At 67.7% G+C, this 86286-nt stretch carries 67 protein-coding genes and 3 tRNA genes; 27 read left to right on the top strand and 43 right to left on the bottom strand.

Annotation, left to right across the window (positions count from 1 at the left end):
• Positions 1 to 31: 31 nt before the first annotated feature.
• Complete coding sequence (locus DBV14_RS11385; RefSeq protein ID WP_124459294.1) at positions 32 to 466, bottom strand: nuclear transport factor 2 family protein; 435 nt, start codon at positions 464 to 466, stop codon at positions 32 to 34.
• Between the two features lie 121 nt (positions 467 to 587).
• Here DBV14_RS11385 and DBV14_RS11380 point away from each other — a divergent pair, with 121 nt between their 5' ends.
• Together DBV14_RS11380 and DBV14_RS11375 are read left to right on the top strand one after the other, a co-directional pair.
• Positions 588 to 1556, top strand: a complete 969-nt coding sequence (locus tag DBV14_RS11380) for a TIGR03571 family LLM class oxidoreductase (RefSeq protein ID WP_124459293.1) — start codon at positions 588 to 590, stop codon at positions 1554 to 1556.
• A 57-nt stretch (positions 1557 to 1613) separates the two neighbouring features.
• Positions 1614 to 2318 (top strand): glutathione S-transferase N-terminal domain-containing protein, encoded by a 705-nt coding sequence (locus DBV14_RS11375; RefSeq protein ID WP_124459292.1) that lies wholly within the window; start codon positions 1614 to 1616, stop codon positions 2316 to 2318.
• A 30-nt stretch (positions 2319 to 2348) separates the two neighbouring features.
• Here the strand turns inward: DBV14_RS11375 and DBV14_RS11370 are convergent, their stop codons facing one another.
• From DBV14_RS11370 to DBV14_RS11350, 5 genes are all read right to left on the bottom strand, one after another.
• Positions 2349 to 3572: a M20/M25/M40 family metallo-hydrolase gene (locus tag DBV14_RS11370; protein WP_124459291.1), complete on the bottom strand. Its 1224-nt coding sequence runs from the start codon at positions 3570 to 3572 to the stop codon at positions 2349 to 2351.
• Positions 3573 to 3748: 176 nt separating this feature from the next.
• A complete protein-coding gene (locus DBV14_RS11365; RefSeq protein ID WP_260396973.1) occupies positions 3749 to 6187 on the bottom strand; it encodes a penicillin acylase family protein in 2439 nt (812 codons plus the stop codon).
• A 47-nt stretch (positions 6188 to 6234) separates the two neighbouring features.
• A complete protein-coding gene (locus DBV14_RS11360; RefSeq protein WP_260396972.1) occupies positions 6235 to 6456 on the bottom strand; it encodes a hypothetical protein in 222 nt (73 codons plus the stop codon).
• A 49-nt stretch (positions 6457 to 6505) separates the two neighbouring features.
• The gene (locus DBV14_RS11355; RefSeq protein WP_124459289.1) at positions 6506 to 7810 is read right to left on the bottom strand and encodes a lysine N(6)-hydroxylase/L-ornithine N(5)-oxygenase family protein; all 1305 of its coding nucleotides are present in this window, start codon (positions 7808 to 7810) and stop codon (positions 6506 to 6508) included.
• A 54-nt stretch (positions 7811 to 7864) separates the two neighbouring features.
• Positions 7865 to 9574, bottom strand: a complete 1710-nt coding sequence (locus DBV14_RS11350; protein WP_124459288.1) for a cyclic peptide export ABC transporter — start codon at positions 9572 to 9574, stop codon at positions 7865 to 7867.
• Between the two features lie 203 nt (positions 9575 to 9777).
• Here DBV14_RS11350 and fhuF point away from each other — a divergent pair, with 203 nt between their 5' ends.
• From fhuF to DBV14_RS11335, 3 genes are all read left to right on the top strand, one after another.
• Positions 9778 to 10596, top strand: coding sequence for a siderophore-iron reductase FhuF (fhuF, locus tag DBV14_RS11345; RefSeq protein WP_124459287.1), 819 nt, complete (start codon positions 9778 to 9780; stop codon positions 10594 to 10596).
• A gap of 70 nt (positions 10597 to 10666) precedes the next feature.
• Positions 10667 to 11494, top strand: a complete 828-nt coding sequence (locus DBV14_RS11340; protein WP_124459286.1) for a N(5)-hydroxyornithine transformylase PvdF — start codon at positions 10667 to 10669, stop codon at positions 11492 to 11494.
• 115 nt (positions 11495 to 11609) lie between these two features.
• Complete coding sequence (locus tag DBV14_RS11335) at positions 11610 to 13748, top strand: TonB-dependent siderophore receptor (protein ID WP_185545997.1); 2139 nt, start codon at positions 11610 to 11612, stop codon at positions 13746 to 13748.
• 94 nt (positions 13749 to 13842) lie between these two features.
• Here the strand turns inward: DBV14_RS11335 and DBV14_RS11330 are convergent, their stop codons facing one another.
• From DBV14_RS11330 to DBV14_RS11290, 9 genes are all read right to left on the bottom strand, one after another.
• The gene (locus DBV14_RS11330; protein ID WP_260396971.1) at positions 13843 to 23403 is read right to left on the bottom strand and encodes a non-ribosomal peptide synthetase; all 9561 of its coding nucleotides are present in this window, start codon (positions 23401 to 23403) and stop codon (positions 13843 to 13845) included.
• A gap of 16 nt (positions 23404 to 23419) precedes the next feature.
• Entirely contained in the window at positions 23420 to 26506 is a 3087-nt protein-coding gene (locus tag DBV14_RS11325) for an amino acid adenylation domain-containing protein (protein ID WP_260396970.1), read from the bottom strand.
• On the bottom strand, positions 26503 to 32283 hold the full coding sequence (locus DBV14_RS11320) for a non-ribosomal peptide synthetase (protein WP_124459283.1): 5781 nt from the start codon (positions 32281 to 32283) through the stop codon (positions 26503 to 26505). Before DBV14_RS11320 ends, DBV14_RS11325 begins: the two co-directional genes overlap by 4 nt.
• A gap of 9 nt (positions 32284 to 32292) precedes the next feature.
• Positions 32293 to 36915: a type I polyketide synthase gene (locus DBV14_RS11315; RefSeq protein WP_124459282.1), complete on the bottom strand. Its 4623-nt coding sequence runs from the start codon at positions 36913 to 36915 to the stop codon at positions 32293 to 32295.
• A complete protein-coding gene (locus DBV14_RS11310) occupies positions 36915 to 42212 on the bottom strand; it encodes a non-ribosomal peptide synthetase (RefSeq protein WP_124459281.1) in 5298 nt (1765 codons plus the stop codon). The genes DBV14_RS11315 and DBV14_RS11310 overlap by 1 nt, the downstream gene beginning before the upstream one ends.
• A 9-nt stretch (positions 42213 to 42221) precedes the next feature.
• Entirely contained in the window at positions 42222 to 42953 is a 732-nt protein-coding gene (locus DBV14_RS11305; RefSeq protein ID WP_124459280.1) for a thioesterase II family protein, read from the bottom strand.
• A gap of 5 nt (positions 42954 to 42958) precedes the next feature.
• Positions 42959 to 43216 carry an MbtH family NRPS accessory protein gene (locus tag DBV14_RS11300; RefSeq protein WP_124459279.1) on the bottom strand — a complete coding sequence of 86 codons (258 nt, stop codon included), beginning with the start codon at positions 43214 to 43216 and terminating at the stop codon, positions 42959 to 42961.
• Between the two features lie 225 nt (positions 43217 to 43441).
• Complete coding sequence (locus DBV14_RS11295; RefSeq protein ID WP_124459278.1) at positions 43442 to 43714, bottom strand: DUF4880 domain-containing protein; 273 nt, start codon at positions 43712 to 43714, stop codon at positions 43442 to 43444.
• 117 nt (positions 43715 to 43831) lie between these two features.
• On the bottom strand, positions 43832 to 44365 hold the full coding sequence (locus tag DBV14_RS11290; RefSeq protein ID WP_124459277.1) for a sigma-70 family RNA polymerase sigma factor: 534 nt from the start codon (positions 44363 to 44365) through the stop codon (positions 43832 to 43834).
• A gap of 322 nt (positions 44366 to 44687) precedes the next feature.
• Between DBV14_RS11290 and DBV14_RS11285 the strand changes: the two genes are divergently transcribed.
• Both DBV14_RS11285 and DBV14_RS11280 read left to right on the top strand, forming a co-directional pair.
• Positions 44688 to 45494 carry a 4'-phosphopantetheinyl transferase superfamily protein gene (locus DBV14_RS11285; RefSeq protein WP_124459276.1) on the top strand — a complete coding sequence of 269 codons (807 nt, stop codon included), beginning with the start codon at positions 44688 to 44690 and terminating at the stop codon, positions 45492 to 45494.
• 30 nt (positions 45495 to 45524) lie between these two features.
• On the top strand, positions 45525 to 46367 hold the full coding sequence (locus tag DBV14_RS11280) for a plasmid replication/partition related protein (protein WP_124459275.1): 843 nt from the start codon (positions 45525 to 45527) through the stop codon (positions 46365 to 46367).
• 48 nt (positions 46368 to 46415) lie between these two features.
• Here the strand turns inward: DBV14_RS11280 and DBV14_RS11275 are convergent, their stop codons facing one another.
• Positions 46416 to 47000 (bottom strand): YSC84-related protein, encoded by a 585-nt coding sequence (locus DBV14_RS11275; RefSeq protein WP_124459274.1) that lies wholly within the window; start codon positions 46998 to 47000, stop codon positions 46416 to 46418.
• A gap of 420 nt (positions 47001 to 47420) precedes the next feature.
• On the opposite strand from DBV14_RS11275, the gene DBV14_RS11270 reads away from it, so the two are divergent.
• From DBV14_RS11270 to DBV14_RS11255, 4 genes are all read left to right on the top strand, one after another.
• Positions 47421 to 48170: a hypothetical protein gene (locus DBV14_RS11270; protein ID WP_124459273.1), complete on the top strand. Its 750-nt coding sequence runs from the start codon at positions 47421 to 47423 to the stop codon at positions 48168 to 48170.
• Positions 48167 to 48691, top strand: a complete 525-nt coding sequence (locus tag DBV14_RS11265; protein ID WP_185545996.1) for an ATP/GTP-binding protein — start codon at positions 48167 to 48169, stop codon at positions 48689 to 48691. Before DBV14_RS11270 ends, DBV14_RS11265 begins: the two co-directional genes overlap by 4 nt.
• A 26-nt stretch (positions 48692 to 48717) precedes the next feature.
• On the top strand, positions 48718 to 49101 hold the full coding sequence (locus DBV14_RS11260; RefSeq protein ID WP_124459272.1) for a roadblock/LC7 domain-containing protein: 384 nt from the start codon (positions 48718 to 48720) through the stop codon (positions 49099 to 49101).
• Between the two features lie 114 nt (positions 49102 to 49215).
• Positions 49216 to 49575 (top strand): hypothetical protein, encoded by a 360-nt coding sequence (locus DBV14_RS11255; RefSeq protein ID WP_124459271.1) that lies wholly within the window; start codon positions 49216 to 49218, stop codon positions 49573 to 49575.
• A 67-nt stretch (positions 49576 to 49642) separates the two neighbouring features.
• Here DBV14_RS11255 and DBV14_RS11250 read toward each other — a convergent pair whose 3' ends face one another.
• Genes DBV14_RS11250 through DBV14_RS11240 form a run of 4 tightly spaced genes read right to left on the bottom strand, consistent with a single transcriptional unit; the run spans position 49643 to position 54118 of the window.
• Positions 49643 to 51925 (bottom strand): penicillin acylase family protein, encoded by a 2283-nt coding sequence (locus tag DBV14_RS11250; RefSeq protein ID WP_185545995.1) that lies wholly within the window; start codon positions 51923 to 51925, stop codon positions 49643 to 49645.
• A gap of 44 nt (positions 51926 to 51969) precedes the next feature.
• Positions 51970 to 52362 carry a Rid family hydrolase gene (locus DBV14_RS33395; RefSeq protein ID WP_185545994.1) on the bottom strand — a complete coding sequence of 131 codons (393 nt, stop codon included), beginning with the start codon at positions 52360 to 52362 and terminating at the stop codon, positions 51970 to 51972.
• Between the two features lie 42 nt (positions 52363 to 52404).
• Complete coding sequence (locus DBV14_RS11245; protein ID WP_124459269.1) at positions 52405 to 53106, bottom strand: aspartate/glutamate racemase family protein; 702 nt, start codon at positions 53104 to 53106, stop codon at positions 52405 to 52407.
• Between the two features lie 13 nt (positions 53107 to 53119).
• A complete protein-coding gene (locus tag DBV14_RS11240) occupies positions 53120 to 54118 on the bottom strand; it encodes a tripartite tricarboxylate transporter substrate binding protein (protein WP_124459268.1) in 999 nt (332 codons plus the stop codon).
• Between the two features lie 59 nt (positions 54119 to 54177).
• On the opposite strand from DBV14_RS11240, the gene DBV14_RS11235 reads away from it, so the two are divergent.
• Positions 54178 to 55266: an AraC family transcriptional regulator gene (locus tag DBV14_RS11235; RefSeq protein ID WP_124459267.1), complete on the top strand. Its 1089-nt coding sequence runs from the start codon at positions 54178 to 54180 to the stop codon at positions 55264 to 55266.
• Between the two features lie 12 nt (positions 55267 to 55278).
• Here the strand turns inward: DBV14_RS11235 and DBV14_RS11230 are convergent, their stop codons facing one another.
• The gene (locus DBV14_RS11230; protein ID WP_260396979.1) at positions 55279 to 55839 is read right to left on the bottom strand and encodes a peroxiredoxin-like family protein; all 561 of its coding nucleotides are present in this window, start codon (positions 55837 to 55839) and stop codon (positions 55279 to 55281) included.
• Positions 55840 to 55954: 115 nt separating this feature from the next.
• Here DBV14_RS11230 and DBV14_RS11225 point away from each other — a divergent pair, with 115 nt between their 5' ends.
• Positions 55955 to 56599, top strand: a complete 645-nt coding sequence (locus tag DBV14_RS11225; RefSeq protein ID WP_124459265.1) for a TetR/AcrR family transcriptional regulator — start codon at positions 55955 to 55957, stop codon at positions 56597 to 56599.
• A gap of 126 nt (positions 56600 to 56725) precedes the next feature.
• The gene (locus tag DBV14_RS11220; RefSeq protein ID WP_124459264.1) at positions 56726 to 58024 is read left to right on the top strand and encodes a DUF418 domain-containing protein; all 1299 of its coding nucleotides are present in this window, start codon (positions 56726 to 56728) and stop codon (positions 58022 to 58024) included.
• A gap of 9 nt (positions 58025 to 58033) precedes the next feature.
• Here the strand turns inward: DBV14_RS11220 and DBV14_RS11215 are convergent, their stop codons facing one another.
• Entirely contained in the window at positions 58034 to 59848 is a 1815-nt protein-coding gene (locus tag DBV14_RS11215) for a bifunctional UDP-sugar hydrolase/5'-nucleotidase (protein WP_124459263.1), read from the bottom strand.
• 92 nt (positions 59849 to 59940) lie between these two features.
• The gene (locus DBV14_RS11210; RefSeq protein ID WP_124459262.1) at positions 59941 to 60417 is read right to left on the bottom strand and encodes a hypothetical protein; all 477 of its coding nucleotides are present in this window, start codon (positions 60415 to 60417) and stop codon (positions 59941 to 59943) included.
• Between the two features lie 189 nt (positions 60418 to 60606).
• Between DBV14_RS11210 and DBV14_RS11205 the strand changes: the two genes are divergently transcribed.
• Positions 60607 to 60822: a hypothetical protein gene (locus DBV14_RS11205; protein WP_124459261.1), complete on the top strand. Its 216-nt coding sequence runs from the start codon at positions 60607 to 60609 to the stop codon at positions 60820 to 60822.
• Between the two features lie 97 nt (positions 60823 to 60919).
• On the opposite strand, the gene DBV14_RS11200 is transcribed toward DBV14_RS11205, so the two are convergent.
• From DBV14_RS11200 to folC, 11 genes are all read right to left on the bottom strand, one after another.
• On the bottom strand, positions 60920 to 61339 hold the full coding sequence (locus DBV14_RS11200) for an HU family DNA-binding protein (protein ID WP_124459260.1): 420 nt from the start codon (positions 61337 to 61339) through the stop codon (positions 60920 to 60922).
• An 812-nt stretch (positions 61340 to 62151) separates the two neighbouring features.
• Positions 62152 to 62307 carry a hypothetical protein gene (locus tag DBV14_RS33390; RefSeq protein WP_185545993.1) on the bottom strand — a complete coding sequence of 52 codons (156 nt, stop codon included), beginning with the start codon at positions 62305 to 62307 and terminating at the stop codon, positions 62152 to 62154.
• 143 nt (positions 62308 to 62450) lie between these two features.
• Positions 62451 to 62527: transfer RNA gene (locus tag DBV14_RS11195), tRNA-Asp, on the bottom strand.
• A gap of 69 nt (positions 62528 to 62596) precedes the next feature.
• A tRNA-Glu gene (locus DBV14_RS11190) sits at positions 62597 to 62672 on the bottom strand.
• 54 nt (positions 62673 to 62726) lie between these two features.
• A tRNA-Ala gene (locus tag DBV14_RS11185) sits at positions 62727 to 62802 on the bottom strand.
• A 36-nt stretch (positions 62803 to 62838) separates the two neighbouring features.
• The gene (gene gltX / locus DBV14_RS11180; protein ID WP_124459259.1) at positions 62839 to 64227 is read right to left on the bottom strand and encodes a glutamate--tRNA ligase; all 1389 of its coding nucleotides are present in this window, start codon (positions 64225 to 64227) and stop codon (positions 62839 to 62841) included.
• Between the two features lie 10 nt (positions 64228 to 64237).
• A complete protein-coding gene (locus DBV14_RS11175) occupies positions 64238 to 65458 on the bottom strand; it encodes an O-succinylhomoserine sulfhydrylase (protein WP_124459258.1) in 1221 nt (406 codons plus the stop codon).
• 10 nt (positions 65459 to 65468) lie between these two features.
• Positions 65469 to 66971, bottom strand: a complete 1503-nt coding sequence (gene purF / locus DBV14_RS11170) for an amidophosphoribosyltransferase (RefSeq protein WP_124459257.1) — start codon at positions 66969 to 66971, stop codon at positions 65469 to 65471.
• Between the two features lie 13 nt (positions 66972 to 66984).
• Complete coding sequence (locus DBV14_RS11165) at positions 66985 to 67470, bottom strand: CvpA family protein (protein WP_124459256.1); 486 nt, start codon at positions 67468 to 67470, stop codon at positions 66985 to 66987.
• Between the two features lie 18 nt (positions 67471 to 67488).
• Entirely contained in the window at positions 67489 to 68391 is a 903-nt protein-coding gene (locus tag DBV14_RS11160; RefSeq protein WP_124459255.1) for an SPOR domain-containing protein, read from the bottom strand.
• A gap of 61 nt (positions 68392 to 68452) precedes the next feature.
• The gene (folC, locus tag DBV14_RS11155) at positions 68453 to 69760 is read right to left on the bottom strand and encodes a bifunctional tetrahydrofolate synthase/dihydrofolate synthase (protein ID WP_124459254.1); all 1308 of its coding nucleotides are present in this window, start codon (positions 69758 to 69760) and stop codon (positions 68453 to 68455) included.
• Positions 69761 to 69796: 36 nt separating this feature from the next.
• Here folC and DBV14_RS11150 point away from each other — a divergent pair, with 36 nt between their 5' ends.
• The 4 genes from DBV14_RS11150 (at position 69797) to argG (ending at position 72803) form a co-directional block, all read left to right on the top strand.
• Positions 69797 to 70150: an ArsC family reductase gene (locus DBV14_RS11150; RefSeq protein WP_124459253.1), complete on the top strand. Its 354-nt coding sequence runs from the start codon at positions 69797 to 69799 to the stop codon at positions 70148 to 70150.
• 58 nt (positions 70151 to 70208) lie between these two features.
• Positions 70209 to 70850 carry a hypothetical protein gene (locus DBV14_RS11145; RefSeq protein ID WP_124459252.1) on the top strand — a complete coding sequence of 214 codons (642 nt, stop codon included), beginning with the start codon at positions 70209 to 70211 and terminating at the stop codon, positions 70848 to 70850.
• 126 nt (positions 70851 to 70976) lie between these two features.
• Positions 70977 to 71303, top strand: coding sequence for a pyrimidine/purine nucleoside phosphorylase (locus DBV14_RS11140; protein ID WP_124459251.1), 327 nt, complete (start codon positions 70977 to 70979; stop codon positions 71301 to 71303).
• 159 nt (positions 71304 to 71462) lie between these two features.
• A complete protein-coding gene (gene argG / locus DBV14_RS11130) occupies positions 71463 to 72803 on the top strand; it encodes an argininosuccinate synthase (RefSeq protein WP_124459250.1) in 1341 nt (446 codons plus the stop codon).
• A gap of 122 nt (positions 72804 to 72925) precedes the next feature.
• Here argG and DBV14_RS11125 read toward each other — a convergent pair whose 3' ends face one another.
• Both DBV14_RS11125 and murB read right to left on the bottom strand, forming a co-directional pair.
• Positions 72926 to 73768, bottom strand: a complete 843-nt coding sequence (locus DBV14_RS11125; RefSeq protein WP_124459249.1) for a hypothetical protein — start codon at positions 73766 to 73768, stop codon at positions 72926 to 72928.
• Positions 73769 to 73787: 19 nt separating this feature from the next.
• Positions 73788 to 74840, bottom strand: coding sequence for a UDP-N-acetylmuramate dehydrogenase (gene murB / locus DBV14_RS11120; RefSeq protein ID WP_124459248.1), 1053 nt, complete (start codon positions 74838 to 74840; stop codon positions 73788 to 73790).
• Positions 74841 to 74882: 42 nt separating this feature from the next.
• On the opposite strand from murB, the gene DBV14_RS11115 reads away from it, so the two are divergent.
• Both DBV14_RS11115 and DBV14_RS11110 read left to right on the top strand, forming a co-directional pair.
• Positions 74883 to 75368 carry a YajQ family cyclic di-GMP-binding protein gene (locus DBV14_RS11115; protein WP_124459247.1) on the top strand — a complete coding sequence of 162 codons (486 nt, stop codon included), beginning with the start codon at positions 74883 to 74885 and terminating at the stop codon, positions 75366 to 75368.
• A 7-nt stretch (positions 75369 to 75375) separates the two neighbouring features.
• Entirely contained in the window at positions 75376 to 76020 is a 645-nt protein-coding gene (locus DBV14_RS11110; protein WP_124459246.1) for a TIGR02281 family clan AA aspartic protease, read from the top strand.
• Between the two features lie 12 nt (positions 76021 to 76032).
• Here DBV14_RS11110 and DBV14_RS11105 read toward each other — a convergent pair whose 3' ends face one another.
• From DBV14_RS11105 to DBV14_RS11090, 4 genes are read right to left on the bottom strand one after another with little or no spacing between them, the layout of a single operon-like run.
• On the bottom strand, positions 76033 to 76386 hold the full coding sequence (locus tag DBV14_RS11105; RefSeq protein ID WP_124459245.1) for a RidA family protein: 354 nt from the start codon (positions 76384 to 76386) through the stop codon (positions 76033 to 76035).
• 9 nt (positions 76387 to 76395) lie between these two features.
• Positions 76396 to 77037 carry a glycerol-3-phosphate 1-O-acyltransferase PlsY gene (gene plsY / locus DBV14_RS11100; protein WP_124459244.1) on the bottom strand — a complete coding sequence of 214 codons (642 nt, stop codon included), beginning with the start codon at positions 77035 to 77037 and terminating at the stop codon, positions 76396 to 76398.
• A gap of 54 nt (positions 77038 to 77091) precedes the next feature.
• Positions 77092 to 77898 (bottom strand): DUF6348 family protein, encoded by an 807-nt coding sequence (locus DBV14_RS11095; protein WP_124459243.1) that lies wholly within the window; start codon positions 77896 to 77898, stop codon positions 77092 to 77094.
• 8 nt (positions 77899 to 77906) lie between these two features.
• On the bottom strand, positions 77907 to 78401 hold the full coding sequence (locus DBV14_RS11090; RefSeq protein ID WP_124459242.1) for an aminoacyl-tRNA deacylase: 495 nt from the start codon (positions 78399 to 78401) through the stop codon (positions 77907 to 77909).
• 83 nt (positions 78402 to 78484) lie between these two features.
• Between DBV14_RS11090 and DBV14_RS11085 the strand changes: the two genes are divergently transcribed.
• From DBV14_RS11085 to DBV14_RS11075, 3 genes are read left to right on the top strand one after another with little or no spacing between them, the layout of a single operon-like run.
• Entirely contained in the window at positions 78485 to 79045 is a 561-nt protein-coding gene (locus DBV14_RS11085) for a DUF2975 domain-containing protein (protein WP_124459241.1), read from the top strand.
• Between the two features lie 7 nt (positions 79046 to 79052).
• Positions 79053 to 79277 (top strand): helix-turn-helix transcriptional regulator, encoded by a 225-nt coding sequence (locus DBV14_RS11080; protein WP_124459240.1) that lies wholly within the window; start codon positions 79053 to 79055, stop codon positions 79275 to 79277.
• Entirely contained in the window at positions 79277 to 79891 is a 615-nt protein-coding gene (locus DBV14_RS11075; protein ID WP_124459239.1) for a hypothetical protein, read from the top strand. The genes DBV14_RS11080 and DBV14_RS11075 overlap by 1 nt, the downstream gene beginning before the upstream one ends.
• Before the next feature lie 4 nt (positions 79892 to 79895).
• On the opposite strand, the gene DBV14_RS11070 is transcribed toward DBV14_RS11075, so the two are convergent.
• Positions 79896 to 80957 carry an aldo/keto reductase gene (locus DBV14_RS11070; protein WP_124459238.1) on the bottom strand — a complete coding sequence of 354 codons (1062 nt, stop codon included), beginning with the start codon at positions 80955 to 80957 and terminating at the stop codon, positions 79896 to 79898.
• A gap of 155 nt (positions 80958 to 81112) precedes the next feature.
• Here DBV14_RS11070 and DBV14_RS11065 point away from each other — a divergent pair, with 155 nt between their 5' ends.
• Positions 81113 to 82060, top strand: a complete 948-nt coding sequence (locus DBV14_RS11065; protein WP_124459237.1) for an alpha/beta fold hydrolase — start codon at positions 81113 to 81115, stop codon at positions 82058 to 82060.
• Between the two features lie 27 nt (positions 82061 to 82087).
• On the opposite strand, the gene DBV14_RS11060 is transcribed toward DBV14_RS11065, so the two are convergent.
• Positions 82088 to 83203 (bottom strand): serine hydrolase, encoded by a 1116-nt coding sequence (locus DBV14_RS11060; protein WP_260396957.1) that lies wholly within the window; start codon positions 83201 to 83203, stop codon positions 82088 to 82090.
• Positions 83190 to 83918: an aspartate/glutamate racemase family protein gene (locus DBV14_RS11055; RefSeq protein WP_124459236.1), complete on the bottom strand. Its 729-nt coding sequence runs from the start codon at positions 83916 to 83918 to the stop codon at positions 83190 to 83192. Before DBV14_RS11055 ends, DBV14_RS11060 begins: the two co-directional genes overlap by 14 nt.
• Before the next feature lie 130 nt (positions 83919 to 84048).
• Between DBV14_RS11055 and DBV14_RS11050 the strand changes: the two genes are divergently transcribed.
• Both DBV14_RS11050 and DBV14_RS11045 read left to right on the top strand, forming a co-directional pair.
• Positions 84049 to 84882, top strand: a complete 834-nt coding sequence (locus DBV14_RS11050) for a MetQ/NlpA family ABC transporter substrate-binding protein (RefSeq protein ID WP_124459235.1) — start codon at positions 84049 to 84051, stop codon at positions 84880 to 84882.
• Positions 84879 to 86237 (top strand): LLM class flavin-dependent oxidoreductase, encoded by a 1359-nt coding sequence (locus DBV14_RS11045; protein WP_124459234.1) that lies wholly within the window; start codon positions 84879 to 84881, stop codon positions 86235 to 86237. Before DBV14_RS11050 ends, DBV14_RS11045 begins: the two co-directional genes overlap by 4 nt.
• Positions 86238 to 86286 lie beyond the last annotated feature (49 nt).

The following is an 86286-nucleotide window of genomic DNA, read 5'->3' as shown; positions in this document are numbered from 1 at the left end:
GCGTCGCCCCGAATGAACGAAACGACAACCCCTAAGACATCGCAAGCGACCGAATACCAAGCAACGACTGAAACCCGGTCCACCCCCAGTAAACACGGTGGTGCGCAATGAGCCCATCGGCAACGTCCATCACCTCGACCAGATCGATCTGGTTGCCCTGCGGCGTATCCCGCGGGTACTCCCAGGTCAGTTGCCGTCCGTTCGAAAAGAACGTGCCCGTGCGATACCAGCGCCCCAGCTCACCCGGCAACTTGCGCAGGCCCGCTGCGAAGAACGCGTGGATCGCTGCCTTGCCTTCCAGCATGCCCACGGTACTTGAAGGCATCGCCGCAAGAATCAGCGGCGTTTCGAGAATCGCGTCTTCGGCATACAGCGCCATCAGGCCGTCGATGTCGCGTGCCACCACTGTCTGGTGCCATTGTTCGTAGATGTGGCGGATGTCCGCTTCGGTGCTGTCGCTGTGCATGGTTGGTTGCTTGCCTGTCTTCAGGAACGTGTGGATGAGCCCCGAGTCTGGAAGGCTTTGGCATGGAACGCTTCGCCCCACGACGAAACGTGGAAAGCGATCGATGCGATCATTTGCGCCCATGACAGAGTTCAACCGCGCCTACCGGCAGACGCTGCTCGCCGGCCGCCTTACCCTGGGCCTGATGACGCCCACCACCCGAGCCACCCGCGCCAATGCCGCCATGGCCGACCTCGAACACGAACGCCGCGCCGCGCAGCTTGCCGATGCGCTCGGCTTTGCGGCGCTGTGGACGCGCGACGTGCCGGTCATGGTGCCGCAGGGCGAAGAAATCTCGGTGCTCGACGAGCCGTTCATCTGGCTCGCCACCCTCGCGGCATCGACGCAGCAGATCGCGCTTGGCACGGCCGCCGCGGTGCTGCCGCTGCGCCATCCGCTGCATGTGGCCAAGGCCGCGCTGTCGTTGAACCGCCTGTCGCAAGACCGCTTCATCCTGGGCCTGGGCTCGGGGGACCGCGAAGCGGAATTCGCGATCTTCAAGGAAGACATCGCGATGCGGGCCGAGACCTTTCGCGAACGGTGGAACATCGTGCGCTCGGCCCTCTCGCCGGAGCCGGCCGAGCGTGCCTTGCTGCATGACGCCACGGGCGGCTACGACCTGATGGCGCCGCCCTCTTCGCGCATCGGCATGCTGGTGGTGGGGTCGGCGCGGCAGTCGCTGCAGTGGACGGCCACGCATTCGGACGGGTGGGCCACCTACCACCGCGACGAAGCACGCCAGCAGGGGCGCATCGGGCTGTGGCAAACGGCTTTGCGCGAGCGCGCGGGCAGCGAGCCGAAGCCGTTCGTGCAGTCGCTGCAGCTCGATCTGCTGGAGCGCGCCGATGCGCCGGCCGAGCCCATCGAACTGGGTTTGCGCACGGGCCGCGATGCGCTCATCGCCTACCTGGACCGCATGGAAGACGCCGGCGTGAGCCACGTGCTGCTGAACCTGCTGCGCGGGCCGCGGCCGGCGATGGACGTGATCAATGAACTCGGGCGCGACGTGCTGCCGCGGCTGCAAGGCCAAGCGCGCACGCCGGCAGCCTGACACGGGCAGAATCCGGCGCTCGTGCCGCCATTAATTTCAGGAAAAGGAACGGACCCAATGACCGATCTCTCGAGCTTCCCCATCACCAAAAAATGGCCCGCGCAGCACCCCGACCGGCTGCAGCTGTATTCGCTGCCCACGCCCAACGGCGTGAAGGTGTCGATCATGCTGGAAGAGACCGGCCTGCCCTACGAGCCGCACCTTGTCAGCTTCGAGACCAACGACCAGATGTCGCCGGAGTTCTTGTCGCTCAACCCGAACAACAAGATCCCGGCGGTGCTCGACCCGAACGGTCCAGGCGGCAAGCCGCTGGCGCTGTTCGAGTCGGGTGCGATTCTTCTCTACCTTGCCGAGAAGACGGGCAAGTTCATTCCGCAAGACGCCGCCGGCCGCTACCAGACCATCCAGTGGGTGATGTTCCAGATGGGCGGCATCGGCCCGATGTTCGGCCAGCTCGGCTTCTTCAACAAGTTCGCCGGCAAGGACTACGAAGACAAGCGCCCACGCAACCGCTACGTCAATGAATCGAAGCGCCTGCTCGGCGTGCTCGACAAGCACCTGGCCGACCGCGCGTGGATCATGGGCGACAGCTACACCATCGCCGACATCGCCACGTTCCCGTGGGTTCGCAACCTGATCGGCTTCTACGAAGCGGGCGAGCTGGTCGGCTTCAAGGATTTCAAGAACGTGGCGCGCGTGCTCGAGGCATTCGTGGCGCGGCCGGCGGTAACGGCCGGCCTCACGATTCCCAAGCGCGGCTGAGGCACAACCGGCCTTTCGCGAACTGGCAGATCAGTTCGCCGAAAGGTCCATCAGCATGCGCGACAACAGGTAGAGACGCGGCACCACGCTCTCTACCTCCGCGTACTCTTCCGGCGTGTGGATGCCGCCGCCCACGATGCCGAAGCCGTCGAGCACCGGTACGCCGACACCCGCCACCAGGCTGGCATCGGCCGCGCCGCCACTGCTCTCGATGGTGAGCTTCTTGCCGATCTCGGCGTAGATGCCCTCGGCCATCTTCACCAGCTTTTCCGACGAAGGCAGGCGCGGCATGGGCGGCAGGCCCCGGCTCAGCCGCACGCGCACTTCGGTCTCGGGAATGAGCTTGTTCTGCGCGATGCGCACCATGTCTTTCTCGACGCGATCGAACTCCTCGGGCGTGGTCACGCGCACGTCGGCCTTGGCGCTGGCAACGGCCGGAATCACGTTGGTGGGGCCGTTGGCCGTGAGCACGGTGAAGTTGACCGTGGTCTTCTTCACCGGGTCGGCGGTCTTCGAAAGCTGCAGCACCTGGTGCGCCACTTCCATGGCTGCATTGCGCCCGGCCTCGGGCGCCACGCCCGCGTGCGCGGCCAGGCCCTTCACCTCGAGCAGCGCGGTGGCCGAGCCCTTGCGCTCGACCACCAGGCCATCGGCGGGACGGCCCGGCTCCAGGTTGAGCGCCACGTCGTGCTGCTTGGCGACGCGCTCGATCAGCGCGCTGGTGCCGACCGAGCCGACTTCCTCGTTGGTGTCGATCAGGAAGGTGATCTGCCCGTAGTCCTTGAAGCCGGTCTGCTGCAATATCTTCAGCGCATACAGGCCGGCCACCACGCCGCCCTTGTTGTCCATCACGCCGGGGCCGTAGGCACGGCCGTCCTTGATGTAGAAGGGCTTGGCCGCGGCCGTGCCTTCCTTGAACACGGTGTCGATGTGCGCCAGGATCAAAATCTTCTTCTTGCCCTGGCCCGTCAGCGTGGCGACCACGTTGGTGCCGGGGTGCGGCTCGGCCGGAAAGGTCTCGATGCGCGCGCCGAGCTTGCGCAGTTCCTCGACCGCCATCTCGCGCACCTTCGTCAGGCCTTCCGTGCTGGCCGACCCCGAGTCGATGTTGACCATGCGCTCCAGCATCTTGAGCGCGTCATCCTTGCTTTGCGTGGCCGCGTCGAGCACGCCCTGGTGCGGCTTCTGGGCCATGGCGTTGCCGCCGGCCAGCAGCGCGCAGGCGAGCAGCACGCCGTGGCATGCGGAACGCATCCGGTGGGGTGCGTGTGCGTGTGCGCGGGCGACGGAGGATGTGGAGCGGTGGTCGTGGTTCTTCATGTTGTCCGTTCTGTGAGGGCGAGGAAGGGCCGGGAAAGGCGCGGCAGGCTATCACCCGCCTTGCGGGCGGGTCAAGCCGCTGCGCCGGCCCGGCGCCGTCTTGCAACCTCTCAGGGACGAACGGTCACGCGCCGCAGTTGCGGATCGCGCGCGATGTCTTCTTCGCGGAACGGAAAGCGCAGCCAGTCCTTTTTGGCATAGCGCGCCACGGGAGCCAGGCCCTCGCCGCCGGTCACCGCGGTTTCGCGCTCGCCATGGGCAAGCAGCGTGCGCGCCTGCACGCCGCGCTTGTCGAAGTACACGACCTGCAGGTAGGTATTGCCGTGCGAGCGGTTGCCCATGGTGTAGTCGCCCTCGTTGGCGCAGGCCACGGTGAAATAGCCTTCGGCATCGCAGCCGCCGAACAGCGGGACCTGGCGCCCCTCGCTGCGGGTGAAGCGGCGTTCGCCGAGCGGCGTGTCCAGCGGCCACTGCTTGCGCGCCATGTCCTCGACGGCACCGGCCAGCGCACGCGCCGCGCGCGGATCGGCGGCGTTGATGCCCGACGGTGTCTGCAAAGGCGACGCTGCCGAGAACGGCTGCGTGTAGAGCTCCTTGGCGGGAATCTTCTGCACGCGTGTCCAGAAGGCGTCCCAGAGCAGTGCGCCCCGGTCGTTGGCATCGCCCCGGTTCGGCCAGCGCCGCAGCACTTCGCAGGCCTGGCGGATGTCGACCGTCCGCGCCTTCGACGCGGCATCTTCGGCTGCCAGTTCGACCTGGCCTGCCACGCAGGCGCCATCGAGCAGCGCCACCTTGAACCGGTCCGCGGTGTAGGAGCGGGACTCCAGCGTCTTGTGCATGACCCGTTGCGCCAGTTCCCTGGCGGAAGTCGCGCCCGATGCTGCGAGTTCGCCCGCGATGCGGTGCCCTTCGCGTCCCCGCATCGACAGCGCCTCTTTCTCGCCGCCGAGGATCGATGCGAAGCCCGTCAACGGCTGCGCCGGATTCGCGAGCCAGTAGCTGTCGTTCATGTTGGCGACGTAGTCCTCGCGCAGCAGGCTGGGCATGCGGTCTACAGCCATGGTGCCGGGCTGCACCGCATTCTTGGCGGACTGCCATTCGCAGGCCGAGCGGCTGCCGTCGAGCACGGGCGTGTCGGCATCGAAGGTGGCAAAGGCCTTCGACAGCGGCGTGGCGCAGGCCGTGCGCAGGTCGTCGGGCACGCCCGGCGCCGCGCCGATGTCCGCGTACCAGGCCCGGCCGTCGCCGCGCCCGATGGCCGCGGTGTTGACCCAGGGCATGGCCGCTTCTTCCCGCTGGATGCCGATGAATTCGTCGAGCGAACGCGCCTGGTCCCAGCGGAAGAAGTTGCGAAAGATGCGCGGGTTGTCGGCATTGATGTCGCGCATCGCCAGCGCCTTGCCTGCGCTCCAGCCGAGCGCGGGGTGGCGCGCGCCAAGATCGACCACCGGTCCGAAGCGCGTGCGGTAGAGCGTGCGGCGCACCAGGTCCGGCGTGCCGTCGGGCCGGCGCACCGCCACGGCCAGCGTTCGAGCCTGCATGGGCTCGGAGCGGCCGTCGACCAGGTAGCGCGTGGGGTCGGCCGGGTCCAGCGTCAGGTCGAACAGACCGAAGCGCCGCGCGGCGGACACCGTGTGGCTCCAGGCCACGTCGTTGTTGAAGCCGATCATGATGACCGGGATGCCGAGGAAGGACACGCCCGCCACGTCGAGCTTGCCCGGCAGCGTAAGGTGCGCCTGGTAGAAGCGGTCGGGCCCGCCCCAGTACCAGTGCGGGTTGCCGAACAGCACGCTGCCGCCGCGCTCGCCGGCCGCCGCCTGGCCGAACGCCAGCACGTTGCTGCCGATGCCGCGCGCGTCGCCCACGGGAATGTCGAGCCGCGACGACAGCGAGAGCTTGTCCGCCGGCGCGGGCGATGCAGCCGCCGCGGGTTTCGCGTTCACGATCTCGGAGACGAAGTGCGTGTAGCCGCCCGCCAGGCCGGCGGCAATCATTCGCCGGTAGATGTCTTCGGGGCCGATGGTTCGCACCCACGGCGCGTCGGCGCAGGCATGCGCCGCTTCCTTGCCGGTTTGCTGCGCATGGAGCGCGCGCACGTGACGGTTGTAGCCCTCCGCGTAGCCGGCGATCAACTCGTTGAGATCGGCCGGCTGCTCGCGCTTCAGGGCCTCGACCGCGTCGTCGCCCGCGAAGGCCTTGAAGAAAAAGTCGAGATCGAGATTGACGGGTTGGCCGAAGGTCGAGCGTGTGCCTGGCTTGGCTTCAGCACCGAAGTACAGCGAGCGCTGCCCGCTGTAGGTCACGAAGGCATCGGCCAGCGTGCACAGCGCGTCTTCGGCCTGCGCCTGCCCCACACCGATGCCCAGCCCGCGCCAGCTGTTGGCGCGCACGTGGGGAATGCCATCGGCGGTGCGGCGAATCTCGATGGCGGTGGCCGGCGCCTCGCGCCGCGCCCATGCCGGAGCAGAACCCAGGACGGCACAGGAAAGCGCGACGGCCGCCATGCATCGGCCCCACGCGGAGACGCGAAATGGAAAGTTGTTGTTCACGGGATTCAGTGGAAGGTTCATAAAAAGCTGGCTCGCCGTCCATGCATCTATTGCAGGTCAGGGCCGCTGCGCCGCACTTCTTCGAGCACGGGCTTGACCATGGCTGCACCGGCCAGCGCCCACAGCGTGAGCGCCTCGTCGAATGCGCGCACGTGGCGGGGGTCTTCGCCCAGCCAGTGAATCAGCTGGTCGGCATGGTCGCGCGAAGGCGCGTCGTGCAGCTGGCAGAAAAGCGCCCACGCGGTGTCGACGGCCGTCTCTGTGCACACGGGGGTCCTGTTGGCCATCGCCATCGTCGGCCGCCTCGCTCGGGGCCGGCTAGACGCGGACCGCCTGGGATTCGTCGCGCACGGCGTTGCGCGCGCGCGGTTGCGCGGCGGCCAGCAGTGCGTTGCCGATTTCCCCGGTGCGCACCGAGGTCACCGAGAGCAGCGTGTCGCTCAGGCCATGGCTGTCTTCGCAGGCGCCCTGCAGGTAGATGCCAGGGTGAAAATCGGGCGCGCACTTCAGGCGGTAGTAGCGGTCGACGTCGTAGTCGCCGAGGTACGGTGCGAGCGGCAGCAGCAGGTCTTTGTGTTGGTCGCGTGCATAGCCGGTGGCCAGCACCACGGCGTCGTAGCGCACCGAGCTTTCGCGCTGCACGTCGCGGTCGAGCAGCGTCAGGTGAACGCCATCGGAAGCGGCGCGCACCGAGCGCACGTCGTGCTGGCGCAGCATGCGCAGGCGGGTGCCGCGCGTCACCTTCTGGTCGTAGAAGACCTTGTAGATCTGCTGGATCAGGTCGAGGTCGGCCACGGCGTAGTTGGTCTGCGAGAACTCGTCGAGCAGCGCTGCGCGCTCGTCGCTGTCGCGGCTGAACATGTAGTCGGTGAAGTCGGCGTTGAAGACTTCGTTGACGAACGGGCTATCGTCCGACGGGCGTATGGAGCGCGCCCGCATGATCAGGTCGACCTGTGGCGCACCCGGGCGCCCTTGCAGGTCCATGAATATTTCCGCCGCGCTCTGGCCCGCGCCGACGATGGCCACCCTGCGTGCCTGCGGATGCCGCGCCATGTCCTTCAGGTAGCTGCTCGAATGGAAAACGCGTGCATCGTCGCGCAGCGACTTGAACCCCTCGGGAATGTTGGGCACGCCGCCGATGCTCACGACCAGGTTGCGCGCCAGCCGCTCCTGCACGCGGCCGCCGGCATCGCGCGAGCGCACGCGCAGCAGCGACACCTCGCCGCCCTGCTTCTCGGGCAGCACCTCGAACACCTCTTCGCCGTAGCGGCAGGCGTCTTCGAACTGGCCCGCGGCCCAGCCCAGGTAGTCGTTGAACTCGTGCCGGCTCGGAAAGAAGCTCTTCAGGTTGATGAAGTCCGTCAGCCGTCCCTTCTCGTGCAGGTAGTTCACGAAAGTGAAGCGGCTGGTGGGGTTGCGCAGCGTCGCCAGGTCTTTCAGGAACGAGATCTGCATGTGCGCCTGGTCGAGCAGCATGTGCGGATGCCAGGCAAAGCTGGGCTGGCGCTCGATGAACAGGGCGTCCAGCGGCTTTGCGCCGTGCCGTTTCTCGTCGAGCGCGATGGCCAGCGCGACGTTCGACGGGCCGAAGCCGATCCCGATCAGGTCATGGATGTGCTGCATGAGTGTCAACTCCTCTGTGCTCTGTGTGTTGGATGCGTGCGGGCTGGCGCCCTCTCAGGCGGCAAGGCCCTGCGGCGCGCGTGCCCGGTCTTCGTCGATGCGTCCGGCCTTCATGGTGATCACGCGGTCGGCCAGGTGGAAGTAGCGGTCGTCGTGCGAGATCACCACCAGCAGGTGGCCCCGCGCACGCAACTCGGGAAGCAGTTCCGTGTAGAAGAGATGGCGGAAGGTCGGGTCCTGGTCGGCGGCCCATTCGTCGAACACCAGCACCGGCCGGCCCTCGAGGTAGGCATGCACCAGCGCCAGGCGCTTGCGCTGTCCGGTCGACAGGTCGACCGTGCTGAACGAGCCGTCCTTGATGCTCACCTTGTGGGCGATCTCCAGGCGCTGCAGGTAAGGCAGCGCGGCTTGCGGCAGCGCGTGCGCACCCTCTTCGCCTTTTTCGTTCGCGACGAGGTTCTCGAACAAGTAGAAATCGGAGAACACCGTGGTGAACAGCTGCCGGTAGTCATCGCGAAATTCGGGCGTGACCACGGCGCCGTCGCGCAGCACCTCGCCCTGCTGCGGCGCGTACAGGCCCAGCAGCAGCTTGATGAGCGTGGTCTTGCCGGAGCCGTTGTCGCCCACCACGAACACCATCTCGCCGCGGCGCAGTTGCAGGTCGATGGGCCCGAGCACGAAGGGCTCGCCACCGTCGGGTGCGTCGAAGGCATAGCGCACGCCATGCATGCCGATGCCATCGGACAGGGTCTGCGGGCCGCCCGCGCGCTCCAGGTGCAGGTGCGGCTCGGGGCTGGCAAAACGCGCCGACAGGTCCGCAATGCGCAGGAAGGCCACCTTGGCGCGGCCCATGTGCGGCAGCGCGCCTGCAATCTGGTCGATGGGCCCGCGCAGGAACAGCAGCACCAGCACGAAGCCGCTCAGCACCACGGGCTCGGTGGTGCGGAATGCGGCCCACCCGAGGATCAACGCGATCAGCAGGAAGAACAGCGCCGAACCGAACGACGTGGCCATCACGAAGGTGTTGATGGCGCGGCTGTTCACGGTACGGATGCTGTCGACGATGCGCTCTATCTGCCCGTCGAACATGCCGACGCGGCGCTCACGGTGCATGCGCAGTTCCTTTGCGCCTTCGCTGATCGCGCGGTAGGCCTTGTGCAGCTGGTCTTCATGCTCGCGCGCCTTCCAGAAGCCGATGTTGGCGCGGTTCTGGGCCACGATCTGGAAAGAGGCACCGATGACGAGCGCCACCAGCAGCAGGCAGAAAAGCGGCAGCGAAAGCCAGGCCAGGTACGCCAGGCAGCCCAGCGCGACAGCCACCGCGATGAGCGTGGTCGACAGCACGAAGGCGGCGTCGCTGATCATGTCCACGTCTTGCGACAGCACCGGCATGAGCCGGTGCGTGCGGTAGCGCTCCAGTGCATCGATGGGGGCCGAAAGAATCTTCTCCGCCAGGCTCTTGCGAACCTGGGCCACCAGCTTCTGCCCGACAAAATTGGTCGACACGTCGGACGCCATGCGGCCGAACAGCGCGATCAGGCACAGCGCAATGAAGGTCAGCAGCAGCCCGCCGGCCATGCTGCCCTGCTGGTTCAGCACCTGGTTGATGGTGCGCAACAGCGCGACGGTCGCCACGCCCGCGCCGACGCCCGTGACCATGGACAGCACGATCCACGGAAGAAAGGGTTTCAGCAGGCGCGCGACTTCCGCGCCATTGCCAGCGCCGCTGCCACCGCTGCCACCGCTGTCACTTGGAGATGTCATGCAAGGAATCTTTCCGCCCGCCGGGGCGATTGCGTTCATGCGGCGCGATGCCGCTCCTTGCATAGACGACCGGGCCCTGCCGATGTTCATGGCGATGCCGGCGCGGGCCCTCCCATGCGTGTCCGGTGAACATGCGGGCCGCTCGCGCGTCTTGGAGGCATGCACCCTGAGCGACGCCTCGCTGCGCTCTTGCGAGCCGGCCCATGATCCCGCTGCTGGCGCCCATCTTCCGGGGCGAACTGGCGCCGCTCGGCGAAGGGCTCCAGTGCGCGCAGGACCCTCCGGCCGACGCCGTGCGCCTGGCCGACCTGCTGCAGCCCGGGTCGCGCCTTCGCGAGATGCTGCGCCGGCACGCGCGGTTTCGGGGCGATGCCGACGCCGACCCGCGGGCTGTCGCTTCCGTGTGGAGCCTTCGATACCTCGACGTGCTGCTGCCGCCCGTGGTGGCGGGAGCGAGCGTGCTGCAGCACGTGTTTCCGGTCTCGGCCGGGCAGGTCTGGGTGCGGTTCGACGGCAACGGCGATGCGGTCAGCTTCCACGTCATCGAGCTCGGTGAACCACGGCATGGCGCAACGACGTCGCAGCGCTATGGGCCCTTGGTGTGGCACCACCTCGCACCGCTTTTCGCCGAACTCACACGGCTCACCCGGCTGGCGCCCAAGATTCTCTGGGGCAACCTGGCGCGCCGCCTCGAGCCCATCCTCGCGCAGGGCCTGCTGCTGACCGGCGGCTCGGCCACCATCGCGCAAGACCAGGCCCACCTGCTGCATGCCGCCGCCTGGCCGGACGCCCCTGGCGGCATCAACCCTTTGCACGGGCGCCAGCGCGAAGTGCCTTGGCAGCACGAAGGCCGCACCGTTGCAATGAAGCTGCACCGGCAGTGCTGCCTGTACCACCTGCTGCCGGGCGAAGACTATTGCAGCGCCTGCCCATTGGCACCGCAGCATCGCCGCGGCCATGACGACGACCGCAACGGTGAAGACGAGGACGCGGCCGAGGTCGGAGAGCCCAGCGGCGGGTGAACAGATTGCCGGGCATTTCGTCTCCCTCGGAGACCCGAACCATTCATCCCACGCCGACACCCTCACTTCCATGCCCAAAGCCAAGCTTGTCTACGTCCTCTCGCTGAGAAATGCCGCCGCCGACAAGGCGGGCCAGAACATCGACTACAAGGGCGAACCGCGCTACATGAAGTCGCCGCTCGAGTACCTCGCCGAGGCCCTCGACACCACGCCGCTGGGCGACGCCTATTCGCTCGAAGGCATCGTCTACGACGACGACCCTCAATCGCCGCGCGACCAGGCCGCGCTGGCCGACTACGGCTTTGCATGGCACCCTGAGCGCAAGTGGATCTTTCCCGGCGAACTGCGCGCGCAAGGCCGGCTGCTGAAAGACATGCTGCATTCGGTGCCCTCGTCGTACCGGCGCCTGCCGATGGATTCGGCCGAGCGCGTGGCGGGCAAGAGCGCCTTCGAACGCGCGCTGCTCGACAAGCTGCTCACATTGCGCGCCGACGCGGTGGTGCTCGACGGGCTGCTGGTCATCCTCGATGAACTGGTGCGGCCCGGCGCCCGCTTCTGCCGCAGGATCGTCAACATCCATCCGGGCATCACGCGCCTCGAGTCGCCGTTCCAGCGACGCGGCGCCTATGCCACGCTCGATGCGCTGCACGGCGCGCGAGGCGAGAAGGTGGTCGACTGGCAGCGCATGGCCACAGTGGCCACGAAGCCGGTCGTCAAGACCGGCGCGTCGCTGCACTACGTCGACAACGGCATCGATTCGGGCGAGGTCATCTTCGATGTGCTCGGCACCGACATCGGGCCTGACGATTCGATTCTCGAGCTGCGCTGGAACAACTTCAACCGCAGCCTCTTCCCCGCCATGCACCAGGGCCTGGCCCTGCTGGCCCCTCACCTCTGAGCGCACCGGCCTCGTTGTCGCCTCGCAACAAAATGCTTCATTTTCTCGGAGAATAAGAACCATTCTCATTAAAATGAAGGTGGATCACCAATCAATCCTTGGGAGACATTCCTTCATGCGTCCTCTTTCCTTGCCGCGGCAACGCCTGCTCAGCACGTCGCTCGCGACAGCCTTCGGCACCGCCGCCGCCTTCTGGAGCCTTGCGGCACCAGCCCAGACTGCCCGCACGCCGGAGGCTCCGGCCGCATCCAGCACCCTGCCGGTGGTCACGGTGAGTGGCGAACAGCCCGAAACCGCCACCGGCCCGGTCCAGGGCTATGTGGCACGGCGCAGCGCCACGGCCACGAAGACAGACACGCCACTGATCGAAACGCCCCAGTCCGTCTCCGTGATCGGGCGTGAGGAGCTCGAGGCGCGCGGCGTTCAGAACATCATGGAAGCCGTGCGCTACACGCCGGGCGTCACCGTCAGCAACTGGGGCTATGACCCGCGCGGCATCGACTGGCTGCTGATCCGCGGTTTCGACGCCACGGCGGGCAACGCCATGTACCGCGACGGCCTCGTGCTGCCCGCCTATTCGTTGACCGAGCCCTACGGCGTCGAGCGCGTCGAAGTGCTGCGCGGCCCCTCGTCCGTGACCTTCGGCCAGGGCGACGCCGGCGGCATCGTCAACCGCGTGAGCAAGATGCCGAGCGATACGCCGGTCCGTGAAATCGAAGTCCAGTACGGCAGCTTCCAGCGCAAGCAGGTGGCCGTCGACCTGGGCGGCGCCATCAACGACACGCTGAGCTACCGCCTGGTGGGCGTCGAACTCGACAGCAACTCGCAGCAGCGCTACGCGAACGGTGCGCCGGTGGAAGCCAAGCGCCACTACCTGGCGCCTTCCCTTCGCTGGCAGCCCTCGGCCTCCACATCGTTCACGCTGCTCGGAGAATTCCTCGACAGCAAGGCCGGCGACGACATCTTCTACGTGACCGACCTGCAGGGCCGCAACACCGGCCTCCTGCAGGGCGAGCCGAAGTACAGCCGCATCAAGCAACGGCAGGCGTCGATCGGCTACCTGTTCGAGCACCACATCAACGACGACTGGACGGTGCGCCAGAACATGCGCTATTTCGGTTTCGACACCGACAAGCACCACATGGTCACGACGCTCGATCCGGACAACTACACGCTGTCGCGCACGGCCCGCTTTGCGCCTGAGCGCGTCAACCAATGGACGTCCGACGCACAGCTGCAGGGCCGCGTGCGCTCGGGCATCGTCGAGCACACGCTGCTCTTCGGTGTCGACTGGACCCGCTCGCGCTACACGGCCAAGCAGTTCTCTGGCCCCGCGCCGGGTCTCGACCTGCGCTTCCCCATCAACGGCCAGCCGGTGCCCGAGCCTTTCAACCCCGACTCCAACTACACGCAGACCAGCGAGCAGATCGGCGTCTATGCGCAAGACCAGATCAAGATCGACAAGCGCTGGGTCATCACGCTGAGTGGCCGCCAGGATCACGTCAAGTCGCGCAGCTTCAACCGCCTGGACAGCAGCCGCACGGCGCAGTCCGACGACAAGTTCAGCGGCCGAGCGGGCCTGAGCTACCTGATCGGCAACGGCTTCGCCCCGTACATCAGCTATGCCGAATCGTTCATGCCGAACAGCGGTGCCGACGCCAACAGCCAGCCCTTCCAGCCGAGCCGCGGCAAGCAGGTCGAAGCCGGCCTCAAGTACCAGCCCGAAGGCTCGCGCACCATGGTCACGGCCGCCGTGTTCGATCTGCGCAAATCGAACGTCGTCACCTACAACCAGGACACGTTCGAGGCCCGCCAGATCGGCCGCATCCGTTCACGCGGCCTCGAGCTCGAAGCCAAGGCCGAGCTAGCGCGCAACCTGAACCTCACGGCCGCCTACACATTCCTCGACATGAAGGTGCTGTCCAGCGCCAACACGAATGAAATCGGCAACATGCCGATCCAGGTGCCCAAGCACTCGGCCTCGGTGTGGCTCGACTACACCATGAACAACGGCTTCGGCTTCGGCGGCGGCGTGCGCTACATCGGCAAGCGCTTCAACGACGTGACCAACACCTCGTCGGAAGGCGGCGTTGCGCTGCTCGACGCCACGGTGCACTACAAGACCGGCCCATGGCGCTTCGCGCTGACCGCGACCAACCTGGCCAACCGCAAGTACACCGCTTCGCGCGCGTACAACAACTACTACGCCGGCAACGAGCGGACGCTGGTCGCCACCGCCAAATACCAGTTCTGATTGCGCCAGTTCTGATCTCGCCAGCATCGGCGTAAAAGAAAAAGCGCCCGTTGCCATCTCGGCAACGGGCGCTTTTTCATGGGCGCCCCGGCGTTCAAGCGTGAAGTGCCGTAGCCAGCGCTCCCATCACGGGATGCTCGAACACATCGGCGAGCCGCATCTTCCGCACAGGAAGCGCCATCCGCGCGGCCTGCTCGTTCCATTGCAGCACGAGGCGCGCGGCGAGCAGCGAATCGCCACCCAGTTCGAAGAAGTTCGCTTCGCGCGGCAACGGCGCGGGGAGACCGGGCAACCCAGGCGCGCCGAGCAAGCCCTGCCAAAGCTCGCGCATCGACACCAGCGGCACGCCCGCTTCCGCGTTCACGGACACGGCCGAGTTAGCAACCGGGTTGGCAATGGCGGACACAGAAGACTTCAAGACCTCGATGCGAGCTGAAGGCATTGCCCGCCGCAGCGAGGCCACCGTGCCGCCCACGCCTTCGAGCAGCGCATCGACGGCGTCGCGCATCCGCCCGGCCAGCGCAACCATGCCGTCGGCGTCGAATACATCGCGCGCGTACTCCAGCGTCAGCAACAGTTCGTCGCCCTTGGTCTCGACAATCAGCAGCAGCGGCACGCCAAGGATCCCGCGGTCCGATGAGGCACGAATGCCCAGCCCGGCGCCCGCGCCGCGCGCCACCGCTTCGTCCACAGGGTAGTTCTCGAAGATCATCAGCGTGTCGTACAGCGGCTGCCCCGGCCGGCCAAGCCCCCCCTGGATCGCCGGCAGCGACGCATGCTCGCGCTGGCGCAGTTCGAGGTTGGCCGACACGATCTGCCTCAGCCACGCGCCCACGCCCAGTGCAGGCTCGGGGCGGAGCATCAGCGGCAAGCTGTTCATGCACAGGCCAACCACATCGTCGATGCCGCGCATCTCCAGCGAACGACCCGACATGGTCACGCCGAAGCAGGCTTGCGCGCGACCCGTGCATTGCATCAGCAGCAGGCTCCAGGCGGCCTGCATCACGGTGTTCATGGTCACCTGCTCGGCCTGGGCCATTGCACGCAACGCCCGCACCGTGCCTGCGCCGAGCCTTGCCTTGGTGCTGCTGCATCCATGGCGCGACCACCGCTGCATCGGAACATCGGACAAGAGCGTCGGTGCGCGGCCGATGTCTTCGTAGCGGTCGCGCCAGTAGGCGGCCTCGGCGGGGCCCGCATGGCGGGCGGCACGCACGGCGCCGACGAAGTCCGCATAGGGCTGCAGGGCCGACGACACGCGCTCGCCCGCATAGAACGCGAACAGCTCGCCCGTCACGCGGGAACCGCTCCAGCCGTCGAACAGGGCGTGATGCCATGTCCACGCCAGGCGGTAGGCCTGCTCGTCCACCCGCACCACGGTCCAACGCGCCAGCGGCGGGCACGCCATGTCGAAGCCGCGTACGCGCTCCTTCTCGCACAGCGCCTCCCACGCAGCCTCCAGGCTGGCTTCGTCGGCGTGACGGCCGCGCCAGTCGAGCGATTCGATGGCCGCTTCCGCCTGCCGGAGCACCACCTGGAGCGGCTCGGCATCGGGCAGCCAATGGAAGCCGGTCCGCAGCACCGCATGCCGCGCCACCGTGGCCTGCCAGGCCGCGCGCAGCTTCGCAAGATCGAGGTCCTGCATCTGCACCAGCGTCTGCACGACGTTCACCTCGGTGGCCGGCGCGATCGTGCATTCGACAAGCATGCCCTGCTGGCCCGGCGTGAGCGGGTAGATGTTCTCGATCTCCGATGCCGCGACGGGCAGGCGCGACACCAGCGCGTCCAGCGCCGGCATCGGCATCGACGCCACCAGTGGAAAGTCGCTGGGCGTCACGCCTTGCGCCTCTGCACGGCCACCGGTGCAGTGCGCGACGAGCGCCTGCAGTTCCCGCTTGAACGCCTCGACCCATTGCCGCACGTTGGCCGCGTCATGGCGTGCCTTGCTGTACATCACGCGCAAGGCCAGCTCGCCGGCATACACCTGGCCGTTGACCAGGAACTCGTGCCCGAGCGGCGCGCCCGCATTCACCGTCACGCCCATGCCCTCGGCGGCCGGGGCCCATGGGGCCTGCGCGTCGAATTCGCCGTCGAACTGTCCCAGGTAGTTGAAGACCACCTGCGCCTTGGGCAACGCCGCCATGCGCGATGCATCGCGCTGGCGCAACAGGCCGAAGCCCAGTCCCTTGCCCGGAATGCCGCGCAGGCTTTCCTTCACCCGCTTGAGCGCTTCTCCCGGCTCGCCCAGCGGTGCCAGGGCCACGGGATACGCGCTGGTGAACCAGCCCACCGTGCGCGTCAGGTCGATGCCTTCGAACAGGTCTTCGCGCCCATGCCCTTCGAGATCGACGAGAACGCGCGACTGCCCGCTCCACGCGCACAGCGCGCGGCCGAGCGCCGTCAGCAGGATGTCGTTGACCTGCGTGCGGTACGCGGCGGGTGCGTCCCTCAGCAGGGCGTCGGTCGTGGCGCGGTCCAGCCGCATCTCGACTTCGGCCTGCTCGGCCACGGTGGCCGCGCCGTGCGGGCGGTCGCAAGGCAGCGCCGACGGAACGTCCGCCAGCGCCTGCCAATGCGCCAGCTCGGCGGCGTCGGATTGCAACTGCGTTGCATGCCCCTGCAATGCGAGCGCCCAGTCCTTGTAGCTGCTTGTCTTCTCGGGCAGCACGATGGCGGGGCCCTGCGCGGCGGCTTCGTACGCGGTGCCGAGGTCTTCGAGCAGGATGCGCCACGACACGCCGTCGATCGCCAGGTGGTTGATGGCCAGCAGCAGCCGCTGGCTGCCGTCCTCGACCTCGATCGCCAGTGCGCGCAACAGCGCGCCGCGCTCGATGTCCAGGCTGCGCTGGGCCTCGTCGCACAGCGCCTCAACCTGCGCGCCGTCCCTTGCCTTGCGCACCCACAGCAGCTCCTGCAACTGGTTCGCCGCGATGTCTTCGTAGCGCTGGGTCCATTCGCCGCTGGTGCCCGGCGTGAAGCGCAGCCTGAAGGCATCGTGTTGCGCCACCACGGCTTCCAATGCGCGGCGCAGGACCGACAGGTCGATCCTGCGGCGAGGCTGCAGCAGGATGGCCTGGTTCCAGTGGCTGGGCACGGGCAGGCCCTTGCCCAGGAAGTCGGCCTGGATCGGCAGCAGCGGCACCTCGCCGTCGAGCTGGCTGGCCAGGCGGCGCGGCGCATCCTGCAGCGTTTCCGCCACCGCCGCCAGCTGCGCCACGGTCTGCCGCTCGAACAGTTGCCGCGGCGTGATGCGCCAGCCCGCCTTGCGCATGCGCACCACGATCTGCAGGCTGAGGATGGAATCGCCGCCGAGTTCGAAGAAGTTGTCGTTGCGGCCCACGCGCGCCACGCCCAGCACGTCGCTCCAGCAGCGCGCCAGCGCCGCCTCGACATCGCCTTCAGCCGCCTCGTACGCATCCGCCGCGCCCGCAAGCTCCGGCTCGGGGAGCGCCTTGCGGTCGATCTTGCCGTTGGCATTCAGCGGCAACTTCTCCATCACCACGATGGCGGCGGGCACCATGTAGTCAGGCAGCACCCGGCCCAGCGCCGCCCTGAGCTGCGCGATGTCGATGGCATCGCCACTGCCGACGTAGCCCACGAGCCGTGTAACGCCCTGCCCGTGCCCCTGCCGCGCCACGACCACGGTCTCGCGAACACCGGGCTGGGCCAGCAATTGCGCCTCGACCTCGCCCAGTTCGATCCGAAGGCCGCGGATCTTCACCTGGTGGTCGATGCGGCCCAGGTATTCGATCTGCCCTTCCGCGCTCCAGCGCACCAGGTCCCCGGTGCGGTAGAGGCGCCCGCCCTGCGCATCGAACGGATCGGCGACGAAGCGCTCGGCCGTCAGGCCCGGCCGGTTCAAGTAGCCCCGCGCCAGGCTGATGCCGCCCAGGTACAGCTCGCCGGCCACGCCCTGCGGAACAAGGTTCAGCCCTGCGTCCAGCACGTAGGTCTGCGTCTGCGAGATCGGCCGGCCGATCGGCACCTGGTTCTGCCCGTCGTTGCGGCAGGCCCAGTGCGTGACGTGGATGGTCGTCTCGGTCGGGCCGTACAGGTTCTGCAGGCCCGCGCCGTGCAAGCGCTCCAACGCTTCTTTCTGGGTGGCCGCGGGCATGGCCTCGCCGCCGCAGATGATGTGGCGCAGCCGCGTGCTGGCCTCGATGCCGTCGTGCGCCAGAAAGGCCTGCAGCATCGAAGGCACGAAGTTCAGCGTCGTGACCTGGTGACGCTGGATCAGCTCCACCAACCGGGCCGGGTCGCGGTGATCGTCCGGCCGGGCGACCACCAGCCGCACCCCGGCGGTGAGCGGCCAGAACATCTCCCACACGGACACGTCGAAGCCGAACGGCGCCTTGTGCAGCACCGTGTCGGCCTCGGTGAGGTGGTAGGTGTCCTGCATCCAGCGCATGCAGCTGTACAGGGCACCGTGGCGCACCGCCGCGCCCTTGGGCTTGCCGGTCGAGCCGGAGGTGTAGATCACGTAGGCCAGGTTCTCGGCATGCAGCGGCACGCGCGGGTCGTGGCCGGGCTCGCCGCCGACGTCCAGCGTGTCGATCTCCAGCACCGTCAAGCCTTCGCTGCCGGGCACGCGCGCGCGCATGCGGCCTTGCGTCAGCAGCAGCGCAACGCCGCTGTCCTCGAGCATGTAGGCCAGCCGCTGTTCGGGGTACTCCGGGTCCAGCGGCACATAGGCGGCGCCCGCCTTCAGGATCGCAAGCAACCCGACCATCATCTCGACCGAGCGCTCCACGGCGACCCCGACCTTGGTCTCGGGCCGCACACCCAGCGCGATCAACCGGTGCGACAACCTGTTGGCCCGCTCGTTCAGTTCACGGTAGCCCAGCACCTGCTCGCCGAAGAGCAGCGCCACGGCATCGGGCTGGGTCCGTGCACGGTGCTCGAAGGCACCGATGACGGTCTGTGCATTGCCGGCCGCGCCGGCTTCTTCCAGCGCGCCGGCGGGGTTCACGCCCCACTGGTGCAACAGCGCTTTCTCGTCGCCGGTCATCACGTCGAGTTCGGACATGCGCTGCGACGGGCGCGCCGCCAGCGCCGTCACCAACGCACGCACGGCCTCCTGCATGAACCCGCAGACGCGCCGCGCGCCGACCGTGGCCGTCACTTGCGCGCCGATGTCAAACCCCTCGCCCATGTCGTCCACCGACATCGCGAGCGGGTAGTTGCTGCGCTCGCGGCTGCCGACCATCTCGACGCCGGCCCATGCGTCCGACGGTTCGCTACGGCTCTGCGTGGCATGGCGGCAGTTGAGCAGCGCGGTAAACAACGGCGCGCCGCCGGAGAGCCCGCTGCAGCGCTGCGCCAGCGAGAGGCTGGCATGCTCGTGATGCAGCAGCCCGCTGAGCGCCGCATGCGTCTGCCGCAGGCACTCCTCGACGGTCTGCGCCCCCAGCCGCACGCGCAGCGGCAGCGTGTTGATGAACAGGCCCAGTGCCCGCTCACCGCCCTGCATGCGGCCGAACAGCACGGTGCCGAACACGACGTCGTCGCGGCCCGTGGTTCGTGCCACCACCAGTGCCCACGCCAGGTGAAAAAGCGTTGCGGCGCTCACGCCGTGGCGCTGCGCCTGCTGCCGAACCTGCAAGGCGAGCGCCGGCTCCAGCGGCTGCCGCACGCTTTCGGCCAGCGAGCCGTCGCCCTGCACGTCGAGCAGGCCGAACGGTGCCGTGGTCTCCTCCACGTCGCCCAGCAGCTTTCCGAAAAAGGCTTCGTGCTCGGCCCGGCTCATGCCCAGCCTGGCTTGCGCCACGAACCGGCGGAACGGCACCGGCACCGGCAGCTCGTCGCGCCGGCCCTGCTGGATGAGCGCGATTTCTTCAACCACCAGCTTCAGCGTGGTGTTGTCGTCCACCAGGTGGTGGTTGAGCAGTTGCAGGAGCCAGCGCTGCCGCGCGGTGTCGTGCACCGCGACGGCATGGATCATCGGTGCCTGCCGCACGTCGATGCGGTAGCGGCCGGGGGCTGCGTGAAACGCCAGCCGCTGCGCGGCATCCAACGAAGCCGCAGTGCCTTCTGGCGGCGCGACGTCGTCGAGCCACCGCAGCTGTATCCGCGCCTGCCGGCACACGACCTGCACCGGTTCGGCCAGCTCTTCCCACAGCACGGCGGTTCGCAGGATGTCGTGCCGGGCAATCACCTCATTGAAGTTCTCCACGAACTGCTCCAGCCGCTCGCGGCTGTCGAAGCCCAGCGCGCTCGAAGTGACATACGCATCGCCCTCGGTCTGCAGCAGATGGTGAAAGAGCATCCCTTCCTGCAACGGCACCAGCGGATAGATGTCCTGGATGTTGGCCGCGCCACCGGGCACAGACGCTTCGATGCGCCGCAGCTGCGGGGCATCGAGCGCCATGAGCGTGACCATCTCGGGCCGGAGGGCCTCGCAGCCTTCGGGAATGCCGTTGGGCGGCACGACCACTTCGCGCCGAGCCTGCAGTTGCTCCTGCTCCACGGCCTGCGCAAAGCGCGCGAACTGCGGCCACTGGAACAGCGTGCGGACCTGCACCGTCCAGCCCTGCTCGCGGATGCGCTCGAGCAGGCCGAGCGCCATCAGCGAATGGCCGCCCAGCTCGAAGAAATTGTCGTTGCGCCCCACCCGCTCCACGCCGAGCACCTGCGCCCAGATGGCCGACAGGGCTTCCTCGAACGCGCCTTGCGGAGCCTCGTACGCGGCGCTCGCCACGAACTCCGGCGCCGGCAGCGCCTTGCGGTCGACCTTGCCGTTGGCATTCAGCGGCAGGGCCTGCAGCTCGACGATGACGCTGGGCACCATGTACTCAGGCAACTGCCGGGCCAGGCGTTCGCGCAGGCCCGCAACCTCCAGGGCCTGCCCGGGCTTCGCCGACACGTAGCCGGCCAGCCAGGCACCGCCGGGGCCGTCCTTTGCCACCACGATCGCCTCGCGCACTTCCGGCTGGGCCAGCAGTTGCGCCTCGATCTCTCCCAGCTCGATGCGGAACCCCCGCACCTTCACCTGGTGATCGATGCGCCCCAGGTACTCCAGCTGGCCCTTGCCGTTCCAGCGCGCCAGGTCGCCGGTGCGGTACAGGCGGCCGCCGCGCACGTCGAACGGGTCGGCAACGAATCGCTCCGAAGTCAGCGCCGCGCGCCCCAGGTAGCCGCGCGCGAGCCCTTCGCCCGCGACATACAGCTCGCCCGGCACGCCGATCGGCGCGGTGTTCAGTTCGCCGTCCAGCACCCGCAGGCCCAGGTCCGGAATCGGCACGCCGATGGGGCTGCGCCCCCCGTCGAGGTCTCTTCGCGTGATGGGGCGGTACGTGACGTGAACCGTTGTCTCGGTAATGCCGTACATGTTGACCAGCCTGGGCGTTTCGTCGCCGAAACGGTCCATCCACGACCTCAGGGTCTCGGGCTCCAGCGCCTCGCCGCCGAAGATCACGCAGCGCAGCGCCAGGCCGCCCTCGGCCAGCGCGGGCAGGCGCGTGAGCTGTCCGAACGCCGAAGGGGTCTGGTTGAGCACCGTCACGCGCTCCGTGCGCAGCAGCGACAGGAAGTCTTCCGGCGAACGGCTGACCCAGAACGGAACCACCACCAGCTTGCCGCCGGTGCACAGCGCACCGAAAATCTCCCACACCGAGAAGTCGAAGGCATAGGAGTGGAACATCGTCCACACGTCGTCGGGCCCGAAACCGAACCATCCGTCGGTGGCGGCGAGCAGGCGCGTCACGTTGCGATGACTCAGCTGCGCGCCCTTGGGCCGCCCGGTCGAGCCCGAGGTGTAGATCACATAGGCCAGGCTCCCGGGGTCGACGCCGACACCGGGGTCATGGGCGGGTTCGCCGGAGAGGTCCAGCGTGTCCAGCGCGAGCACCCGCAGGCTCTCGCCCACGGGAATTTTTTCCTGCACGAAGCTCTGCGTGAGCAGCAGCGCGATGCCGCTGTCCTCGACCATGTAGGCCAGGCGGTCGCGCGGATAGTCGGGGTCGAGCGGCACGTAGGCGCCGCCGGCCTTCAGGATCGCGAGCAGCCCGACCACCATCTCGGCCGAACGCTCCACGGCAATGCCGACCCGCGTCTCGGGCTTCACGCCGCAGCGGACCAGGTGATGCGCCAACCGGTTGGCGCGCGCGTTCAGCTCGACATAGTCCAGCGTCCGGCCCTCGAAACCCAGCGCCGCGGCACCGGGCCGCGCGGCGGCCTGGCGTTCGAACAGGCGATGGATGGGCTCGACATCGTGGCGCTGGCGCGCGCCACCCTCCCATTGCGCCAGGCGCCGCAGGTCCGACGCATCCGACAGCGTGAAGTTGCCGCTCGGGCACTCGATGTCGGCCGCCATCTGCCGCAGCACCTCGACATAGGCGCGCGACAGGCGCTCGATGGTTTCGCTGTCGTACAGCGCCGTGTTGTATTCGAGCCGACCCGCCACGCGGCCGTCCGCAATGGTCACGTCGAGCGACAACTCGAATTTCGCGCTGCGATGCGGCGCCATCACGGGTTCGACATCGAGCCCCTCGAACGTCGGCCCCCGGCTGCCATCGTCCATCTGGAGGCCGAACATGACCTGGAACAACGGGCTTCGGCCCGCTTCCCGGCGGTCGTTCCGGCTCGCGAGCAATACGTCGAACGGCAGGTCGGCGTGGGCCAGCGCGGCCAGCACGTCGGCGCGCACCTGGCGGCAGACGTCACGCAACGGCATTCGCGGCGTCAGGCGCGCACGAAAAACCTGCGTCGTGACAAAGAACCCCATCAGGCCGTGCAGTTCCTCGCGATGCCGCCCCGCCGAAGGCACGCCCACGGCAAAGTCGTACTGGCCGCTGTAGCGCGCCAGCAGCACCTGCCACGCGGCGAACAGCACCACGAACGGCGTGCTGCGCTCGGCGCGGCAGAGCTTCAGCAGCGCCTCGCACAACGGACCATCGAGGTCGAAATGCGTCACCGCGCCTTCGAAGCCCAGGCGCTCGGGGCGCGCGTGATCGGTCGGCAGGTCGAGCGCGGGCACCTCGGTGCCCAGGTGCGCATTCCAGTGGTCCAGGTCGCGCTGCATGCCGCCGCCGGCTTCGCGGTCGCGCTGCCACTGCGCATAGTCCGCGTACTGCAGCGGCAGGGCCGGCAGCCGCACCGCGCCCGGCGCACGCAGCGCGGCACCGTAGGCCTCGGCCAGGTCCCTGGCCAGGATCGGATTCGACCAGGCATCGGAAGCGATGTGGTGCAGGCAGATCGCCAGCACGTGCTCCTGCTCGCCGAGCCGCACCAACCGGGCCACGAGCACGGGTGCCACGCCGAGATCGAAGACATGCGACACCGTGCGCCGCACGGCATCGTCGAGCCTGGCTTCGCGCGACGCGGGCGCCTCGGCCCTCAGGTCCACGCGCTCGATCTGAAAGGGCGCGTGGTCCTGCACCTGTTGCATGGCCGCGCCGTCGCGGCTGAAGAAGCGCGTGCGCAACACCGCATGGCGTTCGACCAGCGCCTGGAACGCGCGCTCCAGCGCGTCGTCGTTCAGCGGGCCCGTCAGGCGGAACACACGCGGAAGGTTGTAGGCCGTGAGCCGCGGCTCGAGGTTCTGCAGGAACCAGAGCTGCTGCTGCGCGAAGGACATTGCCACCGCCTCCCCCGCCACCGTGCACGCGACGATCGCATCCGGATCGGTGCCGGTGGGCATCTTCTTCATCTCGTTCATCAAGCGTTTTTCCTGTTCAAGAGACGGCAGCCTCGGAGGCGAGGCGCCAGGCATCGGCCAGTTGCTCGGTCTGCGCGCGGTCGGCACTGGCGCCGCGCACGGCCTCGGCCAGCGTGGACACGCTGGGGTGGTCGAACACCAACCCCGGCGCAATGTCGACCTGCAGCAGCCGGCGGATGCGCGCGGCCAGCTTGATGACCAGCAGCGAATGCGCACCGAGTTCAAAAAAGTCGTCGTCGACACCGATGGACGGCCGGCCAAGCAGCTCGGCCATTCCGCTGGCCAGCAGGTGCTGCAGCGCATCGCCGGGTGGTTCGACGGATTGCGGTGCTTCCGGCGCGGGCGCGGCGGCAGCCAGTGCAAGCCGGTCGACCTTGCCGTTGGCAAGGCGCGGGAAAGCCGCCACTTCGATGCAGCGGGAGGGCACCATGTGCGCCGGCAGCAGCGCACCCAGGCGGTCGCGAAGCACATGCACATCGCCGACCACGTAGGCCACCAGCTCCACGCCGCCCACGGGCGCGGCAACCGGCATCACCACGGCCTGCCTCACGCCTTCCTGCGCCAGCAGCACCGCCTCCACCTCGCCGGGTTCGACGCGGAAGCCCCGCACCTTCAGTTGATGGTCCGCGCGGCCGGCGATGCGCAGCGTTCCATCGGGCAGCACGCAGGCCAGGTCGCCGGTACGGTAGAGCCGCTCGCCCGGCAGGAAGGGATCGTCGATGAAGACCTCCCGCGCCGGCCGGCCGAGGTAGCCACGGCACAGCTGCGCGCCGCCCACATGAAGCTCGCCCAGCACCCCGATGGGCACCAGCCGACGCGACGCATCGAGCACGCGCACGCGGTTGTTGGCCAGCACGCGGGACAACGGCGCCGCGTCCGGCAGCACCGCGGCGATGTCGAGCTTGTGCACCATCACCCCGACCGTGGTTTCGGTCGGTCCGTAGTGGTTGTAGACGGCGCACGACGGCGCCAGGCGAGCGATGCGCTCCAGCAGCAGGCGCGATGCCGATTCGCCGCCGAGCACGAGCAACGCCGGAAGCACCGGCGTTTCGGCTTCCAGCAGCGCTTCGAGGTGCGACGGCACGATCTTGAGCGCGTCGATCCGGTGCGTGGCCATGAAACGCGTGAAGGCCGCGGCGTCGTGCGTGGCCTGCGTGTCGGCGACCACCAGGCAGGCACCGTTGAAGAAAGCGCCGAACAGCGCGGTGTTGCCGAGGTCGGCCGCCACCGAACTGGTGAGCGCCCAGCGCCGGTAGCCTTCGAGCCGCATTGCGCTGGAAGCCGCCGCCACGTAGTTGAGCAGTTGCCCCTGCTCGATCACCACGCCCTTGGGGCGGCCCGTCGAGCCCGAGGTATAGAGCACATAGGCCAGGTCTTGAGGGCCGGCCTGCACATCGGGCGGCCTGACGTCGAAGGCGGCAAGGTCGATGTCCGCCGTCGATGCGACCCGCCAACCCGCATCCTGCGTGCCCTGCACAGGCTCCACCTGCAACAGCAGGGCCGGCCGGGCATCGGCCAGCACCATCGCGCGGCGCGCCGCCGGCCATTCGGGTTCAAGCGGCAGGTAGCCCGCGCCCGCGCGCCAGGCGGCGAACATCGCGACCAGCAGGTCGATCGAGCGCGGCAGCGCCAACGCGACCACCGCGCCATGCGTCACGCCCTGCGCCTGCATCCAGCGCGCCATGCGATTGATGCGCACATCGAGCGCCGCATAGCTCAGGCACCGGTCGCCCTCCTCGACCGCCGGGGCCTCGGGCGTGGTGCGTGCCCAATGCGCGATGCGGTCGGCAATGCCCTGCGTGCCGGCATCGAGGCGCTCGCCTTCCAGGCCCAACAGAATTTCACGCTCCCGCGCATCGACCAGCGGCAAATCTTTCGCGAGGGTCTGCGGACTGTCCGCCACGCCTTGCAACAGGCACATGAATTGGCGCAGCAGGGCCTCCAGTGCCACCTGCGCATAGCGACCCGCGTCCGCATGAAGGAACAGTTCGGCGTGATCGTCCGCGCATTCGGCTTCCAGCACGAGTTCGAAGCACGAAAGCGGGCCCGGGCGCTGCGTGACGCGCCACGCGTCGGCTGCATCACCGAGTGCAATGGGTGCGGAAAGCACGAAGCCGGTTTCGAGTTGCGCCAGCCCCCTGGCGCCGTCGAGTGCCCAGTACTCCTGCGCCTCGGCGTGCGCACCGGCCATTGCATGGAAGCGCCCGAGCCAGGCGGAGAAGGACTCGTCCGCCGCGACCTCTATATGCACCGGCAGTACCTTCGCGAAAACGCCGACGGCGCCTTGCATCAGCTCGTAGTCGCGGCGGCAATCGTGCTGCCATCCACCCACGAAGCGGGTGAAGCCCGTGAGCCGTGCGACCAGTGCCCACCAGGCGGCCTGCAGCAGCTCGCCGACAGGCACCCCGTGCGCCGTGGCCACTGCGCCGATGCGTGCGAACAAGACGGCGTCGATGCGCCTTGCCGCAACGCGGCGCACTGCAGGCGCCATGGCCCCGCCCTGCCGCAACGCCAGGCGCGGCGCGGCAGGCGCTTCCGACGGTCCGGCACTGCGGATGTGTTCCGCCCAGTACGCCTGGCCTGGCCCTGCATCCTCGTCCTGCGCAAGGTCGTGCCGCCAGGCCGCGAACTGCGTGTACTGGAAAGGTGCTTCCACATCGGCGGGCGCGCCGTACCACGCGGCGGCGATGCCCTCGAACAGCGTCGAGAGGCTGCCTGCGTCGGCCGCCAGCGGGTGCGCGGACAGCGTCAGGCGATGGCGCGCGGCATCCAGCCGGGTGATTGCCAGCTGAATCATTTCGCCCTGGCGCATCGGCAGCGGCGCATCGGCCTGGCAGCTGCTCGCGGGCAGCCCGGCACGCACCTGCTGGCGCCAGTCGGCTGCATCGGCGGCTTCATGCACGACGAGCCGCAGGGCCTCGTGGGCCTGCAAGACATCGGCGGCAACGCGCCGCAGGCGCGCCACATCGATCTCGCCGTCGATCTCTCCCGAAAGCACCAGCGCGCGGGTGCCGCTGCTCTTTTGCATGGCGAGCACGGCGCGTTGCTCCGGGCTGAGCGCAAGGGGCTCACCGAGCGTTTCGATCCGGTCTTCCATCGTCATGCGCTCACCTCGTCGGACTCGGCTGTGCGCAGCGCGGCACGCTCGAACATCGCGCCCATGGCCACGACGATCTTCCGGGGCCCCTCGTACGGATCGCGCGCATGGGCCGCGAGCATGTTGTCGAGCATGACCACGTCGCCCTTGCGCCAGTCGAAGCGCACGGCGCATTCTTCGTACGTGCGGCCGACGATGGCCATGGTCTCATCGTCGATCGGCGAGCCGTCGCCGTAGCAGACATGGCGCGGCATGCGGTCGGCACCGACCAGTGCCAGCAGGTCTTCGCGCACGTCGGGCTCCAGGCAGGCGGGGTGATGCAACTGCACCTGGTTGAAGAACACGCGCTCGCCGGTCAGCGGATGCGTCATGACGGCGGGGCAATGGGTGCGCGTCTGCAGCGTGTCCGCGTCGAGCCAGCGCCATTCGATGCCGCCGGCGGCCAGCCGCGCCTCGACCTCGGCGCGCTGGTCGGTCTTGAAGAAGTCGCGCCAGCTCACGTCCAGGTGCGGCGTGAAGGTGCGCACGTAGATCAGCGCCTTGCGCTCGAAGGCCTCGACGATGGGGGCCGGCAGGCGGCGCAGCATCTCGCGGCAATCGACGATGGGCGTCGCGCCACCCACGCGCGATGGCAGCTCGCAGTAGAACCACTGCTTGCGCGGCCAGCGCTCCATGTGCGAGCTCTCGTTGTGGTACAGGATCATCTGCCGCTCGGGATACGGCGTGGAGCGGTAGGTGCGGCGTCCGCCCTCCTTCTTCGGCAGGTCACCGTAGCTGCCATACAGCTCGGGCTCCACGTTCTCGGCAAAGGCCTCGAAGTCCTGCAGGGTCGCCAGGCCGAAGTTGCGGAACAGCAGCCCGCCATGACGGGCCAGCGCGTCATCGACGAAGCCGCGGTACTCGCGCACCCAGGCCACTGCGTCGAAGCTGTCGCTGGCGGGCTCGATGACGAGCGGGAACTCGCGGTCTTCGGAAAGAAACGAGGTCTTGACCCGCGGGCGTTGCGTGGCGGGCGCGGGGTTGGCTGCTGGCGCAACCGTCCCTGCGGCGGCGGGCGACTTGGCCGCGAATTTCTTGAGCTTGTCCAGCTTGCCGAGCTGGGGCGACGGCATCGGATTCATTGGGAATTCCTTGCGATCAGGTGATGAAAAGAGTTGCTCGACCGCCGTGTCGGGCGAGATGACCAGTTGCCGCAGCAACGCGCACCAGCTGGCCGCCCACCGCCCGATCGACTCGGGGCGGTACAGGCCGGCGTCGTAGATCCACTCGGCGCTCCAGTCGCCCGGGCCTTCGTGGACAAACACGGCAATGTCGAACTTGGCCTGCCGCACACGCTGCGGCAGCACGTCGATGCGCAGGCCGGGAATTTCGAAATGGCTGGCGGGCGTGTTCTGCATGACGAACAGCAGGCGCACCGGCCCGCCGTGCGCGCGCGGCATGCCGGCGGCATCGAGGATGCGATCGAGCGGAACAGCCGCATGCGCCAAGGCCGACTGCGTGCTGTCATGCACCTGCGCCAGCCACTGCGTGAAGCTCGCCGCCACGCGCCGCCGCGAACGCAGCGGCACGACGTTGACGAAGAAACCGATCAGCTTTTCGAGCTCGGGGTGATCGCGTCCCGCGACGTCCGTACCGACCACCACATCGTCGGCACCGGTCTCGCGGTGCAGCAGCATCAGGAAGGCCGCCAGCATCACGGTGAACAGGGAGGTCTTGCCGCCGTGGGCCAGCGGCGCGAGCCCGCTGACCAGCGCACGCTCGAGCGGCACGCGAACGCTGCCGGCGGTGCGCGCCGACGCCGGCGACAGACCGGTGTCGACCGGAAATCGGGACTGCTGCGGCGCATCGGCCAGGTAGTGCTTCCAGAACGCGGCGTCTTGTGCGCGTGACGCGTCGAGCTGCCTGTCTTGCCATGCCGCGTAGTCGGCGTACTGCACGCGCAGCGGTGGCAGGGTCGAGGCACTGTCGGTTCGCAGCGCTTCGTACGCCGCCACGAATTCGCTCGCGAAAATGGCTTGAGACCACCCGTCGAAGGCGATGTGATGCACGCACAGCAGCAATGCATGCCGCGCCTCGCCAAGACGCAGCAGCGCGGCGCGCAGCGGCGGCACCGAGGCCAGCTCGAAAGGCCGCGCGGCCATCGCGTCCAGCGCGCTGTCGATGCGCAACGCTTCGTCTTCGGGCGGCACCGGCGAGACATCGCTCCATGGCAGATCGAACACGCCGGCCGGGGTGATCGACGCCACGGGCTCGCCCTGGTCGTTTTCCGGGTAGACGGTGCGCAGCGCCTCGTGCCGCGACACGATGGTTTCAAGCGCGCGCCGCAGCGTGTCGATGTCGAGCGGCCCCTCGAAGCGCAACGCAGCCGCCATGTTGTAGGCCACGCGCGCATCGGCGTTGGCCAGCCGGTCGACGAGCCAGAGCCGGTGCTGCATGGGAGACAGCCCCATCTGCGCGGCGCGCGCCACCGGCACCAGACCCGGCACGGACACCGCATTGCCGGAAGCCGCATCGGCACCTCGCAACCTGAGCGCCATGTTGCGCAGCACCGGATGCTCGAACACCTCGCGCAGCGGCAACTGCAGCCCGTGGCCCGCACGCAGCCGCGAGACGAGCTGCGCCGCCATCAGCGAATGGCCGCCGCTTTCGAAGAAACTCGCATGGCGGCCGACTTCCCTCACGCCGAGCAATTCGCACCACAGCCCGGCCAGCATCGTTTCGTGGGCGCCGTCGGGCGCCTCGAACCCGCCGGCATCGGAAGCCTGCACCTGCGGCAGCGCCTTGCGGTCGATCTTTCCGTTGGCGTTGAGCGGAAGGCGCTCCAGCGTCATGAGCAACGCCGGCACCATGTACTCCGGCAGTTCGCGGCCAAGCCATTCGTGCAACGCCGCGGGCGCCACGTCCGACCCCGCGTGCAGCGAGACATAGCCTGCAAGCCTCGGCCCGCCGCTGCCCTGCTGCACGACCACCACGGCCTCCCGCACGCGCGGATGTGCGAGCAACTGTGCCTCGATCTCGCCGAGTTCAATGCGCAGGCCACGGATCTTCACCTGGTGGTCGAGGCGCCCGAGGTAGTCGAGCTGGCCTTCGGCGTTCCAGCGCACAAGGTCGCCCGTGCGATAGAGCCGGCCACCGCCCGAGGGGTCGAAGGGGTCGGCAACGAAGCGCTCGGCCGTCAACCCGGGGCGCTTCGCGTAGCCTCGCGCCAGGCCGATGCCGCCCAGGTAAAGCTCTCCCGCCACGCCCAAGGGCACGCGATTCAGGGACGCATCGAGCACGTGCGCCTGCACGCCGGAAATCGGCCGGCCGATGGCGACCTGGCTGCGCCCGTCGTCGCGGCAGGTCCAGTGCGTGACGTCGATGGCGGCTTCGGTGGGCCCATAGAGGTTGTAGAGCGCCGCACGGGGCAACCGGCGGAACACTTCGTTCTGCGCTTCGGCCGGCAATGCCTCGCCGCTGCAGACGATGCGCCGCAGGCTCGTGCAGGTCTCGACGTCGGGCTGCGACAGGAAAGTCTGCAACATCGACGGCACGAAATGCAGCGTGCTCACGCCGTGCTGTCGAATCAGCTGGACCAGGCGCGCCGGGTCGCGGTGGTCGCCCGGCGCGGCCACGGCCAGCCGCGCGCCGTACATCAGCGGCCAGAAAAACTCCCAGACCGACACGTCGAAGCTGAACGGCGTTTTCTGCAGCACCGTGTCGCCCGGCCCAATGCCGTAGGCCTGCTGCATCCAGGCCAGGCGGTTGTGCAGCGCGTTGTGCCGGTTGGCGGCGCCCTTGGGCTTGCCGGTCGAGCCCGAGGTGTAGATCACGTAGGCAAGGCTCTCGCCGATCAAAGGCACGACGGGGTCTTCCGCCGGGAAGTTGCCAAGGTCGATGGCATCGAGCACCACCAGGCGAACGCCCTCCTTCGCGGGCAGGCGTTGCTGCACGTTGCCGTTGGTGAGTACCCATGCGAGGGCGCTGTCTTCCACCATGTACGCGATGCGATCGGCAGGGTGCTCCGGGTCCAGCGGCACATAGGCGCCACCCGCCTTCATGATGGCGAGCAGCGCAATCACCAGCCCGGTGCCGCGCTCCATCGCCACGCCGACCAATGTCTCGGCGCGCACACCCTGGCCGATCAGCCAGTGCGCAAGGCGGTTGGCCCGACGGTTGACTTCGGCATAGCCGAGCGTTTCTTCGCCGAAGACCAGCGCGGGCGCCAGGGGCTGCTGCCGCGCCTGGCGTTCGATCAACCGATGCACGGGCTCCGCGGCGCCGTGCGTCTGCGCGTTGACGCTCCACCGGTCGAGCTGCGCGCATTCGTCGGGGCCCATCAGCACCACGTCCGCGATCGCCTGCTGCGGCTGCAGCGCGAGCGCGCGAAGCACCGACAGGCAGTGCCCCGCCATGCGCTCTATCGTCTGTGCATCGAACAGCTCCGGCGCGTAGTTGAAGCAGGCATCGACCTCGCCGCGCTCGTTCTCGCAGGTCTGCAGCATCAGCTCGAACTGCACCGTCTGCTCTTGCAGATGCATGCGCCGGACCGACAGCGCGGGCCACTGCGCGAGCGAACGATGGTCTTGCCGGAGATGGTTGAACATCACCTGGAACAACGGGTTGATTCCCGGGCTGCGGTCGGGCCGGAGCGCCTCGACCAGCTGCTCGAACGGCAAGTCCTGGTTCGACTGCGCGCCGATGGCCGCGTCGCGGCTCTGCGCCAACACGTCGGCCAGCGTCATGCGGGCATGCAGCGTCGCGGACAGCACCTGCGTGTTGACGAAGAAGCCGACCACCCCGGCCGTCTCGGTCCGGTTGCGGTTGGCAATGGGCACGCCCACGCGAAGCACAGGCTGGCCCGAGTGGCGGAACAGCACCACGTCGAAGGCCGCGAGCAGTGCCATGAACAGCGTCGCACCCTGTGCCTGGGCCTGCCGCTTGAGGGCCGGCAGGAGGTCGGCGGGGAACTTGAAGTCGTACCGCGCCGCCGAATAGCGGCCGTCGCCGCGACGCGGGCGGTCGGTGCTCAGCGCCAGCACGGGGTGGTCTTCTCTCAGGTGCTGCCGCCACCATGCCAACTGCCGTTCACCCTCGCCCTCTTCGAGCCAGCGCCGCTGCCAGGCCGCGTAATCGGCGTACTGCACCTGCAGCTGCGGCAGTTCCGCGTCACGGCCCAGTGCGCGTGCGCAATACAGCACCGCCAGTTCGTCGAGGATCAGCTGGATCGACCAGCCGTCCGAGATGATGTGATGCATCACGACCACGAGCCGATGGTCGCGCTCGTCCAGCCTGATCAACACCGCGCGCAGCAAGGGGCCGCGCGCCAGGTCGAAAGGCGCATCGCAGACCGCGCGCGCCTCGGCGTCGAGCCGCGTTGCGCGCTCATGACTCGGCAGGTGGCCCAGGTCGATGCAAGGAAGCTCGACGCGCTGTGCCGGCAAGATGACCTGTTGCACCACGCCGTCGCCGCCCTCCTCGAACACCGTGCGCAGCGATTCGTGGCGGGCCACGAGCGCTTCAATGCCGGCGTGCAACGCATCGGCATCGAGTTGCCCTTCCAGCACGAGGCCACCGCTCACATGGTAGGCCGTGCCCTCGGGGTCGAGTTGCCACAGGAACCATTGCCGCTGCTGCGCGAAGGAAAGCGCGGCCCTGTTGTCGGGCCGGGCGCTCGGCGCGATGGTGAAAGCGCTCTGCACCGGCTCGGACGCCACCGCGCCGCGGAGCCGCTGGGCCAACTTCGCGCGTTGTTCGGCGGTCAGGCCGGCGCGGCGTGCGGAGATATCTCGAAGTTCGGACATGTCGGGTCTTCAAACGGTTGCGGACAAGGCGTCCGGCGCGGCGTCCACGAGATCGGCGGCTTCGATCTCCTCGATCAGCCGCGTTTCGACCAGCACGGCAAGGTCGCGCAGGGTGGGCGCCTTGAAGAAGGCCGCCGGGTGCAGCTCGACGTCGTAGGCCTTGCGGGCCCGCGCCAGGATCTGGATGGCGAGCAGCGAGTCGCCGCCCAACTCGAACAGGTTGTCGTCGACCCCCACGCTGGCGATGCCCAGCATGTCCTGCCAGATGGTGGCCAGGCCGCTTTCGAGCTCGCCTTCGGGTGCGACAAAGGGCGTGTCGAGTGCGGGGCGCGGATGATCGCGGCGCTTCTTCTTCGCGACCGGGCCGGTCTCCAGCAGGTCGAGCATGCCGTTGTCGAGCTCGCCGAGCCGCTGGTCCAGGTCGGTGGTGGAGATGACGACCTGCGCGAACGCCGGGCCGTTGACGATGCGCTCCAGCGCCCGTGCACCTTCGGGGCCACTCATGCCGATGCCTTCGGGCAGCACGCGGCCGGCGGCCATGCCGAGATCGCGCCATGCGTCCCAGTTGACCGAGATGACGGGGTGCTTCGCGCTGCGCTGCCACAGCGCGGCCAGTGCATCGAGGTAGGCGTTGGCGGCGGCGTAGTCGCTCATGCCCAGGCCGCCCGCCATGCTCGAGATCGAGGAGCACAGCAGCACGAAATCGAGCGGCTCGTCGCGCAACGCGTCGAGCAGAAAGCGCGTGCCTTGCAGCTTGGGCGCGAACACCTCCTGGGCTTCGGCACGCGTGCGGGTGGCGATCATTCCGCTGTTGGCATGCCCCGCCGCATGCACCACGCCCTGCACCATGCCGAAGCGCGCGCGGGCCTGTTCAACAGCGGAGCGCATCGAGGCCGCATCGGCCACGTCGGCGGCAACGACGAGCACTTCGCCACCCAGGTTTTCGAGTTCGAGCAATTGCGTGAGCCGGGTCCGCAGGGCCCGGGGCTGGTCTTCGGCCGCGGCGATGGCTTCCCACGTGCTGCGCTCGGGAATTGGCGTGCGGCCCAGCAATACCAGCCTTGCCTGCCACGACTCGGCCAGGTGCCGGGCCACGGCGAGCCCCACCCCGCCGAGGCCACCGGTGATCAGGTAGACACCCTTCGAACGCAGCCGCTGCTGCTGCTGCTGCAACTGCTGAGACGCGGATGCCGCGGGCAGTGGCTCGTAGCCCTTGACCCAGCGGTGCGGGCCGCGATAGGCCACCAGCGTTTCGGTGCGCGGGGCCTGAGCCTGCATCTGCCCGGCGAGCTGCCGTGCCAGCCAGGCTTCGGCGGCGCTGCCCGCCACGGGCAACACGATGTCGGTCACCCTGCAGGCGATGTGCGGATATTCCTGCGCGATCACCTTGCACAGGCTGAACAGCGTCGCCTTCTCGGGGCACAGTGCTTCGAGGCCGGAGACGTCTTCCATCTGGTTCGCAATGACGTCGATGGAAAGCTTGTGTTCGCGTCCGGCGGAGGTGCTGTCGATGGCCTGGGCCAGCGCGAGCAGGCTGAAGTACCCGCGCTCCATGACTTCTTCCGAGGTGGGTGGCACCGCCGACGGACCATCGACGCCCCACATGTGGCAGACCCTGGCGACGGGCCCGCATTCGGCCTGAACTTTTCGCAGTAGCTGTTCGTGGTCGGCGCGCTCGCCGGGGCGGGCCGTGAAATGGCGCGCGCCCGTTTCGGCATAGCCCGCGCCGGCCGTCACGCGAACGACCGGATGGCCGGGCGATTCGTCCTGCAGTTGCCGGATCAGCGCATCGCCCAGACCGCCCGCTTCCGCGAACACCAGCGTGCACCCGCTGACGGGCGCGGCTTGCGGCGAAGCGCTCGAAGGTTCGGTGCGTTGCCAGGTCGGCACATAGAACGCGTCGGCCGCCTTGCGCGCGGACGGGCCCGCTGCTTCGCTCCCCGGTTCCGGTGCGTCGGTCCAGTACGACTGGCGCTGGAACGGATAGGTGGGCAGCGGCACCTGGCGGGCTTGCCGCCCGGGATGGCACGCGGCCCAGTCGACCTGGACACCCGCGCACCAGAGGGCGCCGATCACGCTGGCCATCTGGCGTTCGTTGTGCGCCTGCTTTTGCGGATGGGCCTGGCTCGACCAGATGCCCGCGGCCGACGCCGCCAACGGATGCTGGCGCGCAAGGCCGGCCAGCGTTTCGCCGGGGCCGACTTCGAGCAGCACACGGCCTTCGACGCGAAGCAGATCGGCCAGCCCGTCCGCGAAGCGCACGGTGCCGCGCAGGTGCTGGCCCCAGTAGGCCGGATCGACCGCCTGCTGCGCGGTGATGGGCTTGCCGGTGACGTTGGAGATGAAGGGAATGCGCGGCGCGTGCCGGGGCACGGAGGCAACCACCTGCCGCAGCTCGGCCACGATGGATTCGGTCATCGCCGAATGCGAAGCGATGGACACCAGCAGGCGGCGCGGCAGCAGTTGGCGCGCCGACATCTGGCGCTCGGCGGCCTCGATGGCGGCCATCGGTCCGGCGAGCACGCACAGTTGCTCGCCGTTGATGGCGGCGATGTCGCAGCCGGTGGCAAGGTACGGCGCGAGCTCGGCCTCCGAGAGCGCAATGGCGGTCATTGCGCCTGGCGCCATCGACTGCATCAGGCGGCCGCGCGTGGCCACGATGCGCAACGCATCTTCCAGGCTGAACACGCCGGCCAGGCAGGCCGCGACGTACTCGCCCAGGCTGTGGCCCAGCATCACGGCGGGCTGCACGCCGCGCGACATCCAGAGCCGCGCCATCGCGTACTCGACGATGAACAACAGTGGCTGCGTGTACTCGATGCGGGCCAGTTGCTCGTCGGCGGCGGCTTCGGCGCCGGTGGCCGGATAGAGCAGCTGCCGCAAGTCCATGCCCATCGCATCGCGCAAGGCATCGCAGCAGCGATCGACTTCTTCGCGGAAAACCGGATGGTCGCGGTACAGCGCAAGGCCCATGTTCGCGTGCTGCGTGCCACCGCCGGGGAAGAGAAACGCGACCTCGGGCGCGGAGGCCGGAACGCGGGTCGCCTGGTCGAAATCGCTTTCGGGGGCGCGCAGCGCCTGGACCGCCGCGGTGAGCCCGTCCGCGACGACCGCGCCGCGGAATTCCTGCGCGCGCCGGCCGGCTTGCAGCGTGTGGGCAACGTCGGCAAGCGACGGCGCCGCGAGGTTCAGATCCAGGTGATCCGCAAGTTGCCGCGCGGCCTGCGCCAGCGCCACCGTGCTCCGGGCGGACAGCGGCAGAACCTGCCAGCCGGGCGCGGACTCGGAGGATCGGGAAACCGGCGCTTCTTCGAGCACCACGTGCACATTGGTCCCGCCGATGCCGAAAGAGCTCACGCCCGCGCGGCGCGGCGTGCTGCCTTCCGGCCAGGGCTGGCATTGCGCATTCACATAGAACGGGCTGCCAGCGAAATCGATCTGCGGATTGGGTTGGGTGAAGTGCAGGTTCGGCGGCAGCGTGCGGTGCTTGAGCGCCATCGCGGTCTTGATGAGGCCCGCGACGCCCGCTGCTGCATCAAGGTGGCCGACGTTGGTCTTGACCGAGCCCACGGCACAGAAGCCGCGCCGCTCGGTATCGGCCCGGAAGGCCTGCGTGAGCGCCGCGATCTCGATGGGGTCGCCCAGCGTGGTGCCGGTGCCATGCGCCTCGATGTAGCCGATGGTGTCGGCCGAGACACCGGCAATCAGCTGCGCGGCGCGGATCACTTCGGCCTGCCCGTCGATGCTGGGCGCGGTGAAGCCGACCTTGGCTGAGCCGTCGTTGTTGGCCGCGGTGCCCTTGATGACGGCATGGATGGTGTCGCCGTCGCGCAGGGCTTCGTCGAGGCGCTTGAGCACGACCACGCCCGCCCCGCTGCCGATCACCGTGCCGTTGGCATCGGCATCGAAGGCGCGGCAATGGCCGTCGCGCGAAAGAATCGCGCCAGCCTGGTAGCGGTAGCCGCCTTCCTGCAAGAGGTTGAGCCACACGCCGCCGGCCAGCGCCATGTCGCAATCGTGGCTCAGCAGGGCCTGGCAGGCGGTGTGCACGGCCGTGAGCGATGTCGAGCAGGCCGTCTGCACAGTGACGGCGGGGCCGCGCAGGTTGAGCTTGTAGGCCACGCGCGTGCACAGCGAGCCGGCGGCGTTGCCGCTCATCAGGCCCAGCAGGTCGGCAATGCCGGTGTGCGCGCCGAGGCCGAAGGCCGGCAGCAGGTTGCGGATCAGGTAGACGTTGGTGCCCTCGCCCGCGTACACGCCGACCTTGCCGGGCCAGCGCTCGGGGTCGCAGCCCGCATGCTCCAGCGAGGCCCAGGCGCATTCCAGGAAGATGCGTTGCTGCGGGTCGAGGTTTTCGGCTTCGCGCGGCGTGTAGCCGAAGAAGCCGGCATCGAACTGGTCGAAGCCGTCGAACAGCACGCCGGCCTTCACGTAGTCGGGGTCGTCCAGTTGAGCCTGCGGCACGCCGCGCTCGCGCAACTGGTCGTCGGTGAAGGTCGACACCGACTCCACGCCGTCGCGAATGTTTCGCCAGAACGCATCGACGTCATCGGCACCGGGAAAGCGCCCGGCCATGCCGACGATGGCGATCTCCAGACCGGTGGGCTCCGCGGGTTCGTTGTAGACGGACATCAGTTGACTCTCTCTGCCGCTTTGCGGCGTTGAAGCATCGCGGCGCGCTGGCGCAGCGCGCGCTCGTCGCCGCCCGCGGTGGACGCGGCGGCGGCCTGCGCGCCACCCTGCTCGATCCAGCGGGCCAGCGATTCGACGGTGGGGTACTTGAAGAGATTGACCAGCGGGAACGCGGCCTGCAGCCGGTCTTCCAGCAGCCGGTGCGCGCGGATGAGCAGCAGCGAATGCCCGCCCAGGTCGAAGAAGTTGTCGTGCAGGCCGACCTGTTCGACCTTCAGCACCTCGGACCAGATGGCCGCGAGCGTGCGCGCCACGTGGCCTTGCGGCGCCTCGTAGGCCGTCGCGCGGCCCAGCCCCTCGGGCTCGGGCAGCGCCTTGCGCTCGACCTTGCCATTGGCATTCAGCGGCAGCGCGGGCAAGGTGACGATGGCGCGCGGCACCATGTAGTCGGGCAGCACCTGCCCCAGGCGCTCGCGCAGCGCGGCGCCGTCGACCGACTGGCCGGCATGGGCGCTGACGTACGCCAGCAGCGAGGCCCCGGCGACGCCTTCGCGGGCCACGACGACGGCTTCGCGCACCTCGGGCTGCGCAAGGATCTGCGCCTCGATCTCGCCAAGCTCGATGCGGAAGCCGCGAATCTTCACCTGGTGGTCGATGCGGCCCAGGTACTCGATCTGGCCTTCGGCGTTCCAGCGAACCAGGTCGCCGGTGCGGTAGAGCCTGTCGCCGTTGCCGAAAGGGTCGGCCACGAAGCGCTCGGCGCTCAGTGCCGGCTTGTTGAGGTAGCCCCGCGCCAGGCTCACGCCGCCAAGGTACAGCTCGCCGGCCACGCCGCGCGGCACCTCGTTCAGCTCGGCATCGAGCACGTGCGTGCGGGTGTCGCTGATCGGCTGGCCGATGGGCACCAGGCTTTGCCCGTCGTCGCGGCAGGTCCAGCGCGTGACGTGGATGGTGGTTTCGGTCGGGCCGTACAGGTTCTGCAGGGTGGCACCGCTCAGGCGCCGCAGCGTTTCCCTCTGCGTCTCGGCCGGCATGGCTTCGCCGCCGACGATGATGTGCTTGAGCCGCGTGCTGGCCTCGATGTCCTTGTGCGCCAGGAAGGCCTGCAGCATCGAGGGCACGAAGTTGAGCGTAGTGATCTGGTGGCGCTGGATCAGCGCGACCAGCCGGGCCGGATCGCGGTGGTCGCCGGGGTTGGCGACGACCAGCCGCGCACCCGCGGTCATGGGCCAGAACATTTCCCACACCGACACGTCGAAGCCGAACGGTGCCTTGTGCAGCACGGTGTCGGCACGGGTCAGTTGGTAGGCCTGCTGCATCCATGCCATGCAGCTGTGCAGCGCATCGTGGCGCACCGCGGCGCCCTTGGGCTTGCCGGTGGAGCCGGAGGTGTAGATGACGTAGGCCAGGTTCTCGCCATGCAGCGCGACGCGGGGGTCTGTGGCGGGCTCGCCCGACAGGTCGATGGTGTCGATGTCGAGCACCGCCAGGCCGCTGCGCCCGGCGATGTGGTCGCGGGTGGTGCCGTGCACGAGCAGCAGTTCGATGCCGCTGTCTTCGACCATGTAGGCGAGGCGCTGCACCGGGTACTCGGGGTCCAGCGGCAGGTAGGCGCCACCGGCTTTCAGGATTCCCAGGATGCCCACGACCATCTCGATGGAGCGCTCCATGGCAATGCCCACGCGCATGTCGGGCCTGACGCCCAACGCGATCAACCGGTGCGCCAGGCGATTGGCGCGGCGGTCGAGTTCGGCGAAGCTCAGCGCCTCGTCGCCGAACAGCAGCGCGATGGCTTCGGGCTGCCGCAGGGCGTGCTGCGCGATCTGCTGGTGCACGGGTTGCGGCTGCGGTTCGCGCCGCGTGTTCACGCTCCATTGCGCGAGCTGCGACTTCTCCGGGGCGCTCAGCAGGTCGATGTCTCCCACCGCGCAGCTTGCGTCTGCGCAGAGCGCGGCCAGCACCGCCACGTAATGCTGCGCCATGCGCGCGATGGTCTCGCGCTCGAACAGGTCTTCGGCGTAGATCACGTCGAGCATCAGGCGGCCATCGGGCCGCTCGCGGGCTTCGAGCACCCAGTCGAACTGGGTCTGGAGGTCGGGCAGCAGGTGGTCGCTCACCCCGATGCCATCCAGGCGCTGGAGCGCCCGGTGGTCTTCGAACAGGTGATTGAACATCACCTGGAACAGCGGGCTGTGGCTCATGCTGCGCTCGGGCTGCAGGCGCTGCACCAGTTGCTCGAAGGGCAGGTCCTGGTGCGCCTGCGCACCGAGCACGGTTTCCCTGGCCTGCGCCAGCACGCGCGACAGCGGCGTGCGGCCTTCGATCGGGTTGTGCAGCACCAGCGTGTTGACGAACAGGCCGATGACGTTCTCGAACTCCACGCGGTTGCGGTTCGCAATGGCGGCCCCGACGCGGATCTCTTCCTGCCCGGTGTAGCGATGCAACAGCACCTGCAGGCCCGCCAGCAGCACCATGAACAGCGTGCCGCCTTCGGCCTGCGCCACGCCGCGCAACTGGCCGAGCAAGGGCGCGGGCAATTCGAAGGCATGCCGGGCCGCGCGGTAGCTGGCTTGCGGCTTGCGCGGGTGATCGGTGCGCAGTTCGAGCACCGGGTGCTCGTCGCCGAGTTGCGCGCGCCACCAGCCGAGCTGGCGCTCCGCCTCACCGGCGGCGAGCCAGTCGCGCTGCCACGCGGCGTAGTCGGCGTACTGCACGCGTGGCACCGGCAACGCCGCCGAACGGCCCTGCAGGCGCGCGGCGTAGCCGGCAGCGAGTTCGTCGATGAGCACCTGCATCGAGGCGCCGTCGGACACGATGTGATGCATCACCACGGTGAGCACCTGCGTGTCGTCGGCCAGGCGGAACAGCGCGGTGCGCAGCAAGCCGCCTTGGGTCAGGTCGAAGGGCGTGGCCTTGATGCGGCGGGTTTCTTTTTCCAGCTGTTCGCCGCGCTGGCCGTCGGGCACGGCGCGCAGGTCGATCACTTCCAGCGCCAGCGTGGCGGAGGGCTTGATCCATTGCGCGGCAACGCCGTCGCTGCCGGCGCGGAACACAGTGCGCAGCGATTCGTGGCGCACGACCAGATCGTTCAACGCGGCCTGCAACGCATCGGCCTGCAATACGCCGGTGAGGCGCAGCGCGCCGCTCATGTGGTACGCCGCGCTGCCGGGGTCGAGCTGCCAGAGGAACCACTGGCGCTCCTGCGCATGCGACAGCGGCAATGCATGCTGCCGGCGCTCGGCCGGCAGCACCGCGATGGGCGCGGGCCGTGCGTGCGCGCCTTGCGCCAACCGCTCCCGGATGGCGGCCGCGCTCTCATGCAGCCGCGGGTGTTCGAACATCAGGCGCACCGGGTAGTCGATGTCCCAGTGGCCCGATATGCGTGCCGCCACCTGCGTGGCGGTGAGCGAGCTGCCGCCACGCGTGAAGAAATGAGCATCGCGTGCAAAGGGCTTTGCGTCGGCGGGCCTGAGCACTTCGCGCCAGATGGCATCGATGGCGCGCTCGGTCTCGTCGAGCGCGGGCCGCTCGGCTTGCGCCTCTGCGGGGCCGCCCTTGACGAAAGCGCCGCGCTCGTAGATGGCATAGGCGTCGGCGCTGCGGTCCAGCCAGCCGGCGCGGCAGGCGCTGCGCTGCAGCTTGCCGCTGGTGGTCTTGGGCATGCCGCCCGGGTTGAGCAGCAGCACGGCCGACAGCGGCTCGCCGAACACTTCGCTGACCGCTGCGCTGAGCGCCTCGACCAGCACCTGCGGGGGCACCAGCTTCTGCATGCTGCGCGACACCTCGGCCGCGGCGCCGATGCCTTCGCCATCGGGCCCGCTGGCCGCGAACACCGCGACACGGCCCTTGCGCACCGCATCGACCTCGGCCTCGATGACCCGCTCGATGTCCTGCGGATAGATGTTGTGGCCGCGAACGATGATCAGGTCCTTGATGCGGCCCGTCACATAGAGCTCGCCGTCGCAGACGAAACCGAGATCGCCGGTGCGCAGCCAGCGGCGTCCCGCAATCTCGACGAAGGTCTCGGCGGATTCGCGCGGCTTGCCCCAGTAGCCGGCGCCGATGCTCGCGCCGCTCACCCAGATTTCGCCGATGCGGCCGGGCGCCACCACCGACAGCGTTGCGGGGTCGATGATCTCGACGTCGTGATGAACGGCCACCGCGCCGCAGCCGACGAGCAAGGTGCCGTCTTCGCTCGGCATGCCTTGGCCACTGGCCAGTCCGTCGGCGCTGAAGCCGCGCGCGACCATGCCGCCGCCGCGCTTGCCGCCGGTCACGAACAAGGTGGCTTCGGCAAGGCCATAGCAGGCGTAGACCGCGCCGGGGTCGAAGCCCGCGGGCGCGAATCGCTCGATGAAATCGAGCTCGGTGTCGGCGCGCACCGGTTCGGCGCCGGTATAGGCCACGCGCCAGCTCGACAGGTCGAGCTGCGCGATCTGCGCATCTTTCACGCGCTCCAGGCACAGGCGAAACGAGAAGTCGGGCCCGCCGCTGAGCGTGGCGCGGTGGCGCGAGATCAGCTCGAGCCAGCGCACCGGCCGCTCCAGAAAGTAGCGCGGCGAAGTCAGCACCAGCGGGATGCCGCTGTAGAGCGGCTGCATCAGGCCGCCGATGAGGCCCATGTCGTGGTACAGCGGCGCCCACGAGACGAACTTGTCGTCGGGGCCGATGCCCATGCCGACCTGGATGGCATGTTCGTTGGCCATCAGGTTGCCATGCGTGACGATGACACCCTTGGGCGCAGAGGTCGAGCCCGAGGTGTATTGCAGGAAGGCGATGTCTTCACCGGTCGGCTCGAAAGGCTGCCACGCATCGGCGAGCGCGAGGTCGATCGCATCGACGGCAACAATGGCCACTTCGCCGAACTGGCTGCCGGCCGCGGCCATCGCTTCGCTGAACACGGTCGAGGTGAGCACGCAGCGCGCCTGCGAATCGGCCGCCACGCCGGTGAGCCGGGCCAGGTGCTGGGGCCGCGTGGATTCGGGCGGGAACACGGGCACGGCAATCACGCCGCAGTAGAAGCAGGCCAGCATGCTCACGGCATAGTGGTCGCCGTTGTCGAGCATGACGAGCGCGCGGTCGCCCTTGGCGAACTGCTGCTGCAAACGCGCCGCGAGCGCACGCACGCGGCGCTCGAAGACGGCGTAGGTAAAAGGCTGCTCGCTGTAGACGCCATCGACCTCGTCGACCACGGTGAGCCAAACATCGTTTGCGCGCTGCTCGGCCAGCGCGCGCAGGTGCGCCACGAAATTGCGCGGTTGCCGGCCGGCGGATTCCGTCGCGAGCAATTGATTCATATCGACCCTTTAGTGCGCGTGAAGATGTGTCTGTGTCGGCAGGTGCCGCGCGAGCGCTGCGAGAAATCCGGCCTCGTGCTGCCGCAGGAAGAAGTGCCCGCCGTCGAACCAGTCGAGCGTGAAAACGCCGGCGGTTTCCTTCGACCAGGCGGCCATGGCCGACGGCTCGATGTCGTCATGACGCCCCGCGAAGGCATGAACGGGCAGTGGCAGCGGCGGCGACGACGCGCCGGCCGTGTTGTCGACATGGCTGCGGCAGACGCGGCGGTCGGCGCGCAAGGTGTCGAGCGTGATGCGCATGAGTTCGTCACTGGCGAACACCTCTTCGGGCGTGCCGCCCTGCTTGCGCAACTCGGCGATCAGCGAGGCGTCGTCTTCTCCGCCGTCAAAGCGCGCGGGGTCGCGCCGCGAAGGGGCCGCGCAACCCGACTCCAGCAGCGCGCGCGGCAAGGGCCGCCGCGAAGCCTGGAGCCGGCGGGCCACGCCGTGGGCCAGCAACGCGCCCATGCTGTGGCCGAAGATCGCGAAGTCGCCGCGCATCGCCTCGGCCTGCTCGGAGCAGATGCGCGCGACCAGGGCTTCGAAGTCTTCGACGAAGGCCTCGCCCATTCGCGCGCCGCGCCCCGGCAACTCCACCGGCACCACACGCACCCACGGCGGAAGGAAACGACGCCAGCGCAGGTACATGGCAGCGCTCGCGCCGGCGCAAGGCAGGCACAAGAGCGAGAGAGGCGCCTGCATGACCATCAGCCGGCCACGCGCTCCGTGGCCTGCGCGCCTTCTTTTTCCTGCTGCTGCATCCATTCGCGCAGCGAGCGCGGACGCATGTCGGTCCAGTGGCTCTCGACATAGGCCAGCACGGTTTTCTTGTCGCCGCGCACGCCATCGACGGCAGTCCATCCGCCGGGAACGGCCTTCCAGTGCGGCCAGATGGAGTACTGGTCTTCGTGATTGACCAGAACGATGAAGGCTTCGTCTTCGCGGTCAAAACAGCTGGTCGACATCGGTGCATCCTTGTGTGATTGAACAGAAGGAGCGCCCGATGGCCGGTCGCGGACCGGATCGAATCGCAGCGCCCCTGCCAACAGGACGCTTCAAGGGCGAATCTGTTCATTTCACGAGGGAGCACTTGCGGGGGAAGACGGCTGCATCCGCCGGAGCGGGCCGGCAGGGCCATTGCACGAACAGCGATCGCGCGGCGTGGCGCGCGTTGGCAGGGAAGTCTGGCTTTACTTGCCGGCGCGGGGGACGGGGCCGGTGTCGGTATCCATATCGGTGTCGGGCGATTCGTCGCCGTCGCCGAAATCATTGGCCGGCGGCACGAAGCCCGCGAGCAGCCAGAGTTGCGCGGCCTTGTCGTAGGCACGGCGATGCGAGGGCTGCGCCAGGAGCCAGGCGGTCATTTCGGCGCGCGCCGCGTCGTCGAAACTTTCGCGGTCGTGCTCGCGCTGTACCCAGTCCCATGCGGTGTTCCAGATGGGATCGTCTTTTTCCTGTGTCATTCTTGAAAGCCGTTCGCGTTGTCCGCGCAGGCCGGCGCCTGAACGCCCCGGCCACTGCACAACGCGCATTCTCGCGGGAAACGGGCAGGCCCCTTCCCATGCGCGGGCGACGACCTTTCAGCGCGAACCGCTTTCGAGCAGCAGGTGGCCGCACGACTTGATGGCCGTCGCGGCCTCGGCGATCAAGCCGTTCACCAGCCCCAACGCGCAACCCAGGCGGGCCGCGATTTCGCGCTGCGTGAGGCCTTCCAGGCGGTAGAGCTCGAACACCAGGCGAGTTCGGGGCGGAAGCCCGGAGAGCACCTTGTCGATGGCGCTGATGACCTGGCGCTCGCACATCATGCGGTCGGGTGTGGAGGCGGTCGGCACGTCGAGCAGTTCAACATCGACGTCGAAGGTGCGGTAGCTGGCCTCGACGCGATGGCGGCGGCAGTAGTCCAGTGCCATGTTGCGCACTACCTGGCAGCAGTAGCCGATGGGCTGATGGGCCTGCCGCACGCAAGGGCCATCGACGATCTTCAGGTAGGCGTCCTGCACCACGTCGTCGGCCAGGTCCGCCGTGTTGACGATCTTGCGGGCGACGCGCCAAAGCTGCGCGCGATTGGCAATGAAGACCTCCCCGAGCGAAGGCTCCAACGAATGCACTGGCATGTTCAACACCTCTTCCTCCTGTGAGCGAGCCGAGACGGGCCGCAAGTCCGATTTACTACTTTCGATGCACAAATCTAAATAAGAATCATTTCTATTTATATGCAAGTTTCGAGTCACCCTGATGACCCTTCGGATCAACGTTCAAAACAAAGTGATGTGGAGCCCCGGAAGAATTCGGCGCTGCGAATCGCACGGTCGGAAAGCTCTGCGGAAACGCAAAGTCCGGCATCGCTCATGCGGGGGATCGCGATGATAGTCCACTTCGCGCCATGTCATCATCCGTGAAAAATTGCGAACGTGGCCCTTACGCAGTGGCCTCTTCATGCCAAGCGCCGCTCCCCTCATTCCCCTGCCCCCGGGCGAAATTCATCTCTGGCTCTGCTTTCACGGCGACGCCGGCAGCAACGCGCTGACGGCCGCTTGCCGCGCATTGCTGACGACGCAGGAGCTGTCGAAGCAAGACCGCTTTCACTTCGCACGCGACCGGCATCGCTACCTGTTGACGCGCGCGATGGTGCGCTCGGTGCTGTCGCGCTATGCACCGGTGCGGCCACAGGCCTGGCAGTTCGCGGCCGGAGCTTTCGGGCGCCCACGCATCGACGCGCCCGTGGCCGAGGAAGCCCAAGGCCTGGACTTCAACCTGAGCCACACCGACGGGCTGATCGTGCTGGCCCTTGCGCGAAACGTCGCGCTGGGTGTCGATGCCGAAAACGTCGGCCGCAAGGCGTCGCTCGACGTTGCCGACCACTTCTTTTCGCCGGCCGAAACCCAGGCATTGCGCGCATTGCCTTCCGCTCAGCAGGCAACGCGCTTCTTCGAACTGTGGACGCTGAAAGAGAGCTACATCAAGGCGCGCGGCATGGGCTTGCAGATCCCGCTCGACAGCTTCGGCTTTGCGCTGGACCACGACAGTGGCGGCATCGAATTCGCACTCGCGGATGCACGCGCCAACGACGACGCGCAGCGCTGGCAATTCTGGCAACTGCAGCCGACGCCCGAGCACCTCGTGGCACTGTGCGCCGCGCCGCTCGCCTCGAGCGCCGCACGCATCGTCTGCCGCGAGATCGCACCGCTGGAATGGGACAGGCCGCGCCAGGTTCGCACGACCCGCGCAAGCGCGCCCACCTAAAATGCCGACCCTCTCCCCGATCCCCTCCCCATGAACATCGTCGTCAACGAAGAACTCAAAGCCTATATCGATCCACTGACTCCGGAGGAACACGAAGCGCTCGAGCGGAGCATCCTCGCCGAGGGTTGCCGCGACGCGCTGGTGCTGTGGGGCGACGTGCTGGTAGACGGACACAACCGCTACGGGATCTGCAAGAAGCACGACCTGCCGTTCCAGACGGTGCAGAACACGCGCTTCAAGACCATCGACGACGTGCACCTCTGGATGATCGACCAGCACCTGGGCCGGCGCAGCATTTCGGACTTCCTGCGCGGCGTGCTGGCCCTGCGCAAGAAAGACATCGTCGACGAGCAGCGCGCCCGCATGGCCACTGCACAACCGGCTTCATCTGATGCACCCTTCGATGTCGACACGCCGGCTGCCGAGGCCTCATCGGCCGATGCGGCTCCCGCCATGCCGCCCCAGGCGCCCATGAACAGCCGCGAAGCCATTGCCAAGGCAGCGCGCCTGAGCAGCAGCCAGGTCGGCATGATCGAGAAGATCCAGAAGCAGGCCGCGCCGGAACTGGTGGCGGCCGTGAAGTCGGGCGTGATCTCCATCAACACCGCCGCGGCGGTGGCCACGCTTCCGGCCGAAGAACAGGTCATTGCCGCGAACGCGGGCAAGGACGAGCTCAAGCAGGCCGCCAAGCGCGTGCGCGAATCGAAGAAGAAGCCGCGCGAAGAATCGGGAGAAGCCGATGCCGACGAATCGCAACAGCAGGCCAAGCCCGACGCCGTCCAGTTGCTGGAGCAGCGCGTGGCCGAGCTCACGGCCGAGAACGAAGACCTGCGCAGGCAAGTGGCCGAGCTGCGCGCGCAACTCGGCCAATAATTTTCTTGTCGCCTGCCAGGGCAGGCAGGCGACCTGCAGGCTGGTTGTTTAGAGCTGGATCTCGGAGATCTTCGCGCCCGACAGCGAGACGCCGGCTTCCAGGCCCACGTTGGTCATCACGAAGCCCACCACCGGTTGGCGGATCGTGTTGGTGTCGATGTTGCCGTTGGCACCGATGGTCGCGACAGCCACTGTCGCGTCGGCACCCGCCGTCCAGCCCTTGCTGTTGCGGAACTTGTCCAGTGCCGCCTGGGTGGTGAAGAGGTAGATCACCGCCTTCGATTGCGCACCGGCCTGGAAGCCGATCGAGCCCGCGGTGGTGCTGTAGTACGACTGCGTGCGGCCGTTCACGCGCAATGCGCCGCGGCCATATTCGGCGCCCACGCCCATGCTGGCTCCCACGACGGCGGGAAACACAAGCACGCCGCTCGACTTGGCGACCAGCTCGCGCGATCCCTTCACCGAGTCGTACAGCTTGGACAACGACGCATCGACCTGGGCGTCGATCGAGGTGCGCGAAGAGGCGCTGCTTGCCTGGTCCTGAGGACGGGTGGTGGTGCAGCCGACAAAGGCAATGCTGCCGATCACGACGGCGGACGAGAGCGCAAGCGTGCGGAGGTTCATGGTGTTCATGACGGAATCCTTTGCAAAAAACATGGATCGACGAAGAAATCGCTGCCTTTGGCGGCAGGTGCGACCCATGCTAATTCCGCAAAACCGCTGCAAATCGGGTTGGGGGAGTCCGCCTACGCGAAGTCAGGCCATCGGTGAAGCCCGGCCGGCACTCTCTCAAAAATCTCTGAAAACTCTTCGTTCGTAATCTAGTGTTTTTAATTGCAACAAGTGTTATATTTTTGACGTCACACACATTGATAAAGCTTTAGTTCTCGTTTCGACCCACGCCACGTGCGTTTCATCTTCGAAATTCCACACAGAGAGCCTTAAGTTGCAATCAAACCGGCATACGCGCCCCAAGTTGGTGCTTTTGGTTCCAGGCAAGACTGCCATCGGCCGGCTGCTGCTGCCGGCCCCCTTTCACCGCGCGCGCCGGTCATGACCACAGCCGCCAACCCCACGACCAAAGGCCAACGCGCCTTGCTGAGCTTCAGCGTCGAGGGGTTGCCACCCCGGGAAGAGCTGCTGCTCCGGTCCCTGGTGCGACTGCTGGACCACCGCACCCACCAGCACTGGGACTGGAAGGCCGGACCGGCCGACCTGCGCGTCGTCGGCGAACCGGCGGCAAGCGCCGTGGCAACGGAAGACAACCCCGCCAAGGCGGTACCGGTGCTGGCCGTCGGCCATGTCGACCCGCAACGCGGCGGCCACTTCCTGGCGCTGCCGCTGCATGCCGACGTGCTCGAACACACGCTCAACCGGATGGGTGCCATGGTCGTGCATGCGCGCGGGCTGGGCCTGGCGTCGTCCGACGGGCACATCGGGCCCGACGACGAATTCCGCCTGCTGCGCTGGCCGCCGGCCGCCCTGCTCGAAGCGCCGGTGCGCATCCGGCTGGCCACGCTGATGACCGGCAGGCCCACCACCCTGGCACTGCTTCAGCAGCGCTCGGGCCTGGCGCAGCAGGACTGCCTGGACTTTCTTGTCGACCTGCGGCGCGCCGAACTGCTCGAAAGCACGCGGCCGGCCCAAGCCCCCAGCGCCGCCGCACCGGCATCGGCGCCGTTGCCCGAAGCCGCCCCGTTCGTTGAAAGCCGCCCCCCCGGCCCGGCGCGCGATCCCGTCCAACCCGGCCTGCTGGCCCGCATACGGAACCGGCTCGGCCTGTTGCCGACAGGATCCCGATGAGCATCGAACACAAGATTCTTTTCACCGGCACCATGGGCGCCGGCAAGACCACTGCCATCGCGGCCGTGAGCGAGACACCGCCGGTCAGCACCGACGTGCGCAACAGCGACACCTCCGTCGCCAAGGCCACCACCACCGTCGGCCTGGACTACGGCGAACTCACGCTCGACAACGGCGAAAAGCTGCGCCTGTACGGCACGCCCGGCCAGATGCGCTTCGACTTCATGTGGCGCATCCTGGGGCGCGGCGCGCTCGGCGTGGTGATCCTGGTCGACAACAGCCGCCCCGACCCGCTGGCCGACCTCGACATCTACCTGGACGGCTTTGCCGAGCTGATTGCGCAGACCGCCTGCGTGGTGGCGATCGGCCGCATGGAAGCGCATCCCAAGCCGGGCATCGATGCCTACGCACGGCGCATGGAGGCCAAGGGCGTGTTGTGCCCGGTGCTGGCCGCCAACGTCACGGACTCGCAACAAGTCGTTCAGTTGCTGGAGCTGCTGCTGCTTCAACTCGAGACCTGAACTCCCTTCTTCATTCCAGAGCAGCCATGAACATAACTCCAAGAATCAAGCTCGCCGCCGAATCCGCCATCGACACGCTGATGCGCGAGATCAAGGGCGTCAAGGCCGTGGTCATCTCGACCGAAGACGGCCTCGAGCTGGCCGCCCGCGTCGAGAACACCGCGCAGGTCGCCCGCCTCTCGGCCATTGCCAGTTCGCTCGCGGCGCTGGGCGCGGTCGCGGGCGAAGAAAGCCACCTGGGCGATTGCGACAACGTGACCATCGAGGCCACGCACGGCCACATCCTGATGCTCCAGGCGCGCCACCCCGAAGTCACGCTCATCGTGAGCGTGGTCGCGGGGCGCGACGCCATCATCGGCCAGGTTCTCTACTTCGCAAAGCAGGCGACGCTGTCGCTGCAGCACGCCTGAGGGCCGCGCCCGCCCGACGCACCGCGCCAAACACCGTTTCGACACCGGCCGCCGCCCATCTCTTCGCCCGGGTGGCTGCCGACTTTCAGGGGCGAGGCACTAGGAAATATCTCGATGGCAAATATCAAGCAATCCATGGACGACCTGATGACCTGCGACGGCGCCCTGTGCGCGGCGCTGGTCGATTCGAGCAGCGGCATGATCCTCGGCCAGATCGGCTCGGGTGTCGACCTCGAAGTGGCCGCCGCCGGCAACACCGAAGTGGTCCGCGCCAAGCTTCGCACCATGCGCGACCTGGGCTTGAACGATGTCATCGAAGACATCCTCATCACGCTGGGAAAGCAGTACCACATCATTCGCCCGATGCAGAAGAAGGAAGGCCTGTTCGTGTACCTCGTGCTGGACAAGGCCAAGTCGAACCTGGCACTGGCGCGCCGCAAGACGCTGGACGTGGAGCAAGGCCTGGCACTCTGACAAGAGCCTTTGGTCCGCAATCGCCCGGGGCCCTGGGCCTTCGGGGCGACTGCGAAAGCCGGCGCCGCTACTCGCGCAGCGTGAGCAGCTCCAGCTTCGGATCGGCCGCGATCTCGGCATCGGTGAAGGGTGGCGTCACCAGTTGCTTGCGCGAGAAAAGCGCCAGCTGATCGTCGTGGTGCGGCGAGGCCGGATCGGTCGATTGACCGCTGGCCACCATCACCCGCGCCACCAGCTTGTCCTGTACCCAGGTGACCACATGCACGTACGAGGTGCCGGCGATGATGTCGCCGTAGCCGTCCTTCGTCAGCGGCGCCCCCTCGAGCGCATTGAGCACGCCCTGCCCACCCGGGCCGCCATGCAGCGGCACGCGTCCGTGCGGCGTGGGCCGCGCCAGCATGTCGCCCCAGCGCTCGTCGCCGCGCAGGCCCAGCGCGTCGAGCGCGACGGCTGTGTCGCGCATGGCGGCAACGATGCCCGCCGTGACGCCCGGGGCCGTCGATACCGGCCGCACGCGGAACGGGCGCGCCGGGTCGTAGGGCTCGGCGTACAAGCCGGGCACGGCCTCCAGGCGCGAGCCCAGTTCGGTGAACAGCAAGGCGCCACGGCTGTCGATGTTGTGGCGCCGGTCCCATGCCGACAAGATGCCGCAGGCGCGCTGCACCACTGCATCGCCCGCCGCACTCGTGCATGCGGCAAGCACGGCGTCGAGCGTGGTCTCGGCCAGGTAGTTGCGGTTGCCGAACACCATGTCGGTGGCCTCGGCCGTGTCGATGCGGCCATCGGCCAGGCTGTCTTGGATCTGCCGCTGCGACATCAGCGTGCGCGCGCCCGGCGGGGCCTTCGCGCTGCCCAGCAACAGCGAATAGCCATCGAGTTGCTGCCCCACCAGCGAGAGGCTGTAGCTGTCGTTGGCGTTCTGCACGATGCCGCGCGTGGCCAGCGCCGGAATGCGGCTGGCCGGCGCAAGGCGCGGTTGGCCATCGGCGCCACGCACCGCGCAGGCACTGCGGCGGCCATCGAGCGCTGCCGGCACCGTGGCATCGTCGGGCGGCGGCACGACGGCGCAGTCGCGCAACGCGGCATCGCCGATGTCGAGCAGCGGCCCCGACTCGATGTACATCGCCTGTCCCTGGCTGTCGCCGGCGATCAGGTGCGCGGTGATGCCGCGGTTCTGCACCACCGCTTTCTCGAAGCCGGCGATGTCGCGCGCCTTCGCCACTGCGAGGATCTGGTCGAGCGCGCGTGCATTGCCCACGTTGGGGTCGGTCACGGCATGCCATCCGGCCGGACGCCCCGTGTCCGCCGGCAATCGATAGAGCGGCCCCAGGTGCGAGTACGGCAGGCTGTAGCTTTGCGTGCGCACGCTGCCGTCGACCTGCTTGACGCGCAACTCGACGGTCTTCATCTCGAGCGCGTGCGGCGCGCCGTCGACCGTGTACGAAGGCCTGGCGCCGCTCGTCACATCCATCGCGATCAACAGCGGATAGGTCACGGTCGATGGTGCCTCGATGCTCCAGGCCAGGTGCTGCGTGAAGCCCGAGAGCGGCAACGGCAGGCCCAGGAAGTCAGCCCCCATCACGTCGATCTCGCCCGGAATGGTGAGGTGCATCTGGTGCATCAGCAGCCAGTGGTCTTGCCACAGCGTGTGCGGGTTGGCGACCATGATCGAAGTGTTCGTGCCCGTGGCTTCGGCGCCGTAGGCCCAGGCATTGCTCGCCATCTGCTGTGCGGGTGGCCGGTCGGCGGCGGCCTTTGCCACCGGCGGCGCGCCCAGCTGGTCCCACGTCGATGCCGATGCGTAGGCTGCCACGCCCAGCGCCTTCCACAGCGAGCCCACCTGCATGGTGGCGCGCAGCACGTCGCTGGCCTTCATCCGCGGCGGCTCCATGCCCTTGCAGGCGGCGGCGCGCGCTTCGGGCGTCATGTCGCGCAGCAGGCGGTTGAAGCCGGCCGCATAGCCTTCCGCGAGCTGGCGCGCATCGGACGAGAGGCCTTTCCATGCGGTCTCGACTTCGGCGTCCGACAGCTGCACGCGATAGAACAGGTCGCTGTCGAGATTGGGAATCTGCAAGAAGGCCACCACCGCCACGCCATCGGGGCCGAAGCGTTCCGAGCGTTCGCCGCGCAGCGTGACCACGCGGTCGGCAAGCAGGCACAGCTGGTCGCGCGCCACGGCGTAGCCTTGGCCATAGCCAAGGCCTGCGTAGTCTTTGGCCTTGACGTGCGGCAGGCCGTACTGGGTCCAGCGCACCTCGGCGCTGTACTTGTCGGCCGGCGCTGGCGGAACCGGTGGCACCGGCCCGCCGAAGAAGCCGCCGCCACCGTTGCTGCCTCCGCAGCCGGCCACGACGCATGCCACGGCGCAGAGGCATGCACGCAGCGCGGCCTGCGTCACGGCCGCCCCCCAACTACCGGCTGGCTCTTGCGCGCAATGACCTGCATCTCGACCCACGCCTCGGGCACGGCGATGCCGGCCAGCATGGCCGTGCCGGTCGGCTTGCAGGGCAGCACCTCGGACAACGTCTTCACGACCGCGCCCAGGTGCTCGGCCCCGGCGACGATCAGCGTGTAGTTGACGATCTGCTCCAGCTGGCCGCCGCAGGCCGCCAGGTACTTCTCGATGTTGCGCACCATCAGGCGCGTCTGGTCTTCGGCGCTGACCGCGAGCTTCTGCGTGTCGTAGTCCATGCCGATGGTGCCCGAGACAAAAATCCATTCGTCGTCGAACATCGCGCGGCTGTAGGGCGCATTGACGAAGGGCAACGGAAAATCGGCGATCTGCATGCGAGGGTCTCTCTTTCTTTCTCTGTGGAAGCAAGGGCCGGCTCAGGGCCGGAGCATTTCGCGCACGATGGCGCGGGCGTGGATGTCGGTGGAATCGAAAAGAGGCGCGGGGCACGCGATCCAGGGCTTCACGCCACTCAGCTCGGTGCAGCCCAGCACGATGCCTTCGGCGCCGCGCGCCACCAGCGCATTGCACAGCGTCGAGACCATGGCGGCATCGGCGCGGTCGACCTCGCCGCGCGCCAGCGGCCCGAAGATGGCCGCGTCGAGCGTGCGCCGCTGCGCCGCGTCGGGCAGCACCAGCTCGAAGCCCGCGCCCTCCCCCAGCATCTGGCCGAAGAACGGCGCGTCGAGCGCAAAGCTGGTGGCGAGCAGGCCAAGGCGGCGCATCGACGGATAACGGGCCGCCGCTTCGTCGGCAGTTTCTTGCGCCACATGCACCAGCGGCACGCCGGCCGCGGCCTGCACCGCGTCGGCCGCGAAGTGCCCGGTGTTCGCAAGAATCGCGATGAGCTCCGCGCCCGCGGCACGTGCCTGCCGCGCGGCGGTTTCCATCTGCGCGCGCGCATCGTCGCGGCGCCCCGCCGTCATGGCGGAAAGAATGCCGGCGAAGTCCAGGCTCACGATCACGCAGCGGGCCGAATGCACGCCGCCGAGTTCGCGCTGGATGTGTTCGTTCAACAGACGGTAGTAGCTGAGCGTGGAGGGCCACGCGACGCCTCCGATCAGGCCCGCGGTCTTCATGGTGGGCGCCCTTTCAGTCGAGCTTGAAGCCGAGCCTGCGGATCACCGGGCTGTAGCGGCCCAGGTCGCTGTCGATGCGGGTCTTGAGCGCGAGCGCGCTGGTCTGCCCTGCGGGTTCGAAGCCGAACACCAGCAGCTTCTCGACCACGTCGGGCTGGCGGATGGCCCAGTCGATGCCATCGCCCACGCGCTTCGCAATCTCGGGCGGCAGGCCGGCCGGCCCGACCACGCCGAACCACACCGAGAAGTCGACGCCCTTGTAGCCCAGCTCGTCGAGCGTGGGCACGTCGGGCAGGCCCGAGAAGCGCCGCGCCGAGGTCACGGCCAGGATCTTCGCGCGCCCCGCCTTCACGAACTGCACATAGGGCGCCATGCCGTCGAAGGCGGCGTCGATGTCGCCCGCAATGGTGGCCTGCGCCACTTCGGCGCTGCCCTTGTAGGGCACGCGCGTGGTCTCGATGCCCGCGCTGCGGTTGAACTCTTCCAGCGCCATCTGCGACAGGATCGCGGCCGCGCCGATGTTGATCTTGCCGGGGTCGGCCTTGGCGCGCCTCACCAGTTCATGCACGTCGCCCACGCTGCCCGGCTGGGTGCGCGCGATGACGGCCGTGGGCGACGTGATGGCCAGCGCCACCGGCGTGAAGTCCTTGCGCGGGTCGTACGGCAGGCGGTTGTAGAGCGAGGGGTTCAGCACGAAGGTCTGGTCGATGGACCACAGCAGCGTGTAGCCATCGGGCTGCGCCTTCATGACCTCCTGCGCGCCGATCAGCGTGTTGCCGCCCGGCTTGTTGTCGACCACCACCTGCTGGCCCAGCTGCGTCTGCAGCTTGGCGGCGATCAGCCTCGCGGCCACGTCGGCACCACCGCCCGCCACGAAGGGCACCACCAGGCGAATCGGCCGTGCGGGCCATGCCGCGGCAGCCGAGCCCTGTGCCGTGGAAAGCACCGGCAGCAGCCCCGCGGACAAGGCCGCCAGGAGCCCCAGAAACCGGCAGACACGTCGAGCATTCATCCATAAACTCCGTTCAAACCAAAGTGTTGCAACGCTAACGCCGCAGGGCAGGGTTCTCTATGCCGATCCAACCGCAGACTGTGCCGATCCAGCCTTCTTCGTTCGCCGCCACCGCGCTGCGCGAAGACGACTTCAATGCCGCGCTGATCCGCCTGCCCTCGGACCGCCCGCTGGCGCTCCCGGCCCTGCACGATGGCGCCAGCCGCGAGGTGCGCTGGCCCAGCGACGGTGGCCGCATCCTGCGGCTGCGCACCGTGCCGTGGGAAGGCGCCAGCGCGCTGTACTTCGACTTCCGGCTCAACGACGACCTGCATGTGCAGCTTCCCCCGGGCGACGAGCTGCTGCTGACCTTCTTCCTTTCGGGCCACGTCACTGGAGAGATCGGCAGCACGCAGGGCCGGCCGCTGGACTTTCGCGTCGACCGTGCCCTGCTGCGCACGCCCAACCGCGACGGTGGCTACCTCATTCACATTCCCGGCGCCTGCCGCAACAACTTCGTGCAGTTCCGTTTGCGGCGCGAACTGCTGCCGCGCTGGCTGCATGCGCTGGGCGTGCGGCTGCCCGCGCGGCAGATGAGCGAGCTGGTCGAGCGCGACGACGGGCGCGTGCTGTGCAATGCGGCGCTCACGCCGCGCGTGCGCGACTGCCTGGCACGCATTCGCGACGAGCCCACCGACCGCCCGGCCTTCGTGCCGCTGTTCCATGCGCGCGCAACCGAGCTGCTGACCTGCGTGCTGCTCGACCTCGACCAGTTGCTGCGCCCCGCGCGCTCCGACGAACGCGACACCAGCAGCGGCAACAGCGCCGCGGCCGGCACGGTGCGCAGGTTGCGCGCGCTGCTCGGCGAGGCGCCCGCGCGTGCGTGGACGGTCGACGAACTTGCGCAGCGCCTCGACCTTCGCACCAGCCGGCTGCAGTCGCATGTGCGTGAGGCCGAGGGCACGACCGTCTACGGCTTGCTGGTCGCCGAGCGGCTGGCACTGGCTGCGCGCCTGCTGCGCGACACACAGCTCAGCGTGCAGGCGATCGCGGCGGAAGCGGGGTGGGAGTGCCACGGCCGTTTCACGGCCGCATTCCGGCGGCACCACGGCGTGGCACCGCGCGACTACCGGCTGCGGCAGGCGCCGGCAGCAAACACAGGGGCCTGACGGGCAGCGGTTCTACTCGGCGTTCGGCAAGGCACTCGCGCGCCACGGCTTCGGTGTGACGTGGCCCGCATCCGCCGCGAGCTTCAGCAGTTCGTCGGCGTCCCACTGATCATCGGCATGGGTGCCGTAGTTGCACGCGACGACTCTTCCCCCGCTGTCGATGAGAAAGTCGGCCGGCAGGCCGGTGATGCCGTTCTCGGCCTTCCTGTAGAAACGGCGCGACGCCAGCACCCAGCGCATTCCGCTCCAGAACACGCGAGGGTTCAGCAACGCAAGCACCGAGTTCTCGACACCGAACTGCCGGTAGTGCTTCTTGCCCAGGTCGGCAACGCAATCGAACGGAAGTTGCGCCTGGTACTTGCGCATTTCTTCCTTCGACGAGTGGAACAGCACCACCTGGTGAATGCCTGCTGCCTCGATTTCCGGCTGCCGCCGGGCCAGCGTCATGAGGTGGAAGTTGCAGACAGGGCAACCCGCGAACCGGCGAAATTGCAGATGAACGAATCGCGCCGACGGGTTGGGGATAGCAATCGATCGGCCTGCGATGGTTTGCAACGCGATCGCGGGAGCCATGTCGCCAGGCAGGAGTTTCATGATTTGATTCCGGGTTATGAACGGGCATCGCCAATTAACGTACACCGTACGTATAGAACTATACTTTTGCTTTTGAAATCCGGTCAAGGAAAACATGGGCCGTCCCGCAAAGTTCACCCGACCCCAGTTGCAAACCGCAGCCCTGGCCATCGTCGACGCGCACGGCCTTGCCGGCCTGTCGATGCGTGCCCTGGCCAGCGCGCTCGATACGGGTGCCATGACGCTGTACAACTACGTCTCGCAACGCGAAGAGCTCGACGTGCTGGTGGTCGAGGCCGTCATCGGCGAGGCACGCTGGTCGCTTGCAGGCGACGAGAGCTGGGAACAAGCGCTCCAGACCATCGCCTTCGCGCTCTGGCATGCGGTTCGGGCGCATCCGCATGCGATTCCCCTCATCCTCACGCGGCGCAGCCGTTCCCCGGCCATGCTCGAGGCGGCGGAGGCCATGCTTCAGGCATTGGCAAGAAGCGGCCGGTCGGGCCAGGCGCTGCTGGTGGCTTTCCGTGCCGTGTCGGCGCTCGTCATGGGCGTGGCGCAGGCCGATCTCGCGGGACCGCTCACGCTGCAGGCGGGCGAGTCCGCCACGGACACCATCGCGCGCTTCCAGGCGCTGCCGAGCGAGCGTTTTCCGCTGCTGATCGAAATCGCCACAGCCGCCACGCGCAGCGATGCCGAAAGCGAGTTTCGCGCGAGCCTGGCGCTTCTTGTCGCGGGACTTCGCCTGCCCCCGACCGAATGAACCGATCGAATGAAGAAAGAGCGCGCAATGTTCATGCAATGCTGATTCATAGCATCGCGAAACCGGCGCCAGCGGCTTCGTCCTGAAACTCGCAACCGTGCGCCTGCCTCCCACACGCGCACCCCGATGACATTCGACCCCGCAAGCCTGCCGCGCTACGCCGCCGCCGGCGGTTCGTTGACCCACCCCAGCGCCACGTCCGATCGCGGACGCGCATCGCCCGCCGCCGGCATTCGCCGCCTCGAACTGCTGGACGCGCTGCGCGGTTTCGCGCTGTTTGGCGTACTGATGGTCAACCTGCGCAGCTTCTCGCTCTACGAATTCCTCACCCCGGTCGCACAGGCGGCGTTGCCCACCGCCGCATGGGACCGTGCGATAGAACTGGCGATGGAACTGCTGGTCGATGCCCGCGCGATCACGCTGTTCTCGCTGCTGTTCGGTGTCGGCTTCGCGATGCAGATGCGCCGCCCGGAGGCCAGGGCGGAGGGCACGCGCCGGTATGTGCGGCGCATGCTGATCCTGCTGGCCATCGGCCTCGTGCACGCCTGGGTGTTCTGGTGGGGCGACATCCTGCGCTACTACGCGGTGTTCGGGCTGGTGCTGCTCGCCTTCACCCGGTTGTCGCCGCGCATGCTGGCCGCGCTCGGCGTGTTCGTGGCCGTGGCAATGCCGGTGCTGCTGCAGCCGGTCGCACCCGACCTGCTGCCGCCACAGATCAGCCCAGCGCAATCGGCGGCGGGCGCCCTGGCCGCTTTCGGCAGCGACCAGTGGTCGACCATGCTCGACGGCAACCTGGCGCGCGACATGCGCATGCGCATCGCTGTGTGGTGGCTGCCGCTGTTCGTGTTCGGGCGCCTGCTGATCGGCATGGCCATCGGCCGCGCGGGCGTGCTGCAGGAGTCGGTGGCGCACCGGCGCTTCTGGGTCCGGCTGTTCGCCGCGAGCCTGGCCGTGAGCCTTGTCGCGACCGCGTTGCTACTCCTTCGGGACCATCACGCCGCAGGCGCGGTGGGTGGATGGCTGCGCGGCGGCGATGCGGGCAAGACCGTGACGCGCCTGCTGCGCCACACCGCGCCGCTGGCGCAGGGCGTGTTCTACATGGCCGCCTTCGTGCTGCTGTTCCAGCGCGCAGCCTGGCGGCACTGGCTGCGCAAGCTCGCGCCGATGGGGCGCATGGCGCTGACCCACTACCTCGCGCAAACGCTGTTCGGCCTGGGCCTGTTCTACGGCATCGGCCTGGGCATCGGGCCGCGCTTCGGGCTCGTGGCGGTTGCGGCCTGCAGCGTGGCCATCTTCGCGCTGCAGGCGTGGTTCAGTTGCTGGTGGCTGGCGCGCTTCAGGTTCGGGCCGGCCGAGTGGCTGTGGCGCAGCCTGGTCTACGGGAAGCCGCAACCGATGCGGCTGGTGGCCGTGGCCACGGTCTGAGCGCCGGGCTCAGGGCAGCACGGTGATGCGGTCGGTGGCCGGGGGCACCAGCGGGCTGTGCGCCTTGATGTAGGCCTCCAGGGCGTCCACGTCCTGGTCGCCGCCCAGGGTGTTGGTGCCCTGGTTGAAGACGGTGAAGTTGTCGCCGCCGGTGGCCAGGAAGCTGTTCATCGTGACGCGGTAGAACGCCGCCGGATCGATGGCCGTGCCATTGAGCGCCAGCGCGCTGATGCGCGAGCCTGCGGGTGCCGAGAGGTTGTAGGCATAGGTCAGCCCGCGCGAAGGCAGCAGCACCTTCGGCGCGGCGGTGGTGTTGCTGCCGCTGTTGAACTGCTGCTCCAGCACTGCGTTGATCTGCGCGCCGGTCAGGGTCTTCACCACCAGGCTGTTGCCGAAGGGCTGCACCGCGAAGATCTGGCCGTAGGTCACGCTCTGGTCGGCGGCGGGCGCCAGGTCGGCGCGAACGCCGCCCGGGTTCATGAAGGCGATTTGCGCGGCGCCCTTGCCGGCCGGGCTGGTCGCCTCGAGCTGCGCATCGGCGATCAGGTTGCCCAGCACGCTTTCCCTGGACGGGGTCAGCGTGCGCGTTGCCGTGGTGGTGAGCGAGCCCACCACGCGCTGCACCAGCGGCCCGGCAATGGCCAAGTACTGGCTGATCAGCGAGGCCACTTCCTGGTTCTTGCCGAAGCTCGGGTACTGGTCGGTCAGCGCGACGGTGGTGGCGCCGCTGGTGTAGGCCTCGCCCTGCACGATCACGTTGTCGGCGGCCTTGGCCGTGACCTTGCGCGTGCGGGTGTCGATGCTCAGGTTGATGTCTGTCAGCAGCGTGCCGTACTGGCCGGCGCTGGTCAGCAGGAAAGGCTTGGCCGGGTTGATCTTGCCGTAGTCGCACACGTACGAGCGGTGCGTGTGGCCGGAGATCACGACGTCGACCGCGGTGTCGAGCTTGTCGAGAATCGGCAGGATGTCGCCGCTCAGGCCGGCGCAGCTCTTGTCGTTGTAGCCCACGCCGGTGATGCCGCCTTCGTGGATCACCACCACGATGGCATCGGCGCCCTGCGCCTTCAACTGCGGAATCAGCGCGTTGGCCGTGTCGGCCTCGTCCTTGAAGCTCAGGCCCGCAACGCCGGCCGGCGTCACGATGTTGGGCGTGCCCTTCAGCGTCATGCCGATGAACGCCACCTTCACCGTGGCACCGCCCTTGGTGAAGCTCTTCATGCCGGTGGCGGGAAACAGCGTGTTGCCGTCGGTCTTTACCGTGTTCGCAGAAAGGAAGCCGAAGTTGGCGCCCGGAAAGGCCTTGTTGACGCGGCAGGGCTCCAGCGCGGTGTTCTTGGCGCAACCGCCGTTCTTCATGCGCAGCAGTTCGGTCTGGCCCTTGTCGAACTCGTGGTTGCCGACTGCGTTGAAGTCGATCTTCATCGCGTTCACGGCCTCGATGGTCGACTCGTCGAGGAACAGCGCCGACACCAGCGGCGAGGCACCGATCATGTCGCCGGCCGACACCACCGCGTTGTTTTCGTTCTTGGCCTTGAGCGACGCCACGGCCGAAGCCAGGTAGGCCGCACCGCCGGCGGGCACCGACACCGTGCCGCCGCCCTTGGCCGGCGCGGTGATCGACATCTTGGGCGGCTCGAGGTTGCCGTGCAGGTCGTTGAAGGCGATGAGCTTCACGTCGATGCTGCCCGGCGTTTCGGGCGTCGCCGGCGCGGCGGGTGGCGGCAGAAACGGAAAGAAACCATTCGAGTTGCTGCTGCCGCCACAGGCAGTCAGCGTGGCCAGGACGACACCCGCCACTGCGAGGTGCTTCAAAGACGAATGCATGGACCTTCTCCTCTGTTTTCGGATTCGGCGGATGCTGGGGCCGGCAGATGACGACGCCGTGAATCCCTTTGCCCCGTGGGCCCGTGGGCTCTTCAGGGCAAGGCGATCAGGCGCGTGGCCACGCCGGGGCCGAAGGCGGTTTGCAACAGCGCACGGGCCTGGGCGCTGCGCTCGTCGGTGAGCGGCGGCACGGCCAGCCAGCCTTCGGCGGATCGCCGTTGCAGGTGCCAGCCCTCCTGACCGAGCTGGATGAGCTTCGCCAGCGCCGCTGCGTCGGCAACCGGCAGTGCCGTGGGCGTGATGTCGAGCCAGTCGGTCACCTGGTCGGACTCGCCGCCGAGGCGCGCCGCGGCACCTTCCGCCAGCGTGCGTTGCGTGGCCTCGTCGGGCACGCTGCCCTGCAGGACGATGCCGCCACCGTGCCAGCGGATTTCGAGCGCGGGGCTCGACGTCGCGATGCCGATGCTGCTGCCCCGATCGGCCGTGAAGTGCCATGCAATGGTGCCGGCAACCACGAGTGCCAACAGGCAAGCCATCGGGATGGCGAAGACCCAGAGTCGCTTCTTCATTCAAGCCTTGCCGTGTCTGTCCGCTGCGCAGCGGGAGAAATCGGCGAGCGTGCCACGCCGTGCGTGACGCCGATGTGACCAACGCGCACGGCCGTCCGGCCTACACGCTTTGCCAGAGCCCGACGACCCGCAGTTCGCGCCAACGCGATAAGCTGGTGTTCCCGCCCCCTACACCCGAGGAACGAACCTATGCCAGCGAACGCGAAAGTCACCGGAAATGTCGAATACCGGGCCGGAGACGGTCCCCTGATCCTCATTCCCCTGGGCCCCATCGAGGTCGAACTCGCGCCTGACAGCGCGGTGCTGAGCTGGGGCGATGCCGGCAGCACGCAGACCACGGCGATCCCCATCGCGGAATACCAGCGCTACCTGAGCGAGGGCGTGATCGAGCCCATGCAGCCCTGAGACTGCGGCCTCTTGCGCCGCGCGCACAAAAGCAAAAAAGGCCCCTCGGGGCCTTTTTCAGTTTCTGCATATGCGGCTCAGGGCCGCAATGCATGACTTACTTCTTCTTTGCAGCCACGGCCTTCTTGGCGGCGGGTGCTGCTGCAGCCTTCTTGGCTGCTGCGGGCTTGGCGGCGGGCTTTGCAGCGGCCTTGGCAGCCGGCTTTGCGGTCACGGCCTTGTCGGCCTTGCGCTTGGCAGCCTTCGGGTCCACGGCAGCCTTGAAGGCAGCGCCCGGCACGAACTTCGGCACCTTCTGTGCGGCGATCTTGATCTTGGTACCGGCGCTGGGGTTGAAGCCCGAGCGTGCGGCGCGCGCCACTTGCTTGAAAGTGCCGAAGCCGACGATCTGCACGGGGTCACCCTTCTTCACTGCGGCGACGATCGAGCCGGTGACGGTCTCGAGAATGCGCGCGGCTTCAGCCTTGCTGACGTTGTGGGCAGTGACGATTTTTTCGACGAGTTCGATGCGGTTCAACTGAGTTCCTATTAGGTTTGATTTCGCCATGTTGCCTATGGCGGCGCAGCACGAATACAAGCTGCAAGCGGGGCGGAGTTTATTCGACTGCGAGAGGGCCTACGCAACGGACTCGATTTGAAGACCCTTCGATGTGTCGTTTTTGCATCGTTTTCGCTTGGCGAACGCGTGAGGCGAATGCGATCGGATGGCCTGTAGAAGCGCATCGGATCGTTTTCACGTGTGAGAACGAGAGCTTCGGAAGCCGCGGAAGAATTTGCATTGCTTACCGTCGCAGAGGTCGCGAAGAAAGTCGAATCGCACATCGCTTTTCGGGAAAAAACGGTTGTCCGCCACATCGTCGAGGTCGGGCATGAGCGCGCAATCGGGCCCGCTTGCGCGTGTCGACATCATCGGATCGGCTGCCTGAAGGGTTCCGTTGCGAAACGCAATCGAGCAACAGCGTCTTCTTCGCTTCACGCGGGGCCAGAGAGATCACGCACAACGGGCTGCTGTTGTCGCGGGTCGGACCCAACTTAATCCGCTCCTGCAGCCCATCGGCTATCGACACACCTGTCGCAGCGCATGCAAATCTACGGCACTTGCGCTCACGCGAGCAACAAGAGCGCAGTCGATTTCGCGGTGTCGAGCCGCAGCGTGAGGACCGATGAACTGACGGCCCGGATGGAATCGCGATGAGGCCGAGCGCGGCATTCGGCACGCCGCCTGAACCGTAGCGTCGCGCTCTCACCTCGCCTCCAGGGACTCGCGCACAACGCCAACAAAAAAACCGCCACGATTGCTCACGGCGGCTTTGAAGCTTCAGCGAAGTGCTACGCGTAGATCGACATCGCAATCAGGCACCCGACGATGACGAGACCTGCTGCGATGAGTCCAACCTTGAACCCTTGGTCGTCGCTCTTCAGCAGCCTCAACTCGAGGACTGCACCGGCAATGCGCAGCAACCAGAAGGAAAGAAATTCGCCCATGTGCGGCAGGTTACCGGACGCCAGGCCACATCGTCGATGCGCGCTGCAACGTTCGGGATCCGAGCGAGAGGGCTGCGATGAATTCAAGCAGGCCAGAAAGTGAAAAACCCTTGCAGCTCGAATGAACTGCAAGGGTTTCTGACTGGCGGAGTGGACGGGACTCGAACCCGCGACCCCCGGCGTGACAGGCCGGTATTCTAACCAACTGAACTACCACTCCTGGTAGACAACGTTCGCTTCTTGCGAAGCCGAGTGTTGACAACTCGTGCCCGCTTCACTTGCGTGAAACTGGCGACCCTACGGGGATTCGAACCCCGGTAGCCACCGTGAAAGGGTGGTGTCCTAGGCCTCTAGACGATAGGGTCAAAACCTTAGGAACCGTGCTGCGATCAGCACTTCTTCTCTTCTCGACACTTTAATGGTGGAGGTAAACGGGATCGAACCGATGACCTCTTGCATGCCATGCAAGCGCTCTCCCAGCTGAGCTATACCCCCGTGCCGGTGTCGAGCCTCAAATTATAGCCCGAAATTTCAGGCCTTTTTCAATCGTTCGATAACTTTTTCGCGGGAAAAAATTTCGAGGACTGAATCGAGGGACGGTGTCTGCGATGTTCCCATCACAAGCACTCGTACTGGCATCGCTAACACTGGCATTTTTAGTGCGTGTGTCGCGAGGACTTCCTTGATGATAACTGCGATTGAGGGCCTATCCCAGGTCACCGTCATCAATTTTTCTGCGAGCGTTGCAATCGCGGGCTTCACCGCATCGGTGATGTGCTGCGCGCGATCTGCATCGCTCACTTCGATGTCCGAATAGAAGGCCGCGGCCCAGCCGGCGAGTGCCACCGTCGTCTCGCAGCGGTCCTTGAACAACGCGCAGATTGCGGGCAATCTTTCATCGGCGACGATGCCGCGCTTTTGCAACTGTGCTGCAACGAGTGGTGCGAGTTCTTCGCCGGTCTTCGCCTTGATGTACTGTGCATTGACCCATGCCAGCTTGGCCGCATCCCATTGTGCGGGGCTCTTCGACAGGTGCGAGCCATCGAACCAGCTCACCATCTGCTCGCGCGTGAACAGCTCGTCGTCGCCATGGCTCCAGCCCAGGCGCGCGAGGTAGTTCAGCATCGCTTCGGGCAGGTAGCCGTTTTCTTCGTAGGCCGTGACGCTCACGGCGCCGCGGCGCTTCGACAGCTTCTGTCCGTCGTCGCCAAGAATCACCGGCACATGGCCGAACTGCGGCAGCGGTGCGCCGAGCGCGCGGAAGATGTTGATCTGCCACGGCGTGTTGTTGATGTGCTCGTCACCGCGGAACACGTGCGTGATGTTCATGTCCCAGTCGTCGACCACCACCGCGAAGTTGTAGGTGGGCACACCGTCGGGCCGCAAGATGATGAGGTCGTCGATCTCGCGGTTGTTGATGGTGATCTCGCCCTTGACGACGTCGTTCCACGTCACGTCGCCTTCGGGCGGATTGCAGAAGCGCACCACGGGCGGCACGCCTTCGGGCACGGGCGGCAGCACCTTGCCCGGCTCGGGACGCCAGCGGCGGTCGTACAGCGTTTTTTCGTTGCGCGCGCGTTGCGCTTCACGCATCTCTTCGAGCTCGGCCGGCGTGCAGTAGCAGTGGTAGGCCGTGCCGGCCGCGAGCATCTGCGCAATGACTTCGCGGTAGCGCTCCAGGCGCTGCATCTGATAGATCGGGCCTTCGTCGTAGTCGAGGCCGAGCCAGTGCATGGAGGCCAGGATCTGGTCGGTCGAGTCTTGCGTGGAGCGGGCCACGTCGGTGTCTTCGATGCGCAGCACGAACTCGCCGCCATGGTGACGTGCATAGGCCCACGAATAGAGCGCTGTGCGGGCCGTGCCCAGGTGAAGAAAGCCGGTGGGAGACGGTGCGATGCGGGTGCGAACTTTGCCGGTCATGAAACTCGATTCAGGAATTCAGGGTGCTCAGGCCGCGCTGCAGGTCGGCCGTGATGTCGTCGATGTACTCGAGGCCGACCGCGAGGCGGATCAGGCCCTGGCCGATGCCGGCGGCTTGCCGCTGCACTTCGGTCAGGCGCCCGTGCGACGTGGTGCCGGGGTGCGTGATGATGGTTTTGGTATCGCCCAGGTTGGTGGCGATGCTCACCACGCGCGTGCTGTTGATCACGTGGAAGGCATTGGCGCGCGCCGTCTCGGCGTCGTCGCCGATCACGTCGAAGGACACCACCGCCCCGCCCTGCCCCGACTGCTGGCGCATGGCCAGTTCGTGCTGCGGATGCGACGCCAGGCCGGGGTAGTACACGCGGGCAATGCCGGGCTGCTTTTCGAGCCACTGCGCCACGGCCAATGCATTCGCGCACTGCGCCTGCATGCGGATGCCCAGCGTTTCCATGCCCTTGAGCACGACCCATGCGTTGAACGGCGACAGCGCCATGCCGGCGGTGCGAACCACCGGACCGAACACGTCGACGATGAGCTTCGACGGACCGCAGATCGCACCGGCCATCACGCGGCCCTGGCCGTCGAGATGTTTGGTGCCGGAGTGAATGACCAGGTCGGCACCGAGTTCGGCCGGACGCTGCAGCGCGGGCGTGCAAAAGCAGTTGTCGACCGCCAGCAGCGCGCCGGCGCCATGCGCCAGGTCGGCCAGCGCCCGGATGTCGCACACGTCGGTCAGCGGATTGGTCGGCGTTTCGGCGAACAGCAACCTGGTGTTGGGCTTGAGGGCCGCGCGCCATTCGGCCACGTCGGCCTGCGAGACGAAGGTGGTCTCGACGCCGAACTTGGCGAACTCCTTGCCGAACAGGTTCAGCGTGGAGCCGAACACCGAGCGCGAGCAGACCACGTGGTCACCGGCCTTGAGCAGGCCCATGCACATCATGAGGATCGCGCCCATGCCCGTGGAGGCGCCAATGGCGGCTTCCGTGCCTTCGAGCGCCGCAATGCGCTGCTCGAAGCTGGTCACCGTCGGGTTGGAGGTGCGCGAATAGGTAAAGCCCGCCTCGGCGCCGGCAAAGCGGCGCGCGGCGGTCTCGGCATCGGGCTGCACGAAGCCGCTCGTGAGAAACAGCGCTTCGGAGTGCTCGCCGTACTGGCTCGGTGCGAGGCCCGAGCGCAGCGCGAGCGTGTCGCGATGCAGTCCGGGCGGCAGGGTTCGTTCGTCGGTCATTTCGCGGCCCTCACTCGCTCGGGTTGGGGAGCGCCAGGCGCGAAGAGTCTTCTTCGGTCTCTTCGACGCGGGGGCGGTTGCCGTTCATGCGCGAGATGGCGGCGGTGTCGATGTCGCCCGTCACGTAGACGCCGTCGAAGCACGAGGCGTCGAAGCCGTCGAGCTTGGGGTTGAGCGAACCGATGGCGCGCTTCATGGCGTCCACGTCTTGATAGATCAGCGCATCGCAGCCGATGAGCTCACGGATTTCCTCGATGGTGCGGTCGTGCGCCACCAGCTCGTCCTTGGTCGGCATGTCGATGCCGTAGACGTTGGGGTAGCGCACCGGCGGCGCGGCGCTGGCCAGGTAGACCTTGCGGGCGCCGGCGTCGCGTGCCATCTGCACGATTTCGCGGCTGGTCGTGCCGCGCACGATGGAGTCGTCGACCAGCAGCACGTTGCGGCCCTTGAACTCGCTGGCGATCACGTTGAGCTTCTGGCGCACCGACTTCTTGCGCACGCCCTGCCCCGGCATGATGAAAGTGCGGCCCACGTAGCGGTTCTTCACGAAGCCTTCGCGGTACGGCACGCCCAACAGGTGCGCGAGTTGCGTGGCGCTCGGGCGGCTCGATTCGGGAATCGGGATGATCACGTCGATCTGGTTCGGCGGCACGGTGGACACCACGCGCTTGGCCAGCGTCTCGCCCAGGTTCAGGCGCGCCTGGTAGACCGAGATGCCGTCGAGCACCGAGTCGGGCCGCGCCAGGTAGACGAATTCGAAGATGCAGGGGTTGAGCGTGGGCGCCTCGGCGCATTGCATCGAGTGCACCTTGCCTTCGAGGTCGACGAACACGGCTTCGCCCGGATCGATGTTGCGTTCGAACACGTGGCCCGAGCCTTCGAGCGCGACCGATTCGCTGGCCACCATGACCGTGCCGTCGGCGCTGCGGCCCATCGACAGCGGGCGAATGCCGTACGGATCGCGGAAGGCGAGCAGGCCATGGCCGGCGATGAGCGCAACCACGGCATACGAGCCGCGCAGGCGCTTGTGCATGTTCTTGACCGCGGCGAACACTTCGGCCGGGTGCAGCGGCACGCCGCGCGACGAGCGCTCCAGTTCGTGCGCCAGCACGTTGAGCAGCACTTCGGAGTCGCTCTCGGTGTTGGTATGGCGGTGGTCGGTGGAGAACAGCTCTGCGCGCAGTGCGTGCGCGTTGGTCAGGTTGCCGTTGTGCACGAGCACGATGCCGAAGGGCGCGTTCACGTAGAAGGGCTGGGCCTCTTCTTCGCTGTACGCATTGCCCGCGGTGGGGTAGCGCACCTGGCCCAGGCCCACGTTGCCCGGCAGCGCGCGCATGTTGCGGGTGCGGAACACGTCGCGCACCATGCCCTTGGCCTTGTGCATGAAGAACTTGCGTTCGAGCAAGGTCACGATGCCGGCCGCGTCCTGGCCGCGATGCTGCAGGAGCAGCAATGCGTCATAGAGCAACTGGTTGACGGGTGCGCTGCTGACAACGCCGACGATTCCACACATGAAACGATTCCTCTCAGGGCAGGTAGCTTGCCAATTTTTCAGGCAATGCGGGTTTCAGGCCCTGCAATGCCGCATCGAGAACAATGGCGCTGCGCGATTCATGCCACCAGGCACTGTCGCTCAACACCAGCAAATGAACAACGACCGCCAGCACGAGCAGGGCCACCGCACCCCGCGCTGCACCGAACGCTGCTCCCAAAATACGGTCCACCGGCCGCAGCCCCACCGCGGTGATCAGCTTGCGCGTGAGCGCGGCCACCAGGCCCACGCCAAACACCACGCCCACGAACACCAGCACGAAGGCCAGCGGATAGCGCCACGCGGCCTCGGGTTCGCCGAATGGCAGCCATGCCGCCACGCCGGAAGCCAGCCACTGGGCGGCGATGAATGCGGCCACCCAGCCGATCAGGGACATCACTTCGAACACCAGCCCGCGCATCAGGCCGAACAGCATCGACACCGCGATGAGCGCGACAGCAATCCAGTCGAACAAGGCCACGGCGACAGGCTGTGGCGATTACAAGGTGAGGATCGCGGCCGACAAAGACAAGCCCTTGACGCGCTCGGCGGCCTTGTCCGCCTCGGCGCGTGAACCGAACGGACCGACACGCACACGCGTGCGCTCGCCATCGGCCGTCTTCGCCACGTTCACATAGGTCTTGAGGCCGGCCTTCTCGAGCTTCTGGCGCACTTCGCGCGCCTTGTCGGCATCGGCGAACGCGCCAACCTGCACCACGAAGCGGCCGGCGCCGTCGTCGGCCGCGGCCGGCTTCGGCGTTGCGGCGGCTGCAGCGGGCGTCGCGGCGCTGATGGGCTTGCCTTCGAGCAACGCGCGGGCACGGGCACCGTCGTCCACGGCGGACGGCTTGGGCGCTGCGGGCTTGGGTTCTGGCTTGGGTTCAGGCTTCGGCTTGGGCTCGGGCTTGGGTTCCGGCTTGTGTTCGGGCTTCGGCTCCGGTTTGGGCTCGGGCTTCGGTTCAGGCTTTGGATCGGGCTTGCGCTCGACCGGTGCGGGAGCGGGTGCCGTGCTGGCCGCCGGCCTGCCGGACTCGATGACGGTGCCGTCGGCGGTCTCGGTGATCATGCCGCCGGCCGACGACGCAGCCGCAACGCGCGAGCTGTTGTCGGGCGCTGCAGGCGCGGTGGTGGCGGCCGGTGCCGGCGTGGCGGGCACGGGCAGCGGCTTGACCTTGTTGCGGTCGGGAATCTCGATGGGAATGTCGACCGACACCGGGCGCGGCTGGGTATCGAACAGCAGCGGGAAACCGATCACGCCCAACAGCACCAGCACCGCTGCGCCGAGCAGCCGGTGGCGTGCGCGGCGACGCATGGTTTCGACACTTTCCGCGGGGACGGCAGCCGGGGCGCCGCGTCCTTCGTTGCCTTGCGGGCCGCGCGTGCGGAACTTGAAAAACGCCATGAAGTTCGATCCCTGAAGGAGTGCAGCGAGGTGGTGCCAGATGGTGTGGACAGCCTGACGATCAGCCGCCTGGCAGCAGGTGTTTGGCTTGCAGCCGGGGGGTGCCGTTTTCGAGCACGCCACCCACGGTGAAGAACGATCCGAAGACGACGATTCTATCAGTGGGGTCCGCCTGCTCGATGGCTGCGCGCAACGCATCCATCGGGCTTGCGTGCACGCTGCCGGAGGCATCGGCGCGCTTGTTCTGCACCTGCCAGGCGGCCAGCAAGTCGGCCGCCTTGGCGGCGCGCGGCGTGGGCAGGTCGGTGAAATACCAGCGGTCGATCATCGGCCCGATGCGGGCCAGGATGGGTGCGAGGTCCTTGTCGGCCATGACACCGAACACGCCGTGCGTCGTGGGCGAAAAGCCCATCGCGTCGAGGTTCTCGGCCAGTGCGGCCACGGCGTGGGCGTTGTGCGCCACGTCGAGCACCAGCGTGGGCTCGCCCGGCACGATCTGGAAGCGGCCCGGCAGTTCGACCATGGCCAGCCCGTTGCGCACCGCCTGCGCGGTGATCGGCAGTTGGGGCCGCAGCGCTTCGAGCGCCGCGAGCACGCCCGCCGCGTTGACGAGCTGATTGGCGCCGCGCAGCGCCGGATAGGCCAGCCCGCTGTAGCGCCGGCCACGGCCCGACCAGCCCCACTGCTGCTTGTCGCCCGACACGTTGAAGTCGGTGCCGAAGCGCCACAGATCGGCGCCGATGGCCTTCGCGTGGTCGATCACGCTTTGCGGCGGCATCGGGTCGCTCACGATGGCCGGCTTGCCGGCGCGCAGGATGCCGGCCTTTTCGAAGCCGATGCTCTCGCGGTCGGGCCCGAGGTATTCCATGTGGTCGAGGTCGATGCTGGTGATGACCGAGCAGTCGGCGTCGATGATGTTGACCGCGTCGAGCCGCCCGCCCAGGCCGACCTCGAGAATCGCCACGTCGGGCTTCTCCTGGATCATGCAATGCAGGATGCCAAGCGTGGTGAACTCGAAGTAGGTCAGGGCCATGTCGCCGCGCGCCTTCTCCACCACTTCGAAGCTTGCTATGAGTTTGGAAGCATCGACCGACTCGCACTTGAGGCGCAGCCGCTCTTCGAAGCGCACCAGGTGCGGCGAGGTGAACACGGCCGTGCGGTAGCCCGCGTGCGTCAGGATCGACTCGAGCATGGCGCAGGTCGAGCCCTTGCCGTTGGTGCCCGCCACCGTGATGACGGGGCAGTCGAAACGCAGGCCCAGACGCTGCGCCATCTCTTTGGCGCGATCGAGCCCGAGCTCGATCTTGTCGGGATGAAGGTGCTCGGCGCGCGCGAGCCAGTCGTTAAGGGTTTCCATGGAGGCCGGCATTGTCGCCGACCCGCCGCCCGGGGCATCATCGAGGGCATGACAACCCTATACGGCATTCCGAACTGCGACACCGTCAAGCGCGCCCGCGCCTGGCTCGACGAACATGGCGTGGCCTACACCTTCCACGATTTCAAGAAACAGGGCGTGCCCGAGGCCGAGCTCGACCAATGGCTGAAAAAGCCCGGCTGGGAGGCCCTGGTCAACCGCAAGGGCACCACCTGGCGCAAGCTGGACGACGCCACCCGCAACGCGGTGATCGATGCCGCATCGGCCCGCCCGGTGTTGCTGGCCAACCCCAGCCTGATCAAGCGGCCGGTGGTCAACTGGGGCGCCAAAACCGGCGTTACGACAGGGTTCGACGCCGACGCCTGGGCTGTCAACGCCGTGTAAACCCCGGAACCCGCCCCGCCGCCCGGCCTCCAACAGCGATCTGCAGGAGAGACACACCATGAACAAACACGTTTTTCGCACCCTTGCCGGCCTTTCCGTGGCCGGCGCGCTCGCGGGCGGCGCGGGCCTCGTGCATGCCCAGCAGTCGCAGTACGTCCAGGCCCGGGTGATCTCGGCCACGCCGATCCGCGAAACGACCGGCAGCGAGGTCAACTACAACGTTACCTACGAATACAACGGCCGCCAGTACACCACCCGTACCGCCACCCGGCCGGGCTCGACCATCGCGGTCCAGGCCAGCGCCTACGGTGTGACGACCTCGCCGGTCGCGCCGCAGTCGCAAATGCAGGCCTACCCGGTCGAAGCCGATAACGGGCAATACCAGCCGCAATATCAGCAGCAATACCAGCCGCAGTACCAGCAGCCACAGCAGGCCGGCGGCTCACCCTGGGACAACGTGGTGCCCGAGCCGGGCGTGGTGGTTTCCAGCGCCCCCGCCCCCGTCTACCAGCCGGCGCCGGTGTATGCCGCGCCGGTCTACGTGCAGCCGGCCTACAGCTACCCGTACGCCTATCCGTACGCCTACCCGCCGGTCGGCATCTCGCTGAACCTCGGCTACTCGCGCGGTTGGGGCGGCGGCTACTACCGGGGCTACGGCTATCGCGGCTGGGGTGGCGGCTACCGCGGCTGGCACCGCTGATCGACCGGGTGCGGGGCCCGCATCGTCCGAGCCCCTAAAATCGAGGACTTTTCCAACCCTTGACGGGTGCGCCGCCGCTGCGGTGCGTCCTCGATCTGCCGACCGCCCCGGCGCCGGCGCCACCCAATGACGACGATTACCGAAACACTGAACAGCGCCGCAGTGGCCACCAAGGCCAATGTGTATTTCGACGGCAAGTGCGTGAGCCACGGCCTCACGCTCGCGGACGGCACGAAAAAATCGGTCGGCGTGATTCTCCCGTCCACCCTCACCTTCAACACCGGCGCCCCGGAAATCATGGAAGGCACGTCGGGCAGCTGCGAATACCTGCTGGCCGGCACCACCGAATGGGTGGCTTCGGGCCCGGGCCAGAAATTCAACGTGCCGGGCAATTCGAGCTTCCAGATCCGGGTGGCCGGCGAGCCCTACAGCTATATCTGCCATTTTGGGTAAACCCCCAGGCTTCGCGCACTTCGTGTCGCTTCTCCAACCCCCTTGCAGGGGGCGATACCAGTGGCCCGGCAAAGCCGGTTCCACGGTATCCACGGCGTAGAGTCGTGCCACGAATGTCATGAACCATTGAATCGCGCCACCACCAACGGAACTCCCATCATGTCGACCATTCTCCAAAACGTTCCCGCCGGCCAGAAGGTCGGCATTGCCTTTTCCGGCGGCCTGGACACCAGCGCGGCGCTCCACTGGATGCGCAACAAGGGCGCCATTCCCTACGCCTACACCGCCAACCTCGGCCAGCCCGACGAGCCCGACTACGACGAGATTCCGCGCAAGGCGATGCTCTACGGCGCCGAGAACGCCCGCCTGATCGACTGCCGCGTGCAGCTGGCCAACGAAGGCATCGCCGCGCTGCAGGCCGGCGCCTTCCACGTGACCACCGCGGGCGTGACCTACTTCAACACCACGCCGCTGGGCCGCGCGGTAACCGGCACCATGCTGGTGTCGGCCATGAAGGAAGACGACGTCAACATCTGGGGCGACGGCAGCACCTACAAGGGCAACGACATCGAGCGCTTCTACCGCTACGGCCTGCTCACCAACCCCGCGCTGAAGATCTACAAGCCCTGGCTCGACCAGGTCTTCATCGACGAGCTCGGCGGCCGCAAGGAAATGTCGGAGTTCATGCAGAAGGCCGGCTTCGCCTACAAGATGTCGTCCGAGAAGGCCTACTCGACCGACTCGAACATGCTGGGCGCCACGCACGAGGCCAAAGACCTCGAGCACCTGAACAGCGGCATGCAGATCGTGCAGCCCATCATGGGCGTCGCGTTCTGGAAAGACGAAGTCGAGGTCAAGCGCGAAACCGTCTCGGTGCGCTTCGAAGAAGGCGTGCCCGTCGCGCTGAACGGCAAGAGCTTCCCCAGCCTGGTCGAGCTGATCCTCGAAGCCAACCGCATCGGCGGGCGCCACGGCTTGGGCATGAGCGACCAGATCGAGAACCGCATCATCGAAGCCAAGAGCCGCGGCATCTACGAGGCCCCGGGCCTCGCGCTGCTGTTCATTGCCTACGAGCGCCTGGTGACCGGCATCCACAACGAAGACACGATCGAGCAGTACCGCGACAGCGGCCGCCGCCTCGGCCGGCTGCTGTACCAGGGCCGCTGGTTCGACCCGCAAGCCATCATGCTGCGCGAGACGGCACAGCGCTGGGTGGCACGCGCCATCACCGGCGAAGTGACGGTCGAGCTGCGCCGCGGCAACGACTACTCGATCCTGAACACCGAGTCGCCCAACCTCACGTACAAGCCCGAGCGCCTGAGCATGGAAAAGGTCGAAGGCGCCTTCACGCCGCTCGACCGCATCGGCCAGCTGACGATGCGCAACCTGGACATCGTCGACACGCGCGAGAAGTTGGCGATCTACACCCGCACCGGCCTGCTGACGGCCAGCGAAGGCGCATCGCTGCCGAAGCTGAGCAACGACGGCGACGCAAGCTGAGCGACTGGCTGAATGCCACGCTGCCCTTCGGGGCAGAAAGAAACGACAACGGGCCCCTTGGGCCCGTTTGTCTTTGGCGGCGCGATGATCGACTGGTGCCATGACGCCGTGGCGCCGTGGCGTCAGTCCCCGCCACCTCCGCCGCAGCCACCGCCACATCCACCACCGCCGTCGCCCGACGAGCCGCCGCCGTCGCTGGAGCCGCCGTCACCGCCGCTGCCACTCGATTCGCTGCCACCGAAGCCGCCCGCGTCTCCCGAGCTGCCACCGTCCGACGACGAATCCCCGAAGCTGGTACCGCACTGCGCATCAGAGCCGATGTGCCGCTCCACTGCCCGGCAATCGGGCACGTAGCTGAAGCCCCCTGCAATCGCGAACTTGATGTCCAGCGCAAACAGCAGCGGCAGCCGCGCCGGCTTGCGCGGGTCGATGCTCTCTTCCTTGCAGGCCCAGTACCAGGTGCGACGCAGGCCGTCGTTGCGCTTCGGGTCGCGGCCCAGCACCTCGGCAGGGCTGTGGTGCAACATTCCGCCGAAGGCCGCGTTGCACCAGCTCTGATAGCCCTGCGTATGCAGGATGAACTCGTGCCACGCCGTGTCGACCACCTTCGAGGGCATGGCGACGAACTTGCGATCGCTGCGCAGATGGGACATGAAGAACTGGCGCAGCCCGCGCAACACCAGTTCGGCGTCGCGCCGGCTGAGCTGAGGGTGCGCCTCGCGCAGCTTGCCGATAAGGAACGAGGGCAACCGCGCCTCGCGGATGAACTGGCGTCGCAGACTGGTTTCAAGGAACTTGAGCACCGCCGAGAACAGCACCGCCACCACGATCAGCGCAACCACCACGCCCCAGCGGTGCGAGCCCAGGAACACGGCCACCAGCGCAATGAACGGCACCGCACGCCGGGCCCACACCAGCGCCAAAATGCGGCGCCGGAAATTCAGGGGCAGGAAGTCGAGATCCATATGCCGGTGGACCAGCGGCTCAGACGACCACCGGCTCCGGCTCCAGCCGGATGCCGAAGCGCTCGTACACGCTGGTCTGGATGGCCTTGGCCAGCGTCATCACTTCGCCGCCCGTTACCGGGTTCTCCGTGCCGCCACGGTTGACCAGCACCAGCGCCTGCCGCTCGTACACGCCGGCATTGCCGACCGACTTGCCCTTCCAGCCGCAGGCATCGATGAGCCAGCCGGCCGCCAGCTTGATGCTGCCGTCGTCCATCGGGTAGTGCACGATCTTCGGGTCACGCGCGATGATGTCCGCGCACTGCTCCGGCGTGACCGTCGGGTTCTTGAAGAAGCTGCCGGCGTTGCCCAGCACGCGCCAGTCGGGCAGCTTGGCGCGGCGAATGGCGCAGATCCAGTCGAAGATGTCTTGTGCGCTGGGCGTGAAGTTGGCGGTTTCTTCCATCTTCCGCTCCAGGTCGAGGTAGCCCACCACGGCCTTCCACGGCTTGGGCAGCCGGAAGCGCACCCGCGTGATCACCGCCCGGCCCGACAGGCCGAAGTCGTTCGGCCCGCTGCGCACGTGCTTGAACACCGAATCGCGGTAGCCGAAGGCGCATTGCGCGGCATCGAGCGTGAAGCTGCGGCCCGTTTCCAGGTCGAAGGCGTCGAGCGAATCGAAGCGGTCTTGCAGCTCCACGCCGTAGGCGCCGATGTTCTGCACCGGCGCGCCGCCCACCGTGCCCGGAATGAGGGCCAGGTTTTCCAGCCCCGGGTAGCCGCTTCGCACCATCCACTCGACCGCGTCGTGCCAGATTTCGCCGGCGCCGGCCTCCACGATCCAGGCACGCGGGCTGTCTTCGACCAGCCGCAGGCCCTTGATTTCGATTTTCAGCACCAGCGGCTTGACGTCGCCCGTGAGCACGATGTTGCTGCCGCCGCCCAGCACGAAGCGGGGGGCGTCGCGCCACTGCGGATCGGCACGCAGCGCGACCAGGTCGGCCTCGTCGGTGATGCGCGCCAGATGCTGCGCGCGCGCGACGATGCCGAAGCTGTTGTACGGCTGCAGAGGGACGTTGGACTCCACGATCATGGGAGAATTGTCGCATTCAGTCCAGTGCATCCAGGAGAGCCCATGCCGTCATTCGATACAGTCTGCGAGCCCAATCTGCCCGAAGTGAAGAATGCGGTCGAAAACACCGCCAAGGAAATCGCGACGCGCTTCGACTTCAAGGGCACCGCCGCCGCCGTCGATCTCAAGGACAAGGAGATCACCATGATCGGCGATGCCGAGTTCCAGCTCGTGCAGGTCGAAGACATTCTTCGCGCCAAACTCACCAAGCGCAGCGTCGACGTGCGCTTTCTCGACAAGGGCGACGTCCAGAAGATGGGCGGCGACAAGGTCAAGCAGGTCATCAAGGTCAAGAGCGGCATCGAGAGCGAGCAGGCCAAGAAAATCACCCGCATCATCAAGGACAGCAAGCTCAAGGTGCAGGCCGCGATCCAGGGCGACGCGGTGCGCATCACCGGCGCCAAGCGCGACGACCTGCAGGCCGCCATGGCGTTGATCAAGAAGGACGTGCCCGACATGCCCCTCTCGTTCAACAACTTCCGCGACTGACCCCACCATGAAGTCCATCGTCATCGCAGCGCATCTCCTGACAGCCGTTGCGATGGCGCATGCCGCCGGCTCGGTCACGCTGACCGGCACCATCGGCAGCCGCGCGATCCTGATCGTGAACGGCGCGCCGCCCAAGACCGTGGCGGTGGGCGAGAGTTTCCAAGGGGTAAAGCTGGTGTCGCTGCAGTCCGAGCAGGCGGTGGTCGAGCTCGAAGGCAAGCGCGTCAACCTGCGCATGGACACCCCGGTCAGCATCGGCGGGGGCGGTGGTTCAGGCGGTGGCGGCAATCGCATCGTGCTGCCGGCCGACAGCCGGGGCCACTTCATGACGCAGGGCACCATCAACGGTCGCGCGGTGACGTTCATGCTCGACACCGGTGCCACGTCGATTGCGCTGTCGGCCGCCGATGCCCAGCGCATCGGCCTGGACTACAGCAAGGCCCAGCGGGTGCAGATGAGCACCGCCAACGGCGTGACCGTGGGCCACAGGCTGCGGCTGCAGTCGGTGCGGGTGGGCGACGTCGAGGTCTACGACATCGACGCCATCGTGTCACCCGAGCCCATGCCCTTCGTGCTGCTGGGCAACAGCTTCATCAACCGCTTTTCCATGCGCCGCGACGCGGACCAGATGGTCCTGGAAAAGCGGTACTGAGCCTGTTGAGCGTCAGGCCTGCGCGGCCGTGACCACGATCTCGATCTTGTAGGCCGCATTGGCCATCTTGGCCTGCACCGTCGCGCGGGGCGGCGTGTTGCCGGCCGGAATCCACGCGTCCCACACCTCGTTCATGGCCGTGATGTCGGTGATGTCGGCCAGGAAAATCTGCGTCATGAGAATGCGCGACTTGTCGCTGCCGGCCTCGGCCAGCAGGCGGTCGACCATGCCCAGCACCTGCGTGGTCTGGCCGCGGATGTCTTGCGTGGTGTCGTCGGGCACCTGGCCGGCGAGGTAGACGGTGCCGTTGTGCACCGCCGTCTCGGACAGTCGCGGGCCCACGTGAAAACGGGTGATGGAAGCCATGGTGTTCTTTCAGTTCGGTTGTTTCTTCTTGGAGCCGAGCTTCGACTCCGTGCCGGCCGCGAGCCGGCGGATGTTTTCGCGGTGCCGCCAGATCAGCAGCAGACTCATGATGATGATCGCAATCAGCACCGTGCGGTCGAGTGGCCACGCAATGTTTCCACCCAGCAGGTAGTAGGCCGGCGCAAAGAAGGCGGCCACCAGCGACGACAGCGACGAGTAGCGGAAAAACACCGCGATGATCAGCCAGGTGGCGCCCGTCGCCAGCCCCAGCCACGGCGCGATGCCGACCAGCACGCCGGCGGCCGTGGCCACGCCCTTGCCGCCCTGGAAGCCGAAGAACACCGGGTACAGGTGGCCCAGGAAGGCCGCCAGGCCCGCCAGCGCGGCCACGCCCTCGCCCAGCCCCCACTGCGCGCCGAACTGGTGGATCAGGAACACCGGCAGCCAGCCCTTTGCCGCATCGAGCAGCAGCGTGGCCAAGGCCGCGCCCTTGTTGCCCGAGCGCAGCACGTTGGTGGCACCGGGGTTGCCGCTGCCGTAGCTGCGCGGATCGGCCATGCCGAGCGACTTGCTCACGATGACCGCGAAAGACAGCGAGCCGATCAGGTACGACGCCAGGATGGCGATGAGGGATGGCAGGTTAAAGCTCAAGACGGCGCTCCGCGGGGATGGTTGTTTTTATAGGGTGACGGCGGTGTGCCGTCGTCAGGCGTCGGGAACGGCCTGGGGCGGCGATTGGATCACAACGTACTGCTTGCGAAACTCGAAGCCGCGGTCGGGCCACTGCCTGACGTAGGCGCGCAGGGCGTCCGCGCCGGCCGCCCAGTCTTCGCCGTTGACGCGGCAGTCGGCCTGCACTTCGCCGTCGGCATCGCGCGCGGCATACAGGCGCACGGCGTAGAGGCCGTCCGACTCGATCTGCGGCTTGAACGCCTCCCAGCTGTTGGTGAACAGGCAGCAGGGGCAGAACGGGTGCTCTTCTTCCGGTACGGCGTCGGGCTGCGCCGCGCGGTGTGCCACGGGGCCGAACAGCACGCGCCGCTGGCGCCCTTCTTCCCAGTTCATGGCCATCGACGTGCAATGGGCCAGGTCGCTGCCCAGCGCGTCCTGGAACACCACCAGGTCGACCTGCGCCCACAGGTCGAAGCCGCGGGCCAGGGCCTCCTGCGTGGTCTCGCCGTAGGAATGCTGGTACTCGAAGATGCCTTGCGGCGACAGCCCGGCATGCGCCACCTCGATGGTGCTCGAGGTGCGCACGCTGCCGTCTTCGGCCACCGAGAAGCTCAGTATCTGCGGCAGCAGCCAGAGCCCGTCGGGCAGCACGAGCCAACCGTCGTGCGCTGCCTCGGCGGCATGGCCGCGTGCCGCCAGCGCATCGCGCAGCAGCGCCGGCAGGTCGAGCGACTCGGTCCACCCGCGCTCGTCGTTGCGAAAAGCGACCTCGAACGCGGTGCCCTGGCCCGGGTTGCCGGCTGCGCGCACGGGGGAAAAATCAGGAGACGGGGATGTCATGGCGCCGGCTATTCTGCCAGCGCACATTGCACCGGCCTGGCCGCCAGCAGCGCCACGCACACCTGCGGATCGATGCCGATGAGGTAGCCGCGCCGCCCGCCGTTGATCACGATGCCCGGCAGTTCGAGGATCGTCGATTCAACGTACACCGGCATCTCGCGCCGCGTGCCGAACGGCGAGGTGCCGCCCACCATGTAGCCGCTGTGGCGCTGCGCCACTTCGGGCTTGCAGGGCTCGACCGACTTGGCGCCGATCTGCCGCGCCAGGTTCTTGGTCGACACCGTGCGGTTGCCGTGCATCAGCACGATCAGCGGCTTGGCGTCCTGGTCCTGCATCACCAGCGTCTTGATGACGGTGAACGGATCGAGCCCCAGCATCTCGGCGCCGCGCTGCGCGCCGCCGTGCTCCATGTACTCGTAGGGGTGTTCGGTGAAGGGAATCCTGTGCGCGCGCAGCAGCTGCGTCGCGGGCGTCTCGGAGGTGTGGATGCTTTTCTTCGCCATCTTTGGTCAAAGGGTCCGTCTTCAGGAAAACTTATTGTTTTACGATAATATTTGGTCGTTTTACATTAACCATCGACCTGGATATGCAGCATACGCCAGCCCCGGCAGCCACGCCTTCGTTCTACCTGAAGCGACACGCCCAGGTCGTGCAGGCGCTCATCCTCGCGGGCGTCGTCCTGCTCGTCGTGCAGCCCGTGCTGCTGCTGGCGTTCGAGCGGCCATGGCTCGACATGTTCGGCGTGAGCAGCTTCCTCGGCCTGCCGACGCCACCCGCCGACGGGCCCGCACGCTGGCGCACCGCGCTGGTCAGCCTGCTGCCGGTCGGCGGTGGCCTGTATGCGCTGCGGCAGCTGTGGCGGCTGTTCGGCGAATACGGCCAGGGCCGGGTCTTCGGCAAGACCGCGCAAGACGCGCTGGTGCGCTTTGCCTGGTCGGTGCTGCTGCTGGCCTTGCTGCTGCCGCTCGCGCGCGGCCTCATGACCGTGGCGCTGAGCATCGGCAACCCGCCGGGCCAGCGCTTCCTGGCAATCACCATCGCGTGGTTCGACTGCCTGCACATCCTGTTCGGCGCGGTGCTCGTGGCCATCGCGCGGGTCACGGCCGAGGCCCGGCGCCTGGCCGACGACAACGCGGGCTTTGTCTGAACGCACCATGCCCATCGTCGTGAACCTCGATGTCATGCTCGCCCGGCGCAAGATGCGCTCGCGCGAGCTGGCGGAGCATGTAGGCATTACCGAGCAGAACCTGTCGCTCCTCAAGAGCGGCAAGGTGCGCGGCGTGCGCTTCGACACCCTGGAGCGCATCTGCGAAGCGCTGCAATGCCAGCCCGGCGACCTGCTCGAGTGGCAAGCCTCGCCGCCTCCCTCCGAGCCTTGATGCCGCGCCCTCGCCTCGTGGCGCTGGTGCTGGCCGTGGTGGCCATGCATGCGGCGGTGCTCTGGCTGATGCTGGTGGCCACGCAGCCGCACATCGGGCGGATAGGCACGGCGAAGCGCGTCACCACGATGGAAGTGGTGCAGGTCGCGCAGGTCGCGCCTGCGCGGAAGACCGAGCCTCCCGCCGCACCGGCAGCCGCGCCGCGCACGGCACCAACGGCCGTTGCCCCGCGTGCGCCAGCCCGGCGCGTGTCTCAGGCGGCTCGCAGCGAAGCCATCACCGCGCCGCCCAACGCACCCATTGCACCCAACGCGCCTGCCGCCCCATCAGAACCGCAGCAGGCAGCAAGCTCGTCGCCCGCTCCGCTGATCCTGAATTCCGACGCCACCCGCCGCGCCCTGCGCGACGTGGCCCGCAACCGCTCCTTCGCCGATCGCGCCAACCAGGACATCCAGGGCCCCGCGCGCTCCGCCTTCGAATCGAAGATGGGCACCGGCGTCGCGGGCGCCGCCCACGGCGATTGCATGAAGGGCCAGTTCAAGGGCAGCAACATGGGCCTGCTGAGCCTGCCCGCCCTGGCCCTTGCCGCCGCCAACGGCGAGTGCGCCCGCTGAACGATCAGGCCGCAGGGTCGCGAATGTCCCAGCGGATCCTGTCGATCTCGGCCAGGATTTCGGGCGTCAGCGTGGTGCCGTACGCGTCGATGTCTTCATCGAACTGTGCCACCGACGTCACGCCGATGATCGTGCTCGCCACCTGCCACTTGGTGTAGCAGAAGGCCAGCGCCAGCTGCGTCGGCGTCAGGCCGTTGTCGCGCGCGAGCTGGTTGTACAGGCGCGCGGCCTTCAGCGCATCGGGGCGGCCCCAGCGCAGCTTGCGCACCGATTCATACCGCGTGATGCGCGCGGCCTCGGGCGCGTCGGGCCCGGTGATGCCGCTCTTGTCGTACTTGCCCGTCAGCAGGCCGTAGGCCAGTGGCGAATAGGCCAGCAGCGAAACGCCCAGCCGGTGCATCGTTTCGTCCAGACCGTTCTCGGCGCCGCGGCTCGCCAGGTTGTAGACGTTCTGCACCGTCGCCACGCGCGGCAGGCCGTGCTGCTCGGCCAGCCGCACGAACTCGTGCACGCCATAGGGCGTTTCGTTCGACAGGCCGATGGCGCGGACCTTGCCCGCCTTCACCAGTCCGGCAAAGGCCTCGAGCTGCTCGCGGATCGGGGTCTGCGAGACCTCCTTGGACGGGTCGTAGTAGATGTTGCCGAAGGCCGGCACGTGGCGCTCCGGCCAGTGGATCTGGTAGAGGTCGATCACGTCCGTCTTCAGCCGCTTCAGGCTCGCGTCGCACGAGGCCACGATGTCGGCGGCCGTCATGCCCACGCCTTCGCGCACCCACGGCGTGTTGCGCAGCGGGCCCGCCACCTTGGTGGCCAGCACCAGCTTCTGGCGCGCGCCGGGGTTGGCGGCAAACCAGTTGCCGATGATGGTTTCGGTGACGCTGTAGGTTTCCTTGCGCGTGGGCACCGAGTACATCTCGGCGGTGTCGATGAAGTCGACGCCGCGCTCCAGCGAGCGGCTCAGGATGGCATGGGAAGTGGGCTCGTCGACCTGTTCGCCGAAGGTCATCGTGCCCAGGCAGATCGGGGTGACATGCAGGTCGCTTTGACCGAGTTGGATCTTTTTCATGCGCGGGATGCTACCGCCCTCCTCCGCGCCCTGCTGGCCGCACCATCAAAGCCCAGCCACCACGGCACGCGACACGCCAGACGCGACACGTGGCGTACCGGCCACTGTCGTGTGCCGGACTGCGCAATGCCGACCGGCTCCTTATCATCGACGCCATGTACCAAGCCCTACGTCCCTCGCGCAGCGAATTCGTACCCGTGCGCAACCTCAGCTACCACGTGCGCCTGTGGGGCCAGCCCTCGGACACACGCCCGCCGCTGGTGTTGGTGCACGGCTGGATGGACGTGGCCGCCTCATGGCAGTTCGTGGTCGATGCCATGGCGCAAGACCGCTTCATCATCGCGCCCGACTGGCGCGGCTTCGGCCTGACCGATGGCGGCGGCGTCGACAACTACTGGCTGGCCGACTACCTGGCCGACCTCGAATGGCTGCTCGACCACTACGTGGGCGAGGTTGGTGAAGCGCGCGAAGGTGAGAGCCAGCGGCAGGTCGACCTGGTCGGCCACAGCATGGGCGGCAACGTCGCCATGCACTACGCCGGCGTGCGGCCGGGGCGCATTCGCCGCCTCGTCAACCTCGAAGGCTTCGGCATGCCCCTGCGCCGGCCCGACGAAGCGCCCGCGCGCTACGGCCAGTGGATCGACGAACTCAAGGGCCTGCACCGCGGCGAGAAAGCGCTGGCCAACTACTCGGCGGTGGACGGCGTGGCGCGCCGGCTCATGAAGACCAACCCGCGCCTCTCGCAAGACAAGGCCGACTGGCTGGCCAGCCACTGGTCGGCCGGCCGCGCGCAGCCCGATGGCAGCACGCGCTGGCAGATCCTCGGCGAAGCGGCGCACAAGATCGTCAACGCCCACATCTTCCGCGTCGACGAAACGCTGGCGCTGTATGCGCGCATTACCGCGCCGCTGCTGATGGTCGAAGCCTCGGACGACAGCCTGCACGGCTGGTGGAAGAACCGCTACACGCTCGACGAATTCCACGAGCGACTGAAGTCGGTGCCCTCGGTACGCACCGAGCGGCTGGACGATGCGGGCCACATGCTGCACCACGACCAGCCGCAGCGCGTGGCGCAACTGATCGAGGAATTCCTGGCGGCCTGACCGCCTCCAGCGTGGCGCGCGGCGGCCTCAGCCGCAAGGCGCCGTCGCGATCATTCTTGCCGCGCGCAGGAAATCGCCCGGCGCCACCGTGCCCGGATTCCAGTTGCCCGCCACCGGCACCTGGCGCTTGTGCGCGATCACCATGTTCCGCCTCGGGATCACGAGGATGTATTGGCCGTGCACGCCCCACGCCATGTAGGCGCCGCTCAACAGGGAATCCGCCGGCTCTTCCAGCAGCCACCACAGGTAGCCGTAGCCGAAACCGCGCCTGGCCACATGCGGCGGGTGCATCTGCGCAGAAGGAGTCACGGGCTGCGTGATCCGTGCGGCCCAGGCAGCCGGAACCAGCTGTTGTCCGCGCCAGTTGCCCTGGTGAAGCATCAGGTAGCCCAGGCGCGCCATGTCGCGCGTCGACAGGAAGAAGGGATACGCCAGGTGCGCGGACCTGGCGCCGTCGCCGCTGCGCTTGTGGCGGGCGGCGTCGAAATCCTCGAGCATCAGCGGCACGGCAAGATCGTCCGCAAACGCCCGGTAGATGCTGCGGCCGGTCAACTTCTCGAAGGCAGTGCCCGCGGCATTGAAGTCCCAGTTGTTGTAGAGGAAGTAGCTCCCCGGCGGCTGCGACCCGCGCGGCGGCGCAAACGCCAGATCGTCCCCGCCATTGGCCGCTGCGTGATAGACGCCGGAGCGCGCCGCCATCAGGTCGCGCAAGCGTGCCTGGCGCTCGCTCGCCGACAGGCCGCCCAGGTCATCGATGCCCAGGTCGGCCAGCGTGCGGTCGAGGTCGATCGTGCCGTCCGCCACGTACTTGCCGTACATCATCGACAGCACGCTCTTGCGCACCGAGAACACGATGCTGACCGCCTCGAGCGAGCCGTCGCTGAACAGCACGCGCCCATCCTGCACGGCCATCACGGCGGTGGTGTCCAGCGTCTTCAGGTAGTCGCGTGCGGCATCGAGCGCCCGGTTGCATGCGGCACCCCGCTGCTCACGGGGAATGAACTCCCATGACGCGAGCGGAAAGACGGCAGCGCTGGGAGCACTGACAGGGCTCGCAGGCGGCGTCGTGCACGCGCCTGCGAGCAACACGAACACTGCCGCAAGGCAAAGCGCGAAGACGCGCACCGGCTTACTGGCCGCCACCGGTGGTCGTGGCCGCACCCGTCGCACGCCGCAGCGCCGCACGCGCCAGCAGCCGCGTGGAATCGAGCGTAGGCAGCGGCGAATTGGCGTCGCTCATGATCAGCGGAATCTCGGTGCAGCCGAGCACGACGGCATCGCAGCCGTCTTCGTCTTTCAGGCGCTGCATCACGCGCTGGAAAGTCGCAATCGCCTCGGGCTTGAAGATGCCGCAGACCAGCTCGTCCATGATGATCCGCGCGATTTCGTCGCGCTCTTCGATGGTGGGGCGAACGTATTCGAGCCCGCGCGCCGACAGCTTTTCGGGATAGACCTCGCTGTCGACCAGCCAGCGCGTGCCCGTGAGGCCGATGCGCTTGAAGCCGCGTTGCGCGGCCTCGTCGGCCACGCAACCCGCGATGTGCAACCAGGGCAGCGGAGAACGCGCCTCGATGAAGGGCAAGGCCTGATGGATGGTGTTGTCGGGGCAGACCAGGAAACTGGCGCCGATCTTCGCGAGCTTGTGCGCCGAGGCAAGCATCACCTCGCCCACACCCTGCCAGTCGTTGCGGTAGATGTGCGCCATGTAGTCCGACAGCGACGGCGTGTGCATCGAGACCTCGGGGTGCGCGTGCGGGCCGAGCAGCTTCGCGCCCTCCACGCAAATGGTCTGGTAGCAGAGCGCCGCGCCTTCGGCGGAGCAGCCGACGATTCCGATGTGCTGGGTCGTGTGGGTCATGGCGGCATCGTACAAAAACCGACGACATATCCGGCCAGCGGATAACCATGCGCACAAATCTTCGTTCGCCGCGCGGGTGCTGCGTCCTAGAGTGCGCAACTCCCTTGCCGTTCCTCCGGAGTTGCCCTTGATGCGTTTTTCTTCGCGCGCGCCCTCGCTGGTGCGCTTGTCCGTGCCGCTGCTCGGTGGCCTGGCCCTGAGCCTGCTGCTCCAGTTTTCAGCCCGCGCCGACGACCTGCGCGTCGGCTTCATGCCCGGCCCGTACCGCGATGCTTTTACCAACGGCATCGAGCCCCAGCTGAAGAAGCTCGGCTACACCGTGAAGTACGTCGAGTTCAGCCAGGGCGTACAGCCCAACGACGCGGTAGAGCGCGGCCAGATCGACGCCAACATCTTCCAGCACTCGCTGTACCTCAACGCCACCAACAAGCAGCAGAACTTCGACCTGGTGCCGGTGGTGCATGTGCCGACACCGCCGATGGGCCTGTACTCGCAGCGCCACAAGTCGCTGGCCGCCGTGCCCGACGGCGCCACCGTCACGCTGCCGGCCGACCCGGTGAATGCGGCGCGCGCGCTGAACATTCTTGCCGCCATCGGCTGGGTGACGCTCAAGCCGGGCGTGAGCCCGCTGAGCGTGTCGGAGCGCGACATTGCCAGCAACCCGAAGCGCCTGAAGCTGGTGCCGCTCGATGCCGCGCAGGCGCCACGCTCGCTGGCCGACGCCGACCTTGCCGCCGTGCAGGGCAACTTCGCCGTGGCGTCGGGCCTGAAGCTCACCGAGGCGTTGAAGCTCGAAGACATGACGCTGCCGTACGTGAACGTGGTGGCCGTCAAGCGCAGCAACGAAAACGCGAAGTTCGCGAAAGACATCGTGGCCGCCTACCAGTCGCCTGAGTTCCAGAGGTTCTTCAAGGCCAACCCGGTGTGGACCGGCTACCGCCTGCCGGACTATTTTTCGCAATGAGCCGCGGCAGCGACAACGCAGCGCCTCGCAGGCAGCTGCACTTGAACGTCAACATCCTGCACTCGGGATTCGTGCCCTCGGCGTGGCGCCTGCCCGAGAGCGACCCGTGGGCCTTTGCCGACATCCAGCACTACATCCGCACGGCGCAGATTGCGGAGGCGGCCAAGCTCGACGCCATCTTCCTGGCCGACAACGCGGCCATCGTCGACCAGATTCATTTCCGCCCGATCACCGCGCTGGAGCCGACCATCCTGCTGGCTTGCGTGGCCGCCGCGACCACGCACATCGGCCTGATCGCGACGGCATCGACCAGCTACAACGAGCCCTACAACATCGCGCGCCGCTTCGCCACGCTCGACCATGTGAGCGGCGGCCGCGCGGGCTGGAACGTGGTGACCACCGCCGACCTGCCCTCGGCCCGCAACTTCGGCCTGGACGCCACGCCCGACCATGCGAAGCGCTATGCCCGTGCCTCGGAATTCACTGACATCGTGAAGGCGCTGTGGGACAGCTGGGAAGACGACGCCTTCGTCGGCAACAAAACCACGGGCAGCTTCATCGACCCGGCCAAGGTGCACGCGATTGCGCACCGCGGCGAGCACTTTGCAGTGCAGGGCCCGCTGAACCTGCCGCGCCCGCCCCAGGGCCATCCGGTGCTGGTGCAGGCCGGCGCCTCGGCCGATGGGCGCGAGTTGGCGTCGCGCCATGCAGAGGCGGTGTTCTCGGCCTCGCAGTCGTTCGAGGAATCGCGGGCCTACGCACACGCGCTGAAGGCCCGCGCCGCTGAACTGGGCCGCGGCCCCGACGCGGTCAAAGTGCTGGCCGGCCTGACGACCATCGTCGGCAGCACGGAAGCCGAAGCCCGCCGCCGGCGCGACGAACTGGTCGACCTGATTCCGTGGGACTACAGCCTGACGCGCCTGGCCGGCACGCTGGGCATCGCGCCCGACCGCCTGAAGCTGGACGAGCGCCTGCCCGACAACCTGCCGCTGCCGGGCAATGGCAACGGCAACCACACCTTTTTCAACGCGGTGGTTGCGGCCGGCCGCACACACGGCTACACGGTGCGCCAACTGATTCGCGAACTGGCGGGCGGTGGCGGCCACCGCGTGATCGTCGGCACACCGGAGCAGATCGCCGACAACATCGAGCACTGGTTCAAGGGAGGCGCGGCCGATGGCTTCAACCTGATGCCCGATGCGCTGCCACACGGACTGCAGGACTTCGTCGCGGGCGTGGTGCCGATCCTGCAGAAGCGCGGGATCTTCCGCACCGAGTACGAGGGGCGAACGCTGCGCGATCACCTCGGGTTGGCGCGTCCTTTGGGGCGGGCTGCTCAACGGCTGGCTGCCTGAGGCGGCGTCGTTCAGTTCATTCAGGGTTACGCCCACGCCGACGGTGTGC

This window comes from Variovorax sp. KBW07, assembly GCF_003852515.1.
Classification (GTDB): domain Bacteria; phylum Pseudomonadota; class Gammaproteobacteria; order Burkholderiales; family Burkholderiaceae_C; genus Variovorax.
This window is presented reverse-complemented; position numbering and strand designations above follow the sequence as displayed.

Bases quoted from the DNA above. Each gene is read 5' to 3' on its own strand.
- DBV14_RS11385 (WP_124459294.1), bottom strand. From the start codon at position 466: ATGCACAGCGACAGCACCGAAGCGGACATCCGCCACATCTACGAACAA.
- DBV14_RS11380 (WP_124459293.1), top strand. From the start codon at position 588: ATGACAGAGTTCAACCGCGCCTACCGGCAGACGCTGCTCGCCGGCCGC.
- DBV14_RS11375 (WP_124459292.1), top strand. From the start codon at position 1,614: ATGACCGATCTCTCGAGCTTCCCCATCACCAAAAAATGGCCCGCGCAG.
- DBV14_RS11370 (WP_124459291.1), bottom strand. From the start codon at position 3,572: ATGCGTTCCGCATGCCACGGCGTGCTGCTCGCCTGCGCGCTGCTGGCC.
- DBV14_RS11355 (WP_124459289.1), bottom strand. From the start codon at position 7,810: ATGCAGCACATCCATGACCTGATCGGGATCGGCTTCGGCCCGTCGAAC.
- DBV14_RS11350 (WP_124459288.1), bottom strand. From the start codon at position 9,574: ATGACATCTCCAAGTGACAGCGGTGGCAGCGGTGGCAGCGGCGCTGGC.
- fhuF (WP_124459287.1), top strand. From the start codon at position 9,778: ATGATCCCGCTGCTGGCGCCCATCTTCCGGGGCGAACTGGCGCCGCTC.
- DBV14_RS11340 (WP_124459286.1), top strand. From the start codon at position 10,667: ATGCCCAAAGCCAAGCTTGTCTACGTCCTCTCGCTGAGAAATGCCGCC.
- DBV14_RS11335 (WP_185545997.1), top strand. From the start codon at position 11,610: ATGCGTCCTCTTTCCTTGCCGCGGCAACGCCTGCTCAGCACGTCGCTC.
- DBV14_RS11330 (WP_260396971.1), bottom strand. From the start codon at position 23,403: ATGAACGAGATGAAGAAGATGCCCACCGGCACCGATCCGGATGCGATC.
- DBV14_RS11325 (WP_260396970.1), bottom strand. From the start codon at position 26,506: ATGACGATGGAAGACCGGATCGAAACGCTCGGTGAGCCCCTTGCGCTC.
- DBV14_RS11320 (WP_124459283.1), bottom strand. From the start codon at position 32,283: ATGTCCGAACTTCGAGATATCTCCGCACGCCGCGCCGGCCTGACCGCC.
- DBV14_RS11315 (WP_124459282.1), bottom strand. From the start codon at position 36,915: ATGTCCGTCTACAACGAACCCGCGGAGCCCACCGGTCTGGAGATCGCC.
- DBV14_RS11310 (WP_124459281.1), bottom strand. From the start codon at position 42,212: ATGAATCAATTGCTCGCGACGGAATCCGCCGGCCGGCAACCGCGCAAT.
- DBV14_RS11305 (WP_124459280.1), bottom strand. From the start codon at position 42,953: ATGCAGGCGCCTCTCTCGCTCTTGTGCCTGCCTTGCGCCGGCGCGAGC.
- DBV14_RS11300 (WP_124459279.1), bottom strand. From the start codon at position 43,216: ATGTCGACCAGCTGTTTTGACCGCGAAGACGAAGCCTTCATCGTTCTG.
- DBV14_RS11295 (WP_124459278.1), bottom strand. From the start codon at position 43,714: ATGACACAGGAAAAAGACGATCCCATCTGGAACACCGCATGGGACTGG.
- DBV14_RS11290 (WP_124459277.1), bottom strand. From the start codon at position 44,365: ATGCCAGTGCATTCGTTGGAGCCTTCGCTCGGGGAGGTCTTCATTGCC.
- DBV14_RS11285 (WP_124459276.1), top strand. From the start codon at position 44,688: ATGCCAAGCGCCGCTCCCCTCATTCCCCTGCCCCCGGGCGAAATTCAT.
- DBV14_RS11280 (WP_124459275.1), top strand. From the start codon at position 45,525: ATGAACATCGTCGTCAACGAAGAACTCAAAGCCTATATCGATCCACTG.
- DBV14_RS11275 (WP_124459274.1), bottom strand. From the start codon at position 47,000: ATGAACACCATGAACCTCCGCACGCTTGCGCTCTCGTCCGCCGTCGTG.
- DBV14_RS11270 (WP_124459273.1), top strand. From the start codon at position 47,421: ATGACCACAGCCGCCAACCCCACGACCAAAGGCCAACGCGCCTTGCTG.
- DBV14_RS11265 (WP_185545996.1), top strand. From the start codon at position 48,167: ATGAGCATCGAACACAAGATTCTTTTCACCGGCACCATGGGCGCCGGC.
- DBV14_RS11260 (WP_124459272.1), top strand. From the start codon at position 48,718: ATGAACATAACTCCAAGAATCAAGCTCGCCGCCGAATCCGCCATCGAC.
- DBV14_RS11255 (WP_124459271.1), top strand. From the start codon at position 49,216: ATGGCAAATATCAAGCAATCCATGGACGACCTGATGACCTGCGACGGC.
- DBV14_RS33395 (WP_185545994.1), bottom strand. From the start codon at position 52,362: ATGCAGATCGCCGATTTTCCGTTGCCCTTCGTCAATGCGCCCTACAGC.
- DBV14_RS11245 (WP_124459269.1), bottom strand. From the start codon at position 53,106: ATGAAGACCGCGGGCCTGATCGGAGGCGTCGCGTGGCCCTCCACGCTC.
- DBV14_RS11240 (WP_124459268.1), bottom strand. From the start codon at position 54,118: ATGAATGCTCGACGTGTCTGCCGGTTTCTGGGGCTCCTGGCGGCCTTG.
- DBV14_RS11235 (WP_124459267.1), top strand. From the start codon at position 54,178: ATGCCGATCCAACCGCAGACTGTGCCGATCCAGCCTTCTTCGTTCGCC.
- DBV14_RS11230 (WP_260396979.1), bottom strand. From the start codon at position 55,839: ATGGCTCCCGCGATCGCGTTGCAAACCATCGCAGGCCGATCGATTGCT.
- DBV14_RS11225 (WP_124459265.1), top strand. From the start codon at position 55,955: ATGGGCCGTCCCGCAAAGTTCACCCGACCCCAGTTGCAAACCGCAGCC.
- DBV14_RS11220 (WP_124459264.1), top strand. From the start codon at position 56,726: ATGACATTCGACCCCGCAAGCCTGCCGCGCTACGCCGCCGCCGGCGGT.
- DBV14_RS11215 (WP_124459263.1), bottom strand. From the start codon at position 59,848: ATGCATTCGTCTTTGAAGCACCTCGCAGTGGCGGGTGTCGTCCTGGCC.
- DBV14_RS11210 (WP_124459262.1), bottom strand. From the start codon at position 60,417: ATGAAGAAGCGACTCTGGGTCTTCGCCATCCCGATGGCTTGCCTGTTG.
- DBV14_RS11205 (WP_124459261.1), top strand. From the start codon at position 60,607: ATGCCAGCGAACGCGAAAGTCACCGGAAATGTCGAATACCGGGCCGGA.
- DBV14_RS33390 (WP_185545993.1), bottom strand. From the start codon at position 62,307: ATGGGCGAATTTCTTTCCTTCTGGTTGCTGCGCATTGCCGGTGCAGTC.
- gltX (WP_124459259.1), bottom strand. From the start codon at position 64,227: ATGACCGGCAAAGTTCGCACCCGCATCGCACCGTCTCCCACCGGCTTT.
- DBV14_RS11175 (WP_124459258.1), bottom strand. From the start codon at position 65,458: ATGACCGACGAACGAACCCTGCCGCCCGGACTGCATCGCGACACGCTC.
- purF (WP_124459257.1), bottom strand. From the start codon at position 66,971: ATGTGTGGAATCGTCGGCGTTGTCAGCAGCGCACCCGTCAACCAGTTG.
- DBV14_RS11160 (WP_124459255.1), bottom strand. From the start codon at position 68,391: ATGGCGTTTTTCAAGTTCCGCACGCGCGGCCCGCAAGGCAACGAAGGA.
- folC (WP_124459254.1), bottom strand. From the start codon at position 69,760: ATGCCGGCCTCCATGGAAACCCTTAACGACTGGCTCGCGCGCGCCGAG.
- DBV14_RS11150 (WP_124459253.1), top strand. From the start codon at position 69,797: ATGACAACCCTATACGGCATTCCGAACTGCGACACCGTCAAGCGCGCC.
- DBV14_RS11145 (WP_124459252.1), top strand. From the start codon at position 70,209: ATGAACAAACACGTTTTTCGCACCCTTGCCGGCCTTTCCGTGGCCGGC.
- DBV14_RS11140 (WP_124459251.1), top strand. From the start codon at position 70,977: ATGACGACGATTACCGAAACACTGAACAGCGCCGCAGTGGCCACCAAG.
- argG (WP_124459250.1), top strand. From the start codon at position 71,463: ATGTCGACCATTCTCCAAAACGTTCCCGCCGGCCAGAAGGTCGGCATT.
- DBV14_RS11125 (WP_124459249.1), bottom strand. From the start codon at position 73,768: ATGGATCTCGACTTCCTGCCCCTGAATTTCCGGCGCCGCATTTTGGCG.
- murB (WP_124459248.1), bottom strand. From the start codon at position 74,840: ATGATCGTGGAGTCCAACGTCCCTCTGCAGCCGTACAACAGCTTCGGC.
- DBV14_RS11115 (WP_124459247.1), top strand. From the start codon at position 74,883: ATGCCGTCATTCGATACAGTCTGCGAGCCCAATCTGCCCGAAGTGAAG.
- DBV14_RS11110 (WP_124459246.1), top strand. From the start codon at position 75,376: ATGAAGTCCATCGTCATCGCAGCGCATCTCCTGACAGCCGTTGCGATG.
- DBV14_RS11105 (WP_124459245.1), bottom strand. From the start codon at position 76,386: ATGGCTTCCATCACCCGTTTTCACGTGGGCCCGCGACTGTCCGAGACG.
- DBV14_RS11095 (WP_124459243.1), bottom strand. From the start codon at position 77,898: ATGACATCCCCGTCTCCTGATTTTTCCCCCGTGCGCGCAGCCGGCAAC.
- DBV14_RS11090 (WP_124459242.1), bottom strand. From the start codon at position 78,401: ATGGCGAAGAAAAGCATCCACACCTCCGAGACGCCCGCGACGCAGCTG.
- DBV14_RS11085 (WP_124459241.1), top strand. From the start codon at position 78,485: ATGCAGCATACGCCAGCCCCGGCAGCCACGCCTTCGTTCTACCTGAAG.
- DBV14_RS11080 (WP_124459240.1), top strand. From the start codon at position 79,053: ATGCCCATCGTCGTGAACCTCGATGTCATGCTCGCCCGGCGCAAGATG.
- DBV14_RS11075 (WP_124459239.1), top strand. From the start codon at position 79,277: ATGCCGCGCCCTCGCCTCGTGGCGCTGGTGCTGGCCGTGGTGGCCATG.
- DBV14_RS11070 (WP_124459238.1), bottom strand. From the start codon at position 80,957: ATGAAAAAGATCCAACTCGGTCAAAGCGACCTGCATGTCACCCCGATC.
- DBV14_RS11065 (WP_124459237.1), top strand. From the start codon at position 81,113: ATGTACCAAGCCCTACGTCCCTCGCGCAGCGAATTCGTACCCGTGCGC.
- DBV14_RS11055 (WP_124459236.1), bottom strand. From the start codon at position 83,918: ATGACCCACACGACCCAGCACATCGGAATCGTCGGCTGCTCCGCCGAA.
- DBV14_RS11050 (WP_124459235.1), top strand. From the start codon at position 84,049: ATGCGTTTTTCTTCGCGCGCGCCCTCGCTGGTGCGCTTGTCCGTGCCG.
- DBV14_RS11045 (WP_124459234.1), top strand. From the start codon at position 84,879: ATGAGCCGCGGCAGCGACAACGCAGCGCCTCGCAGGCAGCTGCACTTG.